Origin of the sequence: Marinobacterium sp. BA1, from assembly GCF_041155135.1 — a bacterium.
Classification (GTDB): domain Bacteria; phylum Pseudomonadota; class Gammaproteobacteria; order Pseudomonadales; family Balneatricaceae; genus Marinobacterium; species Marinobacterium iners.
In genome coordinates this window covers 519,043-634,020 of record NZ_BAAFHC010000001.1, presented here as the reverse complement: position 1 = coordinate 634,020, position 114,978 = coordinate 519,043, and the positions used below count along the sequence as shown (strand labels likewise).

The 114,978-nt window shown below is 55.3% G+C and carries 110 protein-coding genes and 8 tRNA genes (2 of these 118 cut by a window edge); 24 read left to right on the top strand and 94 right to left on the bottom strand.

Annotated elements, in window-relative coordinates:
- The 3 genes from gltX to ACAM29_RS03110 all read right to left on the bottom strand — a co-directional run.
- A protein-coding gene (gene gltX / locus ACAM29_RS03120) for a glutamate--tRNA ligase (protein ID WP_354405940.1) crosses the window boundary here: on the bottom strand, positions 1–138 show its beginning. 1,347 nt of this gene lie to the left of the window's left edge; only the first 138 of its 1,485 coding nucleotides appear in the window; the start codon lies at positions 136–138; its stop codon lies beyond the left edge, outside the window.
- Between the two features lie 81 nt (positions 139–219).
- Positions 220–591, bottom strand: coding sequence for a diacylglycerol kinase (locus ACAM29_RS03115; RefSeq protein WP_354405938.1), 372 nt, complete (start codon positions 589–591; stop codon positions 220–222).
- Positions 588–2,345 (bottom strand): phosphoethanolamine transferase, encoded by a 1,758-nt coding sequence (locus ACAM29_RS03110; RefSeq protein ID WP_369623176.1) that lies wholly within the window; start codon positions 2,343–2,345, stop codon positions 588–590. Before ACAM29_RS03110 ends, ACAM29_RS03115 begins: the two co-directional genes overlap by 4 nt.
- 128 nt (positions 2,346–2,473) lie before the next feature.
- On the opposite strand from ACAM29_RS03110, the gene ACAM29_RS03105 reads away from it, so the two are divergent.
- The 3 genes from ACAM29_RS03105 to tal all read left to right on the top strand — a co-directional run bounded on the left by ACAM29_RS03105 (position 2,474) and on the right by tal (position 5,828).
- Positions 2,474–3,688: an OprD family outer membrane porin gene (locus ACAM29_RS03105; protein WP_369623175.1), complete on the top strand. Its 1,215-nt coding sequence runs from the start codon at positions 2,474–2,476 to the stop codon at positions 3,686–3,688.
- A 123-nt stretch (positions 3,689–3,811) separates the two neighbouring features.
- Positions 3,812–4,843, top strand: a complete 1,032-nt coding sequence (gene dusA, locus ACAM29_RS03100; protein WP_369623174.1) for a tRNA dihydrouridine(20/20a) synthase DusA — start codon at positions 3,812–3,814, stop codon at positions 4,841–4,843.
- Positions 4,844–4,877: 34 nt separating this feature from the next.
- Positions 4,878–5,828: a transaldolase gene (tal, locus tag ACAM29_RS03095; RefSeq protein WP_369623173.1), complete on the top strand. Its 951-nt coding sequence runs from the start codon at positions 4,878–4,880 to the stop codon at positions 5,826–5,828.
- Between the two features lie 19 nt (positions 5,829–5,847).
- Here tal and ACAM29_RS03090 read toward each other — a convergent pair whose 3' ends face one another.
- The 9 genes from ACAM29_RS03090 to ACAM29_RS03050 form a co-directional block, all read right to left on the bottom strand.
- A complete protein-coding gene (locus tag ACAM29_RS03090) occupies positions 5,848–6,333 on the bottom strand; it encodes an STAS domain-containing protein (protein ID WP_091823656.1) in 486 nt (161 codons plus the stop codon).
- Entirely contained in the window at positions 6,330–7,499 is a 1,170-nt protein-coding gene (locus ACAM29_RS03085; protein ID WP_369623172.1) for a PP2C family protein-serine/threonine phosphatase, read from the bottom strand. Before ACAM29_RS03085 ends, ACAM29_RS03090 begins: the two co-directional genes overlap by 4 nt.
- Before the next feature lie 71 nt (positions 7,500–7,570).
- A complete protein-coding gene (locus ACAM29_RS03080) occupies positions 7,571–8,275 on the bottom strand; it encodes a VacJ family lipoprotein (protein WP_091823662.1) in 705 nt (234 codons plus the stop codon).
- A gap of 199 nt (positions 8,276–8,474) precedes the next feature.
- A complete protein-coding gene (locus ACAM29_RS03075; protein ID WP_369623171.1) occupies positions 8,475–9,536 on the bottom strand; it encodes a porin in 1,062 nt (353 codons plus the stop codon).
- Between the two features lie 321 nt (positions 9,537–9,857).
- Positions 9,858–13,772 (bottom strand): ATP-dependent RNA helicase HrpA, encoded by a 3,915-nt coding sequence (hrpA, locus tag ACAM29_RS03070; RefSeq protein ID WP_369623170.1) that lies wholly within the window; start codon positions 13,770–13,772, stop codon positions 9,858–9,860.
- A 34-nt stretch (positions 13,773–13,806) separates the two neighbouring features.
- Positions 13,807–15,465: an AMP-binding protein gene (locus ACAM29_RS03065; RefSeq protein ID WP_369623169.1), complete on the bottom strand. Its 1,659-nt coding sequence runs from the start codon at positions 15,463–15,465 to the stop codon at positions 13,807–13,809.
- Positions 15,465–16,253, bottom strand: coding sequence for a class II glutamine amidotransferase (locus ACAM29_RS03060; protein ID WP_369623168.1), 789 nt, complete (start codon positions 16,251–16,253; stop codon positions 15,465–15,467). The genes ACAM29_RS03065 and ACAM29_RS03060 overlap by 1 nt, the downstream gene beginning before the upstream one ends.
- Before the next feature lie 3 nt (positions 16,254–16,256).
- The gene (locus ACAM29_RS03055) at positions 16,257–16,724 is read right to left on the bottom strand and encodes a polymer-forming cytoskeletal protein (RefSeq protein WP_369623167.1); all 468 of its coding nucleotides are present in this window, start codon (positions 16,722–16,724) and stop codon (positions 16,257–16,259) included.
- Positions 16,673–17,608, bottom strand: a complete 936-nt coding sequence (locus ACAM29_RS03050; protein ID WP_354405919.1) for a M23 family metallopeptidase — start codon at positions 17,606–17,608, stop codon at positions 16,673–16,675. Before ACAM29_RS03050 ends, ACAM29_RS03055 begins: the two co-directional genes overlap by 52 nt.
- A 156-nt stretch (positions 17,609–17,764) precedes the next feature.
- Here ACAM29_RS03050 and ACAM29_RS03045 point away from each other — a divergent pair, with 156 nt between their 5' ends.
- Complete coding sequence (locus ACAM29_RS03045; protein WP_369623166.1) at positions 17,765–20,128, top strand: proline dehydrogenase family protein; 2,364 nt, start codon at positions 17,765–17,767, stop codon at positions 20,126–20,128.
- On the opposite strand, the gene ppnN is transcribed toward ACAM29_RS03045, so the two are convergent.
- Complete coding sequence (gene ppnN, locus ACAM29_RS03040; protein ID WP_369623165.1) at positions 20,129–21,520, bottom strand: nucleotide 5'-monophosphate nucleosidase PpnN; 1,392 nt, start codon at positions 21,518–21,520, stop codon at positions 20,129–20,131. It abuts the gene before it with no gap.
- 217 nt (positions 21,521–21,737) lie between these two features.
- Between ppnN and ACAM29_RS03035 the strand changes: the two genes are divergently transcribed.
- The 4 genes from ACAM29_RS03035 (at position 21,738) to ACAM29_RS03020 (ending at position 27,622) form a co-directional block, all read left to right on the top strand.
- Positions 21,738–23,126, top strand: coding sequence for a PhoH family protein (locus tag ACAM29_RS03035; protein WP_369623164.1), 1,389 nt, complete (start codon positions 21,738–21,740; stop codon positions 23,124–23,126).
- 393 nt (positions 23,127–23,519) lie between these two features.
- Positions 23,520–25,010 (top strand): malate dehydrogenase (quinone), encoded by a 1,491-nt coding sequence (gene mqo / locus ACAM29_RS03030; RefSeq protein WP_369623163.1) that lies wholly within the window; start codon positions 23,520–23,522, stop codon positions 25,008–25,010.
- Positions 25,011–25,111: 101 nt separating this feature from the next.
- Positions 25,112–25,414 carry a membrane protein insertion efficiency factor YidD gene (gene yidD / locus ACAM29_RS03025; RefSeq protein WP_369623162.1) on the top strand — a complete coding sequence of 101 codons (303 nt, stop codon included), beginning with the start codon at positions 25,112–25,114 and terminating at the stop codon, positions 25,412–25,414.
- Between the two features lie 24 nt (positions 25,415–25,438).
- Positions 25,439–27,622, top strand: a complete 2,184-nt coding sequence (locus ACAM29_RS03020; protein WP_369623161.1) for a hypothetical protein — start codon at positions 25,439–25,441, stop codon at positions 27,620–27,622.
- A 6-nt stretch (positions 27,623–27,628) separates the two neighbouring features.
- Here the strand turns inward: ACAM29_RS03020 and ACAM29_RS03015 are convergent, their stop codons facing one another.
- Positions 27,629–28,438, bottom strand: a complete 810-nt coding sequence (locus ACAM29_RS03015) for a mechanosensitive ion channel family protein (RefSeq protein WP_369623160.1) — start codon at positions 28,436–28,438, stop codon at positions 27,629–27,631.
- A 130-nt stretch (positions 28,439–28,568) separates the two neighbouring features.
- On the opposite strand from ACAM29_RS03015, the gene ACAM29_RS03010 reads away from it, so the two are divergent.
- Positions 28,569–29,141 carry a TIGR04211 family SH3 domain-containing protein gene (locus ACAM29_RS03010; RefSeq protein ID WP_091823700.1) on the top strand — a complete coding sequence of 191 codons (573 nt, stop codon included), beginning with the start codon at positions 28,569–28,571 and terminating at the stop codon, positions 29,139–29,141.
- Here the strand turns inward: ACAM29_RS03010 and ACAM29_RS03005 are convergent.
- Positions 29,138–29,344: a hypothetical protein gene (locus ACAM29_RS03005; RefSeq protein ID WP_091823703.1), complete on the bottom strand. Its 207-nt coding sequence runs from the start codon at positions 29,342–29,344 to the stop codon at positions 29,138–29,140. The two genes, ACAM29_RS03010 and ACAM29_RS03005, sit on opposite strands and share 4 nt — an antisense overlap.
- A gap of 34 nt (positions 29,345–29,378) precedes the next feature.
- A complete protein-coding gene (locus tag ACAM29_RS03000; RefSeq protein WP_369623159.1) occupies positions 29,379–31,925 on the bottom strand; it encodes an EAL domain-containing protein in 2,547 nt (848 codons plus the stop codon).
- A gap of 167 nt (positions 31,926–32,092) precedes the next feature.
- Between ACAM29_RS03000 and ptsP the strand changes: the two genes are divergently transcribed.
- Complete coding sequence (gene ptsP, locus ACAM29_RS02995) at positions 32,093–34,408, top strand: phosphoenolpyruvate--protein phosphotransferase (protein ID WP_091823842.1); 2,316 nt, start codon at positions 32,093–32,095, stop codon at positions 34,406–34,408.
- 4 nt (positions 34,409–34,412) lie between these two features.
- Here ptsP and ACAM29_RS02990 read toward each other — a convergent pair whose 3' ends face one another.
- Positions 34,413–35,318 carry a RimK family alpha-L-glutamate ligase gene (locus tag ACAM29_RS02990; RefSeq protein ID WP_091823708.1) on the bottom strand — a complete coding sequence of 302 codons (906 nt, stop codon included), beginning with the start codon at positions 35,316–35,318 and terminating at the stop codon, positions 34,413–34,415.
- A gap of 328 nt (positions 35,319–35,646) precedes the next feature.
- On the opposite strand from ACAM29_RS02990, the gene ACAM29_RS02985 reads away from it, so the two are divergent.
- Both ACAM29_RS02985 and ACAM29_RS02980 read left to right on the top strand, forming a co-directional pair.
- The gene (locus ACAM29_RS02985) at positions 35,647–36,684 is read left to right on the top strand and encodes a glutathione synthetase (RefSeq protein WP_091823711.1); all 1,038 of its coding nucleotides are present in this window, start codon (positions 35,647–35,649) and stop codon (positions 36,682–36,684) included.
- The gene (locus ACAM29_RS02980) at positions 36,668–38,650 is read left to right on the top strand and encodes a flavohemoglobin expression-modulating QEGLA motif protein (RefSeq protein WP_369623158.1); all 1,983 of its coding nucleotides are present in this window, start codon (positions 36,668–36,670) and stop codon (positions 38,648–38,650) included. The genes ACAM29_RS02985 and ACAM29_RS02980 overlap by 17 nt, the downstream gene beginning before the upstream one ends.
- 18 nt (positions 38,651–38,668) lie before the next feature.
- On the opposite strand, the gene ACAM29_RS02975 is transcribed toward ACAM29_RS02980, so the two are convergent.
- Together ACAM29_RS02975 and ACAM29_RS02970 are read right to left on the bottom strand one after the other, a co-directional pair.
- Entirely contained in the window at positions 38,669–39,508 is an 840-nt protein-coding gene (locus ACAM29_RS02975) for a class II glutamine amidotransferase (protein ID WP_369623157.1), read from the bottom strand.
- 3 nt (positions 39,509–39,511) lie between these two features.
- The gene (locus ACAM29_RS02970; protein WP_369623156.1) at positions 39,512–40,699 is read right to left on the bottom strand and encodes an MFS transporter; all 1,188 of its coding nucleotides are present in this window, start codon (positions 40,697–40,699) and stop codon (positions 39,512–39,514) included.
- A 239-nt stretch (positions 40,700–40,938) separates the two neighbouring features.
- Here ACAM29_RS02970 and ACAM29_RS02965 point away from each other — a divergent pair, with 239 nt between their 5' ends.
- Positions 40,939–41,736: a response regulator gene (locus tag ACAM29_RS02965; protein WP_091823722.1), complete on the top strand. Its 798-nt coding sequence runs from the start codon at positions 40,939–40,941 to the stop codon at positions 41,734–41,736.
- Between the two features lie 10 nt (positions 41,737–41,746).
- Here ACAM29_RS02965 and ACAM29_RS02960 read toward each other — a convergent pair whose 3' ends face one another.
- The 6 genes from ACAM29_RS02960 to ACAM29_RS02935 all read right to left on the bottom strand — a co-directional run bounded on the left by ACAM29_RS02960 (position 41,747) and on the right by ACAM29_RS02935 (position 49,269).
- The gene (locus ACAM29_RS02960) at positions 41,747–43,561 is read right to left on the bottom strand and encodes a methyl-accepting chemotaxis protein (protein ID WP_091823724.1); all 1,815 of its coding nucleotides are present in this window, start codon (positions 43,559–43,561) and stop codon (positions 41,747–41,749) included.
- Between the two features lie 120 nt (positions 43,562–43,681).
- Positions 43,682–44,368, bottom strand: coding sequence for a M48 family metallopeptidase (locus ACAM29_RS02955; protein WP_369623155.1), 687 nt, complete (start codon positions 44,366–44,368; stop codon positions 43,682–43,684).
- Entirely contained in the window at positions 44,368–46,365 is a 1,998-nt protein-coding gene (locus ACAM29_RS02950; protein WP_369623154.1) for a transglutaminaseTgpA domain-containing protein, read from the bottom strand. The genes ACAM29_RS02955 and ACAM29_RS02950 overlap by 1 nt, the downstream gene beginning before the upstream one ends.
- On the bottom strand, positions 46,362–47,330 hold the full coding sequence (locus tag ACAM29_RS02945; RefSeq protein ID WP_369623153.1) for a DUF58 domain-containing protein: 969 nt from the start codon (positions 47,328–47,330) through the stop codon (positions 46,362–46,364). Before ACAM29_RS02945 ends, ACAM29_RS02950 begins: the two co-directional genes overlap by 4 nt.
- Positions 47,323–48,255 (bottom strand): MoxR family ATPase, encoded by a 933-nt coding sequence (locus ACAM29_RS02940; protein ID WP_354405895.1) that lies wholly within the window; start codon positions 48,253–48,255, stop codon positions 47,323–47,325. Before ACAM29_RS02940 ends, ACAM29_RS02945 begins: the two co-directional genes overlap by 8 nt.
- A 63-nt stretch (positions 48,256–48,318) precedes the next feature.
- A complete protein-coding gene (locus tag ACAM29_RS02935; protein ID WP_369623152.1) occupies positions 48,319–49,269 on the bottom strand; it encodes an NAD(P)/FAD-dependent oxidoreductase in 951 nt (316 codons plus the stop codon).
- 268 nt (positions 49,270–49,537) lie between these two features.
- Here ACAM29_RS02935 and ACAM29_RS02930 point away from each other — a divergent pair, with 268 nt between their 5' ends.
- The gene (locus ACAM29_RS02930) at positions 49,538–50,020 is read left to right on the top strand and encodes a peptidylprolyl isomerase (RefSeq protein WP_369623151.1); all 483 of its coding nucleotides are present in this window, start codon (positions 49,538–49,540) and stop codon (positions 50,018–50,020) included.
- 53 nt (positions 50,021–50,073) lie between these two features.
- On the opposite strand, the gene ACAM29_RS02925 is transcribed toward ACAM29_RS02930, so the two are convergent.
- Positions 50,074–51,285, bottom strand: a complete 1,212-nt coding sequence (locus ACAM29_RS02925) for an ammonium transporter (protein WP_206834686.1) — start codon at positions 51,283–51,285, stop codon at positions 50,074–50,076.
- Positions 51,286–51,517: 232 nt separating this feature from the next.
- Positions 51,518–53,671 (bottom strand): bifunctional 23S rRNA (guanine(2069)-N(7))-methyltransferase RlmK/23S rRNA (guanine(2445)-N(2))-methyltransferase RlmL, encoded by a 2,154-nt coding sequence (rlmKL, locus tag ACAM29_RS02920; RefSeq protein WP_369623150.1) that lies wholly within the window; start codon positions 53,669–53,671, stop codon positions 51,518–51,520.
- Positions 53,672–53,998: 327 nt separating this feature from the next.
- On the opposite strand from rlmKL, the gene rmf reads away from it, so the two are divergent.
- The gene (gene rmf, locus ACAM29_RS02915; RefSeq protein ID WP_091823749.1) at positions 53,999–54,205 is read left to right on the top strand and encodes a ribosome modulation factor; all 207 of its coding nucleotides are present in this window, start codon (positions 53,999–54,001) and stop codon (positions 54,203–54,205) included.
- A 59-nt stretch (positions 54,206–54,264) separates the two neighbouring features.
- Here rmf and ACAM29_RS02910 read toward each other — a convergent pair whose 3' ends face one another.
- The 11 genes from ACAM29_RS02910 to ACAM29_RS02860 form a co-directional block, all read right to left on the bottom strand.
- Positions 54,265–55,293 (bottom strand): quinone-dependent dihydroorotate dehydrogenase, encoded by a 1,029-nt coding sequence (locus ACAM29_RS02910; RefSeq protein ID WP_206834689.1) that lies wholly within the window; start codon positions 55,291–55,293, stop codon positions 54,265–54,267.
- Between the two features lie 67 nt (positions 55,294–55,360).
- Positions 55,361–55,582, bottom strand: a complete 222-nt coding sequence (locus tag ACAM29_RS02905; protein WP_091823756.1) for a DUF2835 domain-containing protein — start codon at positions 55,580–55,582, stop codon at positions 55,361–55,363.
- Positions 55,583–60,442 (bottom strand): NAD-glutamate dehydrogenase, encoded by a 4,860-nt coding sequence (locus tag ACAM29_RS02900; protein WP_369623149.1) that lies wholly within the window; start codon positions 60,440–60,442, stop codon positions 55,583–55,585.
- A gap of 129 nt (positions 60,443–60,571) precedes the next feature.
- Entirely contained in the window at positions 60,572–61,492 is a 921-nt protein-coding gene (locus tag ACAM29_RS02895) for a biotin-dependent carboxyltransferase family protein (protein WP_206834691.1), read from the bottom strand.
- On the bottom strand, positions 61,482–62,177 hold the full coding sequence (gene pxpB, locus ACAM29_RS02890) for a 5-oxoprolinase subunit PxpB (protein WP_242529974.1): 696 nt from the start codon (positions 62,175–62,177) through the stop codon (positions 61,482–61,484). The genes ACAM29_RS02895 and pxpB overlap by 11 nt, the downstream gene beginning before the upstream one ends.
- Entirely contained in the window at positions 62,174–62,905 is a 732-nt protein-coding gene (locus tag ACAM29_RS02885; protein ID WP_369623148.1) for a 5-oxoprolinase subunit PxpA, read from the bottom strand. Before ACAM29_RS02885 ends, pxpB begins: the two co-directional genes overlap by 4 nt.
- A 116-nt stretch (positions 62,906–63,021) precedes the next feature.
- The gene (locus tag ACAM29_RS02880) at positions 63,022–64,329 is read right to left on the bottom strand and encodes a TRAP transporter large permease (RefSeq protein ID WP_206834693.1); all 1,308 of its coding nucleotides are present in this window, start codon (positions 64,327–64,329) and stop codon (positions 63,022–63,024) included.
- Entirely contained in the window at positions 64,329–64,847 is a 519-nt protein-coding gene (locus ACAM29_RS02875) for a TRAP transporter small permease (protein WP_369623147.1), read from the bottom strand. The genes ACAM29_RS02880 and ACAM29_RS02875 overlap by 1 nt, the downstream gene beginning before the upstream one ends.
- A 51-nt stretch (positions 64,848–64,898) precedes the next feature.
- Positions 64,899–65,864, bottom strand: coding sequence for a TRAP transporter substrate-binding protein (locus ACAM29_RS02870; protein ID WP_206834695.1), 966 nt, complete (start codon positions 65,862–65,864; stop codon positions 64,899–64,901).
- A 30-nt stretch (positions 65,865–65,894) separates the two neighbouring features.
- Positions 65,895–66,710 (bottom strand): putative hydro-lyase, encoded by an 816-nt coding sequence (locus ACAM29_RS02865; protein WP_354405882.1) that lies wholly within the window; start codon positions 66,708–66,710, stop codon positions 65,895–65,897.
- 99 nt (positions 66,711–66,809) lie between these two features.
- Positions 66,810–67,712, bottom strand: coding sequence for a LysR family transcriptional regulator (locus ACAM29_RS02860; RefSeq protein WP_369623146.1), 903 nt, complete (start codon positions 67,710–67,712; stop codon positions 66,810–66,812).
- Positions 67,713–67,893: 181 nt separating this feature from the next.
- On the opposite strand from ACAM29_RS02860, the gene ACAM29_RS02855 reads away from it, so the two are divergent.
- Positions 67,894–69,552, top strand: a complete 1,659-nt coding sequence (locus tag ACAM29_RS02855) for a BatD family protein (RefSeq protein WP_369623145.1) — start codon at positions 67,894–67,896, stop codon at positions 69,550–69,552.
- 10 nt (positions 69,553–69,562) lie between these two features.
- Here ACAM29_RS02855 and ACAM29_RS02850 read toward each other — a convergent pair whose 3' ends face one another.
- Positions 69,563–70,453, bottom strand: a complete 891-nt coding sequence (locus ACAM29_RS02850) for a TIGR01777 family oxidoreductase (RefSeq protein ID WP_369623144.1) — start codon at positions 70,451–70,453, stop codon at positions 69,563–69,565.
- An 80-nt stretch (positions 70,454–70,533) separates the two neighbouring features.
- On the opposite strand from ACAM29_RS02850, the gene ACAM29_RS02845 reads away from it, so the two are divergent.
- Positions 70,534–71,148, top strand: a complete 615-nt coding sequence (locus ACAM29_RS02845; protein WP_369623143.1) for a riboflavin synthase subunit alpha — start codon at positions 70,534–70,536, stop codon at positions 71,146–71,148.
- Here the strand turns inward: ACAM29_RS02845 and ACAM29_RS02840 are convergent.
- The 18 genes from ACAM29_RS02840 to ACAM29_RS02755 form a co-directional block, all read right to left on the bottom strand.
- Positions 71,145–71,708 (bottom strand): hemerythrin domain-containing protein, encoded by a 564-nt coding sequence (locus ACAM29_RS02840; RefSeq protein ID WP_091823769.1) that lies wholly within the window; start codon positions 71,706–71,708, stop codon positions 71,145–71,147. The genes ACAM29_RS02845 and ACAM29_RS02840 overlap by 4 nt on opposite strands.
- A 102-nt stretch (positions 71,709–71,810) precedes the next feature.
- Positions 71,811–72,623 carry a helix-turn-helix domain-containing protein gene (locus ACAM29_RS02835; protein ID WP_206834706.1) on the bottom strand — a complete coding sequence of 271 codons (813 nt, stop codon included), beginning with the start codon at positions 72,621–72,623 and terminating at the stop codon, positions 71,811–71,813.
- Between the two features lie 14 nt (positions 72,624–72,637).
- Complete coding sequence (locus tag ACAM29_RS02830) at positions 72,638–73,024, bottom strand: hypothetical protein (protein WP_091823775.1); 387 nt, start codon at positions 73,022–73,024, stop codon at positions 72,638–72,640.
- 69 nt (positions 73,025–73,093) lie between these two features.
- Complete coding sequence (gene pepN / locus ACAM29_RS02825; protein WP_369623142.1) at positions 73,094–75,709, bottom strand: aminopeptidase N; 2,616 nt, start codon at positions 75,707–75,709, stop codon at positions 73,094–73,096.
- A 12-nt stretch (positions 75,710–75,721) separates the two neighbouring features.
- Positions 75,722–76,558 (bottom strand): DUF2797 domain-containing protein, encoded by an 837-nt coding sequence (locus tag ACAM29_RS02820; protein WP_369623141.1) that lies wholly within the window; start codon positions 76,556–76,558, stop codon positions 75,722–75,724.
- Positions 76,551–76,820, bottom strand: coding sequence for a YeaC family protein (locus ACAM29_RS02815; RefSeq protein WP_206834709.1), 270 nt, complete (start codon positions 76,818–76,820; stop codon positions 76,551–76,553). The genes ACAM29_RS02820 and ACAM29_RS02815 overlap by 8 nt, the downstream gene beginning before the upstream one ends.
- A gap of 41 nt (positions 76,821–76,861) precedes the next feature.
- Positions 76,862–77,710 (bottom strand): rhomboid family intramembrane serine protease, encoded by an 849-nt coding sequence (locus ACAM29_RS02810; protein ID WP_369623140.1) that lies wholly within the window; start codon positions 77,708–77,710, stop codon positions 76,862–76,864.
- Positions 77,707–78,690 carry a metallophosphoesterase gene (locus ACAM29_RS02805; RefSeq protein ID WP_206834713.1) on the bottom strand — a complete coding sequence of 328 codons (984 nt, stop codon included), beginning with the start codon at positions 78,688–78,690 and terminating at the stop codon, positions 77,707–77,709. The genes ACAM29_RS02810 and ACAM29_RS02805 overlap by 4 nt, the downstream gene beginning before the upstream one ends.
- Before the next feature lie 3 nt (positions 78,691–78,693).
- Positions 78,694–79,581, bottom strand: a complete 888-nt coding sequence (locus ACAM29_RS02800; protein ID WP_091823787.1) for an NAD(+) kinase — start codon at positions 79,579–79,581, stop codon at positions 78,694–78,696.
- Positions 79,582–79,627: 46 nt separating this feature from the next.
- Complete coding sequence (locus tag ACAM29_RS02795) at positions 79,628–80,572, bottom strand: 1-aminocyclopropane-1-carboxylate deaminase/D-cysteine desulfhydrase (protein WP_369623139.1); 945 nt, start codon at positions 80,570–80,572, stop codon at positions 79,628–79,630.
- A gap of 153 nt (positions 80,573–80,725) precedes the next feature.
- A tRNA-Val gene (locus tag ACAM29_RS02790) sits at positions 80,726–80,801 on the bottom strand.
- A gap of 100 nt (positions 80,802–80,901) precedes the next feature.
- A tRNA-Asp gene (locus ACAM29_RS02785) sits at positions 80,902–80,978 on the bottom strand.
- 6 nt (positions 80,979–80,984) lie between these two features.
- Positions 80,985–81,060: transfer RNA gene (locus tag ACAM29_RS02780), tRNA-Val, on the bottom strand.
- A gap of 47 nt (positions 81,061–81,107) precedes the next feature.
- Positions 81,108–81,184, bottom strand: a tRNA-Asp gene (locus ACAM29_RS02775).
- Positions 81,185–81,190: 6 nt separating this feature from the next.
- Positions 81,191–81,266, bottom strand: a tRNA-Val gene (locus ACAM29_RS02770).
- 128 nt (positions 81,267–81,394) lie between these two features.
- Positions 81,395–81,471, bottom strand: a tRNA-Asp gene (locus ACAM29_RS02765).
- A gap of 6 nt (positions 81,472–81,477) precedes the next feature.
- Positions 81,478–81,553 (bottom strand) — tRNA-Val (locus ACAM29_RS02760).
- A 129-nt stretch (positions 81,554–81,682) separates the two neighbouring features.
- Positions 81,683–81,759 (bottom strand) — tRNA-Asp (locus tag ACAM29_RS02755).
- Between the two features lie 221 nt (positions 81,760–81,980).
- Here ACAM29_RS02755 and syd point away from each other — a divergent pair.
- Positions 81,981–82,565 carry a SecY-interacting protein gene (gene syd, locus ACAM29_RS02750; RefSeq protein WP_354405861.1) on the top strand — a complete coding sequence of 195 codons (585 nt, stop codon included), beginning with the start codon at positions 81,981–81,983 and terminating at the stop codon, positions 82,563–82,565.
- Here syd and ACAM29_RS02745 read toward each other — a convergent pair whose 3' ends face one another.
- Positions 82,566–83,234, bottom strand: coding sequence for a DNA-3-methyladenine glycosylase I (locus ACAM29_RS02745; protein ID WP_091826536.1), 669 nt, complete (start codon positions 83,232–83,234; stop codon positions 82,566–82,568). It abuts the gene before it with no gap.
- Positions 83,235–83,424: 190 nt separating this feature from the next.
- On the opposite strand from ACAM29_RS02745, the gene ACAM29_RS02740 reads away from it, so the two are divergent.
- The gene (locus ACAM29_RS02740; RefSeq protein WP_091826538.1) at positions 83,425–84,639 is read left to right on the top strand and encodes a pyridoxal phosphate-dependent aminotransferase; all 1,215 of its coding nucleotides are present in this window, start codon (positions 83,425–83,427) and stop codon (positions 84,637–84,639) included.
- Positions 84,640–84,732: 93 nt separating this feature from the next.
- Entirely contained in the window at positions 84,733–85,101 is a 369-nt protein-coding gene (locus tag ACAM29_RS02735; protein WP_369623138.1) for a hypothetical protein, read from the top strand.
- Positions 85,102–85,104: 3 nt separating this feature from the next.
- Here the strand turns inward: ACAM29_RS02735 and ACAM29_RS02730 are convergent, their stop codons facing one another.
- Positions 85,105–85,581 (bottom strand): hypothetical protein, encoded by a 477-nt coding sequence (locus tag ACAM29_RS02730; protein WP_354405857.1) that lies wholly within the window; start codon positions 85,579–85,581, stop codon positions 85,105–85,107.
- Positions 85,582–85,756: 175 nt separating this feature from the next.
- On the opposite strand from ACAM29_RS02730, the gene htpX reads away from it, so the two are divergent.
- The gene (gene htpX, locus ACAM29_RS02725) at positions 85,757–86,647 is read left to right on the top strand and encodes a protease HtpX (RefSeq protein WP_206834720.1); all 891 of its coding nucleotides are present in this window, start codon (positions 85,757–85,759) and stop codon (positions 86,645–86,647) included.
- A 64-nt stretch (positions 86,648–86,711) separates the two neighbouring features.
- Here the strand turns inward: htpX and ACAM29_RS02720 are convergent, their stop codons facing one another.
- From ACAM29_RS02720 to pdxB, 3 genes are read right to left on the bottom strand one after another with little or no spacing between them, the layout of a single operon-like run.
- Positions 86,712–87,833: an ATP-NAD kinase family protein gene (locus ACAM29_RS02720; RefSeq protein WP_369623137.1), complete on the bottom strand. Its 1,122-nt coding sequence runs from the start codon at positions 87,831–87,833 to the stop codon at positions 86,712–86,714.
- Complete coding sequence (locus ACAM29_RS02715; RefSeq protein ID WP_354405853.1) at positions 87,830–88,546, bottom strand: flagellar brake protein; 717 nt, start codon at positions 88,544–88,546, stop codon at positions 87,830–87,832. Before ACAM29_RS02715 ends, ACAM29_RS02720 begins: the two co-directional genes overlap by 4 nt.
- Positions 88,543–89,721, bottom strand: a complete 1,179-nt coding sequence (gene pdxB, locus ACAM29_RS02710; protein ID WP_369623136.1) for a 4-phosphoerythronate dehydrogenase PdxB — start codon at positions 89,719–89,721, stop codon at positions 88,543–88,545. The genes ACAM29_RS02715 and pdxB overlap by 4 nt, the downstream gene beginning before the upstream one ends.
- A 117-nt stretch (positions 89,722–89,838) precedes the next feature.
- On the opposite strand from pdxB, the gene ACAM29_RS02705 reads away from it, so the two are divergent.
- Both ACAM29_RS02705 and trpB read left to right on the top strand, forming a co-directional pair.
- Positions 89,839–90,078, top strand: coding sequence for a hypothetical protein (locus tag ACAM29_RS02705; RefSeq protein ID WP_369623135.1), 240 nt, complete (start codon positions 89,839–89,841; stop codon positions 90,076–90,078).
- A 108-nt stretch (positions 90,079–90,186) separates the two neighbouring features.
- Positions 90,187–91,389 (top strand): tryptophan synthase subunit beta, encoded by a 1,203-nt coding sequence (trpB, locus tag ACAM29_RS02700; RefSeq protein WP_369623134.1) that lies wholly within the window; start codon positions 90,187–90,189, stop codon positions 91,387–91,389.
- Between the two features lie 233 nt (positions 91,390–91,622).
- On the opposite strand, the gene ACAM29_RS02695 is transcribed toward trpB, so the two are convergent.
- On the bottom strand, positions 91,623–91,931 hold the full coding sequence (locus ACAM29_RS02695) for a hypothetical protein (protein ID WP_369623133.1): 309 nt from the start codon (positions 91,929–91,931) through the stop codon (positions 91,623–91,625).
- A gap of 144 nt (positions 91,932–92,075) precedes the next feature.
- Between ACAM29_RS02695 and ACAM29_RS02690 the strand changes: the two genes are divergently transcribed.
- Positions 92,076–92,258 (top strand): carbon storage regulator, encoded by a 183-nt coding sequence (locus ACAM29_RS02690; RefSeq protein ID WP_369623132.1) that lies wholly within the window; start codon positions 92,076–92,078, stop codon positions 92,256–92,258.
- Here the strand turns inward: ACAM29_RS02690 and ACAM29_RS02685 are convergent.
- From ACAM29_RS02685 to ACAM29_RS02535, 31 genes are all read right to left on the bottom strand, one after another.
- Positions 92,240–92,764, bottom strand: a complete 525-nt coding sequence (locus ACAM29_RS02685) for a hypothetical protein (RefSeq protein WP_369623131.1) — start codon at positions 92,762–92,764, stop codon at positions 92,240–92,242. The genes ACAM29_RS02690 and ACAM29_RS02685 overlap by 19 nt on opposite strands.
- Positions 92,765–93,331: 567 nt before the next feature.
- Positions 93,332–94,018 carry a hypothetical protein gene (locus ACAM29_RS02680; protein WP_369623130.1) on the bottom strand — a complete coding sequence of 229 codons (687 nt, stop codon included), beginning with the start codon at positions 94,016–94,018 and terminating at the stop codon, positions 93,332–93,334.
- A 12-nt stretch (positions 94,019–94,030) separates the two neighbouring features.
- Positions 94,031–95,065, bottom strand: a complete 1,035-nt coding sequence (locus ACAM29_RS02675) for a hypothetical protein (RefSeq protein ID WP_369623129.1) — start codon at positions 95,063–95,065, stop codon at positions 94,031–94,033.
- A gap of 4 nt (positions 95,066–95,069) precedes the next feature.
- Positions 95,070–96,893: a hypothetical protein gene (locus tag ACAM29_RS02670; RefSeq protein ID WP_369623128.1), complete on the bottom strand. Its 1,824-nt coding sequence runs from the start codon at positions 96,891–96,893 to the stop codon at positions 95,070–95,072.
- 7 nt (positions 96,894–96,900) lie between these two features.
- The gene (locus tag ACAM29_RS02665) at positions 96,901–97,329 is read right to left on the bottom strand and encodes a hypothetical protein (RefSeq protein ID WP_369623127.1); all 429 of its coding nucleotides are present in this window, start codon (positions 97,327–97,329) and stop codon (positions 96,901–96,903) included.
- Positions 97,330–97,332: 3 nt separating this feature from the next.
- Positions 97,333–99,198: a hypothetical protein gene (locus ACAM29_RS02660; RefSeq protein ID WP_369623126.1), complete on the bottom strand. Its 1,866-nt coding sequence runs from the start codon at positions 99,196–99,198 to the stop codon at positions 97,333–97,335.
- On the bottom strand, positions 99,198–99,398 hold the full coding sequence (locus ACAM29_RS02655; RefSeq protein ID WP_354412381.1) for a hypothetical protein: 201 nt from the start codon (positions 99,396–99,398) through the stop codon (positions 99,198–99,200). Before ACAM29_RS02655 ends, ACAM29_RS02660 begins: the two co-directional genes overlap by 1 nt.
- Before the next feature lie 14 nt (positions 99,399–99,412).
- Complete coding sequence (locus ACAM29_RS02650) at positions 99,413–99,769, bottom strand: hypothetical protein (RefSeq protein ID WP_369623125.1); 357 nt, start codon at positions 99,767–99,769, stop codon at positions 99,413–99,415.
- A 24-nt stretch (positions 99,770–99,793) separates the two neighbouring features.
- Complete coding sequence (locus ACAM29_RS02645; RefSeq protein ID WP_354412379.1) at positions 99,794–100,222, bottom strand: phage tail tube protein; 429 nt, start codon at positions 100,220–100,222, stop codon at positions 99,794–99,796.
- Between the two features lie 23 nt (positions 100,223–100,245).
- Complete coding sequence (locus tag ACAM29_RS02640) at positions 100,246–100,596, bottom strand: DUF3168 domain-containing protein (protein WP_369623124.1); 351 nt, start codon at positions 100,594–100,596, stop codon at positions 100,246–100,248.
- The gene (locus ACAM29_RS02635) at positions 100,593–101,153 is read right to left on the bottom strand and encodes an HK97-gp10 family putative phage morphogenesis protein (RefSeq protein WP_369623123.1); all 561 of its coding nucleotides are present in this window, start codon (positions 101,151–101,153) and stop codon (positions 100,593–100,595) included. The genes ACAM29_RS02640 and ACAM29_RS02635 overlap by 4 nt, the downstream gene beginning before the upstream one ends.
- Before the next feature lie 106 nt (positions 101,154–101,259).
- Entirely contained in the window at positions 101,260–102,642 is a 1,383-nt protein-coding gene (locus ACAM29_RS02630; RefSeq protein WP_369623122.1) for a Bro-N domain-containing protein, read from the bottom strand.
- A 67-nt stretch (positions 102,643–102,709) separates the two neighbouring features.
- On the bottom strand, positions 102,710–102,868 hold the full coding sequence (locus ACAM29_RS02625; protein WP_369623121.1) for a hypothetical protein: 159 nt from the start codon (positions 102,866–102,868) through the stop codon (positions 102,710–102,712).
- A 133-nt stretch (positions 102,869–103,001) separates the two neighbouring features.
- Positions 103,002–103,889 carry an exonuclease domain-containing protein gene (locus tag ACAM29_RS02620; RefSeq protein ID WP_369623120.1) on the bottom strand — a complete coding sequence of 296 codons (888 nt, stop codon included), beginning with the start codon at positions 103,887–103,889 and terminating at the stop codon, positions 103,002–103,004.
- 111 nt (positions 103,890–104,000) lie between these two features.
- Positions 104,001–104,507 carry a BRO family protein gene (locus ACAM29_RS02615; RefSeq protein WP_369623119.1) on the bottom strand — a complete coding sequence of 169 codons (507 nt, stop codon included), beginning with the start codon at positions 104,505–104,507 and terminating at the stop codon, positions 104,001–104,003.
- A gap of 122 nt (positions 104,508–104,629) precedes the next feature.
- Positions 104,630–104,962, bottom strand: a complete 333-nt coding sequence (locus ACAM29_RS02610) for a phage head closure protein (RefSeq protein ID WP_369623118.1) — start codon at positions 104,960–104,962, stop codon at positions 104,630–104,632.
- Positions 104,962–105,498 carry a head-tail connector protein gene (locus tag ACAM29_RS02605; RefSeq protein ID WP_369623117.1) on the bottom strand — a complete coding sequence of 179 codons (537 nt, stop codon included), beginning with the start codon at positions 105,496–105,498 and terminating at the stop codon, positions 104,962–104,964. The genes ACAM29_RS02610 and ACAM29_RS02605 overlap by 1 nt, the downstream gene beginning before the upstream one ends.
- Before the next feature lie 3 nt (positions 105,499–105,501).
- Positions 105,502–105,882 (bottom strand): hypothetical protein, encoded by a 381-nt coding sequence (locus tag ACAM29_RS02600; RefSeq protein ID WP_369623116.1) that lies wholly within the window; start codon positions 105,880–105,882, stop codon positions 105,502–105,504.
- A 13-nt stretch (positions 105,883–105,895) separates the two neighbouring features.
- Positions 105,896–106,084 carry a hypothetical protein gene (locus ACAM29_RS02595; protein WP_369623115.1) on the bottom strand — a complete coding sequence of 63 codons (189 nt, stop codon included), beginning with the start codon at positions 106,082–106,084 and terminating at the stop codon, positions 105,896–105,898.
- 69 nt (positions 106,085–106,153) lie between these two features.
- The gene (locus ACAM29_RS02590; RefSeq protein WP_369623114.1) at positions 106,154–107,440 is read right to left on the bottom strand and encodes a phage major capsid protein; all 1,287 of its coding nucleotides are present in this window, start codon (positions 107,438–107,440) and stop codon (positions 106,154–106,156) included.
- Between the two features lie 75 nt (positions 107,441–107,515).
- The gene (locus ACAM29_RS02585; RefSeq protein WP_369623113.1) at positions 107,516–108,460 is read right to left on the bottom strand and encodes a S49 family peptidase; all 945 of its coding nucleotides are present in this window, start codon (positions 108,458–108,460) and stop codon (positions 107,516–107,518) included.
- Positions 108,448–109,719 (bottom strand): phage portal protein, encoded by a 1,272-nt coding sequence (locus ACAM29_RS02580; RefSeq protein WP_369623112.1) that lies wholly within the window; start codon positions 109,717–109,719, stop codon positions 108,448–108,450. Before ACAM29_RS02580 ends, ACAM29_RS02585 begins: the two co-directional genes overlap by 13 nt.
- Positions 109,719–109,910: a hypothetical protein gene (locus tag ACAM29_RS02575; protein WP_369623111.1), complete on the bottom strand. Its 192-nt coding sequence runs from the start codon at positions 109,908–109,910 to the stop codon at positions 109,719–109,721. Before ACAM29_RS02575 ends, ACAM29_RS02580 begins: the two co-directional genes overlap by 1 nt.
- Positions 109,904–111,607 (bottom strand): terminase large subunit, encoded by a 1,704-nt coding sequence (locus tag ACAM29_RS02570; protein WP_369623110.1) that lies wholly within the window; start codon positions 111,605–111,607, stop codon positions 109,904–109,906. The genes ACAM29_RS02575 and ACAM29_RS02570 overlap by 7 nt, the downstream gene beginning before the upstream one ends.
- Before the next feature lie 9 nt (positions 111,608–111,616).
- A complete protein-coding gene (locus ACAM29_RS02565) occupies positions 111,617–112,099 on the bottom strand; it encodes a phage terminase small subunit P27 family (protein ID WP_369623109.1) in 483 nt (160 codons plus the stop codon).
- Between the two features lie 105 nt (positions 112,100–112,204).
- Positions 112,205–112,558, bottom strand: a complete 354-nt coding sequence (locus tag ACAM29_RS02560; protein WP_369623108.1) for an HNH endonuclease — start codon at positions 112,556–112,558, stop codon at positions 112,205–112,207.
- A 231-nt stretch (positions 112,559–112,789) separates the two neighbouring features.
- On the bottom strand, positions 112,790–113,158 hold the full coding sequence (locus ACAM29_RS02555; protein ID WP_369623107.1) for a hypothetical protein: 369 nt from the start codon (positions 113,156–113,158) through the stop codon (positions 112,790–112,792).
- On the bottom strand, positions 113,155–113,631 hold the full coding sequence (locus tag ACAM29_RS02550; RefSeq protein WP_369623106.1) for a lysozyme: 477 nt from the start codon (positions 113,629–113,631) through the stop codon (positions 113,155–113,157). The genes ACAM29_RS02555 and ACAM29_RS02550 overlap by 4 nt, the downstream gene beginning before the upstream one ends.
- On the bottom strand, positions 113,613–113,849 hold the full coding sequence (locus ACAM29_RS02545; RefSeq protein WP_369625114.1) for a hypothetical protein: 237 nt from the start codon (positions 113,847–113,849) through the stop codon (positions 113,613–113,615). Before ACAM29_RS02545 ends, ACAM29_RS02550 begins: the two co-directional genes overlap by 19 nt.
- A gap of 194 nt (positions 113,850–114,043) precedes the next feature.
- On the bottom strand, positions 114,044–114,256 hold the full coding sequence (locus ACAM29_RS02540; RefSeq protein WP_369623105.1) for a hypothetical protein: 213 nt from the start codon (positions 114,254–114,256) through the stop codon (positions 114,044–114,046).
- A gap of 634 nt (positions 114,257–114,890) precedes the next feature.
- A protein-coding gene (locus ACAM29_RS02535; protein WP_369623104.1) for a hypothetical protein crosses the window boundary here: on the bottom strand, positions 114,891–114,978 show its final stretch. The gene runs 779 nt beyond the window's last position; only the last 88 of its 867 coding nucleotides appear in the window; its start codon lies beyond the right edge, outside the window; it ends in the stop codon at positions 114,891–114,893.

The following is a 114,978-nucleotide window of genomic DNA, read 5'->3' as shown; positions in this document are numbered from 1 at the left end:
TTGGTCGGTATCTTCAATACGCAGAATGAACTGACCGCCATGCTGACGGGCAAAAGCGAGGTTAAACAGTGCAATATAGGCGGTGCCTACGTGGGGATCGCCAGTAGGTGACGGTGCTACACGGGTACGAACAGTCATGATGGTGACTCGATCCTGTAATGGGGTGAGTTAAACGCGGCATTATAACGCGCAAGGCAGGCAGGCTGCCATGCAGGAACGTCAGCTGAAATTGTCCCAGGCGATACCGCCCCAGATCAAAGCCGTAATAAACAGCGCCAGCAACACCGCTGCCGATCCAAGATCCTTGGCCAGGCCAGCCAGAGCATGGAACTCGGTGCCGGCACGGTCCACCACCGCTTCTATGGCAGTATTGATCAGCTCCATGATCAGCACAAACAGCAGTGAGCTGATCAAAAGCCCCAACTGCAAGCCGGATTGAGCCAGCCAGAATGCCAATGGCAACAGTAACGTTGCCGCCCACAGCTCATACCGAAATGCTGGCTCACTGCGATAGGCAGCTCGCAGTCCCTTGATTGAATAGCGGGTGGCGTAATAAAACCTCGCCAGCCCCGTGGTTTTGGTTACGATCATTCGCTTGTTTTCCCTGCATTAATTCGACGGTCGAACATCTGACGGTACTGCTCATCCATCTGGCGGTAGGGAATCACACTCTCCCCATCGGCCAAGCGTACATTACTGCGTTCAAAATCCACTTCCCAGATACGACGATCCGGGAATACCAGCGCAGCCCGCGGGTCATTATGCAGAGTTTTCATAAACGCCGTGACAATTCGCATCCGATCTTCAGGAATATCCCCCAACAGGCTCAAGCCATCAATAGGTGTCACCGGTTCCACTTGCATCAGTTCCAGCAGAGTAGCGAAAATGTCTGCCTGTGACAGCGGAGCATCCACCTTGCCAATAACCGTTTCATAATGTGATGCAGGCGGGAAAACCAGAAAACTGTTGTGTGTCACCTCATCCTGAAAATCGCCATGAAATGCGCCACCCTTTCCGGTCACATGCTCCCCATGATCGGACGAGTAAAAGATCCAGCTGTTCGGATTCTCGGCTCTTACTGACTGAAAAAGTTCATTTAGAACAAGATCGGTGTACCACACCGTGTTGTCATAGGCGTTGATGCTGTTGGGGTTTTCTTCCGGCAAGAACTGCTTCATATCGGCCGGTACCTGGCGAGAAAACGGTGTGTGACTGCCGCTCATCTGAACCACCAGCATGAAGGGACGCTCATCTTCTGACTGGCGCTCCAGCCAGGGTTTGATACCTTTTTCCAGCACCACCCGATCGTCAGCACCAATCGACACACTGACGTCAGCGCTGAAATGACTGCCCTGCTCAAAGTGATCCATATCCTGATCAACAAAAAGTTTATCTGTATTACGCCACTGGAAATCCTGCGCCGTGATCAGTGCAGTGACATAGCCCGCACTTTTCGCATAATTGAACAGCGTCGGTACGGAGTAGATCACTCCATGAGGGTCAACTCCTTGCAATCCGGTCAACATGTAGGGAACCGAGGTCAGCGTGCGTGGACCAATACTCACTGCATTGCGCATGGCAACCAGCTTTTGCTCCTGCCGCAGCCGGCTAAGATTCGGTGTTGTCGCACGCTCGTAGCCATAAACCCCCATATGATTCACGTTCAGTGACTCGCCGATCACAAATACCAGCGATGGCGCTCCTTCAGGCACCTGCTCACGGTAGTTCAACACAGGTTTTGGCGGGTAGTTATCCCGGTTGTATTTGAACTCGACTGCACTGATCAAATTGCCGGCATAGGCTACAGGCGAAAGCTGGAAATGAGGTGCGCCATACCAGTTGAGCGTCACCAGTAAAAATAGTGCAACACCCAGCCCTCCCTTACTCCAGCGCAGCCAGCGACGAGGGGAAGCCGGCTGGCGCATAATCAGATACAACACCATACAGGCGAGCCCTGCCGCCAGAACAGGACGCAGGAAGGTACCGTGTTCCAGCCACAACTCAACGGTCATAAGGGGATCAGTGGCAAAAAAACGGAAATCAAATACCGTTACAAACTTGCGGTATACGCCGAAGTAGGCACTTTGGGCGAAATAGGCAATGGCCACGCCAGCCAACAAGGCGACTGCAGTGCGGCGGTGCAGGTTCCAATAGCCGCGGATATTGAACAACAGCGCCCAAAGCACAAAAGCACTGATGCCAAAATTGACCCAGAAGCGCTTGCCCTGATAGTTCTCCAGCGTCCATGCCAAATCTCGCACCAACAGAAGATCGAGCAGCAAAAGAAAAATGATCGCTACCGGCAAACCCAGCAGGGGCCTGGATAAGGCTTTAAATACAGACAAGGTCTAATACCACACATTTGAGCTCAAAGGTGCATTTTATTACACTGCGCCCCGTTCAGTCTGCTGCCAATACCAAATTTGGCGAACACAACTCTGCAGACCCTCTCATTCAACAGGGTACAGCCACGATGAATATACTCAAAAAACCACTCGCCATTGCATTAGCCAGTTGCGGCATGATCACCACACCAGCTGCCTTTGCCAATGAGCCGAGCCTGGATATCAACCTGCGTACGCTTTACTTCAATCGCGACTTTCGTCAGGGAACCGCAGAAGACCGTGTAGCCGCTTCTCAGGCCGTGCGCATTGATTATGTTTCTCCCTATATCAATGATGTGATCGGCTTTGACGCCTCCCTGTTTGGAGCCCTCAAACTGGATGGCCGCGGTGGCGATGAAAGCATTGGCATGCTTAAAGCCGATGGCGATGACACTGAGAGCTATGCCAAACTGGGCCAGGCATTCATCAAACTGAAGTTGGGTGACGTCACCGAGCTGCGTGCGGGTCGTATGGTTCTCGCGACTCCTCTGCTATACGATGACGATTCTCGCTCAACCCCCAGCTCGACCCAAGCGATCAAGCTGGATACTCAAGTGGGCGGCGCTGACCTTTATGCAATCTACAGTGATCGTGCTGTCAACATGGCCGAAACCGACTTTGACAAGTATGAAGCCAACGGTGAAGAGTACGACCTGTACGTACTCGGCGGCAGCTACACCTTTAATAACGGCCTGAGCATCCAGGCAGCTCACGGCATCGCTGATGACTACCTGCGTCAGACCTACCTGAACGCGTCTTATCCGTTTGAACTGAACAACGGCGACAATATTCTGCTAGATGCACACTATTACTACGGCACGGATGACGGTGACCTTTACGGCCGTGATTATCAGTCCAGCCTGTTCAACCTTGCAGGCCGCTACACGACCGGCGACCTAACCATGACGCTGTCCTACCAGAACATAGGTGGCGATGATGGTTATGACTACAGCTGGGATGGCTTTAACAACGACAACAACATCCTGATGGTCTGGAACTCCGTTCAATATCTGGACTTCAACAGTGCGGATGAACAGTCACTGCAGGTTCGCGCCGACTACAATGTCGCATCTGTACCGGGACTGAGTCTGATGGCACGTCATACCGAAGGTTGGGATATTGATACCAGCACCCAGTCAGATGCCAAAGAAAGCGAAACCGATCTTGAAGCCCGATATACAGTTCAGGGCGGAACGCTTGAGGGCCTTTCACTGCGTGCACGCATTGCTCACATTGAAAGTGAGCAGTTCGACAACGTCGACGAGGTACGCCTGATCGCAAACTACGGCTTCAACGCTTTCTGATCAGCTGTCAGTTTCCTCTTTTTACAGGCCCCCTTTTGGGGCCTGTTTTGTCTCTGCGCCCCGCCGAATCATCCTGCCAGCTGTGTTATAGTAGCCGCCTTGAATCGAACAGAACAGGCAGTAATGAACTCAGCTCAGGCACCACAAAGACTCGACATTTCCAATCCCTCTTCGACACCTGACAGTATCAGCCGGCGATTTTCTGTCGCACCGATGATGGACTGGACAACATCTGATTGCAGGGTCTTTCATCGCCTGTTCTCAGACCACACTTTGCTGTACACCGAAATGGTTACGACAGGCGCGCTGATCCATGGCGACGCCGCACGCCATCTTGACTATCACGCCAGTGAGCATCCAGTCGCGCTTCAGTTGGGTGGCAGCAACCCGAGTGAACTCGCTCAGTGCGCCCGCATGGCCGAAGAGTGGGGCTATGACGAGGTGAACCTGAATGTAGGCTGCCCAAGTGATCGGGTACAGAACAATATGATCGGCGCCTGCCTGATGGCGCACCCGCAGCTTGTGGCGGAATGCCTGGGCGAAATGCGGGCAGCGACAGGCATTCCCGTCACGGTCAAACACCGACTTGGCATTGATGATCTGGACAGCTTTGAACACTTGCACCAGTTTGTCGAGACCGTTCGCCAAAGCGGCTGCACCAGCTTTACCATTCATGCACGCAAGGCGATTCTTCAGGGCTTGAGCCCCAAGGAAAATCGCGATATCCCGCCACTGATCTACGACCATGTTTACCGCATAAAGGCTCTATACCCTGAACTGGAGATCATCATCAACGGCGGCATTAAAACACTTGCCGAGTGCGACCAGCATCTTGAGAGGGTCGACGGCGTGATGATCGGGCGTGAGGCCTACCAGAATCCCTGGCCACTGCTCAGTGAAGTGGACCAGCGCTACTTCGGCATTGATCGTCCGGCGCGCAGCCGCATGGACATTGCCGAAGCATTCATCCCCTATCTGGAGCAGCGCCTGGCTGAAGGCGCTCCCCTGTATGCCGTTGCCAAACACCTGCTTGGACTCTTCCACGGCCAGCGTGGCGGTAAACAGTTCCGCCGATATCTAAGCGAAAACGGTCATGCAAGGGAAGCAGGCGTCGACACCTTCAGGGCCGCGCTTGCATTGGTCGCACAGGATTGAGCTAAAGACTTCATTTGCTTTTACAGGACTAGATTTGATGAACCAGCTTGAACAACTGAAACAGATGACAACCGTGGTGGCGGATACCGGCGATATTGACGCCATCCGCCAGTTTGCACCGGTCGATGCCACCACCAACCCATCACTGCTGCTCAAGGCCGCACAGGATGCAAAATATACCCCCCTGCTGAAGGAGGCACAGAACTGGGCTGCTGCACAATCCGCCAACACAACCGAGCAGCTCGGACTAATGACAGATCGCTTCGCCGTACTGATCGGCCGTGAAATTACTCAACTGGTACCGGGACGCGTCTCTACCGAAGTTGATGCCCGCCTGTCATTTGATACGACAGCCACGGTTGCCAAGGCGCGAGAGCTGATCAGCATGTACGAAGCCCTTGATATTCCCCGGGAACGCGTATTAATCAAGATTGCCTCCACCTGGGAGGGTATCGAAGCCGGCCGCCAACTGGAGCAGGAAGGCATCAACTGCAACCTGACCTTACTGTTTGGCTTTGCTCAGGCTCGCGCATGTGCCGACGCCGGCATTTATCTGATTTCACCCTTTGTTGGCCGCATACTGGACTGGCACAAAGCTCGAGAGCCAGAAGCTGATTTCAGCCTCCAGCGTGACCCGGGGGTACAGTCAGTGGCTCGCATCTACCACTACTACAAAGCACACAGCTACGATACGGTAGTGATGGGTGCCAGCTTCCGCAATATCGGCGAAATCCAGTCATTGGCTGGCTGTGATCGACTCACGATCAGCCCTGCCCTGATGCAGGAATTGGCCGGCACTGAGCAGCCCCTGCACCGCAGGCTGTCAGCTGAATGCAGCAGCGATGATACTCGCCTACACCTGAACGAAAGCGACTTCCGCTGGGATATGAACGAAGATGTAATGGCACAGGAAAAGCTGGCAGAAGGGATTCGCAACTTTGCCAAGGATCAGATCAAGCTGGAACAACTACTGGCAGGGCACTGACGGTTGCAGGAGAGCGGCTTTAACGGCAGCTCTCCAATGTTGCGACCAGATCCTTAAAAGCGTTACGGTTGGACTCGTTCAGATCAATCAGCACCTTGTGAGCATCGAGAATTCGCTCGCGCACTTCATCTTCAGATTCCTGCACAAAAGGCACCTGTTTCAGATCACAGCGACTGGTAGGTAACTCTTCCAGCAGTACAAATACGCGATCAAACCCCATACTGTAGAGAATGCGTGTGATATCACCGTTGGTGGACACCAAGGTCGGCAACGGCATTCCTTTTTCTCGCGCCTTGATCGCAAGCTTTGCAATCAACCCAAGAGATGTGCTGTCGATGTTGTCCGTTTCAGTCAGGTCAACCAGCGTATCCGACACATCTTCACGCTCCAACACGGCTTCGAGGTGTCGCTCGATAGTCGAGCAGAGGGTCAGGCGTACATCACCTACAAACTTCAGAACGTAGTGCCCGTCGCGGCACGCGTAATAGATCGCCCCATCACTCATAAAGACTCTCTGCGTACAGTCATGATCGCCACATCATCGGGATGTCCCCGCCCGGCGGGCATCATACTCTGCAAAAACTCGTCTGGCGACCCGTATTTTGCACTGCACATATTCAACAGCACCTGCTCTTTATCTTCCAGTGTTTCACCATCAATCACTTCAAGCACACCATCGGAGAACAGAGTCAGTGTAAAATTGTCGCCAAGCGAACACTCTAACTCATCAAACACCGGCTCTTCAAACAAGCCGAGGGGCATACCCCTCCCTTCCAGAAAACGCACTCGCCCATCCTGAAGCAAAATCGGCAGTGGATGATGACCACCTACAGCATAGCTCAGGGTTTGAGTATCGTGGTTAATCAAACCTACAAACATGGTCAAATGCTTGCCCAGCGAAGTCAGCAACATTTCCCGATTGATGCGGTGCAACGTGGCAGAAGGAGACAGAATGTCAAAGCTTGAATTACGGCGGTAGTTACGCAGCAGCCTGTGTGTCATGTTTTTCAGCAACACCGTCACCAGCGCCGATGAAGCACCATGCCCGGAAACATCCGCCAGATAGAACAGACTCAACTTGTCACTGACAACAAAGGCATCAACAAAATCACCACTGAGTAACAAGGAAGGCTGGAGCACATAGGCGTACTCGATACCATTGATCACCTGCTGCTGAGGCGGAAGCAGATTCTGCTGCACCTGCTGAGCAGCATGCTGATCTTCACGCAGTTCATCCAGGCTACGCTCAAGGCTGTCACGCAGACTGCGGACCTCCTCAATATAGCGTGCTCGCTTCAATTGCCGCTCAACCGAACGAACGAACAACTCAGGGTGCAGATCCAGCTCGCCCGATACATAAACATCATCAGCCCCGCTACGCAGCGCAGCAACCAAACTCTCGGCCGTGCCTTCATTGATCAGGGCGATAAGTGGCTTGGGGTTAAGTCGCTGCGCGATGCGATCCATCAGCAGGCTACTGCCGACAGAAGCAAGGTCAAAAATTATCAGAGAAATATCATAATGGTCGAGCTGTTGATCGGCATCATCAGTGTCACGACAAACAATCAGACGCAGACGCTGATGATCACATTCTTCACAGAGCTCGAAGATACGATCGGTGGTGTGGGTGTTGTCTGAGACCAGCAACACCCGCTGATGGTGTAGACCCATTAATCAGCCATTAAGAGACTCTAAATCAAGAGTCTCAACAGTAGCCACAACCGCGCCCGGTTGCAACTGAATCAGAAGTCGTTCTTGTAGTCGACATCAACGGCTTTATCGTTAATCTGATATTCACGACGCTGCATATACGCATCACGAATAAAACTGTATTTGTCGCCACTGATGATCTGCTCGGCCTGAAGCAACCGGCTGCGAGTATCAATCAGGCGCAGACCGTAAAGCGCATTGCGGTCAGACGTATCACCGACTTGGCGTACAGGATCGACCGCGCTATCCGCGAGCAGTGAAATACCGTCACGCGGGTTGCTTGGCCCCAGCAGCGGCAGCACAAGATAAGGCCCCGAAGGCATGCCCCAATAACCCAGCGTCTGACCGAAGTCTTCAGGCTTCTGAGCTATTCCCATCGGTGTTGCCACATCAATCAGACCAAACAGACCGAAGGTTGAGTTGAACGTAAGGCGAGCAAAGCTCTGACCGGCCGCTTCAAGCTTGAACTGCAGAAGATTGTTGAGCAGATTGCGCACATCGCTCAGGTTATCGAAGAAATTACTGACGCCCTTTTCGGCAATGTCAGGCGTGACATAACGGTATCCCTGCGCCAGCGGCTTCAACGCATACTTGTCCACGCCTTCATTGAAGTTGAATACCGGGCGATTAAAGCCTTCCCAAGGGTCAACTTCGCTGTTCGCCGACAAAGGGGCAGCAATAGCCGCCAGCGAAAAACCGGTTACCAGAAGCCCTGTACGCAGTGCAGATTTCAGCATGCTCGATCCTTAAAAGCTGACATGACAATGGGGCAATTCTATCTCGGGGGGCAAACAGAGTAAATGAGCTCACTTAAACTAAGCCAAGTAGCAGCCATTCAAGCAAATATTCTCAATAACACTGGAGTGATAATGTCTCTAATAATGCAAAAAGGCTCCCGAAGGAGCCTTTTTCGCAAGGAACTAATATCAAGCGATATTAGAAGTCCAGACGGTAGCCGATCATCCACAGATCTTCAGCAACACGCTTGCCACTCAAAGTAGATGAAATTGCAGCAGCTTCTTCGTCGAAGTCAGTGTAACCAACCCATGCATAGCCACGGTTACCCAGCTTCTGCTCAACCTCAATACCCCACTGATCTCCATCGTCTGAATCATTAACAAGACCAGAACCGTAAGGAGTAGACAGTGCACCATTCAGATCAGCTTCAATGTTACCGTAACGAGCTTTAAGAGCTGTTGCACCGATCTGGTACTGTGCCGCCAGTTCCCAAACTGTCAACTCAGAATCGCCTGCAAACGTGTAGGCATTCTGGTAAGAAGCATAGGTAGCAGCCTTGTCTTCACGCTCTTCATACTTAGCAGAAAGAGTCAGGTCAGCGATCTTGTAAGTAGCACCCAAGCCCCAAATTTCAGACTCATATGCACCATTCTCAACATTACCGTAAGAAACAGAAACGCGGAGGCCTTCGACGCCAGTGTACTGGGCACCAAGGTTGTATCCGTCTACGTCATCGTCGAAGTTGTTATCGCTGTCGCTACCAGTGCTAGCAATAACTGCACCAGCTACAACCTGAAAACCACCCATCACAGGAGAAGCGTAAGCCAGAGTATTATCAGTACGCTTGTGCCACTTGTTACCCAGAGCAAAAGCTTCACCGAAATCGCCGTCAGCACCCTGGAAGATATTAGTATGGCTGTTAACCATGGTGTAGTACGGGTGGTACTGACGACCAACCAATGCAGTACCCCAGTCGCCAGTCAAACCCATCAGACCCAGACGAGCTGCGAACATGTCGCCGCCATTATCAGTAGTCGCTACATTAGCTTCCCACTGGAACAGGCCTTTAGTGTTTTCCATACCAAGATCGACATCGCCTTTGATACCGATACGGGTAGATTCATCACGCAGGTCCATATCAGCGCCATCAGCACCCACAAGACCCATACGGAAAGAACCGTACAGAGTAGCGTCAGCCTGAGCGACCATCGGAGCAGTCATGGCACCAGCAACAGCCAGAGCAATCAGTGACTTTTTCATCAACATTTCCCCTTCATTCAACATACTAGTAGTGAATTCTAGTTTTTCTCAGCACTATCAGCGCTATCAGAAAAATACTATAAATCCAGATTATTGCAAACCAATCAAAGCAAAAAGTTCCATAACTTTTAAACTTTTACCGGTTCGATGTTGCATGGTAACTGCCCTCCCTTGCAAGGTTCTCTGCTGAGAATGGCTCGCGTCCGGCTGAGCAACCACCTAAATTGGCGGCATTACAGCACAAGCACCGCACTGGTGCAACCCTTTAGGGCCTTTGCTCGCAAGGGCTGGACGGGTTTTTGACCCCCGTCATAACAATACTCAAAGCTCGGCCAGGGCCTGTTTAAGGCGTTTCTCTGAAACAGTCACTTTTGTACCCAGCTGCTGAGCAAACAGGGACACTCTGTATTCCTCCAGCAGCCAGCGAAAACGACTCAGGGCCTGCGGTAGCTCATGGCGCGCCCGGTACTCCTGCCCCTTTTTTTTATATTGCTGCCAGAATTGGCTTAATTGATCTGACAGCAGGCATTGCTGGCGGAGATCGCGCTGATATTTTTCCAGCCGGATTTCAATCGCCTGCAGATAGCGCGGATACTGTTGCAACCACTCCTCATCCGTACGACTAAGGTAGTGCGGATGCATCAGTTCCGCCAACTGCTGCTTAATATCATTCAGGACAGGCACAGCCTGCAGGTTAATGCGCCCCCCCAGCTGTTTGTTAATACGGTGCACTGATTGATGACACTGCAGCACAAACTGACCAATCTGCGACACTTCATCGGCAATACTGCCTCGCATCTGTTCACGCAAGGCATCAAAACGGTCTTCATCGCGGGGTAACTGCTCAGGATCAAGACCGGAAGCACGCCGCGCAGCCAGCAGCAGAACCTCATCTTCCAGCCGTTTGCGCTCAAACAGTTTTCCGGTCAGGATCAGGCTTTGGTTCAACTGCGGGATATCGCGGCGCAGGTATTTGAATTGCTGTGCCGGCAGCGACAACAGCAACAGTCGGCAGATACCCAGCAGGCTTTCCTGCTGAGCCAGATCGGGAGAAGGCATCACTTTAAGTTCAACATTGTCCTGCCGATCAATCAGTGCAGGCCAGACTTCGACTTCGATGCCACCCGCCTGACGCAGTCGCAATGACGCAGGCAACTCACCAAAATCCCAACCGGTAATACCGGTTTTGCCCCATTGTTGTGACGGCCCTGACTGCAGTGCCGCTTCAGCCTTGTCACCGAAGCGACGGTTAAGCGCGTCCCAGTCACGCCCCTCCCCCACGACTCGATCCTTTTCGTCACGCAGACGCAGGTTGAATCGATGATGCGGCTCCAGCTCTACATCACGCAGGGTATCGGCATCAATTCGGATACCGGTCATGCGCAGCAGCTGAAGCGCCAGTGCTTCGTACAGATCACCCTCTGCAAACACCACTGCAGCACAAAAGGCTTCAACATAGTTGGGTACAGGTACATAGTGCTTGCGCAATGACTTGGGCAGCCCCTTCAGAATCGCTGTTACCTTGTCTGCGAGCATCCCCGGTACCAGCCACTCCAGCCGCTGCAGCGGTGCGATACGCAGCAGTGCCAGGGGCAGCTCCAGCGTCACGCCGTCATCCTCGGCACCTGGCTCAAACTGGTAGCTGAGTTTAAGCCTGGCTCCCTCCAAATCCAGATAATCCGGGTATTGGCGTGCTGTTACATGAGCCGCTTCACGCTGCAGGATATCCTCTTCACGCATAAACAGCGCTTCGGGGTTATCCTGCTCAACCTGTTTGCGCCAGTGCTCAAAGCCCTTGCCGTTGACGACATGAGTGCCCTTCAACTCCTCAAAGCGCTGGGCATAGAAAGCGTACAACTGCTCCTCGTCAACCAAGAGGTCGCGGCGGCGTGACTTGTCCTCCAGCGCCTCGACACTGGCCAGCAGTTCACGGTTATGCTGGAAGAAGGCGGCACTCGTTTGATACTCACCTTCTACCAGCGCCGCGCGAATGAATATTTCATGGGAGGCAACCGGATCGATGGCGCCATAGTTGACCTTGCGCTTGGGCACAATGATCAACCCGAACAGGCTGACCTGCTCAGTCGCCACAACCTGAGCACGCTTTTTCTCCCAGTGCGGCTCCATCCATGTTTTCTTGATCAGATGCCGAGCCGGGGCTTCTACCCACTCAGGTTCAATTCGCGCCACTTGGTGTGCAAACAGCTGACTGGTTTCCAGCAATTCTGCCGCCATGACCCACTTGGGGGCTTTCTTGAACACCCCCGAAGCCGGAAATATCTTGAAGCGACGGTTACGCGCACCCAAATACTCGCCTTTCTCCTGTTTGAAACCGATCTGACTGAGCAGCCCAGCCAGCAGGGAGCAATGCATTGCCTTGTAGTCCGCTGGCTCGGTATTTTCCTTCAGGCCCAGTTCACGGATGCTCAAGTGCAGCTGGCGGTGTACATCACGCCACTCACGCAGGCGCATGAAAGAAAGAAAGCTTTTCTGACACCAGCGTCGCAACTGGCCCTGGCTGAGCGCTTCGCGCTGTTCATTGTACAGATCCCACAGATTGACCAGCGAGACGAAATCAGACTCTTCATCACTGTGTTCCTTGTGCTTCTGGTCTGCAGCCTGGCGTTTGTCATGCGGGCGCTCACGCGGATCCTGTACGCTGAGTGCACTGGCAACTATGATCACTTCACGCAACGCATCCAGCCGGCCGGCCTCAATCACCATGCGTGCGATGCGCGGGTCCACTGGCAGCCTTGCCAACTGCCGTCCGATCGGCGTCAGGCTGCGTGAACTGTCGACCGCACCCAGCTCCTCCAGCAGCTTGTAGCCATCATTGACCATGCGACTGTCGGGCGGATCAACAAACGGGAAGTCTCGGACATCACCCAACTTGAGCTGCAGCATCTGCAAGATAACAGCTGCCAGATTGGTGCGCCGAATCTCGGCGTCGGTAAACTCAGGTCTACCAAGAAAGTCTTCCTCGGAATACAGGCGGACACAAACACCCGGCGCCACACGACCGCAACGACCAGCGCGCTGATTGGCGCTGGCCTGGGATACGGCCTCAACCGGAAGTCGCTGCACTTTAGAGCGATAGCTGTAGCGAGAGATACGCGCCAGACCGGGATCAATTACATAACGGATACCCGGCACAGTCAGCGATGTTTCAGCCACATTTGTCGAAAGTACAATGCGGCGCCCCGCAGCCCGACCGCCATGAAACACCCTGTTTTGTTCCGCGAGTGACAAACGCGCATAGAGTGGAATGATTTCAGTGTCACGCAGTTGAGCCTTACGCAACAGGTCGGCGGTTTCACGAATTTCACGCTCACCCGGCAGAAATACCAGAATATCACCGGGGCCTCCATTTCGCTTGGCGCGATCAATTTCGACCAACTCATCCACCGCTGCCAGAATTCCCTGCTGCAGGTCCAACGCCTTCTCATCCTCACCCTCCATTTCATGCAACGGGCGGTAAAGAACATCAACAGGATAGGTGCGACCGGATACTTCGATCACTGGTGCATCATCAAAGTGCTTTGAGAAACGCTCCAGATCAATGGTGGCTGAGGTGATAATGAGCTTGAGGTCAGGTCGCCGCGGCAACAGACGCTTGACGTAACCAAGCAGAAAATCGATGTTGAGACTGCGCTCATGGGCTTCATCGATAATCAATACTTCGTACTTATCAAGAAAACGATCATGCTGGGTTTCAGCAAGCAGAATACCGTCGGTCATCAGCTTGATCTGGGTATTGTCACTTACCTGATCATGGAACCGCACCTGATACCCCACACGCTCGCCCAGCGAAGTTTTCAGCTCTTCGGCAATACGAGCAGCAACGGTGCGCGCCGCCAATCGGCGTGGCTGGGTGTGGCCGATCAGGCCACGGCAACCCAGCCCCAACTCAAGGCAGAGCTTGGGTATCTGGGTGGTCTTTCCGGAACCGGTCTCGCCAGCGATTACAACCACCTGGTGCTCAGCAATGGCCTTGAGCAGTTCCTCGCGACGTTCCGATACCGGCAGATCAGGGTATTCAGGCTTTGCAGGCAGGGCTTTCAAACGTTCGACCTGAGCCACTGAAGCGTCAATCTGTTCATTCAGGCGTTGCAGGCGATCCGGGTCAGGCGTTTGAGTATTACGCTGCAAACGGTTGAGATCTCGCTGCAAACGGAAGCGGTCCGCGAGGCGAACCTGCTGCAGCCTCTGTTTCAAGCTAATAATGGAGTCAGACAAACCGATACAACCTGTTGCGGGTAAATGAATGTGTTCAGAGAGTACGGCGCCCCAGCGCCTGCTCGCGCAACGCACGGCGCGAAACCTTGCCGATCGAGGTACGCGGCAACTGCTGGCAGAACTCTACCAAGCGCGGCACCTTATAGGGTGTCAGCCGTTCACGGCAATAGTCGCGTACTGCCTTGATGGTCAGTTGTTGACTGGCAGGCACCACGTAAAGCTTGATCTGCTCACCACTGCAGCTGTCCGGTAGCCCTATCACAGCGCATTCCAGAATATCCGGGTGGCACGCAATAATATCTTCCAGCTCACTGGGATACACTTTGAAGCCTGATACATTGATCACCTCCTTGCGACGGTCAATGATACGCAGATAACCCTGTGTATCGATCAGACCGATATCCCCTGTATCCAACCAGCCTTCATGAAAGGCCTGCTGTGTTTCGCCATGCTGATGCCAATAGCCCTGCATCAATTGTGGCCCGCGTACGAAAATGGAGCCAATCTCGCCATCGGGCAATCTCTGGTCCTGCTCACCAATGATACGAACCTCTGTATCCGGCAACGGACAACCGACACTGCCCAGATGAATATCATCGGGCCGGTTCACACTCACCACCGGTGAACACTCGGTCAGGCCGTAACCTTCACAAATAGCGTTGCCCGTCACTTGCTGCCAGCGTTGTGCCACCGATTGGGTGAGCGCCATACCGCCTGAAATGGTCAGCTTCAAGCGACCAAAGTCCAGGCGCTGAAACTCCGGTTGCTGACATAGAAAGATGAACAGAGGGTTAATTCCGGCCACTACAGTCGGATCGAAACGATCCCAGCATTTGACCAGAGTCCGGATACGACGCGGGTCCGGTACCAGCTCAATACAGCTGCCAATACTCAACATGACCAGCGTCAACATGAACGAGTAGATATGATACAGCGGCAAGGGTTGCAGCAGTTTTTCCTGACCCGGCTCACAATAGTGGTCAAGCAAGGCACGAATCTGGGCCAGATTCGCCAGCAGTGCCTTTTCGCTCAGCATGGCACCCTTGGCAGGCCCTGTCGTTCCACCGGTGTACTGCAACAATGCCAACGACTCCTGTTGGCCGAACCGCTCCGGCGGCTGCCAGATCAAGCCGCCGCCCTTTTGCATCACTTGGGTCAAGCGCATGCATTGTATACCTGATAATTGTGGTACCGGCTGGAGCAACTGAGCCGCACCGCCTCGTTTAAAGCGGGCGGCCAGATTCAGCACCCAGCGCTTGCGCAGAGGATGCAGATCACCCAGCTCGGTGGTAACCAGATATTCGATTTCGGTGCCGGCAAGCTGTTGGCACACCTGCGCCTCCAGCGGCGCAAAGGCAACCAGCGCACGTGCACCCGAGTCTTTCAAGTGCTGACACAGCTCTTCACTGCAGTAAAGGGGATTGGTATTCACCACCACCAGTCCCGCTCGGCGTGCCCCAAACAGCACTACCGGATATTGCATCAGATTGGGGAGCTGCAATGCGATTCGGTCGCCCGGCTGCAAATCGGTTTCATGCTGCACCCAAGCGGCAAAGCGACGTGACAGACGATCCAGATCAGTAAAGCTGATACTGGCGCCCATATGCCCAAAGGCCGGACGCTCATCAAAACGGCGCGCCAGCAACTGGAGCATGTCGGACAGGCTGTCGAACTGCGGCCCGGGCGCCTGCATCAGGACGCCTCCGACAAATCACATACAACTTCGCCGTCATTGAATACAACCAGCTCACCCGCCTGCAGCCGCTGCCACTTTTCGTTATCCGTGAGCGGTTCGGTGGCAATGACAGTAACCACATCATTCGGTGTTGTTTCAGCGCCAAAATCCACGCTCATCTCGCAGTCTTTCAACCGAGCCTCGCCAAAAGGTGCCCGCCGTGTAATCCAGGCCAGCTTGGTGCTGCAATAACAGAACAGATGGGTAGACTCACTCAACAGCATGTTGAACACGCCCAGCCCGCGCAGCCTCTCACAGCACTGGTGAATAAAGCGCTCCAGCTCATGCAAGTCAGTTGGGCGTTCGGGGTAGCGATTGCGGATCTGATCCAGCAGCCAACAGAAGGCATATTCGCTGTCGGTGGTACCCACTGGATGATAGAACTTCAATGGCCAGTCGAATAGCTTCGGGTCAAGCTGACCGTTATGGGCATAGGTCCAGCTATAGCCCCACAGCTCGCGGCTAAACGGGTGGGTATTTTCCAGGCAAACCTGGCCGACATTGGCCTGACGAATATGGCTGATCACCACCCTGCTCTTGATCGAGTAGTCCGCGACCAGATTCGCAATGCGCGAGTCCGCACTGGGCTTGGGATCATGAAAGCAGCGCAGCCCCTTGCCCTCATAAAAGGCGATACCCCAACCATCTCGATGCGGGCCAGTACGACCACCTCGCTGCATCAGACCAGTAAAGCTGAAACAGATATCCGTCGGCACATTGGCACTCATGCCAAGCAATTCGCACATGGCCTAACTTCCCTTGGCGCTGAGGGTGATACGGTCCGGCAGCGAGTCGATCAGACTGTAGTCGATGCTGCCACTGCGCTCCCGTACCGTCTCTTCAGGGTGATATTCCAGTTGTGGCGTTACTTGAAGCCGGCGCTCGCCGACAAAACAGCCCTGGGGATCAATGCTCAGATTATCGCTGTAGACGGTAGCCCGTACCTGCCCACCACGTTCGATATGCAGTTGATCGCAGATCAGCTCACCTTCCAGCACACCACTGACTGTTACGTTGCGTGCCTTGATACGGCCACGAACACAACCATGGCGCCCGATGGAAATATCCTCGGACGAATCGACACTGCCCTCAAACAGGCCATCCACATGCATCTTGCCGGATACCTGGGTATCACCTTTGAAGTGATTGCCCTGAGCGATGATGGTTACTGCAGACCGACCTGATTTAGCGGATACATCGCGTTTAATGATTCCCAAGGTACCTCCTCGACACGACTGAACAGGGAGTCGAAATTATCCAGCCCCCACTGTACAAAGGGCTCCGGGTTCAGAGGCTGATACAGATGTCGAACCTCGTAGTGCAGATGAGCACCGGTGGAGCGACCGGTGTTGCCACTCAACCCGATCTGCTGCCCTTTGTAGACAAAGCTGCCGCTTTTGACCTGCACCTTGTGCAGGTGCGCATAATAGGTCTTAAAACCGAAATTATGCTGCAGAATGATCAGATTGCCAAAGCCGCTGCCCTTGCGATAGCCGGCATACTCAACCACACCATCTGCTGTGGCATACACGGGAGTGCCTGTGTCAGCCTTAAAGTCAGTACCATTGTGCATTTTGCGGGTTTTGAGCACCGGATGGAAACGCATGCCGTAGCTGTCATTCACCTGCTCCGCCTGGATCGGCACCCCGTTGGGAATACTGTGCAGCAGGAACAGACGCTGACGAGCGGCCAGCCGAGCGAGTTCCAGCCTTTGCTCAGCATTGTCGGCAGCGCTGTCTTCAGCCAAAAGCCCCAGCATCGACTCCAGATCATCCAGAGCAGTACTGAATTGATGGTTTTCCAGCGCGAGTTGCTCACGTTCTTCTGACAGACTGGACAGGGTTGCTCCCAACTCCCCCAGCTCGGATATATAGAGCTGCTGGGTACCCAGTAACATTTCATACTGCTCGTTCAAGCTTTGATGGTCACGTTCCAGATCCGTCAGATTATCGTGGGTCTTCATCAACAACCAATTGGATACAAAAAAACTCAGCGCCGACACCAGCAGGAACATCAGCATCAAATAGCCCAATACCCGGTGAAGGGAATACTGCCGGGAGCCACGCACAGTGGTCAGTGTCAGAATCAGCTTACGTCGCAAACGGGATACTCATACGCTCAAATCCAGCTACTATAACCCGAGTACCCCCACGCCACCAGTAACACGACCCTGATCAACGCCACTGGCAAAAGGGAGTTGCTGGAGCGTTTTTTAAGGTAGACTGGGTCACGACCACTCATTGTGCGGAGTAGATGGATGTTACCGCTGGCACTCTATATTTCGGATGAATTCAGGCTGTTGAGTCGAGCCCAGCTGCAGCGAGGCGTAAGCCAATACTTTACGGTCCCTGACCAGCTATTGGTCAGTGCCTGGCAGGAGTTGAAAAACCTGACTCCGGAAGTATGGCAACCCGGGTGCAGGCAAGAACAAATCCAGACGGATATCTGTCTGCCGACACGACTGCCACCGCCGCTGAGTATTGAAGAATCCAATCAGCGCTTCAACCAATATCTGAACTCGCCAACACCGCGGAACACCCCGCTGATCATTAATCCTGCTGATCTGCACCCTCGTTTCGAGCCGCTTCTGCGCGAGCGAATCAGCGAGGGAATCAGCAAACGGCTACAGGTAATTGCCTTGGCTGCACGCGAGCAGGGACGCGAAGTGCTGTTACTCTCCCCTTCGGAAGAGGCTCTCGAACTTACACTGGGCATTTTTACCAGCACCCTTGCCCTGCCGGGTCTGGAAGGCTGGAACCATTTTGGTATCTGCCTTCCGACAGCATCAAAACGCGCACTTCCAACCCTGGGATATCTGGAACACTTGGGGCGTGCGTTCAAGCTTAACATTCCGGTCCTGCTGCTAACTGGTGCACCGGAGACCTCGGAAATCAGTAACGCCCAACACCTCGGCTACCCTGAATATCCAGTCATGACTGACCCTGCACACTGCGACATCGCATTTGAGCTGTGCGACACTTTCCTGCACAGTACCAATAACACCTGCCTGCGTACCCGGCTCGCCAAATCCCGCCCTTTTCCTGATCACTATTCAGCTCCATTACCACCAACCGACATCTACTTGCCGGCCAGACTGAACGCCACCGGCCCCATACGCGGTCAATGGTTGATTGAACAGACACTGCAGGACGCATTGCAGCGTGTTCAACGGGAAAGATGGGTTGCCTGCCCTCTGATCGCAGGTGAGAGCTGCACCGACACGCTGGCCAGAGAGCGCTTTAACCCTGCTCATGTTGAAGACATGATCGGCGAGGTTTGCGATTGTACCGAAGCGCAGGTGCGTGAAGCATTTCAGCTGGCCGTGGAAGCACAGCCCGACTGGAATGGCGTTCACGTTTCTCACCGCGCTGATCTGATACTACGCTGGGGACAGCGATTACAACAGGAGCTGAATACACTGGCCACTTTGTGTGTTCGCGAGTCAGGACTTGTGCTGAATGATGTACTGGGTGATCTGCGTACCGCCATCAACCTGTGCTACTACTATAGCGCTCAGGCTCGAACACAGCTGCAGACACGCCCCCTGCACGGCCTGCACGGTGAGGTGAACCAGCTGGAACTACACGGTCGCGGTGTCTACATTTGCATCACGGATGACAACGACCCACTGGCCACTCTTGTGGGTCAGCTGGCGGCCATTCTGGTCAGCGGCAATGCTGTTTTGGTCAATACAGGTAGCGCCACGGTTTTCAGTGCGACCCGACTTATCGAGCTGCTGCTGGAAACAGGTCTGCCTGAGTCGCTTGTCGCACTGCTACCGGGACCTACCGAACGGGTTTCGGCCTGGATGGCTGAAGACTACCGGCTGGCAGGTGCCGTGTTTTTTGGTGATGCCAGTGAAGCCACAGCTCTGAATGCGATGATCAGCAACCGCTCAGGGGCTCCGCTGGTACCGCCTCTTACTCACAGCAGCCTACCCGGTACTCAGCTGGTTGACCGACCACTGGACAACCGTGAAGTACGCGAACTACTGCACAGTGCCTTCAGTTTTGCCGGCCAGCGACGCGCCTCGCTGGGCATGCTCTATATTGAAGAATCGATAGCCGACCAGCTGGAAGCCCAACTGATCAGCAGCCTGCAGCTTTTGCACCTGGGCGACCCGGCACAACCTGACACCGATATTGGCCCACTGGTCAGCCGTCATCAGATGGACCGGGTCTATCACCATATTGAGCGACTGCGGGTGCGTGATCGCTTGCTGGCACAACTGCCACTGGACGATCGCCATGACAATGGCTTTTTTGTACCCCCAACGCTGCTGCGACTATATACCCTGGATGAGCTGCAAGACTGTGTAAATGGCCCCATCCTGCACCTCATCCGTTACAACCGGGAGAACCTGCAGCGTGTGATCGACGAAATCAATCGTTACTGCCAGGGGCAGGCATTCGGCATTCACACCCATGATGAAGCACTGATCGCTCGGGTACGACAACAGCTGCAGGCGGGCAGCCTGATGATCAATCGCAGCCTGGCCGACCTGTCAGCCGGAGTAAGACCTGCCGGCGGAGCAGGCACATCGGGTACCGGGCCGCTCTATGGCGGCCCCAACTACATCACATCATTTGTGCGTGAACGCACCATCTCGCGCCAGCTCTGATCAGCCGGCCGAGGCACGATTGTTTCGTGCCAGCCGGAAACAGGGCTGGTAATCGTCATGATTGATCTTCATGCGGCGCTGTGACACGAAGGATTCCAGCAACTCATCCAGCGCCTCGATCACCTCAGGTTCGCCGTGCAGCTCGAACGGCCCATGCTGCTCAATGGCCCGAATGCCCGGTTCCTTGACGTTACCAGCCACAATACCGGACAGCGCACAACGCAACTGGGCTGCCAGCTCATGATCCTCCTGCCGACGAGACAGGTTAAGCCCGCGCATGTTGGCGTGTGTCGGCTCGAAAGTCTGCTGCAGCGACAGTGGGATATGCAGCTGCCAGTTGAAATGGTACGCCTCTCCGGTCGCCTTGCGATATGAAGTCACAGCTTCGAGCCCCACCCGCATCCGCTCCGCCACCTCATACGCATCGTCCACAATGATTTCATAGCAGCTGGCGGCGCGCTCCCCCAGCGTATTGCGGATAAAGCGATCCACGGTCTCAAAGTAGGCCTCGCTGCCAGCGGGACCGGTAAAGATCAGCGGAAATGGCTGTTCTGTATTATCCTGCTGCAGCAAAATGCCAAGGATGTACAAAATTTCTTCTGCTGTACCAACCCCACCGGGGAATACGACAAAACCGTGCCCAAGCCGTACGAACGCTTCCAGTCGACGCTCGATATCAGGCATGATGATCAGCTCGTTAACTATCGGATTGGGAGACTCAGCCGCAATAATGCCTGGCTCCGAGATACCCACATAACGGCCATCATGGATGCGCTGCTTGGCATGGGCAATCGTGGCGCCCTTCATCGGCCCCTTCATGGCTCCCGGACCACAGCCGGTACAAATATTCATACCGCGCAGACCCATCTCGTAGCCCACCCGCTTGGTATAGTCATATTCAACCTGATTGATCGAATGCCCGCCCCAGCATACCACCATGTTCGGCTTCACATGGGGCCGCAGCGCATTGGCATGACGCAGGGTGTTGAATACCTGATTGGAGATGGTACCGGACAGGTCCAGCCCCTCGCAGCAGCCATCAATTTTGTCACTGACATAGAGCAGGTCACGCAGCACCGCAAACAGGTGCTCGTGAATCCCCTGAATCAGTTCACCATCGACAAACGCTGCGGCTGGTGCATTGATCAGATCCAGCTGCACCCCTCGGTGCTTCTGACTGATCTGCACGTCGAACTCGCGAAAGCGATTCAGCACCAAACGGGTACTGTCCATTTCGCTGCCACAGTTCAAGACCGCCAGTGCACACTGACGAAACAGGTTGTACAGGCCGCCCTGGCTTTTGTCCTGCAGCCGGGCCACTTCATAAGGTGAAAGAACATCGAGATTGTCCAGCGGTGTTACGCTGGAGGTAATGTAGTGCTCGGTCATCATACTGACCTCCTTGTTCGCTACTGCTTTGACACACGCCGATACCTGCGTGTGGCTTTAACTATGAACGCTACCGGACAGATTTACTACCACCGCATGTCAACCCTGTTACAGCACCTCACTGAACTGATATGCAGCAAAAGCCTAATCGGACGCGTTGTAATTGATCTCACCTTGAATTAGTTTGAAGCCATACACTGTCGTACAAGGAAGCCTGCCGATGTCTGCATCAAAACTGTATATCCTGGACACCAACGTTCTGCTGCATGATCCCAAGTGTCTGTTCCAGTTCAAGGAACAGGACATCACCATCCCGATGACCGTGCTCGAAGAGCTTGACTCAATCAAGGACCGCAAGCAGAACGTAGCCGCAGAGGCGCGGCATGCCATCCGCGTGATCGACAACATTCTGTCCAGTGCCACCAACGCGAGCCAAATAACTAAAGGCGTACGCATTCTGGTGGAAGGCAAGGAGCGCGAGCAGAAGCTGGGCAAGCTGTCGATTTTCCCGGACCATGAACTGACCAGCCGCCAGGGCTTTTTGCCGGACATAAGCAACAAGGACAATCGCATCATCAACTGTGCGCTGCACCTGCAGGCCACCTTCCCTCACCGGCAGATTGTTCTGGTTACCAAGGACATCAACATGCGCCTCAAGGCGCTGGGAGCGGGCCTTCAGCGGGTGGAAGACTACCGCACCGACCAGCTGGTATCCGACATCGACATGCTGCCGGCCGGACACCATCATCTGGATGCCCCCTTTTGGGAAGGCGTGGATAAGGTCGACAGTTTTCAGCAAGACGGCCGCACCTACCATAAGGTGGATCGCAGCCTGTTGCCTGACACCTACATGAACGAATACATCTATGACGACAGCAAGGATTTTGCAGCGCGCACCGTGAAAGTGGACGAAACGACCGTCACCTTGATGGATCTGGGCTATGACCGCTTGATGCAACAATCATGTTGGGGTATTCAACCGATTAACCTGCAGCAGGCATTTGCGATGCAGTCGTTGATGGATCCCGAGGTTGACCTCAGTATCCTGCTGGGTGCCGCCGGCTCGGGCAAGACGTTGATAGCGCTGGCCTGCGCACTGGAAATGGTGATAGAGGAGCAGCGCTTCAACAAGATTATCGTGACACGCTCCACACCTCCCGTGGCCGAGGACATCGGCTTCCTGCCCGGAACCGAAGAGGAGAAAATGACGCCCTGGATGAGCTCGATCAACGATAACCTTGAAGCCATGCACGAGCAGGACGAGCGTCCACAGAGCAGTGTCAAATACGCGATTGAGAAAGCCAACATTCAATTCAAGTCACTGAACTTCATCCGCGGCCGCAGCATACAAAATGCTATCGTACTGATTGACGAAGCCCAGAACCTGACTCCACAACAACTCAAAACCATTCTGACCCGCTGTGGCAAGGGCACCAAGATGGTATGTCTGGGTAACCTGGCCCAGATCGACTCCAATTACCTGACCGCACTGACTTCGGGCCTGACCTACATTGTCGAACGTTTCCGCGACTTTGAAGGTTCGGCAAGCGTTCACTTCGAGGGTATCTTCCGCTCACGACTGGCCGAGTACGCCGAAGAGCACCTCTGAGCAGTGTCTGCCTGCGCAGTTGCAGCGAACCAAACGGTTCGCTGCAACAGTGGAATTCAAATCCGCGACAATCGCGAGACCAAAGTCTAAAAACCGCTTCAACGCCTTATATCACGCGGGTTACAGCCTGATGACACCACCCCCGCAGGGCAGCGGGTTCAAGCAGTGAGTTTTATTCTGTCGACAGTTGCATATAATGCACCGCACCAACGTATTCAGCGTAAATAATCATGCAATCTGCGCGCGGGACCGAGCATCAGCCGGTGACCGCTGCAGTGAGACCCCGAGGTCCTGACCGGTTTTGTGCCCAACGGCACGGGTCCGATCAGGTGTGCCAAAAGCCTTCCTCCCGGTTTCTGAATCCCATTGTTTACGATCAAATGGCGAACTCATATGACCACTAAAACTGTAGATGTGCTGCTTGTCGGTGCCGGTGCCATGAGTACCACCCTCGGGATGATACTCAAACAGCTGGACCCGGCCCTGAAGATCTGTATGGTCGAGCGTCTTGACCATGTTGCGCGCGAGAGTACCGACGCCTGGAACAACGCCGGTACCGGCCATGCGGCCTATTGCGAGTTGAACTACACGCCTGAGCAGCCTGATGGCAGCATCAATACCACCAAGGCGTTCGCAATCAACACCTCCTTTGAGGTCAGCCTGCAGTTCTGGTCCTATCTGGTCGAGCAGGGTAACCTGCCTTCACCCCGTGAGTTCATCAACCCGGCTCCGCATCAGAGCTTCGTCTGGGGCGAAAAAAACGTTGAGTTTCTGCGCAAGCGCTACGCCGCGCTGAGCCAGCACCCCTGTTTCAAGGACATGGAGTACAGCGAAGACCACGCCGTATTGCGCGAGTGGATGCCGCTGGTAATGCAGAACCGCGACCCGTCCGACAAGGTTGCCGGCACCCGGGTTCGCTATGGCTCCGACGTCAACTTCGGTGCCCTGGCACGCAACCTGGTCAGCAACCTTGAACAACAGGATGGCTTCGATCTGCTGCTTAGCCGCAACGTCAAGGATCTGAACAAGAACAGTGACGGCAGCTGGGACGTGGTGCTGAAAAACAGCAGCAACGGCAGTTCTGAAACCGTTCGCAGTCGCTTCGTGTTTCTTGGTGCCGGCGGCGGCGCACTGCCACTGCTGCAGAAATCTGCAATCGAAGAAGGTCGGGGGTATGGCGGTTTCCCAGTCAGCGGCATGTGGTTGGTCTGCAAGCGCCCCGAAATCATTGAACAGCATCAGGCCAAGGTCTATGGCATGGCACCGATCGGGGCACCGCCCATGTCGGTTCCACACCTGGATACCCGCGTGATCGATGGCAAAAAAGCGCTGCTGTTTGGTCCCTTCGCTGGCTTTACCACCAAGTTCCTCAAGCAGGGCTCGTTTCTGGACCTGCCACTGAGCATTCGCCCAAGCAACCTGGCACCGATGATGTCGGTGGCAATGCACAACATGGACCTGACCCGCTACCTGATCAGTGAAGTGCGCCAGTCACACCGTTCGCGGGTTGAGTCTCTGCGCAACTTCTTCCCGGATGCCAAAGAGGAAGACTGGGAACTGTCCTATGCCGGTCAGCGTGTGCAGATCATCAAGCCCGGTACCGAGCGCGCGGGCAAGCTGGAATTCGGTACCGAAGTGATAACCTCTGCTGACGGCTCACTGGCGGCACTGCTGGGCGCATCTCCGGGCGCTTCCACCGCTGTCAGCGCGATGTTGAGCATCGTCGAGCGCTGCTTTGCAGAGCGCATGAAGGAAGAGAGCTGGAAACAGAAGATCACCGAACTGGTGCCTTCCTACGGCCAGAATCTGACTGAAAACACAGAACTGCTGCTTCAGGTGCGCAAGCGCACGCTGTCGGTACTGGAGCTGGATCGTCAGTCTTGATCACTTACCGAGGGGCCTTTTACAGGCCCCTCACAGTTCTCTTCACTGGCTGTTGCCTGCTGCACGGGCTATCATCTGCAACAGATGGTTTCGAGGTTCCCATGCATCGACTGACCCAATGGCTTAAAAAACTCCTTATTCTGCTGGTGCGTGGCTACCAGCTGCTGCTCAGCCCCTTTCTCGGCAACAACTGCCGTTTCTATCCCAGCTGTTCCAGCTACATGATCGAAGCGATCGAAGTACATGGCGTGTTCAAAGGGCTATGGCTCGGTACTCGACGCATCCTGCGCTGCCATCCCTACAGTGATGGCGGAATTGATCCCGTACCTCCGCGCTGTGGCTGTGCCGACCGCGACGAGCGTTCCGAATTGTCACAGCCTGACTACACTGAAAAGAATCACTGACCGCCACCGGCTGCAGGAGCAAAGATGTTTTCTCCACTGAGTGTCATTCTGGTTGTTGTTGTCTACATCGCGTTCCTGTTTGGTCTGGCTCAGTGGGGTGAGCAGCGCACACGACGCGGCCAGCCGTTTAACTCGGCTACCCTGTATGCCCTGTCTATGGGAGTCTACTTCACCACCTGGACCTTCTACGGCAGTATTGGCTTTGCCACTCAGTCCGGTCTGTTGTATCTGGGTATTTATGTTGGCGCTTTACTGTCCATTTTCTTCTGGCAGATGACCCTGAGGCGCATGATTGCGGTTAAGGAAACATTCCGTATCACCAGCATTGCCGACCTGATTTCGACTCGTTACCGACGCTCGCAACGGATCGCGGCGCTGGTAACCTTGATCGCCTTTCTCGGCCTGCTGCCCTACATCAGCCTGCAGCTTGAAGCGGTGGTGCGTTCTTTTCGCCTGATCACCATTGAAGAAGCCGATGGTATCCACTGGAGCTCTTCAGGGTTGCTGATCACCCTGATGATGGTGGTGTTTACCATTTTATTCGGAGTACGACGCCTGGACCCCACCGAACGGCACCAGGGAATGATTCTTGCGCTGGTGGCCGAATGCGTAGTCAAGCTGGTGGCCTTTTTGGTACTGGGCGGCTTCATTACCTGGTACTTTTTTGATGGTCCGGTGGATATGTATCAACAGATCCAGACCAACGGCTATCAACACCTGCTCGGGTTGGGAGGCGAAGATTCGGGTATCCAGTGGCTGACGCTGATCGTACTCAGCTTCGTTGGTGTGCAGCTGCTGCCACGTCAGTTCCATGTAGCCGTGGTGGAGAACGTGTCACCCCGTCATCTGGGCCGTGCACGCTGGATATTTCCGCTATATACGGCTCTGATCACGGCCTTCGTGATTCCTGTCGCCGCAGCCGGCATGATTCTGGGCCTGCCCGAAGCCCGCGCCGACTATTTCATGCTGATGGTTCCACAGGCATTGGGCCAACCGCTTCTGGCATTACTTGCCTTTGTTGGCGGCTTTTCAGCAGCCAGCGGCATGGTCATTATCACAACCATGACACTCTCAACCATGGTCTCCAACCACCTGTTACTGCCGGTCTGCGAGAAGTTCGATAATCTGCGCTGGATGCGTACCTGGCTACTGCAGGTTCGCTGGGTACTCGTGGCGCTGATTCTGTTTGGCAGCTTTGGTCTGGCACGGCTGCTCAGCGATACGCACATGCTGGTGGCGGTAGGCCTGATCTCATTTGTAGCTGCACTGCAGCTGGCACCGGCAACCCTCATCGGTCTGTTCTGGTCTCGCGGCAACAGCATGGGGGCTTTTCTTGGCATGCTGGTCGGTTTTGCCCTCTGGGGATGGACATTGATCATCCCAGCCTGGGTGGAGGAAGGCTGGGTGTCAGCCATTCTGCTCAATAACGGGCCTTTCGGGATTGAGTGGTTGCGACCGGAAATGCTGTTTGGCCTGGACCTGCCTCAAGTCCCTCATGCCGTATTCTGGTCTCTATTGGCCAACATCCTGTTTTATCTGCTGGGGTCCTGGTTCTACCACCCACAAAAGCACGAACGCACCCTGACTACCGAATTCCTGTATACAACACGAGCACTGCGCACTCAGGAAAAAACACGCCCTACCGGACTCAATGCGTATATCGAATTAGCCCCCAAATTGGTGGAGGCGGAACAGTTACTCAAGCGCTACCTGGGTGAAGAGAAGGCGCAGCACAGCGTAAATCGTATCGCCGAAGACCTGCAGGTTTACGACAAGAGTCACATTTCGGTTGTGGAGTTGATGGAGTTCCACCGCATGCTGGAGCAGGTACTGGCAGGTTCAATTGGGGCTGCCAGCGCGCATACTGCCATTGAGGAAAGTATTCGCTATACCGACCGGGAACGCTCAGACCTGACCGCCATTTACAGCCATATTGTAAACGAGTTGCAGGGGTCCTATCGTTTTCACCCGGACAAGGCGCACGAGCCACAAAATCACAGCTTTGAAGCATTGGATGATCTGCAGAACCAACTGGAACGGTTGCAGCTGAAGGTGGATCAGCAGAAGAATCAGATTGAGCAGCTTGAAACGCGCCTGGAACAGCGTTACCAGGAGATATTCGATTATCGAGTGGAAGCGCAGCGCCTGCGTCATGAAAACGAGACGCTGCGTCAGCAGCTGCTGCAGGAACCCCAACAGGAGGGGTAGGCAGGTTCAGTCGGCTGACTCTTCCCGATGGAAATGGACATCCATCTGCGGGAAGGGAATGCTGATTCCCTGACGGTCAAACTCCAGCTTTACCTTTTCTGTGGTATCCCAGAGCACCGGCCAGTAGTCGGCATTTTTGACCCAGGGACGCACGTTGAAGTTAACACTGCTGTCGGCCAGCGCCGCCACATTGACGACTGGCTCAGGCTCTTTCAGTACGCGCTCATCCTGAGCAAGAATATCAACCAGAATTTGCTTGGCTTTCAGCAGATCATCGCCGTAGCCAATGCCGAATACCATATCCACGCGACGTGTCTCACGTGTGGAGTAGTTGGTAATATTGTCAGCATAGATCTTGCCATTGGGGATAATGACTTCGCGATTGTCGCCGGTACGAAAAATAGAGTTGAAAATAGTGATGTGCTCCACAATACCGCTTACGCCACCGGCTTCAACGAAGTCACCCGCCTTGAACGGACGAAACACAATCAACATCACACCTGCAGCGAAGTTCTTCAGCGAATCCTGCAGTGACAAACCAATGGCCAGACCAGCCGCACCGATCAAGGCGATCAGCGAGGTAGTATCAACACCCAGCTGACCCAGTGCAGCAATGATAACAAACAGCAGCAGTAGAGCATGCGCGATGGAACTGATGAAGTTGATCAGCATTACATCCATTTTGCTCTTGCGCAGCAGTCGCCCCACCACATTCATCAACAGTTTCACAACCAGACGACCCACAAAAAAGATCGCGATTGCCAGGGCGATATTGACCGCCCAAGGTAAAATATATTCCTGAGAAAAGGCTTCCATTTGTGCTCCCCTTGAAAATTCAGGCACATTAATCATGTTTTGCTGCCGTTCATGTACGGGACAGCTCCTAAACGATAAAGTGTTTGTAGTGTAAAATCATGTTTTTGTTGATTACGCAGATGGGAAAACGATGAGAAAAACAGCCCTGTTCACCGCCCTGCTCAGCTTCTCGTTACCGGTTCTGGCTGAGAAAGGACATATTGCCGACGATGTGTACGTTTTTTTCCACGGCGGCCCAAGCAATGAGTACCGTATTACCGGCCGGGTTAACAGTGGCGAGCCCGTGGAAATCCTGGGACGTAACAACGGTACCGGTTACGTTCAGATTCAAACAGAGAGTGGTCGTACCGGCTGGATGCCCGATCAGTTTGTAGCGACGGGGGACAGCAAGCTGATCGAACTGCCAAAACTGGAGCAGTCTCTGGAGCAAAGCAAGGCCACCATCAGCCAGCAGGCAAAGACCATTGAGCAGCTCAACACCAGCCTGAGCCAGCTGAAAAGCGAGAATGGGACCTATGATGATCAGATCAGAACACTCAACACCGAGATTCGGGACTTGCAGTCTCAGATTGCAAACATGGATCAGAGCAACCTGATGCGTTGGCTGACCTATGGAGGCCTGATCGCCTTTGGCGGCGTCATCCTGGGGCTGGTGATGCCCTATATGCCGCGCAAGCGCAAACGCCGCGACGACTGGTTCTAGGCGCTGACACGCCCCAGAGACGGAGGCAGGGGTTCCAGTTCGGCAAACCCTTCGCCTCTGGCCCAATAATGGCGCCCCTGCTCTACCCTGATCACCCCTTCAAAGCGCTGCTGCAGGTATTCGACCGCCTCTTCCAGCGTATCAATATCACAGAGTATTACGCCGCCGCGCTCGTTGTCGGTGGCAAAAATATAGCTTTTCACGCATTCACTCCCGCTGAAGTCTCAGGCCATCGCCTCATAACTGAGCCGAATCATCCGGTGAAAGGAGAGCATTGGCCTGATAGTGTTCAGCCCACTTCACCAGCTCCTCCGCCCGCATCGGCCGGGCAATATGGTACCCCTGCGCCTGATCACAGCCAAGCTCATGCAGCACCCGCAGATCCTGCTCGTTCTCGATACCTTCCGCCACAACTATCAGCTCCATCGCATGACTCATATCGATCATGGCCTGTACCAGCCGCGCGTCAGTACTGCCTGCCTGTACTCCACTGACGAAACTGCGATCAATCTTGAGCATATCGAGTGACATCTGGCGGATATAACTGAGGCTGGAGTAACCGGTACCGAAATCATCAATGGCGATACGCACGCCTTGATTGCGCAAGCGGCAGATTTCATGCTCGGTGCGCTCGGCACTGTGCAGAAAACTGGTTTCAGTCAGCTCCACCACAAACTGATCGGCCGGTAACCGGTAGGTCTGCAGTGCCCTGAGGACCTGATCCGCCACTTCAGTACGCTGAAACTGACGAGCAGAGAAGTTAACCGACATTTTCAGTACCAGGCCCTGAGCCAACCAGTCAGCCGCATCCCGTACAGACTGATCCAGCACCCAGGCACCAATTGATTCAATCAGGCCGGTATCTTCGGCCACCGGGATAAAATCATCCGGCGCTACGCGTCCCAGTTCCGGGCTGTCCCAGCGAATAAGGGCTTCGACACCCAGCAGAGTGCCACTTCGAAGACAGACCTGTGGTTGATACACCAGGGTGAACTCTTCACGTTCCAGGGCCTGATACAAGAAACTGTTAATACGATAACGACTCAGCGTCTGCTCGTGCAGAGCGGGCGAAAAGAAGCAGATATTGTTGCGGCCCCGCTCCTTGGAGTGCTCCAGCGCCACCTCGGCAGCTCGCACCAGTTCTCCCGGCTCATCGGCATCAGTCGGAAAGACCGCCACACCCATGCTGCCACGTACACGCACTTCACGATCATCAATCAGGATCGGCAGTGACAATGCCCTGCTTATCCGGTCAAGACAGGCCGTGATGCAGGTCTCATCCCTGATCTCTGTCAGCATAATATAAAACTCGTCCCCGGACGGTCTCGCCGCGGTGCCGCACTCCTGCAGCGCAGACTCGATCCTCTCGGCAATCTGCTTCAGCACCTGGTCGCCACCACTGTGGCCAAAGCGATCATTAATCTGCTTGAACATATCCAGATCCAGCGCCAGAAGCGCCAACGATCGCTGCTGCTCGCGGGCAAAACCCAGCGCCATCTGCAGCCGGTCATGAAAAAGCCGACGGTTGGCCAACCCTGTCACACTGTCAAACCAGGACAGCTGCTGCATGCGTGCTTCCGAGCGCTTGGCTTCGGTCAAGTCATGAAATATGGCGGCATACTGTGTAATCTGGCCGTCGTCATTCTCGATGGCGGTAATGCTGAGCCATTCAGGATAAATACTGCCATCCTTGCGACGGTTCCAGATCTCCCCTTGCCAGCGCCCTTCTTGCTCCAGAGTCTGCCAAAGCTGACGGTAGAACTGACGATCATGACGCCCTGAACTGAGCATGCTGGGGTTACGCCCCAGCGCTTCCCAGGCTTCATAACCGGTGATGGCGGTAAACGCCGGGTTAACGCTCTGAATATGACCCGTGCCATCCGTGATCACAATCCCCTCGCGGGATGCATCAATCACCCGTTCAATCAGGCGCAGGTTATGCTGAGACTGTTGCAGGGCACGGCTCTTGTCATGCAGCAGCTCTCGCAGCCGATAGATGTAGTCCAGCTCGACACTGCGCAGTATATCGCCATAGGAGGCCAGGCCAATCACTGTCTCGTTGTGATCCTTGACGCCGATATGACGGCAGTTGTGCTCTCGAAAATAGCGCCGCACATTATAAAGGCTCAGGCGGCTGTCAACGGATATCAAGCTTGGCAATGCCAGGCCAGCCAGCGGCTGATCCAGGTCGACCGCTTCGGCCAGCAGACGAATGACATCGGTTTCAGTCATGATCTGCCAGCCTTGAGCATCATCACCTACCAGCATGGCGGTATAATTCACGCTGCGCAGGCGCTCGATTGCCCGCCTCAAGCTGCAATCCGGGGACAGTCTGAGTACATTGAAGTTGGTAATTTCTTCCAACGATTTGAGAAACAGGTCGTGCTCCAGCCCTTGACTGTTAACGACATCACTCTGGCTGACAATACCAACCCATTGACCGGCCATCCCGACAACAACTGCATGGGCTGCACTTTGACTGATGAACTCAAGCCCCAACTCATCCACGCTCAGATTGGCATCCACCTGCAGTACCGGTGCCAGCATACTGGCTTCAATCAGGGTATTGCTGGAGCCCTGCTGCAACACCAGCTGCATCGCTCTGCTACGGGTCAAGAGCCCCACCGGACGGGCACCATCTTCCACCAACACCGAGCCAATATGGTGCTGCGCCATCAGGGTTACCGCCTGCGACAGGGGGGCACCGAGTTCGATGCTGATAATTTCAGCCTGGCAGATTGCTGCAACCTTCATTGCCGGCAGATGTCGGAGATGTGTATTCATGATCTGCAAGATTACCACACTTCGCAATTTGCGCTAATTGTAGTCTATCAGTGACAGATTTTTGATTCGCATCAAAGCATTGCTCTGCTGTCACAGCTGTGACAGCATCCATGCATTACCTGCCGATTGCCGGATTCATTGTCGGAACCTTTTTCGGAACTGCGACCATGCAACAACCCTCTCTGAGCGCCCTGACCGCTATTGTTGAACAGATTGCGCGTACCGGCGATCCTGAAGCAATGATGAGTACCATCGTCCAACGCCTGTGTCAGCTGATGCACGTTGATGTATGCAGCCTTTACCTGTGCACACCGGATCAGGAGCATCTGATCCTGGCCGCGACCGAAGGTCTGTCCAGAGAAGCTGTTGGCAAGGCCCGACTGAAGCTTGACGAGGGACTGGTAGGACATATAGCCGCCTCACTGAGCACTCTCAATCTTGGTGATGCGCCGGCGGATGATCGCTTCGTGTTCATTCCGGAAACCCACGAAATGCCGTACCACCGCTTTCTTGGCGTGCCACTGATCCATCTGCGCCGTCTGGTGGGTGTACTGGTGGTGCAGGGGCGCGAGCGTGAACCTTTTTCCCAAGAGGTTGAGGCCTTCCTGATTACCATCGCTTCCCAGCTGGCCGGCAGCTTGCATGCCCTGCAAAGTCGGGGGGACTGGTACGAGCAACGCCCGCGCAGCAATCGCGGCGTGTACCGTCGCCATGTCGGTCTGAAGGGAGCCCCGGGGCTCGGCCTTGGACGGCTGTGGCTCGTAAAACCACACATGTCGCTCGATCAGGTTCAGCCCGGGATCAACAGTGATCCGGTGCAGGAGCGCGACGAATTGCTGGCGGCCATCTCCATGGTCAGTGACGAGCTTGAGTCCGGTTCAGGCCATCTTGGCAGCCACCTGCCCAGCGATGTACACGCGCTGTTCAGCGTCTATCAAATGATGCTGCACAGTCCCGAGCTGACCCAGCAAACACTGGCACTGATTGAGGCCGGCGACAGTGCCGCCTGGGCATTGCGTCAGACAATCGAGCAAATGGCTGATCAGTTTCACCAGTCGGAAGACCCCTACCTGCGCGCCCGTGGTGAGGATATCGCCAACATCGGCCAGCGGGTACTGAACCAGCTTTTATCGCGCGAACGCCCAGTCATCGAAACCCCGGATGAAGAGCTGGTCCTGGCCGGCGAGCTGGTCAGTATCGCCGACCTGGCTGACTTTCCACTGCAACAGATTCGCGGCATTCTGTGCACTCAAGGGTCTACCCTGTCCCATACCGCCATTGTCGCCAATGCGCTGGGGATTCCTGCAGTGATGGGGCTGGAGCAACTTGAACCGGAGCACCACCGTGGCGCTCGCGTGATTGTTGATGGCAACCGAGCAGAAGCCGTACTCAACCCGCCACCACCGCTGTTGGCTGAATACAAGCGGATGATCGCGGAAGAAAAACGTTTTATGGAAGGGCTCGAGAAGCTGCGCGATGAGCCCGCCGTAACCCAGGATGGTTTCCGCGTAACCCTGCTGACGAACACCGGTCTGCTGGCAGATGCCACTCCCGGTCTTCAGCGCGGCGCTGAAGGGGTTGGTCTGTACCGGTCGGAAATTCCGTTCATGATTCATGACAGCTTTCCTACCGAGCAAGAGCAGTTCACCCTGTACCAGAAGGTGCTGAAGGCCTATGCGCCCCGGCCCGTTACAATGCGTACGCTGGATATCGGTGGCGACAAGCAGCTGCCCTATTTCGACATCAGCGAGAGTAACCCCTATCTGGGCTGGCGTGGTATCCGCTTTACGCTGGACAATGCCCAACTGTTGATCAGTCAGGTGCGTGCCATGCTGAGGGCCAATGTCGACACCGACAATCTGAAGCTGTTGGTGCCGATGGTTGGACGGGTGGACGAGATGCAGGCGTTTCGCCAGTATGTGGAGAAGGCGGTCGATTCACTGCTGCGCGAAGGACATCAGGTAAAAGTGCCACCGATCGGTATGATGATCGAAGTGCCCTCCTCCATGTTGCTACTGTCAAAGCTGGCCCCCTACATCGATTACGTTTCGATCGGCTCCAACGACCTGACACAGTATCTGCTGGCGGTAGACCGTAACAACCCGCGCGTCTCGGCGCTGTTTGACCATCTTCACCCGGCGGTACTGGTGGCCCTGGAGTATATTCTGCAGCAATGCAAAGCCCTGTCACTGCCGGTGTCAATCTGTGGCGAGATGGCTTCAGACCCGGCAGCAGTACTGGTACTGACTGCCATGGGCTATGACTGCCTGAGCCTCAGTGCCTACAACATTCCCCGTATCAAGCTCCTGATCCGCTCGATCAACCGGGACGAGCTGCTGCCGGTACTGGAGCAGGCCAGAGCCTGCAACAGCGAAGCCGAGGTACGTGCACTGTTGCTGCCTGTACTTGAACAGTATGGCTGGGGACGTGAGCCACGCCCGCATCTGAACGACCCTGACAACGCCGAAGCGGGCTACCAATAACAGATTAGAAGTTACCAAGGCGGATACAGAGGAAGTTGTAGATCTCGTTCACCACATCCACCTCGCAGCAGCTCTCCACACCTTCAAAGCCGGGGGATGAGTTGGCTTCACACACCTTGTAGTGATCGCCGGCAAACAGCAGATCCACCCCCGCGATCTCCAGGCCCAGTACTCTGGCGGTTTCGATCGCCAGCCATTCGATTTCGGGAGTCATCGGATAGGGCCGAACCGAGGCCCCGCGGGAGAAGTTGGCCTTGAAGCTGCCCTCTTCCGCCACCCGCTCCATGCAGGCCACAGCTCGCCCCCCGATCACAATCACGCGCAGGTCTCGGCCACGACTGTCGGCGATGAACTCCTGCAGAATGATGTTGGCTTTGGGGTTGGTCAGCTCCACCATCTGCATCAGGTCTTCAAAATGGTTCAGGGTTTCGCACAGGAACACGCCGCTGCCCTGAGAGCCGGAAAGCGTTTTTACCACCACCGGAAAACCGATCTGTTTTTTCACCAGTTCCGGGTTGACCGGAAACTTAACCAGCATGGTTTTGGGTACCGGTAGCCCGTTCTGAGCCAGAATCTGGTGACTGTAGAGTTTGTCCTTGACCGTATCGATGCTTTCGGCCGAATTGAAACTGTGTACCCCAAGGCGCTCCAGGTGACGAATGACCGCCAGCGCAAAGTAATTGGTGCCTGCCCCCATGCGAGGCAGAAAGAAATCCGGCAGCGGGGTGGACTCGCCGTTGATCATTACGCTGTTGCGATCATCACGGGTGACCGTAAGGTCGAAGTCCTCGGGCTGATACACGCGGATATCGATGCCGTGCGAAGGCGCACGCGCAACCAGTCGCTCAAGTTCGTAGGTTTCCTGTTTGACCAGGGTGCTGTCCGATTTGTAAAGAATCCAGCCAAGCATCTGTCGGGGCTACTCCGAAGGGTGTGAGCGGCGATATTAAGCCCGCCACATGAGCTGTACCAGAGTCTAGGCCAAAAAGTTTTACACCGCCTGCCACAACATGAACACAGCACACTATACTCAGGCGAATAGATGAAAAAAATCCATGTTTCACCGGGTAAAAAGTGTTGTGTCAAACGGCGATATGGCGTCCAATGCGCGCACTTGTCGCACGCTGTCCAGACCTGTACAGCGGCCCTTTTTTACCCCCTATATCTGACACACTGACAGCTTCCTGATTCCGGCAGATGTGCTGCCCGGTACGTCTGTCTGTCTGCAGGAGAAAGACATGAAAATCTGCTTTCTGATGTACCCCTGGGAACAAATCAAACCGGACACCGACACCACACTGCGCATGGTGCATGAGGCGGCCCTCCGTGGTCATACCGTGGCGATCACTTCACCCGCCAACCTGACCATTCGCGACAACATCAGCAGTGCGTTTTGCAACGTATTGCGCAAGGGCAGCAAGGTGTCGGACAACATTCCATCCTTTTACCGCCACGCCGAATTCCGCCGCAGCCGTCTGCCACTGGCTGGCTTTGATGCCATCATCGTGCGTCTGAACCCGCCGCTGGATACCATCGTGCTGAACTTCCTGGATTCGGTTCATGGTGAAGTGTTCATCATGAATGGACTGGATGGCCTGCGCATTGGCAACAACAAACTCTATACAGCGGCATTTAACGGCCCCGCTGCACAGTATCTGCCGGTGACCCATGTATCCAAGAACAAGGACTACCTGGAAAAGGCACTGGATGAGTCACCCGGCGAGCGCATGATCCTCAAGCCGCTGAACGGCTTCGGTGGCAAGGGAGTGATCGTCATCGAGAAAAGCGCGCGTCAGAGCTTCCGCTCTCTGCTCGACTTCTACATCGGCAGTGGCAGCAGCAGCAACTATGTCATCCTGCAGGAATACATTGAAGGCGCCGAGAACGGCGATGTCCGTATTCTGATGCTCAATGGCGAGCCGATTGGCGCAATGCGCCGCATCCCGGCCGAGAACGACATGCGCTCCAATGTGCATGCAGGCGGTCGCGTAGTGAAACACACCCTCACAAAACAGGAGCTGGAGCTGTGCCGCAGCTTCGGCCCGAAACTGGTGCGTGACGGCCTCTACTTCACCGGTCTGGATGTGATCAACGGCAAGCTGCTGGAAGTGAATGTCATGGCACCGGGCGGTATCGTCCGAATCAACAAGCTCAACCGGGTACGCCTGCAACGTCAGGTGATCGACTTTGTCGAGAATGTGGTCGAGGCGCGCAACATGGTTGAACAGCGCAAAACCGCTTTCCGCAAGGTGATCGAAGATGCAGACGCTGTCTGAAGCCCAGGTTGTCAGCCTGATCGAAGCACGCCAGCCGATTCACGCCCGGCTGCGTAACGCAGGGCTGACCATCCGCGTTGATGAGTATGTGCCACTGGTATGCACTGTTTTACATGCGGGCACCAGCCTGCGGCCTGAAATAGCCTCGCGGCTGGCCATCAGCGCAGAGCAGCGGCAGCGTTTCGAGACGACCGGTACAGAGCAGCTCGCCGCCCTGCTGCCGATCACGCTGATTGTTGAAGAGTCTCGCCTGGGCTGCGACCTGAATTTTCCGCTGTCACAATGCCTGCGCAGGCGCATCGACGGCCGCAGCCTGTGGCAGCGCCCTCCCACCAAGCAGATGCAACAGCGGGCTCATCGTCAGCACCAACGCTTCTACCATCTGCTGGATGCACTGTTGGATGCACTGGAAGAGGACCATGGCCACTGCCTGCTGATCGACCTTCACAGCCACCCACGAGAGCCAGGTACCGAAAGCGGGATTTTTCACGTCATCGCCAGTCAGGTACGTTTGCCGGAAGGTGAAACGGTGGTCAATGGTCTGCTCAAGCAGCTTGACCAGATCAGCCTTCCCAACCAGAGCGTCAGTGTATCAACCGGTGAACCGATACATCAGGGAGAGTACCTGGGTGCTCATGTGAACACCCGTCATGAACAGACCCTGACCATCCCCTTACAGATCGACCCGGTATTCCGCGACAGCAGCGGCGCCCTGTATCCACTGGTGGTGGATGCACTTTGCACCGGGCTGCATCACAGCCTGTACGAGGCCGCCGCCATTCTGGCCCGGCAAAGGTCGGGCCAACGGATTCGCGGCCATGACCTGATGCCCAGCGAACTACCTGGTGAAGTGCTGCGCGTCGACCGCGCACTTAAAAAGCTGGCCAAGGGGTTGGAGACTCTGTTGTACATCAACCCTATCAATATTGCCCGGGAAGAGCGGCTGTTCATGCGCAACCGTGGTCGCTATCAACCGCAGTTCCGCTATCGTCAGTTGCGCATTGACCCTTATGTACACCGCGAGAAGCTGTACCGCCTGCCGGTTGACCGCATCCGCGACCCTGCCCTGCGCCAGCTCTACCGTGAGGTGATCGATGCACTGGCCGAGCGGATCGACCTGCTGGTCAGCATCGGCAGTGACCGCTTCCTGTATAATTCACTGCGTTATTACGGTGAACCTACCTCTGAAGATCTGGCGAATGCCCGTTTCCTGCTGCATGCCGCCGAACGGCCTGAAGAGCATAATGGCGTACGTTACAGTGCCGAAGAGATGATCCCGTTCTTCGAACAGAAAGCGCAGCAATGGGGGCTGGAGTGCAAGGTAGAGCTGTCGGATCGACTGCTGGCACAGGCGATGGTGAATAACGGCCGCAAGGCACTGCTGGTGAAACGCAGCGCCCGTGCCAGCGAGGCTGAGCTGCACGCGCTGGCACATCATGAGCTGGGGGTTCACATGAGCACGTCGCTCAATGCTGCTGCTCAGCCGCTGAAGGTGTTTACCCTGGGCCTGCCCGGGAATACCCATGCGCAGGAAGGACTGGCGATTCTGAGCGAGTACCTGTGTGGCCACCTCACGCTGAAGCGTCTCAAGACACTGGCATTAAGGGTCATCGCGGTTGACCAGATGATCCGCTACAACGACTTCTGCCGCACCTGGCGCACGCTGGTGGAAGATCACGCCTGCCCAGAGGAAGAGGCATTCAAGATCACTGCACGGGTACACCGTGGAGGCGGTTTTACCAAGGATCATCTCTACTTGAGCGGTTTCAGCCAGGCGTTGAAGCTGTGGCGCGAGGGGGATATCAAGGGGCTGTATATCGGCAAGACCGGCTTCAGCTACCTGCCACTGATCAACGAACTGCTGGCTCGCGGTCTTGTAGAGCCTCCGACCTACCTGCCCGACAGTCTGGTCAACCCACAAAATTGCAGCCCCGAGATCACCTACCTGGTGAACTGTATCCGCTGAATTGCTACAACCGGTCGTTCAGTATTCCAGCTGTTCCCGTGCCTCATTCCAAAGAGAGAGGCGCGGGCACTGATCCAGCAGCACCCCATCGCGAAACATCATCACCTCTCCTTCAGGCAATGGCTGCCAGCTACGTCCATCCAAAGGCACGCTTGCCAGCATTACGCCGGGGTTGTTACGCAGCGGTTCAATCTCGATACCGTCTATATGGGCGTTACCACTCTCGTCACACTCCAGCAGATGCAGTCCTGGCGCCGAAACAGTGCCATCAGCCTGACGCCTGCGGTCACTGTGGGCAAACAACAGCTCTCCGTCTGAGTAGAGAAAGTTGGCCGTACCGAGCTGGCGCATGCGTGCCGCAAAATCGGCCACCACCGCCAGTCGTACTTCCGGATCGGGACGCCCATCCTGCCAAACGGCACTGATGCGATTCATCAGTACACAGAAGGCACGTTCGGAGTCGGTTTCACCCACGGGACGGTAACCACCAGTGGGAAAACGCTTGGGGTTATGTATGAACTGGTTGAGATCACCATTATGTGCAAACAGGTGCATGCGTCCTGAGGCTTCTCGCTGAAACGGCTGGGTATTGCGCAGTGCCAGTTCGCCCTGAGTGGCATGCCGTATATGGCCGACAAACAGACTTGAAGGTCGATGACGCTCCCGCAGCCAGTGCGCCGTCTCACTGTGAGCACAAGCGGCCGCTTCACGAATCAGCTGGACATCTGCTCCCTCATACCAAGCAAAACCCCAGCCATCGCCATGAGGACCTTCCAACCCACCATGACGAGCAAAGCGTTCCAGTGAAAGTGACAAATGCACAGGTTCAGCCGTTGAGATCGCCAGCAGCTCACACATGATTCAGGATACTCCAGCTGGTTGCGGAACTTCCTGCTGTCGACGCAAGGGCTCCAGCAACAGGATTGCCAACAGGGTAAAACCCACTACCGGGATCATCAAGGCGTTCATCGCCTGCCAGCCCAGGCTGGACTCCAGCCAGCCAGCTGCCAGCGCCGAAAAGGTGACCGTCCCGAATACCAGAAATTCATTGGCGGCCTGAGTCCGCGCCTTCTCAGCCGGCCGATAGGCCCTGGTCAGGAAAGAGGTTGCGCAGATGAACATCCAGTTCCAGCCCAGACCCAGCAGGAACAGCGCACTCCAGAAGTGCCACTCGCTGACACCGTGCAGGTTGATGCCAATACACACCAGCATGATGATCGCACCACAGAGCATAAGGCGCACTTCGCCAAAACGACGAATAAGCTGGCCAGTAAAGAAGGATGGCAGGTACATGCCTAACACATGCCACTCAATGACGTTGGCTGCACTGGAAAAGGCATAGCCACAACGATCCATCGCCAGCGGAGTTGCTGTCATCAGCAGGTTCATAACCGCATAACTTGTCATGCCCACAATCACCGCCAGCAAAAACCTTGGCTGCAGCAGGATTTGCCGCAACGGCCTTACTTCGCCATTCGTTCCCTGCTGCATCGGCGGAATTCGAATTTGCGTCAGCAGTACAAGTGCCAGTAGATACAGCCCGGCGAGTACGGCAAAGGCACCACTGAAATCGGCGCCGAACTCGAAGTCGCGGCTGTGTACCGCCAGGTTGGGCCCCAGAATGGCGGCGATCACACCTCCGACCATCACCATGGAGATGGCACGACTTTCATAGCCCTTGTTGCACACCTCAACGGCGGCAAAGCGATACAACATGCCGAAGCCGATGCCCACCCCAAGGAGGGCAGTACCCGTACAGAACAGCACAAACGAACGCTGTTGCAGCGCCAACAGGCAGAGCAAAGCACCGCTGAAGCCTATCAGGTTGCCCAGAAAGAAGCCGTTGCGCCGCCCGATACGCTGCATGATCAGAGAAGCGGGAATGGTCGCCAGCATCAGACCTATGAACTGAAACGCCACTGGCAGCGTAATCCACTCACTGGCCGGTGCGAGCTGCAGCCCGATCAGGGCGTTGACCGATACCAGCAACACATTGCCGGTGTTCAACAATGCCTGACAGAGTGCCAATAACCAGACATGGCGATTCATATACTTATTCCATCCAAGACCAAAGCCAGCTATTTAACGGCGATCTCCCCCCTTGATGCAAGCCGTAGCGGAGCCCTGAGCCAAGCCGGGGCAAAAAAATACGGAAAAGGCGGCACTAATGTTGATAATCTGAGACACTAAACACAGGCAGTTCCCCCTGTATACTGTAGATAAAAGCTGAACATCAGACTCACGACCGGGGTCTGGGACTGATTCAAGTCAGAATGGATTGAACTGATATGAACCTCGATGAACTTCTGGTACTGGTAATTGAGCCCTCACGACTTCAACGGCATATCATCATCGACATGCTCAAAGACGTCGGGCTACGTGAGATTGAGCCATTTGAAGAGGCCGGTCCCGCGCTTGAGCGGATGCAACATGTAGTGCCGGATATCGTTGTCTCTTCCATGCATCTGCCGGACATGACCGGCACTGAGCTGGTAACCCGCATGCGTGCCAGCGCCGAGCTGACCGACGTGACCTTCCTGTTGATCTCTTCGGAAACCCACTACCGCTATCTGGAGCCGATTCGCCAAGCCGGCTCCATCGCCATCCTGCCGAAGCCGTTTCGGCGTGAAGAACTGGAAGTCGCCCTGCGCAACACCATGCACTATATACGCGATACTCAGGAAACCGAACCGCTGGATAATGATGAGCTGGAAGACATGCAGGTGCTGGTGGTGGATGACAGTGTCATGTCACGCAAGTTTGTCCGCCGCAGCATGAACGCCATCGGGATCAATAATGTCATTGAAGCCAAAGATGGGGCCGAAGCACTGCAGATAATGAAACAGCAGCGCTTTGATTTGGTGATCTCTGACTACAACATGCCGAATATTGATGGTCTGGAGCTGGTAGAGCATATTCGCCACTACAGCGATCAGCCGACTGTTCCGGTGATGATGATCACCTCTGAGCAGAATCAAAGCCGTTTGGCTGCTGTTCAGAGTGCCGGGGTTTCTGCCATTTGCAACAAACCGCTCAACTACGACATGCTCAAGCAGCTGGTGCGTCAGCTGGTAGCGGTGAACTGATCTTTAAAGATCAGTTCACCGTTTTCTCTTCCGTATCCCGCAACAACTGCTCAGGGTTAAAGCCCATGATCAGTGCCCCCCAGTGCTGACCATTAAGGTAGATCGGAATCGACAAATCATTCAGCACCTCACCGGTATCACGTACAAAGGTCTGCAGCAGGAACGGTGAAGTGTGAGAAGCCCGGCGCTTCTCGGCACGATTGCCATTGAAAATGCGCCGATTGCGGCTTTGCAGGTTATCAACCTCAAAATTCCCGGTTAGAGGCTTCGAAACCTTGGAGTGGTGTGCCGGCGCATAACCATTCTTGTCCACCGTAATGGCATAGATAAACTCGGGTCGCTCGGTGATAAAACGGTCAAACAAAGGCTGCAGCGCCTGCTCAAAGCGGTTGGTGTAGCTGCAGTCGAACTTCTCAGGCTTCTGCCCCTTGTTGGTACAGCGGTAGTTGTGATCGAACAGATTCACGCCTTCGGCCTGCAGCCTCTGCATCGCGTCAACGGTTTCCTGTGCCCAGTGCTTGCCGGTCTGAATCATGCGCTCAAAACCACCATAGCCGATAATGAAACGTGACAGCAGCTCCTGGGTTTCTTCCGTCGAGATTTCCAGCTCTTCAGAATAGGTGCGCGATTGCGCCATTTCATCACGGATGCCACCGGACAGCTCGGTAATCTCACGCACATGACTATGCGATTCCCGGTTGGTGTGTGACAGTTCATCAATGGCGGCACTGATACCGGTCAGCTGTGCGTTAACCTCTTCGAAGTCATGTACCATGCGGGCAAATTGTTCATTGGTACTGACAATGAACTGATCCGTGTTCTCGACGTACTCCAGAATATTGTGGGCACTGCTGCGAGTGCTCTCGACCAGACCCGCCATTTCACTGATGTTTTTGTCAATCTGCTGGGTAGCGGCACTGACCTTCTGTGAAAGGTTGCGCACCTCATCTGCCACGACAGCAAAACCACGCCCCGCCTCGCCCGCACGGGCGGCCTCAATGGATGCGTTCAAGGCCAGCAGGTTGGTCTGATCGGAAAAGTCCTTCACCATGGACAGAATACTGGTGATATTGCCAGAATTCTCGCTGAGCTTGTCCACCGTTTGCTGGAACCCAACCGCCAGATCGCACACCGCCTTGACCTGCTCCTGAACCCGTTTGAGCTCTTCGCTGGAGCCATGCACTTCCTGCATGTTGCTGTTGTTCTGTTCACTGATGGTGAGTGTGCTCTGGGCGATCTCGTCAATCGCCTGGGTCGACTCCTGACTGGACTGAAATACCAGCTGGGCCTGTCCCTCCTGACGCTCCGCCGAAGCATGCGCCTGAATCACCACCTTCTGCAGTCGCGTTGCGCAGAGCGCTACGCTCACTGAGCGGCGCTGACTCTCGGCGATCATCCGTTTAAGACTGGCCGAAAACTCGTTGTAGGCCGCCGCCATTTCGGAAATTTCATCATGGGTGTATTCCGGCAAGGTGGCTGAAATATCACCATCTTCCTCCTTGATTGCACGCAGCACCGACGTAATTTCACGAATCGGGCGCAGAAACAGATGGCGCATGAAAAAGATGGTGAAGATGCCCGCCAGCAGCGCCAGCGTTACAGTGGTACCGGTCGCAAACATCAAGGCAATAAGACTGCTTTCGATCGCGCCAAGCTGGGTTTCATTCAGATCGAGGCTGTGCAGCAGCTGGCGCAGCTCGGCAGCGTAATAGATGCCAACCAGAATCAGAACCAGATGGGGTAACAGCAGGAAGATGACATTGCCCACAATTTTTTTGGTCAATGTATTGAAAGCGGCCTTCTCAATAGCTGTATAGAGACTCATCAGACACTCTTTCTTATCGTTATAGGCACAGGGGATGGCTCGCTTTGCGGCCTCCTGCGACGAAGTGACCTATTTTGGCCACAGATACAAGCGAGGTGCCATCCTCCTTAGGTATCAAGACTACCAGTTCAAACAGACAGTATATTGAGCCAACTCAGCTCTTAATTGAATGTGTGCGGGGCAATGATGCGCCAGCAGAGCATGAAAACGCGGACCATGGTTCATCTGTTGCAGGTGACACAACTCATGCAGAATGACGTAATCCTGAAGCCTGGGCTCTAGCTGCAACAAACGCCAGTTCAGACCAATTTCACCTTTTGAGGAGCACTGTCCCCAGCGTGCTCGCCAGCTGCCGATGCTAATGCTCGCCGGTATCAATCCGGTTATCTGGGCCAATTCCTGACAGCGCGGGATCAAACGCGCTTCAGCCTCGACCCGAAACCACTGCTGCAGCAGAGCTCGCACGGCCTCACGCTCTTCACGGCGCACCCGAGCCGAGAGGGTCAGTTTTAATTGTTCCGGCAGCTGACGCACATCGTTTCGGGCGGCTCTCTGCCACTCCAGTGCCAACCAGCGTCCATCCAACATGACGCGACCACCCTGATTAATCTGGATCTGATACCGGCTGAGTTGCTCCCGCTGATGACTCAAGTGACGGTTGATCCAGTCATTGCGACTGAGTACAAATCGATCAATTTCATCTCGACTGACACCGGCTGGAGCACGCACCTGAATTTCGGCATCACGGATGCGAATGCCCAGGGTTTTACGCTTGCGGCTGCGGATCAGCTGGTAAGCGTGTGTCATCACCGCTCCCGCGCTGCGCGCAGCAACTGATCAACCAGCGGCAACATTTGTTGGCGCAGCTGTTGATCGCTGTCACGAGCATAGCGCTGCCGTTCGTCCAGCCTGGCCAGTTGCTCCAGCCTGCCCTGTTGCTCTGGCCATTGAGTAGCCAGAACCCGGAGCCAGCCTGTCAGGGACTGAAAGGGCTGACGCGGTTCAAACTGCTGCCCCAGCACGGCCTGTAACCGTTGCAACTTGCGTTCGAAGGGATCCCTGCGACCCGCTCGGAGGCGTTGACGCAATTGCCAGCCCATAACGGCTGCCACAACGGCGGTAGCCGGCAGCATCAGAGCCAGAATCATGCGCCAGTAGTCCAATCCACCCAACCAGTCCTTGAGCAGATCCGTTTGCTGACTCTGGTAGTTCAATACCCATCGATGCCAGGCAAAATTGAAGGCTTCGTAGCGTTGCTGCAGCTGGCGAGCCCACTCAGCCTGCAGCCTGAAACCACGCCCGCCGCTGAATGCGGTATCACCCCGCTGCTGAAAATACTGTACCGCGGAGGATTCGATTCGCTCCGGTGCCACGGCTGCAGTCGGGTCAAGCCGTATCCACCCCTGCCCTTCCAGCCACACCTCGGTCCAGGCATGGGCATCGTACTGGCGCAGTTGCAGGTAGTTCTCGTAAGGGTTCCACTCCCCACCCTGATAACCGGTGACCACCCGAGCCGGAATCCCGGCTGAGCGCAGCAGAAAGACACTGGCACCAGCAAAGTGCTCACAATAACCACGACGCGTCTGAAACAGGAACTGATCGATACCGTCACGCCCCAACACCCCGGGTGCCAAGGTGTACTCAAATTCACGGTTGAAATAATTCATCAATTGACGAATAAACAGCTCAGGCTCGCCATTGCTGTCCTGCTGCCATTGTCTTGCCAGCTCCCGGCTGCGATCATTACCCACTTGCGGCAACTGCAGATAGTGTTGTTGCTCCTGCTGTGTCAGCAGAGGCTGGAGCCGATAATCCTGCACCGATTCAAGCCGATACTGAGTACGCCGCTCCAATGGAGCATTGCTCACCAGTGTTTTGAACGGCGTCATCCGCTGCCCCTGTGCCTGAGCCTGAGCCTGAGCCATCGGCAAGTCCAACGCCATAAGCCAGGGCATGCCACTGGGCTCCAGCACGATTTCATACCCCTGCGGCTCAGCCTCCGTAATCAGTTTTTCCTCTCGCAATTGCTTGCGCTGATCCAGCGAAGCCTGACGCCAGCTTCGGCCATCAAATTGGCCCAGTACCAGCGCTCGCCAGTAACGCTGAGCTGGAGCAGGTGGTTGATTGCCATCAAAACTCACCCTGAACGCCAGCGCATCTGACAGCGCCAAGTCACTCACATCACCAGGGCTCATACTGTCTGACAAGCCGGTGGTGGCACGCGGAGAGCTGATCTCCACTGACCAGAAAGGCTCCAGTCGCGGAAACAGCAGGAACAGTACCAACATCAGTGGCAGTGCCGGCAGCAGCAACCCAAAGGCACGCTTGAAGGGTGGCAGCCATTCCGTGCGTTCCGGTCGTTGGTGAATGGCACACAGGGCAGCCAGCAACAGCCAGACCACCAGCAATACGTACGCGGCGACCCAGACACTTTCATGAAACAGAAACGCCGTCGCCAGTACAAACAAGGCCACAAACAGCAAAATCAGCGCATCACGGCGATGATAGATCTCGATCAGTTTAAGTGCCAGTCCCAAAACCAGCAGTGCGACCATCGCTTCAGGACCCGCATTGCCACCAAAGCTGATAATCAGGCCAACGGTGCTGGCGGCGATCAGTGCCAGCTTGATCAGCCAGTGAGGAAAGGGCCAGCGGCCGGTATGGATCATCAGTCGTGCACCCACCATGGCCAGAGCCAACAGGGTGGTCCAGATTGGCAACCAGTTCAGATGGGGCAGCAGCACAGCAACAAAGGTCACGAGCTGCAGGATCACCGCACTTCGACTTATCTGGACGTGCCTCATACTCGACCTCCACGACCATACAGCGCAAGTCGCTTCAAAGCTTCATAGCGATGATTGTCACCCTGCTCGGGGAGCAGCTCCAGGGCTCCCAGCCTGAGTCCGAAGCGCTGCTCTCGTCTGGACAGTTCCAGCACCCAGTAGGTCAAGCGCGACAGACGCTGCTCAAGATTTCCTGGACAGGCCTCAAGGTCCAGCCAGATATCCGGGCTCTGCTGACTTCCAAACTGCTTGGCCTGAAGACCCAGCCCGCGGGCATAGCTTTTCCAGTCAATCTGACGCAGCGACATCCCTGGCTGAAACTGTTCAAGACCTGTGAAATCATCTGTGCCATCCCGCTTTTGCAAGCCGGTTTCACCCGACTGGCCGCCGCCATCAGGAGCCGGAAGCTCTCCCCCAAGAGGCTTGGGATAAACCAGTGCCTGCAGCTCCAGGCTGACCCAGGTCCAGGCTCTGAACAATCCCAGCGGAAAACAGGTTTCCAGCTTCAAGCCACCGGGATCCAACCAGCCTCGCTCAGGTGCAGCACAGAAAAGCTCCAGACGCTGACCTCTGTGTTCCAGATCAATCAAAAGAGGGCTGCCCTGCTCAAACTGCAATCGTATCTGCTCAGGCTGCCGCCCAGCCTGATGATCCAGTTCAAGCTCGAAACCGGCCTGCTCACCTGCAAAACAGCTGTTGCCACGAAGTGCCTGCAACTTTATGCCGGCCAGGTTGCTGTAAGTGTGCAGGCAGGAGACCAGAAATACCCCGGCTGCCAGAAAGGTGATGGCATAGATCAGGTTGTTTTCGTAGTTGACGCCCATTATCAACAACATAAGCAGCAGCAACATGAAACCGGCGCCGGCGCGGGTAGGCAGAATGAAAATGCGCTTTTGGGTCAGTGTCACACTGCGACTGCGCGGGTAGCGCTTCAGCGCCCAGCGTCGAACACGTCCCTGTAGCCGTGATCGCAGTGTGTCAACCAAGAACATCCACCTCCGCCATCAGCTCTGACACCAGCCGACGGCTTTCATGACCCGCCACATCCTCTGCTGCCCGCACGCGATGACCGACCACCGCTTCGAGTACCGCCTGAACATCTTCCGGCACCAGGTGATCTCGCCCATCCAGCCAGGCCCAGCAGCGCGCGCAGCGCAACAGAGCCAGCCCGCCGCGAGGTGAAACGCCATAACTGAAGCCGGGCGCATCACGGGTGTACTGCAACAGACGCTGCACGTAGTCAATCAAGCTGGAAGAGGCATGTACATCACGGCACGCTGCCTGAGCCAGTGACAATTCAGCTGGCGTCAAGCATTGTGGCAGTCCCCCCAAATGCTGGCGAGTATCCCCGCCCGTCAGCAGGCGCCGTTCAACATCCGGGGCTGGATAACCCAGGGCAATACGCATCAGAAACCGATCAAGCTGGGACTCGGGCAATGGAAAGGTGCCGTACTGGGTAGATGGATTCTGGGTCGCGATGACAAAAAAAGGCTCAGGCAGCGGATAACGTTCACCCTCAATACTGACCTGCCCCTCTTCCATCGCCTCCAGCAGTGCAGACTGGGTTTTGGGGGTGCTGCGGTTGATCTCGTCCGCCAGCAGAAGCTGGGTGAAAACCGGGCCAGGATGGAAGCGGAAACTGCCCTTGCCGGGTTCAAAAACACTCACACCGAGGATGTCGGCCGGCAGCATGTCGCTGGTGAACTGAATTCGCTTGTCGTCCAGCCCCAACACGCGCGCCAGGGCATGCGCCAGAGTGGTTTTGCCCATACCGGGCAGGTCTTCGATCAGCAAGTGCCCCTCTGCCAGCAGGCAAGTCAGTGCCAGGCGCAGCTGCTCATCCTTGCCCAACAACACCTGTCCCAGCGTGCTCAGTGCATTTTCCACCTTGTGTCGCAGTTGATCAGTCACAGTTATCTCCTCCCTGTCATAACCACAGTCTAACTGCAGAGCCTCCATTTGAACCAGCATAGCTCAGGAACGGATCTGCTCCAACAGTTGACGAGCACTCGCGATGGCGCCTTCGATGCCGCCACCAGCCACCCAGTCACCACAGACCAGTACACGGGCATCATCACTGCAGAATGATGACAGCACCGGCTGTCCGGCATGGGCATAAAGCCAGCGATGAATACGGTTCTGAACCGGTTTAGCCGGCTGCATGCACAACGCCGAAAACGCCTGTAACAATTCAGCCTGAACCCGCTCGGGCGTATCACCAACATGACGCCTGCTCCAGTCAGCTCTGGCCTCAACCGCCCAGGTTTCGCCACTGCGACCGGGCTTGCTGCCATCGCGCCAGACCCTTTGCAGCAAGGAATGCTCCCCCTCCAGCCATTCTACCTGTGCCAGCCGATCAGGTCTCTGCTCAAGCTGCAGCAATAATATCCAACAGGGTTCCATCTCCACTGTTCGAACGGCCCGCTGCAGCGCAGGCTCACACTCAAGCAGAGATACTGCCTGAGGGGCCGGTGTGGCGATTACGACTCTGTCGAATTGACCTTGAGCGGTACCAGTATCATCTTCCAGAACGTACCCCGCTTCATCCGAAAACCCGATCCGAGCAATACGGACACGGGTATTGAGCTCAATCCCGTTCAACAGGGCGCGGGTAAGACCACTGCTGCGTGGCTGGGCCATCCAAAGCTGTTTAGCCGCCTCAGGCTTCAGATTGAAATCCACAGCAATGGGTTGCCAGTGGGACAGGGGTGGCGTTGACGCTCCCGGCAACAGCGCCGCCAGCGCACTGCGTTGAGATGGGTTAAGCCCGGGCGCTCCCAGATCCATGCTCAGCTCACCCAACCTCGCGGCTGCCAGACGACCACCAGTACCCCGGCTTTTGTCAAAAACGTTTACCTGCGCTCCAAAGCGATGCAGTCCTTCAGCTACCAGCGCACCAGCAAGCCCCGCACCTATAATTGCCACCCGTTCTCCCCGCTTCACCGACCAATGCTCCTTGATGTTCTACAAAATTTTTCATACTACGCCATTTTGGTCGCTTGAGATCATGCCTGAAGGCCGCTGCGGGTTGCACCTGCTCTGCCGGGCCGTTAGCATGTTGCCCCAAACCAACCGGGAGCCCTGCCAAGCTGCCCTGTTTTCGGCTCGCTGAGCCCTGTGTCATCACTGGCAGGGGTTGATCGACCGGGAGCCTGTGCATCGACGCATCTCCGCATCACCAGGAGAGACCCTGATGCAGATCGCTGACAAATCCGTTGTATCCATCCACTACACTCTGACCAATGCAGAAGGCAACGTGCTGGACAGCTCCAATGGCCAAGAGCCACTTGCCTACCTGCACGGCGCCAGCAACATCATCCCGGGACTGGAAAATGCCCTGCTCGGCAAGGCCGTGGGTGACAGCCTGCAGGTAACCGTTGAGCCTGACGAAGGCTATGGTCCTATGCGCGAAGAGCTGGTTCAGGACGTTGATCGCAGCGCCTTTGCCGGTATCGATGATGTACAGGTGGGCATGCAGTTCATGGCTCAGACCCCTTGGGGTGAACAGCCCGTGACTGTGGTTAAGGTTGAAGGCGAGAACATCACGCTGGATGGCAACCACCCGCTGGCAGGCCAGACGTTGAGCTTTGACGTAGAAGTTGTTGAAGTACGTGAAGCATCTGAAGAAGAACTTGAGCACGGTCACGTTCACGGTGCCGGTGGACACCAGCACTGAGTTCGGAGCTCAGCACTGATCAGGATGCCCGGCCATGCCGGGCATTTTTGTTTTCAACGATCGTCAGATGTTGCTTCAATCTTGTGAATACTCAAATCCGCGCCATTGAACTCTTCCTCAGCAGTCAAACGCAGACCCACCAATGATTTGATGGCACCATAGACCACCAGACCACCCAGCACTGCAATCACAACCCCAAGCAGAGATCCAAGCAGCTGTGAAACCAGGCTGACACCGCCCAGCCCACCCAGTGCTTCACTGCCAAAGATACCGGCGGCAACGCCTCCCCAGACACCACACAAGCCGTGCAACGGCCACACCCCCAGCACGTCATCGATCTTCCAGCGGTTCTGTATCAGTGTAAACGTCCACACAAACAGCGCACCGGCCACACTACCGACCACCAGAGAGCCCAGTGGGTGCATCAGATCAGATCCGGCACAGACAGCCACCAGACCCGCCAGCGGGCCATTATGAATGAAGCCCGGGTCATTGCGCCCCGCAATTAGCGCACTCACGATACCGCCAACCATCGCCATCAGACTGTTCATTGCCACCAGACCGGACACACCATCCAGCGTCTGAGCCGACATGACGTTGAAACCGAACCAGCCAATACACAGAATCCAGGCACCCAGTGCCAGAAACGGAATATTCGACGGCGGGAATGCAACCAGCCGGCCCCCCTTGTAGCGACCATGACGTATGCCCAGCAACAGTACTGCAACCAGTGCCAACCACCCACCAACACCGTGCACCACAACAGAGCCGGCAAAATCATGGAACGGTGCCCCGAAGCGCTCCTCCAGCCAGGCCTGAACACCAAAATTACCATTCCAGGCAATACCCTCGAACAACGGATATACCAGCCCAACGACCAGAGTTGAGGCTATCAAGAACGGCCAGAAGCGACCCCGCTCGGCAATTCCACCCGAGATAATGGCAGGAATCGCAGCGGCAAAGGTCATTAAAAAGAAAAACTTTACCAGCTCATAGCCGCTGTCGCGGGATAGCACGGCAGCACTGTCATAGAACGTGATTCCGTAGGCCAGCCAATAGCCTACGAACAGGTATGCCAGCGCTGAAAAGCCAAAATCACTCATGATCTTGGCCAGTGCATTGACCTGGTTCTTGCGACGTACCGTTCCCACTTCAAGAAATGCAAAGCCGGCATGCATGGCAAATACCAAAACGGCGCCCAACAGGATAAACAGAGTATTGGCACTCTGCGACAGCTGCGAGATTGCACTGCTGATGGATTCCACTCGATCCCCTCCGTCTGTTGACGGGTGCACCATCAAGAGGCAACTGCACCGCAATACAGCACCGCTTGAATCAACACCCGAAGTAAGTTGAATGGCTCAGACGGCGTGGTGACTGGGCTTACGCACCAATGTGTACAATTTGCACCAGCGCCGTGCAGAGCATTGGTGCAAAATCAAGCAGTTTTTGTGCCAGTTCAGTGCAGTCGGGCGATAAAAGCCCCGTGGCAGTGCATCAGCGACGATGACGAATTTCAAAGCAACTGTGAATTCTGGCGTTGCGCTTGAAGTCCGGGTCCAGTGTTTGGGCCGTAATATCCCGGATTTCAAAGTCCGCCAGCGCCTCACGATCGATACTGAAACGGCGGTAGTTATTGGAGAAAATCAGCAGACCATCATCACGCAGCAGCTGCATCGCACCCTTGATCAGCTGCACGTGGTCTCTCTGCACATCCAGCACATCATCCATCCGCTTCGAATTGGAAAAAGTGGGCGGATCCATAAAGATCAAATCATAGCGATTCTGGTGCGGTTGCTGCAGCCACTGCAAGCAGTCCGAGCGGATCAGCTGATGTTGCGCCTTCGGCAGGCCATTCAGCTCCAGGTTGCGCCGAGCCCAGTCCAGATAGGTCTGAGACAGGTCCACACTGGTGGTACTGCGTGCCCCACCCACACCGGCATGTACGCTGGCACTGGCGGTGTAGCAGAACAGATTCAGCATATCCTTGCCCGCCGCCAACTGCTGTACTTTGAGCCGAGCCGGGCGATGGTCAAGAAACAGACCGGTATCGAGATAATCGTGCAAATTAACCTGCAGCTTGCAGCCATGCTCAATGACTGTCATGAAATGGCCGGTCTGGTCCTGGCGCTCATATTGCTGCTGGCCCTGCTGACGCTTGCGTTGCTTCAGAACCACCCGCTCCGGCGGCAGTTCAAGCACCTGCGGAACGGCAAGCATCACATCCTGAAGTCGCGAGAACGCCTTGACCGGATCAATGGACGCAGGTGGTGCATATTCCTGAACCACCGCGTGGTCTGGATAGATATCCACGGCGACGGCATATTCGGGCATGTCAGCGTCATAGGCACGGTAGCAGCTGATCGACTCTCGCTTCACCCACCGGGACAGCTGTTTCAGATTCTTTTTCAGGCGGTTGGCAAACATCTGCGCCTGTTCGGACAAAGCAACGGTCTCACTGCCCTGTTCCAGCCGCTGCCGGGCTTCCTCACGCTGCTCTTCCGATTGCTCATGTACGGTAAACAGCAGCAGTTTGCTGTCGATGGTGCCGTTGAACAGCCGGTATTGTTTCTCCGCCCGTAGCTTCATCACCTTGCACAGGTCAGGGTTGCCGGTAAATACAGCAGCCTGCCAGTTGGCAAAGTCCTGTTTCAGTCGCTCGCCCAACAAACGGTACAGGAACATCAGCTCCTGGGTTTCGCCGAGGCGCTCACCATAGGGTGGATTGGTAATCAGCAGGCCTTTGGCGCCTCCCTCTGGCCTCTGTAACTGATTCAGTGGCCGGCGTTCAAATCGGATCAGTTCAGCGACACCGGCACGGCGGGCGTTTTCTTCAGCCCGTGACAGCACACTGGCATCGGCATCAAAACCATAGAACTGCGCCTGTACCTTTGACAGACCGGTTTCACGACGCTGGCGGGCTTCTTCAACCAGCTGCTGCCAAAGACGGGAATCATGCCCCGGCCAGCGACTGAAACCAAATGTCTGTCGAAACAGGCCAGGCGCGATATCGGCGCTCATCAGTACCGCTTCCGTCAGCAAAGTACCTGAGCCGCACATGGGATCAAGTAGCGTATCAAAGCCAGCGGCGGGCCAGCCCGCCCGAATCAACACGGCAGCGGCCAGGTTCTCTTTCATCGGTGCCGCACCGGCTTTGAGGCGGTAGCCGCGCCGGTGCAGGCTGTCTCCAGACAGATCAAGTGCCACCGTAGCCCGGTTACGCTGCAGGTGAACATTGATGCGCAGATCGGGTTGGTTGCGCTCTACACTCGGACGCTGTCCAGTTGCAGAGCGAATCTGATCCACAATGGCATCCTTGACTTTCAGTGCACCAAAGTGAGTGTTGTTGATCGCGTCAGAACGGCCATTAAAATCCACCGTCAGAGTGCCGGAGGGACGAAGATGCTCAAGCCAGTCCACGGTCTGTACCAGCTGATACAGTGCATCCGCGTCCGGCACCTCACCTTCTGCCAGCGGCATCAACACCCGGTTACCAAGCCGAGACCAGAGGCAGATGCGGTAAGCGGTTGCAAGTTCGGCCTCACAGGACACACCCGCGACGGTCTGACGTACTTCGGCAGCACCCAGCTGAGTCAGTTCGTCCTGTAACAGATTTTCCAGCCCCTTGGGACAGGTGATGAAAAGTTGCATTGTCTGGAATAGCTCCGACCTGGTCATGACGATGTTTTACTGTCTGCAGGTAACGACCTGTCATGAAAGTGAAAAATATTCATTCAAGCGCCGCAACTGCAGCAATTCGGATTAAGCACTTGATTTAATAACCGATGCTGCAATTGCGCTCGGATAAATTTTATTACAACACTGTAACAACATAGTTTATTTAAATCGCCACGGCCTGTTTTTTCAGATATCAATAGGGGTGTGACGTCACGACAGAAAACCGTAAAGCGCATCCCCGTTCCATGCAGTTACCTTAACGTCGGGGACAGTATAATCAGAATATGTGAGGCGCAAAGTATGAAGAAACAGAAACGGGATCGTACCTCTACTCTGTTTAATCGTGGATTCATGGCTGGCATCAACGGGCGTTCCCGTGAGGAATGCCCAGTCCAGACAGTTGAGCTGCGCAGTCACTGGATGAGTGGCTGGCGCGAAGGACGTGAGGCGCACTGGAGTGGAATGTCCGGCGTTTCTGCTATCCAACACAACCCTTCAATGCACTGACGGTGCAACTCACCTCTTAAATCTGAACGGCAGGCCTGCTCGCAGGCCTGCCGCCGGGTTCAACCTCGCTTAAGCTGTTCAATTGCTTCAAGCGAATCCCGTACCAGTGACGGCCCACGATAGATGAATCCGGTATAGATCTGCACCAGGCTGGCGCCCGCCTCGATTTTCTCGGCAGCATCAAAGCCTTCGGTAATTCCCCCCACACCGATGATCGGCAGAGCACCATCCAGATGTGAAGCCAGTGTCCTGATCACCTCAGTAGAACGATTGCGTACCGGTGCGCCACTCAAGCCACCCGCCTCATCCGACAGTGGGCTGTCTTCAACCCCCTCGCGTGACAGCGTAGTGTTGGTGGCAATCACACCATCCATCTCGTAGGTTTTGAGAGCGGTGGCTACAAGCCCCAGCTCTTCGTCATTCATGTCCGGAGCAATCTTGACCGCAATGGGTACATAACGTCCATGCAGACTGGCCTGCCTGGCCTGTTCGGTTTTCAGAGCATCCAGCAGACTGTTCAGCGAATCTCCGAACTGCAGTGTACGCAAGCCCGGCGTGTTGGGCGATGAAACATTGACCGTAATGTAGCTGGCACGGGAATACACTTTGCGCATGCAAACCAGATAGTCCTGATCCGCCTGCTCGTTCGGAGTATCCTTGTTCTTGCCGATATTGATGCCCAAAACACCCTTGTACCGGCTGCGATCAAGATTCTTCAACAGCTGATCAACGCCTGCGTTGTTGAACCCCATACGATTGATAATGGCATCGTGCTCCGGAATCCGAAACAGTCGAGGCTTTGGATTACCCGGCTGTGGCCTGGGAGTTACCGTACCCACCTCAATAAAGCCGAAGCCCATGGCAGCCAGGCCATCGACGGCGGTACCGTTTTTGTCCAGACCCGCCGCAAGCCCAACCGGGTTGGGAAAGCGAATGCCCATCACCTTGGTTGGCAGCGAAATTTGCTGAGCACCCAACAGGCGAGGCAAACCCAGAGAGGCAGCAAGGTTCATACTACCCAATGCCAGTTCGTGCGAGGTTTCGGCGTCCAGCCTGAACATGAGTGCGCGTGCGAGGTCGTAGAGCATGAGAGTCACTGAGGTGGTTATAAACTGAGGCCACATTATAGGCGAGCGGCCGGGTTATGAACACCATTCAACTCAAGCGCTGGATATCCTCCAGTTTGCCTGCGTCACTGAAGCGGATGCGAAAGGTGCCCCTGATGCCTTCATGCAGCAGCCAGGGGCGCAGAATATTGGCCGGGAACTGTACTCGACGACCGTCCCGGGCGCGGGTTGATACCACCCGGGACGGGCCCCGATACACTTTCAAGAATTCTTCACTGCTGATCCTGAGATCAACAATTATTTCGTTCATCTAGCCACTGGATTCCGTCAAGCTACTGCAGCGGGCCAGATCGGCCAGCTCTCGTGTGGCGACAGTATACATTGCGTAATCCTGAACACTGGCATTTTTCAACTCGGTCAAAATGTTAAGCCAGCGCTCCACATGCGGCTGATTCTGCTCCTGCCAGGCATCCAGGCGCGCTTCCAGCCCCGACTGGTCCAGCTTGCCTTTTGGGGCAAACAGGGTCGCAATCAGAGCGCGTTGCTGAGTATCCAGATCATCACGGAAACTGTCCCGCGCAAGAGCCTGCCAGTAGCTGTTCACATCCAGATCGTTTAGCTGAGTGCTGAACCATTGCAACTCAAGCGCATCACCCATGCTGAAATGTGCTTTTGCTGCCAGTTCTACAGACACTTCGCAGTCATGCGCCACTTCTATGATGCCCAGCAGCGGATACAATGCTCTTGAGCCAGCGACACGCTGCGCCAGCTTCTCGGGAACGCCTGCATCGACATAACGGTCATGTGCACTCTGCCACACTTCCAATGGCTGCCCACTCAGCAGGTTGCCCAGCTCAGGCACCAATTTCACCAAGCAGGGGCTAAAATGTTCGGCTTCCTTGGCGCAGTCGAGCGTACCTTGACGGTTACGAACAAACCAGCGCGTCACGCGCCGAATCAAATGCTGCAAATCATGCATCATCTCAAGCTGCACATCGGCCTTAACCTTGTAATCAAGCCCTTCAATCTCTTGCCACAGCGGCTTCAGATTGAAAATATCCCGAGCCAAAACATAGGCACGTACCACATGCTCTATGTCGGCTCCCGTAGAGGTCAGCAAGCGATCAACAAAATTGATGCCCATAAGATTGACCATTTGATTTGCGATCTGAGTGGCAATAATCTCGCGGCGCAGTCGATGTTCATTGAGGGCATCAGAATAGGTTTTGCAGATTCGTGCAGGAAAGGCCGTGGCCAGCTCTTGCGCCAGATAGGGATCATCCGGCACCGTAGACGCCAGTAACAGCTCCTTGAGATCAGCCTTACTGTAGGAAACCAGCACTGACAGTTCCGGTCGACTGAACCCCTGACGATTGTTCTGCCGGTCGGCCAACTGTTCATCTGTCGGCAGGAATTCCAGCTTGCGTTTGAGTTTCCCCTGAAATTCCAACGCATTGATAAAGCGCCTGTACTCAGCCATGGAGCTTGCAGAACGCGCCTCCGCCAGTGAAATTGCCTGTACCTGACGGTAGTTGTTCTGTAGCACCAGCTCCGCGACATCATCAGTCATGTCACTGAGAAGCTTATTACGCTGGCGTGCGGTCATATCACCACTGGCCACCAGCTGATTCAGCAGAATCTTGATATTCACTTCGTGGTCGGAGCAGTCAACGCCACCTGCGTTGTCAATGAAATCGGTATTAAGGCGGCAGCCATTGCATGCCAGCTCCATACGCGCACGCTGGGTCAGCCCCAGATTACCCCCTTCTCCAACCACGCGCGCGCGGACCTGCGGCGCATCGACTCGCAGGCCATCATTGGCCTTGTCACCCGCATCGGCATGAGCTTCATCGCTGGCCTTGATGTAGGTACCGATACCACCGTTCCAGATCAGATCCACCTCGGCACACAGCAGGGCCGAGATCAGCTCATTGGGTGTAACTCGGCTTGAAGTCAGACCGGTCAACCGCTTGATTTCTGGCGTCAAACTGATCGACTTGGCGCTGCGATTAAAGATACCACCGCCTTTGGAGATCAATTTGGCGTCATAGTCCCCCCAGCCCGAGCGTGGCAGCTCAAACAGACGCTGACGCTCCTTGAATGAAGCCGCGGGGTCCGGGTCAGGGTCGATGAAAACATGCAAATGATTGAACGCGGCCACCAATTTGATCTGATCCGAGCGCAGCATGCCGTTACCAAACACATCGCCAGACATGTCACCGATCCCAATGCATGTGAACGGCTCTTTTGCCGTATTCAGTCCCAACTCACGGAAATGCCGCTCTACCGATACCCAGGCGCCGCGTGCGGTAATGCCCATTTTCTTGTGGTCATACCCCTGACTGCCACCGGAGGCGAAGGCATCACCCAGCCAAAAATTGTAATCGGCGGCAATTTCATTGGCGATATCAGAGAACGTTGCAGTGCCCTTGTCCGCGGCCACAACCAGATAGGTATCGTCTTCGTCGTGGCGTACGACTGCCTTGGGAGGTACGACCTCACCCTCAATCAGATTGTCGGTTATATCCAGCAGGGCACGAATAAAGGTGCGATAACAGCTTACGCCCTCCTCCATCCAGGCTTCACGACTCATATCCGAATGCAGATGTCGCGCGACAAAGCCACCCTTCGCACCGACAGGAACAATAACCGCGTTCTTCACCTGCTGAGCCTTGACCAGCCCCAGCACCTCGGTACGGAAGTCTTCCAGGCGATCAGACCAGCGCAACCCGCCGCGGGCAACCTTGCCACCGCGTAGATGCACCCCTTCCACCCGCGGAGAATGCACATAAATTTCAAACAAGGGCCGAGGCTCGGGCACGTGAGGAATATCACGCGGCGAAAGCTTTAACGACAGATAGGGCTTGGGCTGACCACCAAGCTGCTGGTAGAAGTTGGTTCTTAATGTGGCACGTATCAGTGCCAGATACTGACGGATTGCCTGATCTTCGTTCAGACTGGCGACCTCTTCAAGCCCCTGAAGAATATCCGCTTCCAACTTGTCTTCCCGTTTGGGATCGGCCCTGTCAGGGTCGAAGCGTGCAGCAAACAGCTCCACCAACAGTCGTGCCAGCGCCACATGATGTTTGAGCGCCAGACTGATCGCTTCCTGACTGATCGGAAAGCGAATCTGTTTCATGTAGCCGGCATAGGCTCTCAGCAGCGCAACCTGACGCCAGTGCAGCTGCGCCCCAAGCACCAGCTTGTTGAAGTCGTCATTACCGGTATTGCCGTTCCAGATATTCAGGAAAGCATCTTCGAACAGGTTCTGCATAGTTTCGGCCGTAACCTGTTGTTTGCCGGTGTAGCGCAGATTGAAGTCGTGAATCCAGATACAGCGTCCGTCTGTTTCCACCTGGTAGGGGTGTTCATCGATAACTCTGAGACCCAGATTTTCCAGTACCGGCAGCACATCTGACAGCGGCAGCGCCTGTCCAAAATGGTAAAGCTTGAAGTTCAATTCATCTGGCTCACGCTCAAGCGCTTCATAAAAGCTCAGTGCAATCGGCGCGTCTTCGGTCAATCGACGGATATACTGAATATCGACCACCGCCGCACGCGGTGAAAAGTCCGCCCGGTAGCCCGCCGAAAAACCGCTGCAAAAATGGTTGTAGGTTTTTATTCCCTTTTCTTCACCCAGACTTTCGACCAGCGCCGCGTACAGCTCTTCGTTCCAGCTGCTGGCCGCCTGAGTGATACGCCGCTCAAGATCGACTACATCAAACTCTCGAGTAACTTCCTGATGGTTGCTGGTCCGCAGAATGAATTGGGTACGGGCCAGAACGGATTCGGAAAAATAGGTGGTGAATTCAGCCTGATCACAGCCCAGCTGTTGCTGCAAAATACGCTCAACACGCTGCCTGAAATCGGTGCTGTACACCTCACGCGGGGCATACACCAGCGCAGAGAAAAACTGGCCATAATAATCACGCCGCAGGAACAGCCTGATCTGACGTCGCTCATGAATCTGCAAAATCCCCATGGCGGTATCAAACAGCTCTTCAACACTTGCCTGAAACAAATCATCTCGCGGATGAATTTCGAGAATTTGTTTCAGCTCTTTCCAGTCATGCCCTTGCCTGTGCAGGCCTGAGCGTTCCATGACTGCGTTGATCTTGCGCCTGACGACAGGAATATCGGTGGCGCCATGCAGATAGACCGATGACGTATAAAGTCCCAGAAAACGTGACTCACCTACCAGCTGCCCCTCGGCATCAAACCGTTTGATGCTGATGTAGTCAGGGTAGGCTGGCCGATGCACGCGTGAGCGCCGGGATGACTTGGTAAATGACATCAGATCAGGAATCAGCGTAAACCCGCCATCCTCTCGATCACCTGATGGCAGCACACCCGGATGGCAACTGCCATCCTGCTGTTTAAACAGACCCAGGCAGCTGTCGCATACTGGCTCCAGCTGGCGGCTTTTGCCTTCGCCGGTCAGGGTCAGTTCATCGTATCCTAGAAAGGTGAAATGGTTTTTCAGCCATGAAATAAAGTCGCGGGCTTCAACAACATCCTCTTCTTCCAGTCCCTCGGGAATCTTTTGATATTCTTGAAGCAGCTCATGCGCCTTGGCCAGCATGGCATCAAAGTCCGTTACCGCTGCCTTGACTTCACCCAGCACCTCAAGCAAGCCCTTACGCAGCTCTTCCAGCTGAGCCGGATCCGTATGACGATCCACTTCAATGACAACCAGCGATTCGGGTTCACCGCCCTTGCACGCCACATTACGCGGCTGTAATTCCTGCAGCTCACCTTTCTTCTTGTCCCGGCGGATGCTGAAAACCGTATTGATGATCGCGTGAATGGTAAGGTTTCGACGGTTCAGCTCCATCCTCAGCGAGTCAACAATAAAGGGCATATCCGGCTGCATTACCTCGATAACGGTGTGGGTCGACTGCCAGCCATGCCGTTCAAAGTCAGGATTGAACACCCTGACCTTGATCTCTTCACTTGCAGAACGCTGCTGCAGAAAGTGCCAGATCGCCAGTGTGGCACCATAAAGATCATCGAGGCGCCAGCTGCCAAGATCCTGATCTGCCGCATGGGCAAAGAAGTGATCAACGAAGCTTCCAAGTGGTGCTGCCCGCTCCTTGGGCAACCGCTGCCGAATGGTCGCTTTAAGTTGCTGCATGAGTTCGGTTTTGCTGTCTGCACGTTGCCGGGACATATAGATCCTCAATTATTCTATTCCGCAAACAAGCTGAGCTTTTCGCTTTATCAGCTACTGATGTTCTTCATAATAGACGCTCAAAACGGATCAATCTAAGTCAATACACATGTTGATATTCAAGCCACATCAAAGCCTAAACTGGTGATCATATAAAACCCGCCTGTTTTCAGCGTCTGCTACATCCATCAATGTAAACGCAACACTGTCACCGGGCTTGCGCTGGGAGAGTTTGGCAAGGTCCAGCGAAAACACGCAGCCGATTTTGGGATATCCACCAATTGTCTGCCGATCTCGCATCAACACAATCGGCTGGCCGTCCTGAGGAATCTGTATGGCTCCCAGAGCAATACCCTCGGAAATAATGCCGGACTGTTCACTGATGACCGCCTCTCCTTTAAGCCGGTACCCCATTCGATCAATATTGGACGTAACCATATAATCACTGCTGAAAAACTTCATGCGCTGCACTGTTGAGAAGCACTCAAACTGATAACCCGGTATTACCCCCAACAGCAGAGGCGCGCCATAATCCGGTACAGCCCAGTCAGGCATGTGACGCAAGGCATTTGGGTGAGGAGATGTGGACTGAAGAGTGTCTCCCTTTTTCAGCGACTGACCACTCCCATCCAGGCCGCCGACCTTTTCACGGACCACCGTTGCCACACTGCCAAGCCGAGGCTCGGCCTTAATGCCACCGGGCATGGCTATGTAGGCCCTCAACCCGCTGACCGGGGTTGCAAAGCTCAGCCGATCCCCCGCGCTTACCTGACAGGCCCGCCAAGGCAACAGCGGTTTACCGTTCAGGGTGGCCCCCAGGTCTGCACCGGTCAGGGCGATGGTCACGTCAGCCTGCGCTTCAAGCACGACCAATCCATAGGTGATTTCCAGGGCAGCCGCTCCTCTCGTATTGCCCAGCAACCAGTTGGCCCAGTCAAAGGCGTACTCATCCATGGGACCGCCCGTTGTCACTCCCAAATGCTGAAAACCCTTGCGACCACCATCCTGAATCAACGCCATGGCACCGGGATCAATCACCTTAAAGCTCATCCAACTGCCCTCCCATCTCCAGAAACGTGTCGCGATCAATCGGCTCAAAGCGAACCCAGTCTCCAACCTTTACCCGTGTCAGGGTGTCACGGCTCCAGTCGATCATGTCCAGTGGCGTTCGGCCGATGATCTGCCACCCGCCGGGTGTTTGAGTCGGATAGATGGCCGTCTGGTTATCCGCGATACCCAGGCTGCCCGCGGGCACCTTGAGTCTCGGTGTGGCTTTTCGTGCAACCCGGAGTGCCTCGGGGGTATTGCCCAGATAGGCAAAGCCCGGGCTGAAGCCAATGGTGTAGACACGATAACGCTGTTCGGAGTGCAACCGGATCGCCTCATCCGTGCTGAGCTGACACTCCCGGGTGATCTGTGCCATATCCAGCGCCGCTTCGGGGCCATAATAGACCGGCAACACAATCTCATCGGCGTCCAGTTCCTGAGCGGCCAGACTTTGCATCTGGCGTACCGCGGCATTCAATCGCGACTCAATCGCGAATCGGTCTGCCTGTTGCAGGTCAAAATTGACCAGCACACTGGTATAGGACGGAATGATATCGATCAGACCTGGCCCCAGAGTCGCGCGAATGCTGTGTGTCAACTGCGCCACGCGAGCCGCTACCGCGTCGCTGATTTCGTCACCCAGATAAATGATCCAGGTGTTCTCGTTAACAGCCTGCATCCGAATCATGAGCCCACAACCTCACGTATATGACGCGCCGCTGCAACCGCATGTTCACTGTCGCCGTGGATACAAATGGTATCGGCCTTGATCGGGATCCGATGCCCTCCCAACGTTGTGACGGTTCCCTGCTCAACGATCTGAAGTACCTGAGCCTCAATCGCTTCTGTCGTGGTATGGACGGCACCGGGAAGGTGTCGACTGGCAAGGCGACCATGGTCGTCATAGGCCCGGTCCGAGAAAGCCTCAAACCAAACTTCCAGCCCATAATGGCCAGCCCGCCTTCGAATATCATCAGCCTCCGGCGTTGCCATCACCACCAGCGGGCAGTCTATCGAGTAGTCTGCGACGGCCTGCATCAATGCATCCAGTGTCTGCTGATCAACCATCATACGATTGTAAAGGGCACCATGAGGTTTGACGTACTGAATCCGAGTCCCGTTGACTCGACAGATGCCATCCAGCGCCGCCAATTGATAGACCGTCATCAAGCGCAGCTCGTCGGCCATCAACACCATGTCTCGACGCCCGAATCCAAGCAGATCGGGATACCCCGGATGGGCCCCCACCATCACCCCTGCCGCGCAAGCGAGTCTTACGGTCGCGTCCATCGTCTGGGGGTCTGATGCGTGATAGCCACAGGCAATATTCGCCATATCAATATAGGGCATCACGTCCGCATCCATGCCTTTGCTCCATGAGCCGAAACTCTCACCCATGTCACAATTGAGCTTCATCTCTGATCTCCAGCTGTAAAAGGTCCCTGCAACCGATAAGGTCGCAGTTGCGAAAACTGTTTTGGATAACCATCAAGCCCGCCCGGGTAACTCCCCCAGACGGGCAACGTCGTACACTAGCGCTGTGTCATAGTCGTCGGCAGATAGGTGACAATCTCCGGGAACCAGTAGATCAAGACGATCGCCAGCAGAATCAACAGGAAGAAAGGCAGGGCCGCTTTGGCCACATAGAGAATGTTTTTGCCGGTCAGTGCCTGAATCACGAACAGGTTGAATCCGACAGGAGGAGTTATCTGAGACATCTCGACCACCAGGACGATGTAGATGCCAAACCAGAGCAGATCAATGCCGGCCTGCTGCACCATCGGCAGAACAACCGCAACCGTCAGCACGACAACCGAAATGCCATCAAGGAAACAGCCGAGAATTACGAACAGGACGGTCAGGTAAATCAGCAGTTCAAACGGTGTCAGCCCCAATGTGCCGATCCACTCGGTCAGCGCACGCGGAATACCCAGGAATCCCATTGCCAGGGTGAGAAAATGTGCGCCTACAAGAATCAGGCCGATCATGCAGGAGCTTTTGACGGCACCGAGCAGACTCTGCTTGAAACTTTCAAGACTCAACGAACCTGTCACGGCCGCCAGTACCAGTGCGCCAAAAACGCCCAGAGCTGCAGCCTCTGTCGGGGTCGTAAATCCACCATAGATGGAGCCCAGTACAAAACCGATCAACCCCATGATCGGCAACAGCTTTCGCAGTGCCGCGACCTTGGCGGCAAGGGACACCTGATCGCGGGTATGCTCAGGCAGTTCATCCTTGTGCATCATGGCCCAGACCATGGTGTAGCCCATAAACAGCACAACCAACAGCAGGCCCGGCAATGCGCCGGCAATAAACAGTCGTCCGATCGATACTTCCGCAGCCACGCCATACACTATCAGGATGATGGACGGCGGTATCAAAAGCCCAAGCGTACCCGATCCGGCCAGTGTACCCACTGCCATACGGTCGCTGTAGCCCTGAGCCTTAAGCTCTGGCAGGGTCATGCGTCCGATGGTGGCGGCTGTGGCGGCCGATGAACCGGAGACGGCCGCAAAGATGCCACAACTGAGTACATTCACGTGCAGCAGTTTGCCCGGCAACCCGCCGAGCCAGGGGGCAAGCCCCTTGAACAGATCAGATGACAGGCGGGTTCTGAACAGCACCTCCCCCATCCAAATGAACATCGGCAACGCAGTCAATGACCATGCCGTACTGGCACCCCAACTTGAAGTACCAAAGAGCAGGCCAATTTGTTCATTGCCGGACAGCATCAGCCCGAGAACCGCCACCCCTACCAGCGCAAGCGAAACCCAGACACCCAACGCAAGCATCAATAACATGCTGATCGCGAGGACAATCGATAACGTCATCGGCTCCATCAGATTTCCTCCAGGTTAATTTCATCTTCAGCGCCGATGTAATCCGGAAGGTCGCCCCTGAGCACTGCAATCAATGCATCCAGCACCGCCAGCGCCAGCGCTGAAGCGCCCACTCCCAGCGGCACCTGAGGTGCCCACAGTGGCATGGCGATGTAACCGTGTGTCATCTCTTCAAAGACGTAGGACTCCCACACCATGAACCAGCAGTACCAGGTCATGAAACCGCTCAGAGCAAGCCCAAACAACAGAACGCTCAGTTCCTGCAGCCGACGCCAGTGGCGCGGCAGGCGCTGAATGGCCAGCGTAACCCGGATATGGCCACCTTCTCGAAAGGTGTAGGCAAGACCAAAGAAGATGGACGCCGCCAGCGCGTAGCCCGCAAAGTCTTCAGCCGACGGAATAATGAATCCGAAAAATCGGCCGACAATCTGCGCCAGTATCAGCACCATGATGGCAACGATGCAGGCTCCAGACAGGTAACCGGATGTCAGATATAGGTTTTCTTTTAATGCTGACATGGAAAGTGCCTCATCATTGGGCCCCCTGCAGTGCTCGGGGGCCCTTCGCGTTTACTGCTGATACTGCTTGAGAATCTTGCCCACTTCAGCAGGCGCTTCGGCTTCCCACTCCTTGATCATGATGGCACCGATTTTTTCCAGCTCTCTCATCAACTCAGCGGAGGGTTCACTGACGACGATGCCGTTGGCGGCCAGGGTTTCAGTATCCTGTTTGGCTGTTGCTCGCACGCCTTCCCAGCCCTTGCGCTCTGCATTTTCAGCAGCCGCCAGGATGATCTGTTGAGTGTCCTTGTCGAGGCGACGGAACGCACGCTTGTTCACGACCACAATGTTTTTGGGAATCCAGGCGCGGATATCGGTGTAATGGGTTAGATAGTCCCACGCCTGGCCATTTGCACCTGTTGAGGGGGATGTGATCATGGCATCGATGATCCCGGTACTGAACGCCTGTGGGATTTCAGGCACCTGCACCGTTGTCGGTGAGGTATTCATCAGGTCTGCCAGACGCGAGGTTGAAGGACTGTAGGCACGCATTTTGGTTCCCTTCAGGTCTTCCAGTGTGTTAACCGGAAACTTGGTATACAGGCTCTGTGCCGGCCAGGGGACTGTATACAGCAACTGCATACCCTCTTTGTCCAGCAGCTTTTCGATTTCGGGCTTGGCTGCTTCCCAAAGTCTCTTGGAGTCATCGAAGTTGGTGGCCAGGAAGGGGATATTGTCGTGCTTGAAAACCGGGTGGGTATTACCCATCACACCGATGAACACCTCACCCAACTGTACCTGCCCTGTTCTGACAGCACGCGGGATTTCGGGATGCTTGATCAACGAGGCACCTGAATGCACATTGATATCGATCTGACCGCTGCTTTTTTCACGAATCTCGTCAGCAAATTCATAGGCTATTTTGGTGGGCAGGTTGGCATCGCCATACGGGGTTGGCATATGCCATGTGTCTGCCTGCACCGCAGTGCTCATGGCCCCTGCAAGGGCAACAATACCAGCAATCTTCTTCAACATGATTGGATCTCCACGTGTTATTGTTTCAGCCTAGAGAACGGCCAGCTCATCGTTGAGCCTGTCAGTCACCAGCATTTTGCCGGGGACGTGTGTAATGCACAGCGGTGGCCTTGCATTACGGATAGCGACCTGCGGCGTCACACCACAGGCCCAGAAAACGGGAATTTCATCCTCTCCTACCGGCACACTGTCTCCGAAATGAGGCGATGTCAGATCATCAATACCGATCAGATCCGGTCGCCCGATGTGGATCGGGGCGCCATGTGCCTTCGGCAGGCGGGTTGTCACTTGTATGGCACGAATTGCATCGGCCGGTGAAAACGGCCTCATGGTTACAACCGTATTGCCGTGAAAGCGTGTACTGGGTGATGTTGGGAGGCTGGTTTCATACATGGACACATTGCGACCGAGGTCAATATTACGCACCGACAGTCCTGCACGCTGCAACGCCTCTTCGAAGGAGAAGGAGCAGCCCAATACAAAGGTCACCATCTGTTCATTCCACAGGTCAGCAATGTCAATGGCCGTATGCGTCAGCTCCCCATCAACGAACACGTTGTACTCGGGCACATCGCAACGGATATCAATATCGTTGCCCAGCTCTGGCAACAGGGGCTCACCGGGCCGCGACACTGCAATCAGCGGGCAGGAAACGGGGTTGAGCTGGCAGAAGTAGAGGAAGTCCTGCGCCCAGTCTGACGGCAAAATCACCACATTGCCCTGAATCAGCCCCGGGGCGAAACCACTGGTACTGCCGGTAAACTCACCGACTCGAATCTTGTGGCGCAGTGTATGCGCCGTCTCCAGCAAACCCTGCTTATAGTTGGAAACCGCCTGCCTGTTCATGCCTGACCTCTCGTTAAGGACAATCGGTGTTTTACTAAGACTAATCGAGAGGGTAAAAAAGTCTAATTATGGTTTTTTCTATTTAATGATAAAAAAAATTTATATAGTTTCATCTGCATAGGCTTCTGAAACCACCACCGCCAGTTCCGCTGCCCGTTCGGCAATCGGGCTGTAGGGCACCGCCGAGTAAGATGCCGTAAATGTCAGTTCTGAAGGTGTCCAGGTTACATGCAGGCGGGTGATGATCCCCTTTTCAAGCTCTTCAGTGATCATCCGGTAGGGCAAGGTTGAAATGCCAACCCCGTCAACCGTGAGTCGATAGCAGGCAGCAAGCGAACTGGAGGACATGAAGCGTACCGGCGCACCATCAATGGCGCGAAAGCGTTGACTGATTTCGGCAAACGGCTTGGTATTGCGTGCATAGGTGATAATGGGCCACTGAGCCAGCTCTTCGATATACAGCAAACGATCCGGGAGTTTGAGCGCTGGGCTGGCAATCCAGGCCAGCGGAAAACTGCACAGTGAAAGGTTGGCAATACTGGGATCCGAAATCGGTCCCATCAAAAAGGCAAGGTCAATTGATCGGTCGAGCAGACCGGCACGCAAATTACTGGTGACATCGACTGTCATTTCCACCTCGAGGTGAGGCATCTCATTATTCAAGCGACGAAGAAACTCGGGTAGCCATGTGTGTACAATTGTTTCAGAAACACCCAGCCGCAATATACCGGATACCCCCTGTACATTATTTGCACGTTTTTTGAGCTGTTCCTGCATATATATTATTTTTTCGGCATACGGAAGCAATTCCTTACCTTTTGCAGTGAGGGCCACAGGCCCCGGACCCATTTCTCGCTCAAACAGTTTGACACCCAACTCATCCTCAAGAATCGCAATACGGCTGGAGATCGCAGGCTGAGTGGTATGCTGGCGTTCAGCGGCCTTTCGAAAACTGCCAAGAGTGGCTACCCAAACAAAAGTTTCCAGTCGTTTAAAATTCACGCTGCATTTTCCATGATATTAAGAAACCGCTTAGTGATTAGCACATAATTTCCAGATAAGCCATTCTCGTACAGAAAACCCCATAATCCTCTCAATATATAATATTGATCTGGTCTGTATCATGATCGATAATCACAAGGGATTATCATCATTTATCTTCTGCACCATCATGGAGCTGTGGATGCGTTCATTGCTGGCATTGCTGTTACTGCTGAGCTGTTCATTGCCAGCCTGGGCTGAAGTGCGCGCCTCGCTCGACCGCTACTCTCTAACGGCCGCCGATGTACTGACCCTGACACTGGAAGCAACGGATCAGCTGGAGCAACGCCCTGATCTGACTCCACTTGAAGGAGACTTCAGTGTACTCAGCAGCCGCAAGGTCATCATTTCCAGCCACTCCTCCTCCAGCCGTGCCGTACGAACGCGCTGGGAACTGCAATTGCGTCCTCGCACCACGGGCAAAATCCGGATTCCGCCCCTGCGACTGGGTAGCGATCTGAGTGCCTCCATGGAAGTTGAGGTAACAGGTAACCTCGCTCCGACACGGAACCGCGGCAACCTGTTTATGGACAGCCTACTGAGTCAGGATCAGATCTACAGCCATGCTCAGCTGCTGTATACCGCGCGGGTATTTCATACAGAACCACTGCCTGAATCAGCCCGGTTCCAGCCTCCCCAACTGCCCGAGGCGCTGGTCATACCACTGACGGAAAAGCGCAGTTACGAAACCGATCGCGGTGGCGAAAGTTGGCAGATTACCGAACAGGCCTTTGCGCTTTTTCCTTCAAACGAGGGCTTGCACACCCTGCGAGGAGCACGGCTGGTTCTTGACGATGATAGCGATGTTACCCCAAATGCGATTGCACTGGCCCCCGTGGAAAGTTTCGAGATAGAGGTACTGCCACAGGCACATCACAGCCAGCGTGGCTACTGGTTGCCAGCAGAGCGGCTCAGCTTCGAGGAACAGGCTCCTCTGCCTGACAGCCTGCAACCTGGTGAAAGCTTTGTCCGCGAGATCAGCCTGACAGCACTTGGCCTGCCCGCCGATGCCTTGCCCTCCCTGTTTGTTGCAGAGCTGGACTCAGCATTTGCCCGTACTGAAGATGTCAGCCTGACGGAAACGGCAACCCCGCAGGGGCTGGTGAGCACTCGCACGGAAAGGATCTTGATTGAGCCGTTGGGTGAAGGCGGGCTGGTTCTGCCCGCCATCGATATTCACTGGTGGAACACACTCAGTGACAGAGGGCAAATTCTGACGCTGCCCGGCAGACAGCTGGAGATCGACATGGTGTCCTTGCCACCCGTTACAGACTCAAGCACGCCCGTAGCCCGAGACGCTACCAACCCGAGCAGCCCTTCGCGGATCCTGGTCGCAGGTCTTGGGCTACTGAGCATCATCAGCTCTCTGGGCTGGCTTTACAGTTGGCATCAGCTGCGCCAGCTGCGTAACCGTGACAAGGCTGCCAGCCAGGAAGTGCAGGCAGCGCAGGCAGCGCAGTTGCACCGGTCACACCAGCAGGCCGAGCGCAACACCTTTCAGGCACTGGCCATTGCCTGCCAGCAGAACGATGCCGGCAGCACTCAACAACGTTTGATCGATTGGGGACAGCAATTCTGGCTTGATCACCATGTGCACTCCCTTACGTCCCTGTGCGAAGCGGCAGGTAGCCAGGCGCTGGACTTTCTAATTATGGATCTGGAACACCACCTGCGCCACGAACCAACATTGTGGCAGGGTGACCTGTTACTTGAAGCACTGGAAACGATGCGTCGCAGACGTCTGCGCAACGCGGAGCCGAGTGTGGACTCTCGCGAACAGGATCTTCTGATGGTGTCCTGAGGCCCTTACCTCATTTCATATCCAGCACCTTTCGCAGTGCGTCCTCCAGCCGTGGTTGCTGAAACTCGTAGCCGGCGGTGTGGAGGTTTTCAGGTACAACTCGCTGGCCTTCCACCAACAACTCACTGGCCTCGCCCAGCATCAGTTTCATTATCGTCGCGGGTACACGCATAAACGCAGGTCGATGCAAAACACGCGCCAATGTTCGACTGAACACTTCATTAGGCACCGGCTCTGGTGCAGTCAGGTTAAACGGACCGTGGAGAGAAGGATTGTCCAGCAAATAAATAATGGCACCCACCTCATCATCCAGATGGATCCAGGACATCCACTGTTTGCCATCACCAATGGGACCACCCAGACCCAGCCGGAATGCTGGCAGCATTTTTGACAGCGCCCCACCTTCTGGTCCCAGCACCACTCCAGTCCTGATCAGACAGACACGTACACCGAATGATTCAGCCTCAAGGGCAGCCTGCTCCCAGTCACGACAAAGCTCATGGGCAAATCCGGGCATGGGCTCAGCATTTTCCTCCAGCACTTCATCAGCATGACTGCCGTAATAGCCAATAGCGGAGCCGCTGACCAGAACAGCCGGTGGCTGTGACTGTTGTCGCATCCAGTTCACCAGTGCATCGGTCAGCTGGATACGACTGTCACGCAAAACTTGCTTGCGTGCATCACTCCAGCGTTTATCGACAATTGGTGCCCCCGCCAGATTGATGACCGCATCAACCTGGCTTTCAATTTGATGCAAAGCCCCTACAGCCTGTACTCGCTTGCGTGCAGGCAAGGCCTCCGGCGCCCGGCTGAGGATGATGACATCATCTCCACGGGCGATGAGGGCCGTACTCAGGGCCTGTCCTATAAACCCGCTACCACCTGTAATCAATACACGCATTTTTTATTCTCCGTGCGGCTTTGGGTTAAACTTACGCTCCCAATACCGGATCAGATCTGATGTATAGAGGTTAGCACAACATGTTTACTGGCATTGTTCAGGGCACCGCCGAGGTTATCGCCTGCCGTCGCCACGAAGGTTTCATGCAACTGGAACTGGAGCTGCCACCTGCCCGTGCAAGCGCCCTGGAGACCGGTGCCAGCATTGCAGTTAATGGCACCTGCCTGACCATCACTTCGTTCAAGGGTCGCCATGTCTGCTTTGACTTGATTGATACCACGCTAGAGTTGACCAACTTGGGTGAGCTGAAACCCGGCGACCGAGTCAACTTTGAGCGTGCCGCCCGCATTGGTGATGAAATAGGCGGCCACCTGATGTCCGGACATATCTTGTGCTGCGCACGCATCAGCCGAATCGAAGCAAGCGAGCACAACCACCATATTCACTTTGAAATTCCACAAGCCGCGGCCCCCTACCTGCTCCCCAAGGGGTTTGTCGGTCTGAACGGCTGCAGCTTGACACTGGCCGAGGTCGATAACCAACGGGGTGAGTTCGGTATATCATTGATACCGGAAACCCTGTCGCAGACAACGTTCGGCAGCCTGCAACCGGGCGACAGGGTCAATCTGGAGGTCGATCCGCAGACTCAGGCAATCGTCGATACGGTCAAGCGTTATTTGGTACAGCGCGGCTAGTGCGCCGCACCGTTACGGTTCATGTCTTCCATCAATGCGCGATAGAGATCACGATACTCGGCAGCCTGCTTTTCACCGAAAAGCGGGTCTTCAGGCAACGGCAACGCTTCTTCAAGCTGTTGCCAGTCAGTATCACCGGCCAATTTGCGAATACCGGGGAACAGTTCTCGCTCTTCAAAATCCAGATGCTGGCGCTCGGTACTGACAAACTCATCCAGCTGATCGGTGAACCGATCCATCGGCATCACGGCGTCATGCAGGATCGCATCAATGGACTCGGCCAAGTCATGAGACAGTTGTTTCAGCTTTGCGTGTTCGGCTTCACACTGGTCAAAACCCTTGTCCAGGTCAGCATCACGGCCACGGAAGTGTTCGTACATCACATCTTCACGCGGGTGGTGATGCTGGTCGGCATAGCTGCCGACATACGCCACCACGTCCGCCATCAATGAAAAGTTCGGGTGATTGCCTTCACGCAACCGCTCTACTTTCAGCGTCAGTATTTCGAGCAGACGGTTCAGGTTGATATGATCCTGATGCAGTTCTGACAGAATTGTCATGTTGGTGTCTCCGCTACAGCTTGCTTTACTTCACTATAGACGAGTCTCATTGCCTCATCTTGACAGGGATCAAGCTTAACCAGTGCGGTAGACGAAGGTTGATCAGTGACCGTTGCCGTTGCTGCTGTCGATATCAAGCAGATCCAGCAACATACCCAGCTTGTGCTCGATATCCTGCAGCAGGTGCTGCCCCTTGTCATTGATGACCGGAGCAATACTGTTTTCAAGCTGCACGATGCCATCCTGACTTTGCCGCAAGGCCTGCATCAAATTGCGTGAGCGTTTCTTGTTGCTGTCGGTCAGTTGTTCAATACGTGACAGGGTGCGCTGCAACTGATGATCCAGCTCATGTAAACGCTCGCTCACGCCCAGCATGCCATCACTGAGGGCGTGACTGACACTGCCAAGCTGATGTTCCAGTTGCTGGACGGCATGACGAAAGCGGGACAGAAACTGCTCGCCTTCTCGTTCCATGAAAATAGCCAGCAACTCTTCCGGCAGCATGGCTCGGTTACGACCATCGGTACGGATAGAGTATTCGCCGCGTTGGGTACAGTAGGGCTTATTCTGCCCAGGGGGAATCTCGACCCGAAAGATGGGCCTGGAAGCCGAGAGGTTTTCGGTAAAAATATGGATATCAACGTTAGGTATACAGCCGGTGGCCTTGTTGACCAGCGTTAGCCTGGCTTTGTCGTCCACTTCACAGCCGACTACCCTGCCACGCTGCACACCGTCTTCAGTGGTGTACTCATCGATGCCGATCAACAATGTGCCACCCAATGCCGTATTGGCGAAGGCAACAAGATCCGACGCCTTCACCGCCTGGGTTTCACGCTTGAAATCCACGTTCAGACCTTCCGGTAACGACAGAAGGTGGCGGGTGTGCTGGCTAAGGCGTCGGTACTCTCGCTGCATCGTATGGTGTCAGATCAGCGGTAAAGCTCTTCATTAAACGGATCGAGAGGCTGTGCCAGCTGGTCATCATTGCGTTGATACAGCACCCGGCTTTCAAACTTAAGCCCTTTGCTGGCAAACCAGCGCTCAATCCCTTCAACATTTTCCTCAACCTGACTCAGTCGATACCAGGCCGAAAGGATACGGTAGAAATAGAGGCCAAACAGACCAGCTGCAGCACCCAGAAAGAACTCGGAGCCCAGCGCAAACACCATCAACACCACACCTGCCACCCAGACCCTGCTGGCACGGGCATCCTTCAGTATTTCGTTCAGTACCTGGCACTGATCATGGAACTTCAGATAACGGCGGTAATTCTGCTGAAGATCAAATTTGTCACTGGCGTTCAGATACGGTTCCATCTACTTATCCTTCACGGTTTGTTGTTCCGGTTGTGTGCACCACCAAACGGGCGCGCTGTAATGCCCTGTTCAGACAAGGCTCTTGCTTACCACTTCATATACATCAGCCGACAGCTCGGCGGTATCCATCATTCGTTGTAGCTGATCACGCATCAGCGCTCGACGCACCGGTTCATAACGCTTCCAGCGAGTCAGCGGTGTCAGCAGCCTTGCTGCCACCTGAGGATTTTGACGGTCCAGCTTCAGGATCCAGTCTGCCAGCCAGGCATAGCCGCTGCCATCCTCGGCATGAAACTGCACCAGGTTCTGACCACAGAACCCACCGATCAATGCACGCAGCTTGTTCGGGTTGCGCATATCAAACATGGGATGCCGGCTCAACGACACCACGCGTTCCAGCGCACCGGGAGCCGAGTCGGATGCTTGAATTGCCAGCCACTGATTCATCACCAGCGACTCATGCTGCCACTGCAGGTAAAACGCTTCCAGCAACTCGGCGCCCACTTCACGAAAGCCCGAATGCACAACCAGCGACAGCGCCGCCTGCTGATCGGTCATATTATCACTCTGCTCGAACTGCTGGCGTGCAAGCTCCAGCCAAGGCTCACGGCCTGTGGCGATCAGATACTCCAAGGCCAGATTCTTCAGGCTGCGCAATCCGATCGATGCTGCATCCGGCGAGTAGGTGCCGGATGCAGCATCACAGCGCTGGTAGACTGCCAGCCACTCCGACTCAAGCGCTCGCGCCAGTGCTGTGCGCATGAATTCACGCGCTTCATGAATGGCAATGACATCAATTTCATCGGCCAGTTCACTCAATTGTGCCTCGGATGGCAAACGCAACAGTTGAGCCACCATCGCGGGGTCAAGGTTCTCATCACGCAGCAGGCCACGCCAGGCATCGACAAGCGCCTGTTCACACTGCATCGGTTCGCCCCGACACCAGGCTTCTGTCTGCTGCTGCAGCAAACGCACGCTCAATCGCTGGCCGGCATCCCAGCGATTGAAGCCATCAGTATCATGACGCAGTAGCATCAACAGTTGCTGATCCGTATAGGCATAGTCCAGTTTAACCGGGGCCGAGAAACCACGCAGCAGTGAGGGCACCGGGCGGCTCGAAATACCTTCGAAGCGGAACACCTGTTCCTCTTCGGTCAACTCCAGCACCCGGCTGCACAGTTCGGTACCATCATCAGCCAGCAGCCCCATGGCCAGCGGCAAGTGGTAGGGCAGCTTGTGCTCCTGGCCTGGACTCGGTGGACAGCTCTGACTGACTTGAAGCTCGTAGCAACCGGTTTCGGCATCGTACTGATCGGAAACATTGAGCCTGGGCGTACCAGCTTGAGAGTACCAGCGGCGGAACTGGCTCAGGTTGCGACCTGAGACGTCTTCCATAGCTCGAACGAAATCGTCTGTGGTAACGGCTTGGCCATCATGCCGTTCAAAATAGAGGTCACTGCCTTTTCGGAACAGCTCCGGCCCAAGCAGGGTGTGCAGCATCCTCACCACCTCTGCCCCCTTCTCGTACACTGTCAGGGTATAGAAGTTGGAAATTTCGATGTAGGACTCCGGCCGTACCGGATGCGCCATGGGGCCGGCATCTTCGGCGAACTGGGCCGTGCGCAACAGCGTCACATCCTCAATACGCTTCACTGTACGGGAGTTCATATCAGCCGAAAATTCGGCATCCCGGAAAACGGTAAATCCCTCCTTCAGACTGAGCTGGAACCAATCACGGCAGGTGACACGGTTACCCGACCAGTTATGGAAATACTCGTGTGCCACCACTGCTTCCACGCGCTGAAATGCAGCATCGGTAGTGGTTTGCGGGTGAGCAAGCACACAGGAGGTATTGAAGATGTTAAGCCCCTTGTTCTCCATCGCACCCATGTTGAAGAAATCCACCGCCACGATCATGTAGATGTCGAGGTCGTACTCACGGCCATACACCTCCTCGTCCCAGCGCATGGCATTCTTGAGCGAGACCATCGCATGGTCCAGTTTGTCCAGATCCTTGCGTTCGGCATAAATACGCAGTGCCACTTCACGGCCCGAAGCGGTGGTGTAGTGATCCTCAACCAACGCGAGATCACCCGCGACCAGCGCAAACAGGTAGCTGGGCTTGGGCCAGGGATCTTCCCACGTCACCCAATGACGGCCGCCATCGGCATCGCCTGAGGCAACCGGGTTACCGTTTGACAGCAGTACAGGATAACGCGTCTTGTCGGCTACCAGCGTAGTGGTAAATACCGACATGACATCCGGACGATCGGGAAAAAAGGTGATGCGCCGGAAACCCTCGGCTTCACACTGGGTACAAAACATGCCATCGGACTTGTACAGGCCTTCCAGTGCAGTATTTTGCTGTGGCAGCAGCCGAGTGACACATTCCAGCGTAAAGCTGTCAGGCACGTTTGGGATGACCAGTCGGCCATCGGCGCGGGCATAGTCGGATGCACACAGCACCTCGCCGTCAATGCTCAGCCGCTGCAGCTCAATCTCGTCATCACCCAACAGTTCAAGCGCTTGGCGACTGCCCGCTTCCGGATTGATGCTGATGCTCAGCTGCGCTCGCACCAGTGCCTGTTCTTCTTCCAGCTCAAAGCGCAGCGCTGTACGCTCCACTCGCCAGGCGGGGGGCTGATAGTCTTCCAGATAGATTGCATGGGGCTGTTGAGCTGACATTGCGACTCCTGCCTAAACGCTTAGCTGTACCTTGTAAGCGGAAAATTTACGTATATTGATGACACCGGTATCCAGAATCAGATACTGCCCCTTGATACCCAGGAGCACCCCGGATACCTCCGGTTCCTTATCAAAATTATGGGTGCTGATTTTGCCCGGATACTGGTCTACCGGATACTCGATCTCGACCACGTCGGCCTCCAGCTGGCGGATTGCCGCCTCACCGAAACGCTCACGCAGCTTATTGAGCTCATCAGCGCAGAGCCCAAGCAAACGGTCACGTTCCGCTTTGAGGTCGATACCCGGATTTCCCCCCTTGAGCATGGTCCGCCAATTAGTCTTGTCACTGACGTGGGCCGCAATGATCTGTTCAATCAGACCCGAATGCAGGCGGTTGTCCACTTCAAGGATCGGCAGCGCCTGAATGGCGCCCTGATCCATCCAGCGGGTGGGTATCTGCTCACCCCGGGTAATGCCGACCTTGAGGCCGGATGAGTTGGCCAGATAGACCACGTGGGGCTGAAAACAGTGACGTTCGCCCCAGGCCGGATCACGACAGGTACCTTCGTGATAATGACATTTTTCCGGCTTGACGATACAGCTGTCACACTGGGGAAGCTTGGTAAAGCAGGGGTAGCAATAGCCCTGACTGAAGCTTTTTTTCGTTTTGCGACCACAGTGAAGACAGTTGATTTCTTGCTGGTACACCAGTCGAATCGGTTTGCCGATCAGTGCATTAAGATCAACCGGCTCATCACCGATCGGCAGCTGATAGTGAACGGGCTGCTCCAGCCGGGTATACATCTTGCGCAAGCCACCAACAGCAGGGGTATCTACAGTATCAACCATCAGCCAGAATCTTCAGAACCTGCGGCTGCAGCGGATCACTGCCATGCTGCTTGCCATCGGGGCGGGTGCGGTCGATGAAACCGACACGTTGATCTTCGGGCATATTGCGCTTGTGCTCATAGGCGATGACGGCACGCAGACTGGTCTCGCGCTGCTCCTGCGTCAAACGCTCGCCATTGGGCCACTTGCCCAGCTCCACTGCGCGGCGCAGTGACTGGTAGATATCCGGCGTCATCGCCTCAATCATCTTGTCCAGAGTCATTAGCATCTCCTGAGTTGGATGTTCCGATTTTAGCACAGTGCTCAGCTGAAACGCCTGCCCAGAAACCGTACCAGCAACAGCCAGAGCAGCCCGGCCAGCAGCCCGGCAAGGTGGGCGGTATTGGCTATTGCGCCAAGGCCGACTCCCTGCAACACACCGGTGAACCCCAATACCAGCCACAGCAGCATAAAGCCCATCAATGCGGGCGGCAGACCGATACGAGGCTGCATACCAGACCGGTCCCACAACCAGGCATAGCTCAGCAAGGCAAACACCACACCCGACATGCCGCCAAACATGGGGCCGCTGACAACAAACTGCGCAAGGTTGGACAATACGCCACTGAACAGTACCAGGCCAAGGAAAGGCAGGCTGCCCTGCTCCGGCTCCACTCTTACGCCGACAACCCAAACCCAGAGCAGGTTAAACATGATATGCAGCAGGCTGAAATGCATGAAAACCGGCGTAATCAGTCGCCACAGCTCACCGGTTGCCAGCATGGCCGCCAGCGTATGCCAACGCGCCTGCTGGCCGAACACCTCAAAGGAGGTAAAACTGAACAGCGCCATCTGCTGCAGATCGGAACCGAAGCCAATCAGCAGACTGAACAGCGCGCTTAACGCTATCAGTGATAAGGTAACCGGAATGCTACGCCAGCTGACAGACCTTATCGCCCGTTTTCGGGAGCGAATTTCGACCTGATCCAGATCGCCGCCGCCATGCCAGTATTCGTACAACTCATGCACCTGAGCCGGGTTGAATTCGGGACTGACATAAAGCCGCTGCCACTCACCTTCCTCGACCACACGATGGGACACCCCATGCTGCCACAGGAACGCGGTAAATTCGGTCAGATCCTCGCTCAGAGGCGATTCGACGGCCGGTATCATGAGGCACCGATCTCCGACTGAGGCAGATGAACCTCCCGCGCCACATCGACCCAAACAAACTTGTCAGGATCAATGCGGGTTTCATCATCCAGTCGGTAGGCTACCAATTTGCCGTACTTGACCGCACTGAAATCAATGCAGGCAATATTGTCCGTGACAGGCCGCGGCACCCCCTCCCGCCAGTAGTGACCTATGAACAACGGCTTTTCCTGCGGGCCATAGTAGATCAGGTCTTTCCGCTGCCTCTCGGTAATGGGCAGGCGTGCCAGGTGAGGCGGCAGCGGGTCTGGCTGAAATACCACATCGACGAGGTATTGTGGATCCGGCGTCCAGAATTTGGTGCGGAAAAAGCGACGTCGAAAACCATCCTTGCTTACCATCACTTCATTATTGGGCAAGCGCAAATGAGTACCACGCAGAAGACGATCCATTATTTCCCATTCAAAGCTGTCTTCGATCGCCGAACGACACAAAAAGTCGTGCGTGATTTGATTGCCGCCGTACTGCTGTCGGAAACGATCAATCAAGCCCTGATGCCAGCAGGCATGCACCACCCGAAAGTGATCAAATTCGAGAAACAATGGCAGCTGCAGGAACCAATCCATGTATTCCCTCTGTTCATCTGGCCAGGGTGAAAGCTGCTCCAGTGTCTGCTGCAGAATACGTTGGTGACGCGGGGTATGCTCACGCAGAAATTCACCGGGACGGTCCGGATGTGGGGTCATGTAACAGAGATAGTTGTACTCGTGGTTGCCCATCACGATTTCGGCCTGGCCGGCATCAACCATATCCCTGACAATATGCAACGCTTCACGTATATGCGGCCCGCGATCAATGATATCGCCAATAAAAATGACCTTACGATCAGCATGGCGATAGACGCCATTGATCTGCCGATACCCCATGCGGGCCAGCAACATGCGCAGACTGAGCGCACAGCCATGCACATCACCGATCAGATCATAACCCTGGCTTTTCACATTTCACTCCTGTTGACCGGGCTTGGAACTCCATCCCAGTTTTTCACGGCAGGTGCGATAGAAATCGTAATCCTGCGGGTGCAACAGTTTCAGTTTCTGCGATTTCTTGCGGATCGTAATACTGTCTCCCGGCGCCAGGCTCAGGTTCAACTGACCATCACAGGAGATCGCGGGATAGGTCTTGTTATCCTCACTGATCACCATTTTCAACTCGCTGTTTCCGTCAACCACGATCGGGCGGCTGGACAGGGTATGCGGAAACATCGGCACCAGCACCAGCGCATCAATTTTGGGATGCATGATGGGACCGCCCGCTGACAGAGCGTAGGCTGTTGAGCCGGTCGGCGTGGATACAATCAGTCCGTCCGAACGCTGGGTATAGACAAACTGCCCTTCGATATACAGCTCAAACTGAATCATTCGGGTGGCCTTGCCCGGGTGAATCACGCAGTCATTCAAGGCGGTCATCTCGGCAATCGGCTCGCCGTTACGCTTGATCTCCACATCCAGCAGAAAGCGTGAATCAACCGTGTAACGCCCGGACAACACCTGTATTAACTTGTCTTCAAAATCCTGTGGGGAGATATCGGTCAAAAAACCCAGATTGCCACGGTTGATCCCCAGCACCGGAATCTTGCTTTGTGCGAGCGAGCGGGCGGCACCCAACAGACTCCCATCACCACCTACGACAATGGCAAGATCACAGATCTCTCCCATCATCTTCTGTTTACACACCTGCTGGCCATGACCCGGCATCACCTCGGCGATGGACTGGTCCAGTATGACGTTCAACCCTCGATCGTCCAGAAAGCGAATCAGCTGTTTCAGGGTATCAATGACGGACTTGCTGCCGAGGCGCCCAATCAAGCCGATGTTGCGAAAGTTATCCATGCCAGCCCTGCTCTCCCGATAGGATCTTTAGGTGTATGTGAACGCATTATACGACCAGAGGCCCGCTAAAGGCAGACGCCAGCATTGAAAGCCTGGCTTGATGGCCGCGAACGCCCTGCAACCCGCCAGTGTGTACCAGCACCACCTTGCTGCCTGCGACGACCCGCCCTTCGAACAGTAATCGATTGAATGCCATCAACAGCTTTGCGGTATAGACCGGATCAAGTGGCAACCGGTATACCTCATCAACATGCTTGATCATGGCTGCAAGCTCGGCATCCAGCCGCGCATAGCCCCCACGATGGGCATCTTCCAGCAGTTCCCAGCCACTGCTGTCAGCATAGCCGGCCCTGAGGAGCAACGCATTGATCCTTGAGACCATTTCAGGCCCACACTTGAGTACCGGCACACCCAGCACACGGCTACCTTCAGGCTTTGCGGCCACCAGCCCTGCAAGGGTACCGCCACTGCCAACAGCCGTCAGCAGCAGGTCGGCACCCTGCTCACGCATAACCGGCAACTGCCATATCTCGCTTACGGAATGAACGGCCGAAGGCGTAGTTCCACCCTCAGGGACAACCAAGGCATCACCATGCTCCAGCGACAGTTGATGCTGATAGTGCGCACAATCACGAAAACGGTAGGTTTTTCGGTCCACAAACTGCAGCCGCATACCCCACCGCCGCGCATCACTCAACATGGCATTGGCAGCATATTCAGGCTCACCACGAATGATACCAACGGTTTCAACACCTGATTGAAAACCCGCATAAGCCAGTGCGTGGATATGGTTGGACCAGGCACCGCCGAAGCTGAGGATGGGGCATCTCAGTTTTCGTGCCTGTTCAAGCGCAGGCCTGAGCTTGAACCACTTGTTACCGCTCACCAGGGGATGGATGCCATCAAGGCGCAACACTGACACATCAACCCCGAAACGGTCATATAAACGGGAGCACAGCGGTTGCATCACTATTTTGGCAGGCTCAAACAAGGACAGATTCCAGAGTCACATCAAACAGCTTTTGGACAACAGACTATCAGTTCAGTCCAAGTCTGAACCATTCAGCTTTCGTCGGAAGACAGCAACCAAGCGCGACTACTTGTTACAAAGAGATAAATGAGATGTAAAACAGGAAGGATGTTCTGGTGGGCGAAGAGGGGTTCGAACCCCCGACCCTCTGCTTGTAAGGCAGATGCTCTCCCAACTGAGCTATTCGCCCAGAACAGACATGGGTGTAACGTGTAGACATACAGGGCCAGTGACCCGGAACATCCTTGAGAGCTGACAGGCAGGTATTCTAACCTTTCTTCTCTCAGTGTTGGCGGAACGGACGGGACTCGAACCCGCGACCCCCTGCGTGACAGGCAGGTATTCTAACCAACTGAACTACCGCTCCGCGTTTTGGTGGGCGAAGAGGGGTTCGAACCCCCGACCCTCTGCTTGTAAGGCAGATGCTCTCCCAACTGAGCTATTCGCCCAAAACACTTGGCTTGATACAACTTCATCAGCACTTCGATGAAGAGGTTGGCGGAACGGACGGGACTCGAACCCGCGACCCCCTGCGTGACAGGCAGGTATTCTAACCAACTGAACTACCGCTCCGTGCTTTGGTGGGCGAAGAGGGGTTCGAACCCCCGACCCTCTGCTTGTAAGGCAGATGCTCTCCCAACTGAGCTATTCGCCCAAAACACTTGGCTTGATACAACTTCATCAGCACTTCGATGAAGAGGTTGGCGGAACGGACGGGCCAGCGACCCAGAACATCCCTTGAGAGCTGACAGGCAGGTATTCTAACCTTTCTTCTCTCAGTGTTGGCGGAACGGACGGGACTCGAACCCGCGACCCCCTGCGTGACAGGCAGGTATTCTAACCAACTGAACTACCGCTCCGTGCTTTGGTGGGCGAAGAGGGGTTCGAACCCCCGACCCTCTGCTTGTAAGGCAGATGCTCTCCCAACTGAGCTATTCGCCCAAAACACTTGGCTTGATACAACTTCACCAGCACTTCGATGAAGAGGTTGGCGGAACGGACGGGGCTTGCGACCCAGAACATCCCTTGAGAGCTGACAGGCAGGTATTCTAACCTTTCTTCTCTCAGTGTTGGCGGAACGGACGGGACTCGAACCCGCGACCCCCTGCGTGACAGGCAGGTATTCTAACCAACTGAACTACCGCTCCACTTACTTCATTCATTCACAAACCGGTGCGTTTAAACTCACCCCGTGAATGAGGTGCGCATTTTAAGGAGTTCGCCTGCGTTGTCAATCGTTTATCAGAGATTTTTTTATTTTCCGCCCACCCACCTGCATAGAGTTTCAACGAGGCGATCAGACGGCTTGCAGCGCTGACGGGCATAAGACAGAGTGTGACCAAATCAGAAACCAATCGAAAGCACAGCCATGACTTCAGTTGCCGATAATCATACCGCAAGGGCGTTGGACGCATTCATGCAGCGCCTGACTGATCTGCACCAGCCCGATAGCTGGCCACTCACTCCATACGACCCCGACTGGCCCAGCCCCTGTTACCAGCAGGAAGCCGCCACTGGCGTACGGGTACTATGGCGCCCTGTGCTCAATACTGACGGAACAGACCTGTTTGAGGGACTGAGCAACGCGTTTGAACAACCGATACACCCCTCCGTTATCACCTTCTACAGCCGCTACTGGTCGGATCATATTCCGACCCAGCTGCCCGACGGGCGAGAAGTCAGCCTGCTCCAGATCTGGAACCGGGAGGATTTCGAGCGGCTGCGCGGCAACCTGATCGGCCATGCCCTGAGCAAACAGAAGCAGAAGCGCCCTCTCACCCTGTTTTTTGCCACACTGGAGCCGGACACCGATCGTTTTTTCAGCGTCGACAACACGGATGGCAGCATCTGGCTGGAACGAGCCGGCAAGGCACCGCTGGAGCGAATCTCCGACAGTCTGGCCGACTTCCTCGATCAGCTGACGCCTTTGAAACTGCCCGACGTGGAGAGCTGATCAGCCTATGCTGTGTGCCAGCAAGCGACTAATCTGGCACAGAGGACGACCTGACTGCTCTCGCAACTGATTGAAAGCCTCCTGCACCTGTTCCAAGTCACGTTGGGCGGTAGGCTTTTTGTCCACCACGCCCTGCGCCTTCAACGCCACGATTACATCATCGGTTAAAATGAACGTATCCTTGCCCAGCATGCGCAGAAAGTAAGCACCTGAATTGCCGCCCAGCTGTTTGCCGCGCTTTTTGAACAGTTGCCACAGGCCAATGATGTTGTCTTCCGGCCACTGAGCGATCATCCCAGCGACACTGCCATACTCACGCGCCAGGTCGGTCATCAGCACTGCATTAGCGCGGGTCGCCTTGATCTTGCCAAAATGACGAATCAGCTGAGGGTTGTGCATCAACTGCTCCAGCGCCTCGTCACTCATTTCCTCTACCGCTTCCGGGTTAAAGCCGAAAAAGGCCTGCTCGAATGCCGGCCATTTGGCATCAACCAGCGAGTGCTTAAGGCCGGCGCGAAAGATGCGCCGGGTCATTACGGAAAACACCCTGTCATCATTCAGCGCAGCCAGAGTCATTGAGTCCAAAGGCAACGGTCCAAGTATTTCATCAAGTCTTCGTTCCGGATGTAAATTAAGTGCCTGCTCACACAGTTCCGACCAGTTCTTCATGGACACCACCTCCTGTTCAAATCAGGTCTGAAAACAGATCAGTTTGTTGCTCAAGCGGGACCGGGGCGCCATTGTCACGACCAGTACCGAGCGCGTATGATTGGTCACTTTAAATTTGCTGTCCAGTCAGTGCCACGCTCGGCCAGATGCATACGCCCGCCCGTCGCGCCTGGAGCTCAGGAACGAGAAGATGTCCGTCATTCGCAAATCGAATAAGCTGATCAACGTCTGCTACGATATTCGCGGCCCCGTCCTGCAGGAGGCCAAGCGCCTCGAAGAGGAAGGTCACCGCATCCTCAAGCTTAATATCGGCAACCCGGCCCCCTGGGGGTTCGAAGCACCGGAAGAGATCGTGCAGGATGTAATCCTCAACCTGCCCGCCTCGCAGGGCTATTGCGACTCCAAGGGCCTGTTTTCAGCGCGCAAGGCGGTGATGCAGGAGTGTCAGCGCAAAAATATCCGCAATGTGGGCATTGATGACATCTACATCGGCAATGGCGTATCCGAGCTGATCGTCATGTCGATGCAGGGACTGTTGAACGATAACGACGAAATGCTGATTCCGGCTCCGGACTACCCGCTCTGGACAGCGGCGGTGAGCCTGGCCGGTGGCAACCCGGTACATTACATCTGTGACGAGCAGCAGGACTGGTACCCGGACATCGACGACATTCGCAGCAAGATCACCCCCTACACCCGTGGCATTGTCGTCATCAACCCGAACAATCCCACCGGAGCACTCTACCCGGAATCGCTGCTGCTGGAGATTCTGGAGCTGGCCCGCGAACACAAGCTGATCGTGTTTGCCGACGAGATCTACGACAAGATCCTCTACGATGGCGAGCAACACACCTCACTGGCTTCACTGGCTGATGACGTGCTGTGCATCACCTTCAACGGCCTCTCCAAAACCTATCGTGCGGCCGGCTTCCGGTCCGGCTGGATGATCATCAGCGGCCCGAAACACCGCGCCCGCGATCTGATCGAAGGCTTTGAGATGCTGTCCAACATGCGCCTGTGTGCAAACGTGCCTTCGCAGCATGCCATCCAGACGGCACTGGGCGGTTATCAAAGCATCAATGAACTGATCGTGCCTGGCGGGCGCCTCTACGAGCAACGCACCCTGGCCTGGGAGATGCTGAACGACATACCCGGCGTATCCTGTGTCAAACCGAAAGGCGCCATGTACCTGTTCCCGAAACTGGACCCTGCACGCTACCCGATTCGCAACGACGAGAAGTTTGCGCTTGATTTGCTGCAGCAGCAGAAGGTGCTGATCGTACAGGGCAGCGGCTTTAATTACCCTGACACTCAACACTTCAGGCTTGTATTCCTGCCCTCCAAGGACCTACTCACCGACGCCATCGAACGCATCGGCAGCTTCCTGCGTACCTACGAGCAGTGATGCACCTCCGCTGACAACCCGCTCGGGTTGTCAGCAAAATGTCACCTGAATGACATATACTCAAGACAGACCCACCCATGACAGAGAGTCATCATGTTTATCAAGATCAAGAAAAACTGCGGTATTCAGATGGAACACAACGGTCTTGAGAAAGGCCGTCTGGTTCCGGTTACCTCAAACTTTCTGCTCAACCTGAGTCAGGTTGCGGAAGCATCTTTCTACACCATCAAGGATCGCAAGGTACGTCAGGATCTGGAAGGCCACGACATTGAGCTGCCATTGCAGACACGGGTCATCCATCTGCAAATGACCTATCTATACGCGACCTACAAGGAAACCATCAACGGCAACAAGGGCCGCCTGGTGGAGCGACAGTACTACAAGCTTTACTTCTCGCCCGAGAACGTGGATACCTATGAAGAGCTTCGCGGCGTGGTCGACCAGCAGGTCGCCAACCCCTGAGCGCTAGGGGGACTCATACAGCACCGTGCGAATGGCGCTGATCAGATCCTCCACATCACGCATCGCCCGATGCCTGCGAAACTGGGTACGGGCGATGAACTGATACTGGATGCGCTGCTCGCCACTGAGCACGGCATCAAGCCCTACCAGCCGAAACGAAGGCTGCATGCCAACGGCTTGATATAACCGACGTAACCAGAAACCATCATAATCAAACGCATCACTGATCACTTCCTCACCCTTAAGTGCCTTATTTAGGCGCCGACAGGCTTCGTCCGCATCGATGCCGTCCTGCTGAAGCAACTCAGGCTCAATTCCATGCAGCTCTTCGGCAAACTCATCCCAATAGGTCCAGCCGGGTACAGATTCCGGGTTAATCAGAAAGCTGTCATTGCGACCTGTTTCGGCACAGGCCCATGCAATCTCGATCGGATAGGAGTCCGAGGCAAGGCCACTGGCTTCAAGGTCGATACAGATCACGCACTGCTCCCAACTGCTTAACTTCCAAACGGGAGCTCATGATACCAATTTATGTGGCGATTCGGGGGACAAAGCGGAAGCAAAATTTTCTTGTCCAGCTCAGCACACTGATTGAAACTAACGCACAACACCCCCATCTAATGGGCTAACCCAACTTCAGGAACATTTAACCACCATGATGAGAATTGCACTCTTTCTGGCCACGAACCTGGCTGTCATTCTGGTTGCCAGCGTCACGCTGAACCTGCTCGGGGTTGAACACTACCTCAGTGGAACAGGCCTTAACCTGACTTCACTGCTGATCTTTTGTGCCGTGTTCGGCTTTGCCGGCTCCATCATCTCACTGCTGCTGTCAAAAATGATGGCCAAGATGTCCACCCGCACCCAGCTGATCGAGCAACCCCGCACCGAACAGGAACGCTGGCTGCTGGATACCGTTGCAGAGCTGTCACAGAAAGCGGGCATCAAAATGCCGGATGTCGGTATCTTCCCGGCACAGCAGGCCAACGCCTTTGCGACCGGCTGGAACAAAAATGATGCACTGGTTGCGGTGAGTGCAGGTCTGATGCAGCGCTTTCGCCCGGAAGAGATCCGCGCCGTGCTGGCTCACGAAATCGGTCATGTTGCGAATGGTGACATGGTGACACTGGCTCTGATTCAAGGCGTCGTGAATACCTTCGTCATGTTTTTTGCTCGTATTGCCGGCTATGCAGTGGACTCTTTCCTGCGCCGCGGCGAGCAGAGTGGCGGAGTTGGAATCGGCTTCTACATCACCACATTCGTGTTCGAAATCATATTCGGCATTATTGCTTCCACCATCGTAGCCTGGTTCTCTCGCCGCCGCGAATACCGTGCCGATGAAGCCGGCGCACAGCTGGCCAGCCCCCATGCCATGATCGGTGCACTGCAGCGTCTGAAGGCCGAGTACGGCATGCCTGATCAGCTGGAGGGTCAGCTGACCGCCTTTGGCATCAGCAGCCACATGAAGCAGGGATTCATGGCTCTGTTCGCCAGCCACCCGCCGCTGGATGATCGTATTGCTCACCTGAAGCAGATCGGCCGCTAGACACATAACCGAAAAGGCGCCTCGACAGGCGCCTTTTCGGCTTCAGGGAAGGTTGTTCGTATAACTACTGATTTACCGGTTTCGCAACGGGGTAAAGCACAGCATCGCGATAGCCTGTATGCACCTGAATCAGCCCTGCCAGCGAAGCATCCAACTCAGGATCACCACTGTCAACGATCAGCGGCCGCCCATCAAGTGCATTCAGCTTGGTTTTGGTCGCCACCACATAGAGACCGCCCCGACCAGCACGCCTGAGCAATTCAGGGCTAAGCTGCTGATTGCCACGGCCGATGATGTGCCCCTGCCCTCCTATCAGAGTGATGACGATCTGCACTGATTGATCTGCCGTTAAGCGCTCCAGCTCGTGGGCAGTACAGTCAGACGCAATCAATTCGCCGTTGCGCACAAGGTCGACACCCAGCAAGGTATTCTCAATCCCAAGCGCATCCATGATGGCCGCCACGGTGGTACCGGAACCGATCAGATAGTTCACGTCCGCGTCCATCTGCTCGATAAAGCCGGCGGCAATATCATCAAGCACCAGCTGCTCATCTTCCTGACCACCGCCGTTTTTAACATGCTGCAGATAGCGGTGCTCGACCGGAACGTTCATTTCGCCAAAAAAGCGAGCCTGTACTCGCCCGGCACGAAAGGCATCTTCATCAAGATCACGCACCTCCTGCCCACCTAGGCTGACCAGCTCACCACGCACCAGCATGGCCAACAACTCTCCTGCGGCGGCAGGTGTAATCGCGTAGACACCGGAGTGAATCTTGACTCCCGCCGGAACACCCAGTACCGGAATCGTATCGTCCACCGCTTCGCAGACATTACGCGCAGTCCCATCACCTCCTGCAAACAGGATAAGGTCAGCACCTGACCCTTTCAGGGCTCGCGCCGCAGCCAAGGTATCATCAGCGGTGCTGGGATCGGTCTGTGGCTTACCGATAACCCGGGTGACAAAGCCCAGCTCACGCGCCAGATCAGCCCCCATATCACCGTCCCAGGTCAGTATTTCAATCTCCATGCCCTGGACAGCCATCAGCGCGACACGCGTACGCTCAATGGCACGCGGGACCGCTCCCAGCTCAAGCGCACGTGCAGCAACATCATCACTCCCCTTGAGCGCCACACTGCCACCCAAACCGGCCAACGGGTTAATGATCAATCCCAGCCTGAAGCTCATCTTTCCATCTCCTCCAGGTAGCCGGTATCCAGTAACTGCTGCTGGTAAATAAAGCCCGCCAGAATCAGACGTGTCTCCTCCTCAAGGTCGATGAACTCAATACCATGACTGAAGGCATTGAGCAGTCCAGCGGCAGACTGATACTGGTTGCAGATACGCGCCGGCAGTAACAGCATATGATCCATACCGGCCACACTGACTCGTGCGGTAACATAGAGCGAGTCACCGGGCTGACCGAGAATACGGGCAGCATCAATACGTGCACCTGACAGACTTAGGTCGCGGCAGCAGGCCGTAATGGCCGGGCTTGAGCCGGGCAGCGCAAACTCATCCGCTTCAATCCTGACAGTCAGATTCATTGCTACACGGGTGTGCTGGCGCACCTTTTTCAATTCGACCTGCTGCGGGTAGGCCAGATGCCAGTAGTGAAACGGTTGCGACTGGATTTGCAACAGGCGTGTTTCGAAGGTACACAGATAATTGCCACTCATCAGCCGAGCGGTAAAACGGGTTCCTGCATGTACCAGCCCCGAGCCGGACGGCTTCGGGCCCGTCACCAACAGGCTTTGATTTTCCTTCAGGCCAATCAGCTGCACCGTAAAACGCTGACGTGGTGAGCGCACTTCCAAGCGTACCTTTTCACCGATCACCGGATTCAGTTCAGCCAGCGTTTTCAGTGTTTTGCCTGGCAAGAAGGCGGACATATCGGTCATGCGTTACCTGTTGTCTGTTGCAGTTGTCCCAAGCGGTTATCGATAGTGAAGCCCAATGCGTCCAGCTGACGCTCAAGCACTCCACTGGCAGAAACGCGCAGGGTAGCGAATTCTCGGCGTTCGGGATACATGCGCCGCAGCTGATCGAATGCCTTACCTTGCTGTTCAGGTGACAGGGACAACGTAGCGCGCAGGGCTCGATCATCCCGGAAGGGGTCATACACCAACCGCACCGGTGTCAGCAGGTCGGCATCCAGTGACAGCGCCAGGGATTCCACCTCGGCGGCGGGCAATATCTTCTCCAGCTTAATAGTCACAGGCCGGCCAAGATACTCACACAGCGCACGATAGAGCATCCAGCTGCCCCGTATCTTTCCATCCAGCGCATAGCCGGCAATATGCGGCGTCGCTACGGCACAGAGTGCCGCCAGCCGCGGATCAACTTCAGGTTCATGTTCCCACACATCCAGTACAAGCGTCACGTCAGGACGCTGCCGCTTGAACGCCAGCAACGCTCGGTTATCGATCACCGACCCACGGCCGGTATTGAGCAGAATCGCATCCGGTTTCAGCAACGCCAGTGTTTCAGCGTTAAACAGATGCCAGCTTGGCCAGGGCCCTGACCTGATCAGTGGCGTATGCAGAGAGACGATATCAGCCTGTTGCAACAGCGTGGCAAGATCAAAAAATCCTGCTTCCCCTTCCTGCTCAACCCTCGGCGGGTCACACAACAGCACTTCGATACCCATGGTTTGTAGCCGCTGCTGCAGCCGGCCACCCACATTACCGACCCCTACAATGCCGACCACCTTGTCAAACAGATCGAATCCCCGCTCACCGGCCAGATGCAACAGACTGCTGAGCACATATTCCACCACCGAGTCGGCGTTGGAGCCCGGCGCACTGCTGAAGCCAATACCCTGCCGCTCAAGCCAGGGCAGATCAACATGATCCGTGCCGATGGTGGCCGTGCCCACAAAGCGCACCGGCGTATCGGCGAGGAGCGCCTCATTCACCTGCGTCACCGAACGCACCAACAGTATATCCGCAGCCACCAGGTCATCACGACACAGCTCCCGGCCGGGGCGGCGTACAAGACGGCCCAGGCCGCCAAACAGGGAATCGAGCGCAGGCATGTTCTCATCGGCCACAATTGTCAGTTCAGCTGTCTTCAAGTTCCTATCCTTATCAGGCCGGGGGCTTTACAAATGCCAGTGAATCAGGCTCAATCACGCGCCCCATTATAAGACTATCCCCCCTTCGGGTCATTGAACGGTAACGCTTCCTTGGTTGTGCGCTGGCAGAAAAATCATGATTTTCTTGTTGTCCGGATCTACCGTGATCTGGCTGGCGATTGGGTCGTGACCCAATGCGAGGGCAACCGGTTAACGCCGAAGTGCTATCACCAGACCCTGACCCCCTCCTATCAGGCAGCGCTGCAGTTGCTGCGCCAGATCAGCCGTGAACAACGTCAGCGAGGCTATCGCCGTACAGCCGCCCATGAAGAACAACTGGGCTTTGATTTCAGTTGAGTTTTTATCACTTCAGCCTTGGCACCCTCACGCCTGCGTTTTATAGTCTCTGACCGCACCAATATGACTGATTGATGGCAGCCAGATGCCTCAGCGCATGGAGAGAGTATGAGCAGATTCGAGTTTTCCCAGATGCCCGACGCCAACGGCTACTTCGGTGAATACGGTGGCCAGCTGATTCCGCCCGAGCTGAAGCAGGTGATGGATGAGATTGACCATGCCTATGAAGAGATCCGCCACCAGCCCGAATTTCAGCAGGAACTGGCCGATCTGTTCACCGACTATGTCGGACGTCCAAGCCCCGTATTCTATGCCCGCCGCCTGAGCGAGAAACTGGGTGGAGCACGCATCTTCCTCAAGCGCGAAGACCTCAACCACACCGGTGCTCACAAGATCAATCACTGCCTAGGGGAAGCCCTGCTGGCCAAATACATGGGCAAGACCAAGGTAATCGCCGAAACCGGTGCCGGCCAACACGGTGTTGCACTGGCAACCGCCTGTGCACTGGTAGGCATCCCCTGCGAAATTCACATGGGTCAGGTCGATATCGAAAAGGAACATCCCAACGTGGTCAAGATGAAAATTCTTGGCTGCACACTGATTCCTGTGACGCGCGGCACTGCCACCTTGAAAGACGCTGTCGACAGCGCCTTTGAAGAATATCTTAAAGACCCTGACAACTTCATTTATGCCATCGGTTCAGTGGTAGGCCCTCACCCCTTCCCGAAAATGGTGCGTGATTTCCAGAGCATCATCGGCAAGGAAGCGCGTGAACAGTTCCAGCAACGTGAAGGCCGTTTGCCCGATTATGTCACGGCGTGCGTCGGCGGTGGTTCCAACGCCATCGGCATGTTCACCGCCTTCCTGGAAGACGAAAACGTCAACCTGGTCGGTGTAGAACCCGCTGGCTTTGGCCTGGATACCGACAAGCACTCCGCCACCATGACTCTGGGCAAGCCCAGTGAAATCCATGGTATGCGCTGCTATGTGCTGGAGCAGGAAGATGGCACACCGATGCCGGTACACTCCATCGCCTCGGGCCTGGACTACCCGGGGGTCGGCCCACAGCACAGCTATCTGAAGGATCTGGGTCGGGTACAGTATGAAACCGCCACCGATGACGAATGCCTGGATGCTTTCATGACCCTGTCCCGTGTGGAGGGGATCATTCCTGCACTGGAAAGCTCACATGCCGTTGCCTGGGCGATGCGCAAGGCCCCAGAGCTAAGCCCGGAACAGTGCATTCTGGTGAACCTGTCAGGCCGTGGCGACAAAGACGCGGATTACGTATCAATCAAGCTAGGACTGTAATTCAGAAACATATAGAAAGAGATAGGACAGCAAATTCAGCATGTTATGGACGGCACGCTTTTCTATCTCTTTCTGAACACCTGCTAAAAGTTTCGCACTTTTCGCACGTACATCGCACGGGATCTGCCAGGATCAGGAAGGTGGTTTTCAAGCACATAGGGATTGGGTGTGAGATTGACGCGAGAGGAGAATCAGCAGCTGCGCCGAGCGGCTGCTGATCCTGAGCAGGCGGGTTACCGCGTCCAGCTTATACGGGTGATTTTGCCGTCGTATACTTCGATCTGGTAGTTCAGATCATCATAGTAATACTGATAAATGCGCCCCCAGCGGCTGTTGCTGTCGCGGCATTCGCTGCGCGAGGGCTTGGTGCAGACTTTGGCTACATCTGAATAGTTGGGGCGGCCGAGGTATCGGCTGAGTTTTGATGCTGGGTCGCCTGCGCGGATGATGTCGCGCCCGTTATCGACACGGATATCGCTTGCCTGAGCGGCGGGGGTTAGCATGAGCGCAGTCAGGGCGACTGCGGTGAGTGTCCTTTTCATTCGTTTCGCTCCGTTGGGTCCTTGAGGCGGTGTACATCCTGCGCTGTGCGCTCACCTTCTATCATGATACTGGATTGAGACAGTTTTGCTAACCTCACCGATCAGGTACCCTGCCCGTTGGATACACACGCACAGGAGGTGCACATGACGCGTACTACCACTCTCACTTTTTCCCGCAAAGATGGCGAGTCTTTAATTCTGGATCACGACATTATCGTAACGGTGCATCATTGCCGAGCCGGGAAAGCTAAAGTGACGATCGTGTCACCCGAGAATGTCGATATTATGAGAGCTGAGCTGCTGGACGATCACGCCGCTGCTGACTGATCCGGCGGGTTGCGCAGCGACTCCATGATCTGCTGCACTTGTTCGACTGTTGTCGCAGCGTTGATCTGATCAGACGCGGCTTGGCGCTGGCCGCACAGGTCTGGGGCTACGGCTCTCCATGCAGCTGCGTTTGCGATGACGCGATGGGCGAGCTCGTCGATTGTGATGTCTCGCCATTGAGTAATGCCAGTGAGATTAGGAGTCGGGGCACTGGGATCAGCCAGATACGCCAGCGCTTCAGCTTCTTGATCTTGCCAAGTGTCGCGCTCGAACCACGGGTATTTCCCCGCGATTGCTTCGGCCTTCTGTTCGAAGATATGGACCAGTTCAGCCTGTGCCTGTTGTTTGACTGTCGCCAAGTCGGGCACGTAGGACTGAGGTGCAGGCGGCTGGTACAGCTCCAGCACGGGAGGAGGCCTGTCGGCATGGAAGCTGGTTTCTAGCTTATTCTGCCATTCCCGGTGGCTTTTGATTTCGCCGGTCTCGGTGTGTTTATATCGGTTCATAATGCGTCCCGTGTTGAGATGTTAATTTTACTCTGACCCCTTTTTCTTGGTAGTTAAAAGGGGTCTGTCCCCTTTTACTCTTCTTTTACTCTTCACTTATCGTGTACGTTCTAATCTCATACGGTGCCCAAGGTGGCTCGCCTGTTACAGTAAGAATGGTTGCCCAGCTTATTCCGTCATCAGAATAATCCACCGTGAATCCCGTAGGAGTTCGTGCCGCCTGAGTGCTTGTCGTACCTGCCTGAATTGCAACTTCCACAATCTCGACAGGCGCTACGTGGTGATAACCCAAAGCGATTGGCAGCTGATCAAATGGACCAGCTGACCAATATAGAGACGGCTCCCCATTAAACGCTCGCTCAGGATTTAAACCCGCTGACTGATAAGGGATGCCGCCATTTGTCGTTGACGGGCCTCCGACTGATTCTCGAAACTCAAGCTCGCCAACTGACGCGCGGTAGTTATCGTGGTCGTCGTCTGAGCTGGTTATATTGATACGCCACCATGTATGACCACCAGATGCCCCGCCAGCGCTTCGCCGCATACACCGCACCGCATCAGCCCCCATCATGTGCGTGATCCTCCATCCCACAGCAGCACGTCACCGCCCACATTTTCGGCGATCACATGCACGAGAGCCTTGCCTGTCGTGTCGACAACATCTGTCATCCAGTGGTCTCCGCCCCATGTAATCACATGCGTGCTGGGTGTGACATACAGCTGCTGTTTTGCGCCGGCTGGCAAACTCCATGTCAGGGTTACATCCCCAGTGGGCGCGAAATGCTGTATGCCGCCTTTGGTGCGGTTGACTGTCACTGCACCGGCTGCGGCCGGGATGGTGTACTCGGTTTCGTGGTAGTTTTTCAGTTCAGCATCGAGAAGCACGCCGCCGGACGTGGGCAACAGGCTCGACACGTCAGGGATGTCAGCAAACGTCTGCGCGGTCTCGGCCAGCTGTACCAGATCGCCCACTATCCACGCTTGCGGCGTGCTGACATCAGCGCCCCAAACAGGGTTACCAGCGTCATAGCGGCGCACGGTCAGATCATTACCTACCACGTCTGTCACATCGACAAACTCGGATCTGACCAGCGTGACGCGACCGTTTACCACTTCATACCGCGCAAGCTGCAAACGGCAATAATCCCCCGGCGCGAGCGCTGGAGGAGGTGTACCGACAGTGATAACTGTGCCGGTATCTGTCAGCGGGGCTGTGAGCCGTGTGCTGTAGTTGTTTAGATATTTACGTGTCATGACTACCCCTTATTAACTCCAGACCCAGCCATCGCCGCCGCCGATCGTGCCGCCGTCATAGCCGCCGCTGTCTTCTGGTACCTGCTCGCTCGGCAGATAGCCGCCGGTCTCGCCCTTGTCGAGTATCTCCAGCCGTTTACCGGTTGCATCATATCGACCGCCTTTAAACTGGCCGCTGGGGTCGTACAGGATCCACTGGCCGTTGCCGATGGCACACACACGGCGCTCCTGACCTTCGGCGTTACAGATCGTGATGCACTCGTTGCACGCCTGCGCGGCTGGGGATGCGTCTGGGTCGCACGTTGACGCGACTATGCAGCCGTTTGCGAGGGTGTAGCTTGTTGTGTTGTCAGACTCCCAGTCTGAGCAGTCGTCGATCATCGGTGGCTCTGTCAGGGCGCAAAACGATGACGGCCAGTTTTCAGGGTCGTTGCCGCAGCCTTGGCGGGTGCCCACCAAATACGTGACTTGTGCACCACTTTCGGCGTTACGATACGTTGCCGACACTTGTCCCAAATTTATGAACGTCCCGCATTGCGTTATGCTACCAAGAATATCTCCGTCCTGATCCTGCCCCACTGGATACTGCTGAGGCACAACCGCACATATTTGTGCAGGCGATGCGTACTGCCCGCTAGGAACTGGGCTTACACCAGTCCAGTAAAAGCCAGCTTGCCACGTGTCATCCGGCACCTCGGTACACTCTTTACACGTCTCCGGCCTCGGAAACCCGCCCGGGGTAAACGTAATCGGCTCTTCTGTCTCGCAGTTGAACCAGTCGGTCTCGCCGTCGCCATCCTCGTCACCTACTTCCGGCACTTCGGCCGGGGCATCTTCGTCGATGGGCTCATTCTCGTCGGGCGTTTTCGGCGTGCCGTCGCCTTCAGTACAGCAATCATCTTGCAGTTCGTTGTACCCGCCGAGGGTGGTTTTGATGCCGTCTATGACGCCGCGTTTTTGCAGTTCGCCCAGGCGTGAGGCCAGGGCTTCGGGGTTGAGTGCGATGCGCTGAACAGCTTCGATCAGTGTTTTTTGTGCTGTAGACATATATCTATCCGTTGATCAGTGTGATGCCGTCAATTTCCAGGGGCACGGTGTATGTCAGGTCGGTCTGATCCTGTTCGATTTCGTCCGTGTACTGCTCGCTGATGTCGCCGATTTCGAGCTGAAACGCACCCTCTTCGGTGTCGTATTCGGCGGTGCTGTCGATCGACACGTCTGCGGGTAGCGCTGCGGGTCGGTCCGGCGGTGCCCAGTCTTCTGCCGGGGGCTGTATGCTGGTGTCCATGTAGCTGACAGCTACGCGGTAGCTGGTCTGGCGAACGCCATCGGCGATTCGGTATTCCAGCCCGACCAGCTGGCCGGTGGTTTGTACGATGCGGTGGTTGAGCTGCACGATATCGCCGAGGTTGCGCGGTTCGATGTCGTGCCGTACCCAGCTGCAGTAGTTTTTGCGGTGGCTGGCGACGAGTTCTTTTTTGCCGATCAGGTATGCCGCGTTGAATGCCTGCTGCAGTTCGGGGCGTTTGTTATCCGCCTGCGCCTGTACCGTTGCGCGGGATGTATCGGGGTCGCGTTTGTTCGCTTCTTTGTAGTCCTCTTCCCACAGCTTGCGGTCAAACTCGGTGTCGATGGCGTAGCTGTGGCTACTACCCTCGACCTCTTCGCCGTAGGCGTCGATGCTCTGCGGTGCAGTCAGTTTTATGGTGTACTCTTCGCGCACCGGTTGAGCTACGCGGCGCAGGAGTGTGGCGGTGATGCCCTGGGCGTATTTCTTTTTGCCGTACGGCCCCCACAGGGTGTCAAGTACCGGCTGGCGGTTGCCGTCGTAGTTGTAGCTTGTGAACTGCTCTAGCGGGTAAAACTCGTGGCTGATCAGCTCCCACTGCCCGAATGACTCCATTTTTTGCATCAGCTGGTCGCGGTCGAATGCACGGCCATCGTATTCGGGGGTGGTGGCACTGTAGCCGCCGATCCGGAGCATGCGCATTTTGTAGGCATCGACTGTGGTCGATACGCTGCGCAGCAGGTTGTAGCGGTACTGCACTGTGATCGTGACCGAGTTGCGCACCTCGGATCGAGTCTGAAACTCGGTGCTCAGGTCGTTGTAGGACACCTCGGCACTGGTTACGACAAAATCCACCGGTTTGCCGGTGGTGCCCCAGCTGTAGTAGCGCAGGTCGCCATCGCGGGTATAACCAAGTGAGCCCGCGGCGGTGCGCATGAGTTCGCGCACGTAATCACGGCCGGTGGCGTCGTCTTTTTGGGTTACGCTGGTGAATACCGCGCCGGTCATTTGCCGCAGTTGCTGCTGCGATTCGCGGCCCAGGCGTTCGTCACGAAGATCGGAACAGCTGAACGCAATGCCCCGGCGTTTGTGTTCGTGGCGGGCGCGTTCGATTGTGCCGGTGAACAGGGTGATCAGCGGGCTGGCTGGGTCCATCCGGTTTTGGTGGGTCATGATTGTGATCGACTTGCCGTGGAATGACGGCACGAAGATCTCTTCCCTATGGGGGAAAAACACGAATACTTGCGCGGTGCTGTTCTGGTCTTCGTTGTGGGTGACGGTAACGGTGTCGAGCGCGGTGCGGCTGCTGACGTCTACGCCGTTGATGATGACGTATGCGGCCGGAGGCCGGTTGCCCGGGTCATACGGCTGGGTGCCGGCGGCAATGACCTGCTGCCGAAATGTGCACAGGCGCCGAGCAGGGTCGACCATGACGCTGGTTTGCTCGAAGGTGCACAGGCGCCGGGCGGGGTCGATCTGGCGAAAACGCACATCCTGCCGAACGGTAGCCAGGCGACGGGCAGGGTCGAGTATGCCGAGCCGCCCCGCGATTGGGGCGCTGCCGGGGATTCTGCTACCAATGGCCATGAATGTCTCACGCTGCGAGGATGTGGGTTTCGTTTTTGTCGAAGCCGAGTTCGATGCTGACGCCGGGGGTTGTGATGCTGGTGGTGACACGGACATGCACCGCAACGGCATTGGATACACCGGAGTAGAGCTGCGGCCCGAGGCTGAGCGGTGCACCGGCAGTGGCGAAATCAAGCCCTGCCGCACTGGTGGCGAGTTTGATTTCGGCCACTTCGTGGCCGGTGCCGGGGTTCAGGTCGCTGGGAAACAACAGGATGTTGCCGCCGTCGGCTGCGACCATGCGGTATGCGCCGTTGTCGACAGGGTCTAGCTCTTTTTCGATGTAGTACAGCACCGCATCTTGCGGCACGCCGGGGTTGTCACTGGTGGTGACAAAGGGCATTGTGCCGCTGAACACCTGTGTGCCGGCTGCGTCGTTGTAGAGTTTCCAGGTCATGGTTTATACCGCTGTTGATACGTTGCTCATGATGTTCGCGAGCTGCTGCAGGAATGCCTGTTCGCCTGTGACGGTGCCGGAGACTTCCCCGCCGTCTTCTTTTTTGACGTTTACAGTGATACTGCCCATGTTCGGCGCTTCGCCCTTGAGCAGCTTTTCCATCACTGCCTGCATTCCGCCTACATCGTATTCATCCGCACGGCCTGTGCTGAAACCCCACTTGCCATTTATGTCGGCCGTTGCCGCCGAGTGCCCGTAAGGGTTTTTCTGGTAGGACTCCAGTATTTCTTTCATACGCTTGGCAGCCGCCTCGGCTGAGCCGGTGGCACCGTTTGCGATGGCGTTTTGGTATTCCTGTGCGGCACGGGAGAAATTCCGGTCGACTTGATCACCCTGTTTTTTACCATCTTTGGGAGTGCCGAAGATTTTATCCCAAGCGCTGTTGCCCGAACCTTGCTTTGCGCCCATTGCCGCCGCAGCGGCATTGAGTGCCAGCGTGTTCTGTTCGGTTGCCGATGTATTGCCATCGGTTGAGGTAACTACGGGGTCGTTCGCTTGGACTATTTTGTCTTTCAGAGCGTTGATCTCAGCCAGAACAGGCGCAACATTTTGGCCCGGAGAATTCATAATTTGCTGCTGTAGGGCTGCTATCTCGTTGCGCCATTGTGTGACCTGCTCGGACTCCCCACCTCCTTCTTGCTTGTTAAAGCCCTCAATGACTTTTTCCTTTGCCTTTCCAACTGATCCAATTAGCTCCTTCATCCGTGCAGAGTGCTCGGCAGCATCCTGTACCATTTTTACACGCGCAGCCGCTGTACCATCAGCGGCGGAGTCAAACGCTTCAGCCATCATCAGCGCCTTACGTTCCAACTCATCCGCACCCAAAAACGCGCCATTGGGCGTGTATTTCGCAACACTTGCCGCCTTTGCCACACCCTTTGATATGTAGCTGCCCATTATCTGACCAGTACCGACAATGGTGTTGAACGCCAATTTCACATCGTTGATCATGTTGATCAGCGTCTCAAATCCCTGAACAATCTTCTGAATCGCAGTGAGCGCACCGGTCGTCATCCTCTGAGCAACATTTTCAACACCGCCCATTTCTTGGATGAACTCCACTGTCTTGCTAACCAGGACCTCCATTGCAGGCACGACTCCAACCGTTACCTTTTGTTGCAGCCCAGTGAAAATAGTATCCAAATCTGTCTTGGCATCGTTATAGGCTTGCACCGCTTCAAGAGCAGGCGAGGAAAACGAAACACCAAGGCTGTCAAACCGTTTACCAAGCTCATCCAGATTGGCGGCAAATGTGTTTACCAGACCGACCCCTTCGCTATCGAAGATTTTCATGGCAAGCTTGATCCGGTCCCCTTGTATTGGGATACCTTTCATCGCTTCAGCTATCGCATAAAACTGTTTATCAGGTGACATGCCTGCCAACTTTTCTGCATCCAGCCCAAGCTCAGCAATAGCCTTTCTAGCCTCGCCTGTTCCGTCGGCGGCTTCCGCCACGCGCCGGGTCATGCGCTGCAGGGCGGTACCAAGCGTGTCCTGTGATATGCCAGTTAGGCTTGCCTGGTACTCCAGCTTTTGCAAAGCCCCAACACCCAATCCAAGCTTATCCGCCTTCTTCGCCAAAGCATCCAGCTGGGCCGCCTGCTTTTCAACAATCGCGATGAATCCTGTACCAGCTGCACCAGCGGCAGCAACAGCCCCAAAAAAAGCAATGCCAGCCTTTGAGGCAATGCTCTTCATGGAGCCAGCCCACTCTTTGGCGCTGTTTTTTGTGGTTTTGAGCTGCTCAACCAGCTGGGCAGAATTGGCGCCCAGCGTCACCACCAGCGTGGCCAAATTTGCCTTGCTCATTACTTCTCTCCCAGCTGCCGTTCTATCCAGTCAGCCTGCTCTGAAGGGGTGCGCATCGACTGCATCAGCAAGTCTCTGTATTCCTGATCTTCCTGAATGCGCCGAAACTCAATCCATTCCAGTATTTCGTCAGGCGGGTATTCCTGCTCTACCTGCCTGACGCTTTTTCCGTGCCGGTCCGCCAGCTGGAATAAAAACATTCTGTGCGGCCGGATCAGGAGTTTTTTCCGATCTCCTCAAACTGTGTTGTCAGTACCGGATTAAGACTTGCTGCAGCCTCCCACACACGGGTTAACGGAGCCTCTGACTTTTGTTCGAGCGCTTCTATGTCATCGACTGTAAATAGCTGCTCCCGCGTGTCAGGATCAATAATGCTGATTGCCGCAAATACGGCACGCAGGTTAATATCCTTTTCACGGTTTTTGAAAACATAGGTATCAAACTGATCCCGTTGTTTTGCACTCCATGTTATGACAGTTACAACACCGCCCTTTTTCCATTCTGATACTTGCACGGTTTTTGTCTTGCGGTCATTTGACCCCAGTATTTCATCACGCGTCAGATTTGCCATACCAACCTCTTATTATCCAGATTATTAGGGTGTTGCCGGTGTGAAGTTTTCAACCTTGACGACATCGCCACTTACGCGAACATTGATAGTCGATTTATAGCGGTTATCGATTTCACCGTTTTCAAACGGGAAGTTTTTCACGTAAGCATCAAACACTCGAGCTGTTCCGTTAGGCAGAAGCCAGCTCACCTTCCGCTTCTCACCTGACTGATACACCGCCTCAAGCTCTTGCTGTCCAGGATCATCAGGCTCATGGAACATGGCCAATGACACAGAGCCATAGCGTTTGATGCCAAGCGCTACAACCTCTGCTTCGTCCAGAAGGGTTGTTTCATCAATTTCTGCACGTTCGCCATCAAGCCCCGAGATGGAAGTATGGCCCTTGATTTCAATATCCGTTGTACCTGCAGCATCACGGATATAAATACGGGTGTTAAGTGTTGGGATTGGCATTTCGATACCTCGCTTGTTTGCTATCAGTCATACAGGGTGTAATCAAGAACAAAGCGATAAAGCTGATTATCTGGTTCATGTAGCGGTATATCGCTTTGCAATACATGACCAGCCATTGCGGCTTTAACCGCAGCGCGTAATTCTTGAATTTGTGGGTAGCTTTTTGACCATACATTGATCGAATAACGGCTTAAGGCATGTCCTGTATAACCGTCATGCAATGTGTTATCGGGATCAGAGCTTACATAATAAAAAGTCACTGCCGGAAGCTTTGCGCTTTCTGGAAGATATCCGTTGTAAATATCATCTGAATTTACCAGCTGTATTATGTCTGGACTGGTGCTCAGGGCTATATGAAGCTGTTGCTCGTTCACGATAACTTAGCCTTTGCCGCCCTTTGGGCTGCACGTTTTTGTGCCAGCTGTAGCCGGTGTTGAATTCTGGATTTGAAAATATTTAATGCGCTGTTTTTTGTTTGGTCCCAGGCTGGGCGAAGAAACGGGTGCGGTTTTGCACCGGGATGCATGCGCCTTGGCTTGCTTCTGTGCTTGGCACCTGATTTGGTGCCGCGTGATCTTTTGGCACCCCGTGTCACGTAGTGAGGCGCTGTGCCGAATTCAACAAACTGGGCGTAATATGCTTCTTTGGACCGAACGCCGATAAATGCAAAAACGGAGTGATTGCGTCGACTCAGTCGCGTGCGGATCTTCAGGGCTTTCTTCAGTTCGCCCGGCTGCTGCACCTTGCCCTTGTACCCTTTGTGGGCAGAGTCTGACACCGGCACTAGTGCTTTCGCGCGGTCGAGTGTCGGCTTGCCTGCATCACGCAGGGCTGACCGCAACACCTTCACGCCAACCTGATCACCCAGGTCTTTCAGTGCCTGCTCTAATTCGCGCAGACCTTGAACTTCGTAATTTGTCGCTTTCGCCATGACGTATCCTTGGGCAATAAAAAACCCGCACGATGGCGGGTTTTGAAAGCATTTCGCCCGAGGCCGCAATGGCGGGCTCGGGTGGTTTGGTGCAGCAGATTACTTACTACATTGGTACAACGGGCTCGATGTAACGGCGAAGTGCCATATGCCACAGCCCCATGCCAACCAGGTAATGAGATTTATTGCGCGATTCCAACTCCTGCAGAGATTTCAGTTCCAAGAGCAGGTAGGCATCATAGCCCTGATCAGTTGGCGATACTGATTTCGCCAGCGCCAGCAACCGGTGCTTTTGTGCTGCTATTTTTTCGTGGAGCTTTCCTTTTCTGACCGGTTCAAACGAGCCGTGTTCAACCAGCGTACAACTACTCTTGAAGTGCTTTGCATAGTCGATCAATTCATCACGGCGCTTGTCTGCGTTTCGGCTGACAACGCTGGTACTGCATACCTTGTCAGTTGATATCGATATACCTAGTGATTTAGAAAGTGCCCGGCCTATATCATCCAGTGCTTCAATGTGGCCATAGGTGTTCGAATAGACATTCCAGTTGGCTGCGGCAACCAGGCGACCTATTCCGCCATCCCACAATTGCTTAACACCGCGACTGGCATTGAGCAGGTGGCGTATATCCGCGAGCTGTTCACTGGTCAGTGCGTTCCGCCTCGCGTCGTCTTTTGCTGCGGCAATCCATTCACCTTCGATAGCGTATGCGGCGATAAAGTTGCGTGCCGCATCCATACTGTTTGCCGGTATATCCTGTGCTGATACTACGCTGAAGGCTTTGTGCACCTGTGACCAGATGTGGTTTTTAACCTTTGTGCGGATCGGCTTTGGCAGGCTGCGCACTTTTCCATCCAGTACTGCACCCAAGCAGCGGAAACCGTCGGTGCCGATGGTCTGGCCGATCAGGGTGTTCAGCTGGTTGTTGTTGTCTTCATAACGGCCGTGCTTGCGGATTGCAGGCAACACTTCAGCAGTCACCCACTTTTTGAAACGCTTGGCTTCGGCTTTGCGGCTTCGGAGGATCGCGGAGTACAGACCTGATTCGTTGATGAGTGCAACACCTCGCGGCCCAAAACCGACAACTTGTCGGTTTTGAATTTCGTCATCATCCAGCTTTCGGGTCATCGCTTGTGCATCGCTGTAGGCAAGCGCTCTGGCAACATCCATGGCAATAAACCACGGCTGGTCATCAATCAGCAGCGTGCGGACTTCACGGGATTCAAAATCGAACGGAATAATTTTGGCAGTGGATTGCATGGCAGTGGCCTCTTTGGTTGCGGTCCTATTTCCGCTCCCCACTGTCAATTGGGTGAGCGGAACCGTGCAGGTTGACAGACCGGACCAAAGAACCGGCAGACCCGAAGGTCTCCCACACGGCCCGCTCATAAAAGGGCCATGCTGCAGACACAAAAAAACCGCGCTGTTGGCGGTGTGTCCGCCTTTGGTTCGGGCTGTCAAACCCGGTCGCTGATTTTGCAGCGACATGCAAAACATAACCTTACAAGCCGTACCAGTCAAGGCAAAATCGAGCGGCCTGAAAGGCCGCTGTGTATCACTCTATTTGCGAAGCAATCAACGCAATGATGCTGAGCACTATCAGCAATGCACCAATAAACCAGTGCACCACGAACGATAGAACAAAGCCCAAAAGCAAACAGAAAAGACTGAATTTTGCTTTCTTGTTTAGCCCTGAATCCGGTTCTGATTTCATATCACCTCCTTGAGTACGAGGTCTGATACTAGCAGCTTTTCTGAAGCGACTTCTACTATCACCCGTGTCTATTATGCCCATGTGCCAACAGGCACGATATGTAGTGATTTGCGTGTGTTTTTGTACAGTTATTTCACTCACCTTCAACTCTGACTCGCTGATAGTAAAGTGCATTCTTCACCATGTACTTGAAGTCAGTGGACTGAATGATCCGCAGATCGCTGCCCTTCTTAATCAGGGTTTCCGCTTTGAGGTACTTTGCGCTTTTACTCGCCCCCTTCGCCAGCCTGCGGATATCCTGGTCGCCAACCACGAGGATATTGGTTTTCTTGGTGACACCCTTGCCGACATTGAAGCCAACACTTGCCGCCAAATTGGCAGCTTCCACCCTGGGAATCTCCAGCTCACCAGTGAAGACCACTGTCTGACCAAAGTATTCACCTTCCGGGACACCCTCTCTAACGATTACCGACCGAGAGGAATCAATCGGCTGATTAATCCGTTTCAACCACTGCTCCGGATCAAGTCCCGTTTTTTCAGCTGCTGCCAGCAGAATCATCCCCGATGCAATGGCATCTTCCAGCGCATCATGGTGCTTGAACGAGTAGCCAATCCGATCACACACATCGGCCAGACCATATCCATAATGTGCGCATTCTTCCCATGTACGCCGGGCGACCCTTGCAGTATCCAGCCAGTGGATTTCTGGCAAGCTAATGCCGTATTTGCTACACGCCTGCTGCATTGAAACACGGTCGAAGTGTGTGTGGCAGGTCACTATGTTATCTGTCATCCATTCCTTGAGGGTACTGACTACAGCTGGCAACTTTGGAGCGCCTCGGACGGCACGCTCACTGATTCCGTGAATATCAACATTGAAGTCGTCAAAGAAATCTTCAGGGTCGATGAGCGACACCCACTTATCGACTACTTTCCCATTCTCAAACCGCGCCATCCCTATCTGGCAGATAGACGACATATCGGCATTTGCGGTTTCTACATCCAACGATACGAACTTCATCCTCAACTCCATATGCATCCATGATGAAGCTCGAGTGTAACACCTACATCTGAGGTGAGTATTAAGTCAATCGTGGAACTGACAGGCACAAAAAACCGCTCAATCGCAGGCCTAGTTCAATTCGAGGCAGAGCTGCTGTCGTTCCCGCCAGTATTCAAGCTGCGATTTCAGTCTTGGTTTTTCGTTACGCCAATGGTTCAGGCCTTTCCCGCAGCGGCTTGCGATCTGCTCACTCTCACTGTATTCGGCGCTTACTTTGCGGTAGCGCTCCATGACGTACTCTCCGCCGTTGTGGAGTGCGTCCAGGATATCCAGCACCCAGCGGCGGAAGGCTTTGGCGACTGAAGTGCGAGCAAACATGGCAATCAGGTGAGCGCCGCGCAGGGAGAATATCCTGACATCCTTTTCACTCTCTCCATTACCAAACCCCTTGACCCTCAGTTTGGTGGTCATGCTCATGCTCTCGGAAAATTCGTCGCTATGGCGGCTGTAAATCTGGGTCACTTTGTCTGAGCGTGCATACCCAAGCGCCCTAGCCAACTCCGGCGCGGCTATCCAAACCTCTCCATCAATCGGCATCAGGGTCAAAGTAGTGTTCTGGAAAGTCAGGTCTTTCATGGCTGAATACCAAGCTTCTGAAATAGGAACACCCCGGAGCAGACGAAGCCTGAATCTGCCATTCGGTGATCAGCCTAGGGGTGTTGTTCGGGTATAAATAGAACGTTTTTGGCCAGCTCCCGTTAGTTGCTGTCCTCTTCACAGGTGATCACCAGCTCGCGGTTGCGGTTGTCCACGTTGATCGGTGGACCCACGATTTCGAGACGCATGTTGCCGAAGGCAATGCGCATGTCGGGGGTTATGTCGTCGCGGTAGCGGATGGTGACAGCCAGTGTGGCGGTATTGGTGACGTGCTGGCTGGCCCAACGCTCGCGACCGGTGATCGGTTTGACGTTTGCCCAGATATCGACCAGCCCGGGTACCGGCTGCCAGTCGTCTGTTGGGTGGCCGTACTGATCCTTGCCGCCCGCCTTGCGCTCGAATGTCACCGGTGTATTGAGGCGTCCTGAGCGCATCAGCCAACCCTCATGATTCGGTACGGGTCCAGTAGCATGGAGACACCCATTGGCAGCTCACTGCTGATGGTGCCGATTACAACGGATTCGCGGTTTTCATACAGGTGGCCTATCAGCAGGAGTAGTCCGGCGCGTACGTCTGCCGGTGTTTCGGTCATGCCCACGGTGGCCGTGATGGTGACGCTTTCTGGCTCGTCAATGGTGGCTGGCCAGTCTGTGTCCCACTGGGGCATGAGCAACGGGTACAGCGCACGCGTTTCCAGCCGCAGCGGTGGTGTCTGCAGGGTCTGGGTGACGCCATCGGGGTCAACGTATTCAACGCTGTCGATGGATTGCACGGGTGTCCAGGGCAGTTCGATCGCGCCAGCGGTTGAGCCGAAGCCGTCCAGTATCAGCGTGCGGGCAGCCGTATCGAAGATGCGACCAGTGCGGGTTTCTGCGTGACGGTAGGCCGAGTCAATCAGTGCAGTGATCAGTGCATCTTCTGCTGTGTGCTGGACGCGCAGGTGCGCTTTTGCGTCTTCTAGGGTGATCATGATTCACCACTTTTTCAGGGGGCAGCGGGCCCGTTCGTAAATTGCGGGCTGTGACGTGATCGGGTCAAAACCTATGGTGGTTTTATTGGCCAACGGGCAGCCGCAATCTCCGCACCAGTGGCCGCCTCTCTTGCGCGCCATGGCTGAGCCGATGCGGCGTTTGGCCTGATCGATGAAGTTGTCGCTAGCACCTGGGCGCTGGTCTGCGGTACGCAGGTGCTCGCAGGTTTCGTCCAGCCGGTGTTCGGTGCCGTTGGCATCAACCACAAACCCACAGATGGCACGGCGTAGTGCGATGACTTCAGCCTGGCCGATCTGGTGGGTTTCAATGAGGTCCAGCGCCTGCTCTTGGGTGAGGGGCGCTGGGGTGTCTGGCTTACTCATACTGAGTGCCGTTTTACTCAGCGGCTTTTGGTTGAGGCAGCTTGTCGCCCATTACCGCAACCTTCACACCTTCAACCAGGTGCTTCGCACGGTCAGCAGGAAAGCCTGCAATATCGCCCCGGGAGTAGCGGTTGAACGGCTTGGTGAAGGTGATGGTTACGCGCTCGTCTTTTGTCTGGGTCGCGTCTTTTGGAGTCGCCATGATTTTTTACCTGTATTTCGAATGGATGGTGAAACAGGCACGGCCGGAGCCGTGCCGCTTCAGGGGTGGTTACCAGGTGACGCCGGTTCCCAGTACCAGACCTTCCGGATGACGGAAGCCGATATCGTGCTCGGCAACCACACGGATCAGGGACTGGTTGCGAGCGAACGCCGATACGAGGTTGCCCCCGGCATCCTTGTAGGTGGCTTCTTTGGAGAAGTCGATCTTCATGTTCTCCTGCTCACCGATCACAACGTCATTCCAGTCGGCAAAGTAGATCTCGGTTTCGTTGGAACCGGTACCAAGGTTGACCGGAACGGTCGTGCTCTGCAGGATCGGCCAGCCTTTCAGCTGTCCCTGCGCCATTTCCGGATACACCTTGTTGCCGTTGCTATCACGCAGACCAAACAGCTTCATGTAAGAACGCGGGCTCAGTGCCCAGCCCGGCTGAATCAGCAGGCTGTCGCTCTCCATGAGCTTGAGGATCAGTGAATCCAGAAACGCATCAATGGTGGCCAGGCTGGCTGTAGCACCCGCCCAATCAACGGTGCGGCTTGCGTCAGTCGCAACCTTCTTGAAGCCTGCCGGGGTATCACTGGTGCCGTCATCACGCAGGAACGCCTTGTCCTCACGCACCGACATGGCACCGATCATGTCGCTCAGGACGATCTGTTCGACGTTGTAACCAGCGCGGCCAATCATCTGGTTGGAAATTGGCACCAGCGTGATCATGGTTTTGGCCGACAGTTTCACATCATCAAACTGTGACTCGGTGGCCAGTACGTCGCTGCCCTCACCCACATAGCCGGACGTGGCACCGGAGCTGAGGCGCGGCATGCTGAGGTTGCCGTTCGGCAGCGGTACCGGACGTGCACCCAGGCGGCGTACCACGGTGCGCGCACGCAGCAGCTCGATCACTTCTTCATGGATGTTCTGCGGAATGAGTGCACCGCCGCTGCCGGCACTGGTTTCGATTGCCATGGCCACATCCGCATCACCGATTTCAGTGCGTGCAAATTTGGCGGCATCTTCCATGTCGCCTTTGGCTGCCGCTACTGACATGGCCAGTCGTGCCATCTTGGCGCCCTGGTATTGCTTCAGTTCTGCCTTGCTGTGAACGGCTGGAGCATTACCGGTGTTGAATGAACCGACCGGTTGAGCTACTGCCGCCTGCGCTTTTTCAGCGGTTTCGAGGCGGGTGATTTGGGCACTCAGCTGATCAAACTCGGTGGTCAGCTGTTCGAACTGTTGCAGCTGCTCTGCCGTCAGCTCTCCGTTTTCTTGTTCAGCCTGCGCCAGCACCTGGATAGATGCGTTGATTTCAGCGCGTTTGCGGCGGAGTTCGATAAGGGTCATAGGTGTCACCTGTCATTGCTGGTTATAAAAAAGGCGACCATATGGCCGCCTGTTTGGTGCAGATCCGCCGCGTGGCTAGATCTTGCAAGCTGTGTCGTACGCGCGGGCCTGTGCCCGAATGCTGCGCGTAGGGGTTGATTTGTATCGTTGCGCGATTGCGTTAATGGCGTCTTGTGCCGGGGCAATCTCATCGATCAGTCTGAGCTGAAGGGCCTCTTCTGGGTCAAACAGCCGGGCTTCTGTTTCAATGACGGCCTGCACATCCAAGCCCCGGTATTCGGCAACCGAGCCGGTGAAGATGGCATAGGCTTTGTCGAGGCGTTTATCGATTTCGGCCACGGCTTGATCCGTAATGGGTTCGTGCGGTGAGCAGTCGTTCTTGTGGCCGCCGCGGTAGAAGGTGTTGTATTTGATACCCACCTCTTCTTCCCATTTGCTGACCTCGAATGTCTCAATGATCACGCCCACGGAACCGACACCACCGGTCGGGCTGCAGATGATCTTGCTGCAGGCGGCGGCCAGGAAGTACCCGGCCGAGTACGCCGCGAAGTTGATAATGGCGGTGATCGGTTTGATCTGGGTGCTGGCTCGGATGAAGTCGGCCATTTCCTTACAGCCCATGGCGGAGCCGCCACCGGTGTGGAAGTCGAGAACGATCTCTTCTACCAGTTCATGGCGTAGGGCTGCGGTGATCTGGCCGCGCAGGTATTCGTAGCTGATCAGCTCTTCACAGGATGCGGTGATAACGCCACGGCGCGGCACCAGCACACCATGCACTGAGATGACTGCCAGCTTGCCGAATACCTGCAGGCTTTTGGCATAGCGGTCTTCCTGGTTGCTGTTGGCCTCGACCGCCGGCTGACTTTGTGCCAAACCAAGACTGGTCGGCGCGCTTTCCATTCGACCCAACAGGCGAGGCTCGAGCACTGCCTTGATCGCACGCACCAGAGTGGGGTCAGCATACAGCGGGGTGTTGAACACCATCGAGGCGATATGCGGGTAATTGATCAAGTGCGACATAGGATCTCCTCGATGTCTTTCATCTGTTCGGGTGTGGCTTCGAATGACTGCTGCATTTGCGCTGAGTCAACCATGTTGAGAGGTGTCAGGTAACGATCACCGCCCGGGATCGGCGGCATATTTTCGAGACGACGGATATCGTTAACCGACAGCCATCCCCAGTTGCGCCCGATGGCATAGGCCTCGTAGCGAGACTTCTGATCACCGCGTAGCAGTCCGCTGACGTTGAATTCGATGTAGTGGTTTTTGCGCTCAGCCGGCAGCAGCAAGTCGCGCATCATGGCGGCTTCGTGTCGCTTCACCCAGGCCAACAAGGTGTAGATGACGAACTGCAGGCCCATGTGTTCGATGTTGCTGAACGTGGCTTTGTCGAGCTGCTGAATCATGTGCGGCGGGATCTTGTACAGCCGGCACACTTCGTTGACGCCGAAGTTGCGGGACTCCAGCAGTTGGGCTTTTTCGTTGTCCATGGCCAGCTGCCGGTAGGTCATGCCTTCCTGCAGCAACGCGACTGAGAACATGTTCCGCAGGCCAGCATGGCGCTCGGCGAACTTGCTCAGCAGACGGTCGATGGCGGCCTGATCTGCAATAGGTGTCGAGCCTTGAGGTCTTTCGATGACGCCTGACATGGTGGCACCACGCTGGAAAACAGCCCCGGCATGTTGCTCGGTAGCCAGTGCCAACCCAATAGCGTCTGCATTGGTATCGATCGGTGACAGGCCCACATAACCATCAAGGCTGAAGTACTTGATGTGGTGAACCATGTGCATGGGCAGTGTCTCGCCCAGGTCAGTCAGGCGGTAGTACGGCATGCCATCCGTACCCTTGAGCACCTGTACCTTCTTCGGGTGTACCGGGATCAGTTCAATTGGGTAGCCAGCGCCATCACGCTCGATCAGTGCATAGTGGTTGCCCTCCAGCCCCAGACAGCCCTGTGCCTGTTCGTAGTATTCGAACGAGGTGTCTTTGCGGTTGGGGGCTGAGTGGATCAGGTCATACACTGGGTGATCGGTTGCCCGGGTGCGGCCGCCGTTTTCGTCACGGCGGTAAAGCTCACAGGGCAGTTGCGCCAGCGACTCGGCCAGCAGTGTGACGCAGGCACGCACCGCACTCACCGCAAGAGCCGTTTTGGTGTTGACCATAGTGCCCGCTGATGTCTGGCGTCCACCTATAGAACTTACCCACTGGGTGAAGTTCTGGGCCGGTGCGGCCGAGATTCCATCTGCGCGGGTGCTGGCAAAGAGTCCGGGGAAAAACATCAGTCTTCAGCCTTATCGGTGTGCGTCCGGATGAACTGGGCATATGCCTGTGCACGGGCGTACATGAACGAGGTCGCCAGCAGCAGAACCCCGGCCACGATGAAGCCCGCCGGCGGGAAAACCAGCCAGGCACCGAAGGCGCACAGGCCGGCACCAATCAGGCCCAGAATGAAAATGAGAGCTGTCAGCATGCGACCTCGCTTGTGTCGTAAATGGATTCTTTTGGCGCTTCGTGATCAGCGTTCATGGCTCTACCCAGCGCCATCAAGATCGCGATGATGCCGTCGATCTTGTTTTCTTTGCGCTCTTTGCGTGGGTAGATGTTGTCTTTAGCGTCCGACTTGGCGGTGACGTTGCTGGCCATCCAGGTGAGCACAGGATCATCGGAGTGAATGAAGCGCTTACCGGTTATCGCCGCTTCCATCTCACGCATGGGCGGGCTCATGTTCTGGACGGTGTTGCGGTATTCAACGATCTCGGCGCCGTCCTTCATCAACTGGTGGGCCAGCTGGGTGGCGCGCCATGGGTCGTAGGCGATTTCGTTAATCTGGAACAGGGCAGCCAGATCGCGGATCTCTTCGCGGATCTGGTCGAAGTCGATCTCTTCACCGTCGGTGACGACCAAGTGGCCGGCGTTTTGCCAGGCTTCGTAAGCAGCCCGGTTGTTGCCTGCTCGCTCGATTGCGCCTTCCGGCAGGTAGTTGCGGGTGAACACAATCCACCGGTCGCGGCCGTTTTCGTCTTTGTCTCTGAACAGCAGCGCGATGCTGGCAATGTCAGTCTTGCTCGCAAGGTCAACACCCAACCAGCACTCACGGCCAATGAACTGATCCAGCGTGAGTTCAGGGTGACCGCAGGCATGCCAGTCGGCCATATTGAGCCAGGCGGTGCGGGCCGATACCCATACATTCAGGTGCTTGGTCAGAAACGCATTGGTCCGGCTTGGATACCGGATTGCGTCGCGCTGCTGCTTGAGCAGGAACTCTTCGCTGACCGATACGCCGAAGTTCGGGTTGGCCTTTCGCAGGGTGGCCGGATCTTGCCAGTCATCCTCTGCATCGATGGTGTAGATGATGGCGAACAGCTCATCGTTCGGCATGACACCAGCCAGCATCTGCTGGGCCTGTCGGCGCTTGTCGTAGCAGGGACCGGCGAGGTTGAAGCCGGCTGTCGTGATGATGAACATCAGGCCCTGCTCACGAGAACCCATCCCTGTCATCATCGTCTCGTAGAGATCAGGGCTGTCGTGTTCGTGATACTCATCGACCAGAGCGCAGCTGGGTGAGCTACCGTCGCCGGGGTTGCCAATCAGCGGCTCAAACCGACTGCCATCAGCAGGCATGCTGATGTTCTTGGCCATGATCTCGATGCCGGCAGCGTTTTTCAGCGCCGGTGTTTTTTCGAGCATGAGCTTGGCCGGGCGGAAAACCTCCCAAGCCTGTTTCTCTGTGGTCGCGCCACAATAGACCTCGGCACCGTATTCGCCATCGGCGCACAGCATGTAGATGCCCACGCCGGCAGCAATGACTGACTTGCCGTTCTTTCGCGGGATCTCGCAGTAGGCCTCAGAGAAACGGCGCAGGCCGTCTTTCTTCTTCACCCATCCAAACACACAGCAGAAGATGAACGTCTGCCAGGGCTCCAGCTCGATCAGCTTGCGTTCGCGTGCCCACTGGCCTTTTGTATGGGGCAGCAGCTGAACGAATACGCAGGACTTCTCGGCTTCATCCTTGTCGAAGGTGAATCGATAACTGCGCTTCTTCGATGCCTTCAGGTCATCGAGGTGGCGCTTACACGCCTGCCGCACCTCCTTGCATGCAGCAATTCGGCCAGCAACGATGTCCCGCGCATACTTGTTCGCGGCATTGACGTTCGGGTAACTGGCCATGGAGTCTCATCACTTCCCGCCCCGCTTCTTGCCGAGCAGTTCGGCGAATGGGTTTCTGTCATCCCCCCCGCCAGGTACAGCGAGACGCACCCTGCTGGCCGGGTCGAGCCCGAGCGCGGATCCGAACATGGCCATCTGCTTCAGGGACTCATTGATTACCGTGGCGGCTGGGTTCTTAACTGGGCCGCCAGTTGCACCTGTAACCACTGCGCCCTCTTTGGCATAGAGCTCTTCGGCATCACGCCAGCGGCCGTATGCAGAACAGAAGGCCTCAAGGTTGTGCAGGTCTGTGGCGGTTAGGATCTTTGAACCAACCAGCCAGGTGGCCAGATGATCCCACGCTTCCATACTGCGACCGGACAACCAGACCGGAGCAGCAGGTACTTCTTGAAGGGCATCCGCGGTAGGCTCGGCATCGTTCAGCTTTCGCTTGCCGGCGTTGCCCTGAAGGACCTTGAGAGTGGTTGGCTTGGCCTTGCGTCCGCGTGTCATAGATGAGAACCGTTCTCGCCGGATTTAATTTTCAATTTCGCGGCTGTAAAAATTTGACTTGGGCGGCGGTGTCCGAGCAGCAAGGTTGTAGAGATTTGATCCCCCCTACCCCTGCTGCGCTCGCTTCGCCTCAGTCTGCGTCTTCACGTCGTGGCACGCCTTGCAGATCGCCTGAAGATTGCTGTCTGCATCCGTGCCGCCTTCAGCCTTCGGGATGATATGGTCAACCTGTGCTGCCGGGGTCACTCGGTTGTTCTTCAGGCAGGGCTGGCAGAGCCCTTTGTCACGTCGCATTACTGCATCGCGCTTACGTCGCCATGGCCGACCACCTCGGCCCGATCCTTTACGCGTTGCCCAAGGCTTATGCAGATGCTCATGTTCTTCACAGTAGCCATGACTGGCCGTTGTTTTGTTGCCACAGGCAGGTGCTCTGCAGGGGCGTGGTGGCTTGCTCGGCATTGCGGCTCCAGTGGTGGTGATGCATAGGATTGTGAGAAATTCTCGATAACCACGCAGTTGCGCCTGCCCCGCGGTACTCAGGGGGTGCCAGGGGCCCCGTCATCTGCCGCCTCAGCCTCATCAGACCATCGCCTGACGCTTTCCCGGTCAGCATTGCACTGCTTGATGAACAACTCGCAACGCGCCATATACGCGCCATACGTGCCGTCAAGGGAAGGCTCGGAAATCGTGTCAGTCCACACCCGTGGAACTGCCCGATACAGATACTGGGGGGCTGGTTCGGTACTGGCGCACCCGCTCAGCAGCATCAGGGCCAATGCGAGTATCAACACAGGGGTCTGTGCCAGCCAGAGCGCGCAGCTGATCAGCCAGCTCGCCAGCCCTGCGAGTTGCATCAGCGCGTTGACGGGCTGTTTCTGCCAGCATGCGGTCAGCTTGCTCATAGCGTGCGCGCTCTTCTTTGATTGTCTGGTTCAGGTGAATGATCGCCTTCTCTGACTGTCGGGCCTCTGCTTTTAGCTCGCCAATAGTGATCAGCGACCAGGCAAGAGCTCCAGATAGACCAATCAGCAGCACGGCCAGCACAAGCCAGCGGCTCACAGTCCAACCTCACACAGCGACCGCTCAACCTCACGGCGCGTCACCAAACCTGGCAATGCCTGCCACTGACCATTAACCTTGCCATTCACCCACCGGGACATTTCAGCACAAGCACCTTCCTTGTCACCTGCGTTCAGTTTTTTCAGCAAGGTCGAAGTTCGGTACTTTGTCTCACCGAAGTTGAATACGAAGCTGGCCAGTGCAGCACGCTGTTCAATCGTCAGATCTGCTGTGGTGTGTCTCTCAACAGCGTTCATTGCGACTGCCAGATCTTGGCGCAGCAACTCCTGGCACTCATTTTCGGTTTTGACCTGTCCCAGCTTTGCTGTTGCCGTATGGCCATAACAAATGGTCACCACGCCAACCGGATCAACGTATGCCTCATGCTCCACACCTTCAAACAGCGTGATCATCGCTGTTGCAAGGCTGACGGATGCTGTCAGTACAGCTGCAGCTATTCGTTTCTTGAGCATTTGCGCGCCTCCCTTCGTTTCTGCCGCCACTGAGCAAACTGGAGCCGGTATTTGGGAACAAGGAGGCCTATCTGAAGCGCCAGGTAAATCAGGGTGATGATGGCCACCCAGTCACTGAGTGATAGGCCCAAGAGGTAGTGGGCGCTCGTCACGGCGATTGGCGGAGCAGCCTTGCTGGCTTCGACACCAATGTCATGGAGTAGAGACTCGTTACTCATGGGGTGCTGCGGTCCTTTTGGGGCGCCACAGCCAAGCTGCAGCGGTGTGGATTTTCGCTGCAGTACAGACACAAAAAAGCCCCGCGATTGCGAGGCCCTGGATTCGTTTGCGGTCACTACGACCAGCATGACTAAAACTCTAGTTCTCTATTATCACAAATGCAAGCATTCACTGTATAAATTTACACTACCAACTACTCTGCATTCTTCAATAGGCCTTCAAGCTCCTGAATGCGCAGCAGGGCGGTGACTAGACGTGCAACGGTGGGTTGTACTGGTAAATGGCCGCTGGAGTACTTCTTATGTGCCGACTCGCTGATGCCCAGTTCGTCCAACCAGCCTGCAAGTTTACCGCGGCCGTAGAAGCCCAGATCGTGCTGGGCTTGTTTGTATTCGGTGGGGGTCATGATTGAGCCTTATCGTACCTTGAACGGCGTCGGCCGGTGCGCTTTCGACCGTAGCATTTTTCGTATTCTTTTTCTGAGAGCGATCTATATCTGTTCCGCATGCGCTCCAGTAGTGCACTGTAGCGCGCTGGATTTTGCTTGATTCGGGCCAAGCGTTTTCTTTCACGCCGGCGATGTGCTTCAAGATACACTTTCCGCTTAGCAGGGTCGGCATTTATAGCTTTTCTCCAGCGCCTGACACTTACCAAATGGCTGCGTCGCAACTTCTCCGCAAATACTGGATCTTCTGCTTTCCGCTGTTCCAGGCGAGCCAGATACTCTGCCCTGACCTGTCTGAAATGATGCGTGTATTTGACCTTTTGATACCGTTCCTTTTCCCTTCGGGCTTTTCGTTTATCCCGGCAGGTATCGGAACATGTTGCTGCCCGCTGCCTACCTTTGTATGGGATTATTTCCCCGCATTCCTCGCATGGATTTCCAAGGCACCAGGGACATGATTTTGGACCCTTATACGAAGGTTTGAATATCTGGCGAGGATAGAACCCTTCTCGCCCGCAGTCGCATTTACATACAATCTGCGCATCGCCTTTGTCCGTGATGACAGTTAATGTGCCAACTTTCTGGCCTTCTCTGTTCATGCTGATTGCGGACCATTAAGTCCGCTCACGAATAACTTGATTGCAAGATAAATATGATGCCTTACCTGTAGCTGCAACGGCTGC

What these genes read in the sequence shown, in the direction of transcription:
- ACAM29_RS02980 (WP_369623158.1), top strand. Translation starts at nt 36,668, where the DNA reads ATGCAGACGCTGTCTGAAGCCCAGGTTGTCAGCCTGATCGAAGCACGC.
- ACAM29_RS02990 (WP_091823708.1), bottom strand. Translation starts at nt 35,318, where the DNA reads ATGCTTGGCTGGATTCTTTACAAATCGGACAGCACCCTGGTCAAACAG.
- ACAM29_RS02560 (WP_369623108.1), bottom strand. Translation starts at nt 112,558, where the DNA reads ATGCCGAGCAAGCCACCACGCCCCTGCAGAGCACCTGCCTGTGGCAAC.
- ACAM29_RS02985 (WP_091823711.1), top strand. Translation starts at nt 35,647, where the DNA reads ATGAAAATCTGCTTTCTGATGTACCCCTGGGAACAAATCAAACCGGAC.
- syd (WP_354405861.1), top strand. Translation starts at nt 81,981, where the DNA reads ATGACTTCAGTTGCCGATAATCATACCGCAAGGGCGTTGGACGCATTC.
- ACAM29_RS02585 (WP_369623113.1), bottom strand. Translation starts at nt 108,460, where the DNA reads ATGTCGCACTTGATCAATTACCCGCATATCGCCTCGATGGTGTTCAAC.
- ACAM29_RS02625 (WP_369623121.1), bottom strand. Translation starts at nt 102,868, where the DNA reads ATGAAATCAGAACCGGATTCAGGGCTAAACAAGAAAGCAAAATTCAGT.
- pepN (WP_369623142.1), bottom strand. Translation starts at nt 75,709, where the DNA reads ATGTCAGCTCAACAGCCCCATGCAATCTATCTGGAAGACTATCAGCCC.
- htpX (WP_206834720.1), top strand. Translation starts at nt 85,757, where the DNA reads ATGATGAGAATTGCACTCTTTCTGGCCACGAACCTGGCTGTCATTCTG.
- trpB (WP_369623134.1), top strand. Translation starts at nt 90,187, where the DNA reads ATGAGCAGATTCGAGTTTTCCCAGATGCCCGACGCCAACGGCTACTTC.
- ACAM29_RS03015 (WP_369623160.1), bottom strand. Translation starts at nt 28,438, where the DNA reads ATGGAAGCCTTTTCTCAGGAATATATTTTACCTTGGGCGGTCAATATC.
- ACAM29_RS02975 (WP_369623157.1), bottom strand. Translation starts at nt 39,508, where the DNA reads ATGTGTGAGCTGCTGGCGATCTCAACGGCTGAACCTGTGCATTTGTCA.
- ACAM29_RS03085 (WP_369623172.1), bottom strand. Translation starts at nt 7,499, where the DNA reads ATGGGTCTACACCATCAGCGGGTGTTGCTGGTCTCAGACAACACCCAC.
- ACAM29_RS02630 (WP_369623122.1), bottom strand. Translation starts at nt 102,642, where the DNA reads ATGTCGCTGCAAAATCAGCGACCGGGTTTGACAGCCCGAACCAAAGGC.
- ACAM29_RS02605 (WP_369623117.1), bottom strand. Translation starts at nt 105,498, where the DNA reads ATGATCACCCTAGAAGACGCAAAAGCGCACCTGCGCGTCCAGCACACA.
- ACAM29_RS02855 (WP_369623145.1), top strand. Translation starts at nt 67,894, where the DNA reads ATGCGTTCATTGCTGGCATTGCTGTTACTGCTGAGCTGTTCATTGCCA.
- ACAM29_RS02695 (WP_369623133.1), bottom strand. Translation starts at nt 91,931, where the DNA reads ATGAAAAGGACACTCACCGCAGTCGCCCTGACTGCGCTCATGCTAACC.
- rmf (WP_091823749.1), top strand. Translation starts at nt 53,999, where the DNA reads ATGAAGAAACAGAAACGGGATCGTACCTCTACTCTGTTTAATCGTGGA.
- ACAM29_RS02650 (WP_369623125.1), bottom strand. Translation starts at nt 99,769, where the DNA reads ATGGCAAATCTGACGCGTGATGAAATACTGGGGTCAAATGACCGCAAG.
- ACAM29_RS02570 (WP_369623110.1), bottom strand. Translation starts at nt 111,607, where the DNA reads ATGGCCAGTTACCCGAACGTCAATGCCGCGAACAAGTATGCGCGGGAC.
- ACAM29_RS02885 (WP_369623148.1), bottom strand. Translation starts at nt 62,905, where the DNA reads ATGAAGCTCAATTGTGACATGGGTGAGAGTTTCGGCTCATGGAGCAAA.
- rlmKL (WP_369623150.1), bottom strand. Translation starts at nt 53,671, where the DNA reads ATGCAACTTTTCATCACCTGTCCCAAGGGGCTGGAAAATCTGTTACAG.
- ACAM29_RS02910 (WP_206834689.1), bottom strand. Translation starts at nt 55,293, where the DNA reads ATGCTCTACGACCTCGCACGCGCACTCATGTTCAGGCTGGACGCCGAA.
- ACAM29_RS02670 (WP_369623128.1), bottom strand. Translation starts at nt 96,893, where the DNA reads ATGGCCATTGGTAGCAGAATCCCCGGCAGCGCCCCAATCGCGGGGCGG.
- ptsP (WP_091823842.1), top strand. Translation starts at nt 32,093, where the DNA reads ATGCAACAACCCTCTCTGAGCGCCCTGACCGCTATTGTTGAACAGATT.
- ACAM29_RS03060 (WP_369623168.1), bottom strand. Translation starts at nt 16,253, where the DNA reads ATGTGCGAATTGCTTGGCATGAGTGCCAATGTGCCGACGGATATCTGT.
- ACAM29_RS03020 (WP_369623161.1), top strand. Translation starts at nt 25,439, where the DNA reads ATGTTTTCTCCACTGAGTGTCATTCTGGTTGTTGTTGTCTACATCGCG.
- ACAM29_RS02905 (WP_091823756.1), bottom strand. Translation starts at nt 55,582, where the DNA reads ATGAACGAAATAATTGTTGATCTCAGGATCAGCAGTGAAGAATTCTTG.
- pxpB (WP_242529974.1), bottom strand. Translation starts at nt 62,177, where the DNA reads ATGATTCGGATGCAGGCTGTTAACGAGAACACCTGGATCATTTATCTG.
- ACAM29_RS02815 (WP_206834709.1), bottom strand. Translation starts at nt 76,820, where the DNA reads ATGACTCTGGACAAGATGATTGAGGCGATGACGCCGGATATCTACCAG.
- ACAM29_RS02615 (WP_369623119.1), bottom strand. Translation starts at nt 104,507, where the DNA reads ATGAAAGACCTGACTTTCCAGAACACTACTTTGACCCTGATGCCGATT.
- ACAM29_RS02950 (WP_369623154.1), bottom strand. Translation starts at nt 46,365, where the DNA reads ATGAGGCACGTCCAGATAAGTCGAAGTGCGGTGATCCTGCAGCTCGTG.
- ACAM29_RS02740 (WP_091826538.1), top strand. Translation starts at nt 83,425, where the DNA reads ATGTCCGTCATTCGCAAATCGAATAAGCTGATCAACGTCTGCTACGAT.
- ACAM29_RS03115 (WP_354405938.1), bottom strand. Translation starts at nt 591, where the DNA reads ATGATCGTAACCAAAACCACGGGGCTGGCGAGGTTTTATTACGCCACC.
- ACAM29_RS02830 (WP_091823775.1), bottom strand. Translation starts at nt 73,024, where the DNA reads ATGGAACCGTATCTGAACGCCAGTGACAAATTTGATCTTCAGCAGAAT.
- ACAM29_RS02685 (WP_369623131.1), bottom strand. Translation starts at nt 92,764, where the DNA reads ATGAACCGATATAAACACACCGAGACCGGCGAAATCAAAAGCCACCGG.
- ACAM29_RS02870 (WP_206834695.1), bottom strand. Translation starts at nt 65,864, where the DNA reads ATGTTGAAGAAGATTGCTGGTATTGTTGCCCTTGCAGGGGCCATGAGC.
- ACAM29_RS02540 (WP_369623105.1), bottom strand. Translation starts at nt 114,256, where the DNA reads ATGACCCCCACCGAATACAAACAAGCCCAGCACGATCTGGGCTTCTAC.
- ACAM29_RS02930 (WP_369623151.1), top strand. Translation starts at nt 49,538, where the DNA reads ATGCAGATCGCTGACAAATCCGTTGTATCCATCCACTACACTCTGACC.
- ACAM29_RS03080 (WP_091823662.1), bottom strand. Translation starts at nt 8,275, where the DNA reads ATGCTGAAATCTGCACTGCGTACAGGGCTTCTGGTAACCGGTTTTTCG.
- ACAM29_RS02550 (WP_369623106.1), bottom strand. Translation starts at nt 113,631, where the DNA reads ATGCTCAAGAAACGAATAGCTGCAGCTGTACTGACAGCATCCGTCAGC.
- ACAM29_RS02970 (WP_369623156.1), bottom strand. Translation starts at nt 40,699, where the DNA reads ATGAATCGCCATGTCTGGTTATTGGCACTCTGTCAGGCATTGTTGAAC.
- ACAM29_RS03045 (WP_369623166.1), top strand. Translation starts at nt 17,765, where the DNA reads ATGTTACCGCTGGCACTCTATATTTCGGATGAATTCAGGCTGTTGAGT.
- ACAM29_RS03035 (WP_369623164.1), top strand. Translation starts at nt 21,738, where the DNA reads ATGTCTGCATCAAAACTGTATATCCTGGACACCAACGTTCTGCTGCAT.
- ACAM29_RS02660 (WP_369623126.1), bottom strand. Translation starts at nt 99,198, where the DNA reads ATGAGCAAGGCAAATTTGGCCACGCTGGTGGTGACGCTGGGCGCCAAT.
- ACAM29_RS02845 (WP_369623143.1), top strand. Translation starts at nt 70,534, where the DNA reads ATGTTTACTGGCATTGTTCAGGGCACCGCCGAGGTTATCGCCTGCCGT.
- ACAM29_RS02875 (WP_369623147.1), bottom strand. Translation starts at nt 64,847, where the DNA reads ATGTCAGCATTAAAAGAAAACCTATATCTGACATCCGGTTACCTGTCT.
- ACAM29_RS02635 (WP_369623123.1), bottom strand. Translation starts at nt 101,153, where the DNA reads ATGGCGAAAGCGACAAATTACGAAGTTCAAGGTCTGCGCGAATTAGAG.
- ACAM29_RS02665 (WP_369623127.1), bottom strand. Translation starts at nt 97,329, where the DNA reads ATGACCTGGAAACTCTACAACGACGCAGCCGGCACACAGGTGTTCAGC.
- ACAM29_RS02745 (WP_091826536.1), bottom strand. Translation starts at nt 83,234, where the DNA reads ATGAAGAACTGGTCGGAACTGTGTGAGCAGGCACTTAATTTACATCCG.
- ACAM29_RS02835 (WP_206834706.1), bottom strand. Translation starts at nt 72,623, where the DNA reads ATGCAGCGAGAGTACCGACGCCTTAGCCAGCACACCCGCCACCTTCTG.
- ACAM29_RS02715 (WP_354405853.1), bottom strand. Translation starts at nt 88,546, where the DNA reads ATGACCGATATGTCCGCCTTCTTGCCAGGCAAAACACTGAAAACGCTG.
- ACAM29_RS02840 (WP_091823769.1), bottom strand. Translation starts at nt 71,708, where the DNA reads ATGACAATTCTGTCAGAACTGCATCAGGATCATATCAACCTGAACCGT.
- ACAM29_RS02965 (WP_091823722.1), top strand. Translation starts at nt 40,939, where the DNA reads ATGAACCTCGATGAACTTCTGGTACTGGTAATTGAGCCCTCACGACTT.
- ACAM29_RS03010 (WP_091823700.1), top strand. Translation starts at nt 28,569, where the DNA reads ATGAGAAAAACAGCCCTGTTCACCGCCCTGCTCAGCTTCTCGTTACCG.
- ACAM29_RS02580 (WP_369623112.1), bottom strand. Translation starts at nt 109,719, where the DNA reads ATGTTTTTCCCCGGACTCTTTGCCAGCACCCGCGCAGATGGAATCTCG.
- ACAM29_RS02675 (WP_369623129.1), bottom strand. Translation starts at nt 95,065, where the DNA reads ATGTCTACAGCACAAAAAACACTGATCGAAGCTGTTCAGCGCATCGCA.
- ACAM29_RS02590 (WP_369623114.1), bottom strand. Translation starts at nt 107,440, where the DNA reads ATGACCCTTATCGAACTCCGCCGCAAACGCGCTGAAATCAACGCATCT.
- ACAM29_RS02900 (WP_369623149.1), bottom strand. Translation starts at nt 60,442, where the DNA reads ATGTCCCGGCAACGTGCAGACAGCAAAACCGAACTCATGCAGCAACTT.
- ACAM29_RS02545 (WP_369625114.1), bottom strand. Translation starts at nt 113,849, where the DNA reads ATGAGTAACGAGTCTCTACTCCATGACATTGGTGTCGAAGCCAGCAAG.
- ACAM29_RS02690 (WP_369623132.1), top strand. Translation starts at nt 92,076, where the DNA reads ATGACGCGTACTACCACTCTCACTTTTTCCCGCAAAGATGGCGAGTCT.
- ACAM29_RS02595 (WP_369623115.1), bottom strand. Translation starts at nt 106,084, where the DNA reads ATGGCGACTCCAAAAGACGCGACCCAGACAAAAGACGAGCGCGTAACC.
- ACAM29_RS02565 (WP_369623109.1), bottom strand. Translation starts at nt 112,099, where the DNA reads ATGACACGCGGACGCAAGGCCAAGCCAACCACTCTCAAGGTCCTTCAG.
- ACAM29_RS02610 (WP_369623118.1), bottom strand. Translation starts at nt 104,962, where the DNA reads ATGCGCTCAGGACGCCTCAATACACCGGTGACATTCGAGCGCAAGGCG.
- ACAM29_RS03075 (WP_369623171.1), bottom strand. Translation starts at nt 9,536, where the DNA reads ATGAAAAAGTCACTGATTGCTCTGGCTGTTGCTGGTGCCATGACTGCT.
- ACAM29_RS02680 (WP_369623130.1), bottom strand. Translation starts at nt 94,018, where the DNA reads ATGACACGTAAATATCTAAACAACTACAGCACACGGCTCACAGCCCCG.
- ACAM29_RS02850 (WP_369623144.1), bottom strand. Translation starts at nt 70,453, where the DNA reads ATGCGTGTATTGATTACAGGTGGTAGCGGGTTTATAGGACAGGCCCTG.
- ACAM29_RS03090 (WP_091823656.1), bottom strand. Translation starts at nt 6,333, where the DNA reads ATGAGTGATGGGGCGATCTATTACGCGTGCCGCGACGGGCACTACGTT.
- ACAM29_RS02735 (WP_369623138.1), top strand. Translation starts at nt 84,733, where the DNA reads ATGTTTATCAAGATCAAGAAAAACTGCGGTATTCAGATGGAACACAAC.
- ACAM29_RS02955 (WP_369623155.1), bottom strand. Translation starts at nt 44,368, where the DNA reads ATGACACACGCTTACCAGCTGATCCGCAGCCGCAAGCGTAAAACCCTG.
- ACAM29_RS02895 (WP_206834691.1), bottom strand. Translation starts at nt 61,492, where the DNA reads ATGAGCTTTAAGGTGATTGATCCCGGTGCCATGGCGTTGATTCAGGAT.
- dusA (WP_369623174.1), top strand. Translation starts at nt 3,812, where the DNA reads ATGAACTCAGCTCAGGCACCACAAAGACTCGACATTTCCAATCCCTCT.
- ACAM29_RS03065 (WP_369623169.1), bottom strand. Translation starts at nt 15,465, where the DNA reads ATGCAGGCGCCCGGGCCGCAGTTCGACAGCCTGTCCGACATGCTCCAG.
- yidD (WP_369623162.1), top strand. Translation starts at nt 25,112, where the DNA reads ATGCATCGACTGACCCAATGGCTTAAAAAACTCCTTATTCTGCTGGTG.
- ACAM29_RS02620 (WP_369623120.1), bottom strand. Translation starts at nt 103,889, where the DNA reads ATGAAGTTCGTATCGTTGGATGTAGAAACCGCAAATGCCGATATGTCG.
- ACAM29_RS02960 (WP_091823724.1), bottom strand. Translation starts at nt 43,561, where the DNA reads ATGAGTCTCTATACAGCTATTGAGAAGGCCGCTTTCAATACATTGACC.
- ACAM29_RS03105 (WP_369623175.1), top strand. Translation starts at nt 2,474, where the DNA reads ATGAATATACTCAAAAAACCACTCGCCATTGCATTAGCCAGTTGCGGC.
- ACAM29_RS02655 (WP_354412381.1), bottom strand. Translation starts at nt 99,398, where the DNA reads ATGTTTTTATTCCAGCTGGCGGACCGGCACGGAAAAAGCGTCAGGCAG.
- ACAM29_RS02880 (WP_206834693.1), bottom strand. Translation starts at nt 64,329, where the DNA reads ATGGAGCCGATGACGTTATCGATTGTCCTCGCGATCAGCATGTTATTG.
- ACAM29_RS02865 (WP_354405882.1), bottom strand. Translation starts at nt 66,710, where the DNA reads ATGAACAGGCAGGCGGTTTCCAACTATAAGCAGGGTTTGCTGGAGACG.
- ACAM29_RS03000 (WP_369623159.1), bottom strand. Translation starts at nt 31,925, where the DNA reads ATGAATACACATCTCCGACATCTGCCGGCAATGAAGGTTGCAGCAATC.
- ACAM29_RS02810 (WP_369623140.1), bottom strand. Translation starts at nt 77,710, where the DNA reads ATGATACCGGCCGTCGAATCGCCTCTGAGCGAGGATCTGACCGAATTT.
- ACAM29_RS02800 (WP_091823787.1), bottom strand. Translation starts at nt 79,581, where the DNA reads ATGGATAACTTTCGCAACATCGGCTTGATTGGGCGCCTCGGCAGCAAG.
- ACAM29_RS02645 (WP_354412379.1), bottom strand. Translation starts at nt 100,222, where the DNA reads ATGCCAATCCCAACACTTAACACCCGTATTTATATCCGTGATGCTGCA.
- ACAM29_RS02820 (WP_369623141.1), bottom strand. Translation starts at nt 76,558, where the DNA reads ATGGTTGATACTGTAGATACCCCTGCTGTTGGTGGCTTGCGCAAGATG.
- ACAM29_RS02600 (WP_369623116.1), bottom strand. Translation starts at nt 105,882, where the DNA reads ATGAGTAAGCCAGACACCCCAGCGCCCCTCACCCAAGAGCAGGCGCTG.
- mqo (WP_369623163.1), top strand. Translation starts at nt 23,520, where the DNA reads ATGACCACTAAAACTGTAGATGTGCTGCTTGTCGGTGCCGGTGCCATG.
- ACAM29_RS02720 (WP_369623137.1), bottom strand. Translation starts at nt 87,833, where the DNA reads ATGAGCTTCAGGCTGGGATTGATCATTAACCCGTTGGCCGGTTTGGGT.
- ppnN (WP_369623165.1), bottom strand. Translation starts at nt 21,520, where the DNA reads ATGATGACCGAGCACTACATTACCTCCAGCGTAACACCGCTGGACAAT.
- ACAM29_RS02575 (WP_369623111.1), bottom strand. Translation starts at nt 109,910, where the DNA reads ATGCTGACAGCTCTCATTTTCATTCTGGGCCTGATTGGTGCCGGCCTG.